Raw genomic sequence first — 115,343 nt, 5'->3', positions numbered from 1 at the left:
GGTCGAGCCGGTCCCGCCGGCCGGCCCGATCCCGTACGTCCCACCCCAGCCCTCGATCGTCAGGAGGCCGTCGGCGTCGGTGCGCGTCGTCGTCGGCGCGACCCACCACTCGTCCTTGACCAGCCCGCGGAGCGCGTCGAACGCCGGCTTGCGCGTCCCGTCCGCGCGGACGAGCCCGACGGGTGCGCCGAGCCACGCACCGGCGTCGGTCAGTCCCCAGTAGTTGACCGTCGCGACCGAGGGGTGCGAGAGCAGGGTCCGGTAGTGACGCACGACCTCGTCGGCCTGCCGCGCCTCGCCCTCGGGCGTCGAGGGCCAGGACGGCACCTGGTAGTCGTTGAGGTCGACGATCTCCGGCGGCATGAGCTCGCCCGAGAGGAGCGTGCTCTCGGTGAGGTGCAGCGGCAGGCCGTACCGCGCGAACCGCTCGAGGATCCGCAGCGTCTTCTCCTCGCCCCAGTAGCCCTGGTGCATGTGGCTCTGCAGGCCGATCGCGTCGACCTCGATGCCCGCCTCGAGGACACCCTCGATGAGGCACTCGTAGGCGGTCGACATGTCGAAGTCGTTGAGGACGAGGGTCGCGGACGGGTTGGCCGCACGCGCCTCCTCGAACGCCATCCGGATCGTCGCGATCCGGCCCCGCTCGCGGCACAGGCGCGTGATGCCGTTCTCCTCCTTGTCGAAGACCGGCATGATCACGACCTCGTTGATCGCGTCCCACGTGTCGACGAGCCCCGCGAACCCGCTGACGTCGCGCCGGATGCGGTCGCGCTGGACGCGCTCGACCTCGGCGGTGTCGAGGTCCAGCAGCCAGTGCGGCGCGAGCGTGTGCCACACGAGCGGGTGGCCCTTGACCGTGACGCCACGTGCCGCGAACCACTCGGCGGCGCGGCGGAGCCGCTCGGTGTCCGGCCGGCCGCGCTCCGGCTCGAACCCCGCCCAGTAGAACGGGAGCGTCGCGGTGTTGAAGACGTCGAGCCACGCGTCCGTGAGCTCGGCGGCCTGCTCGGCGGTCGCGCCGCCGAACGCCCCGTCGCCGCCGCCGGTCTCGTCGTTCGCCAGGCCGATGAAGTCGAAGCCGATGCAGCCGAACGCGAACGAGTGGCTGCGCTGCTCGACGACCACGTCGGTGTCGGCGAGGGGGCTGCCGGACGTGTCGAGCACGCGGACCGTCGTCTGGCCGCGACGGTGGGACATCGCCGGGTCGACGGGGTACGTGCGGGGGGCGGGGAAGGACACGGGCAGCTCCTCGTCGAGTGCGCCCCGGCGGCTGTGCCGGTGCTGGTCGCGGTCGTAGAAAACGTTATCAACGAGCCGGGGCTGCCGGGCGGTTCCGGCATCCGGGCCCGGTGTCGTCGCTGGATCAGCCGTGAATGTGGCTGTGCGGAGTCAGACGGTCGAATGACGATCGACGCGCTCCGCACAGCGCACCGGGGGGCGTTCGGCGATCGGCGGACGGGCGCCGGGGGCGGCTCAGCGGCCGCGGCATGGGGATCGGGTGGAGCCAAGGGGACTCGAACCCCTAACCCCCTGCTTGCAAAGCAGGTGCGCTACCAATTGCGCCATGGCCCCTGGTGGGCGGTCAGCCCGGCCGGCACGCGTGCCGGCTGTCAGTCGACGTCGTCGGTGACCTCGGTCCAGAGGTCCCGCTCGTCGCGGTCCTCCGCGTACGTGCGCCAGACGACGTAGCCCGCTCCGACGGCGAGCAGTCCGATGAGGAACTTCTTCATCCGTCCTCCGGTGGAGCAGTGGGGAGTGGGCCTAAGAGGACTTGAACCTCTGACCTCTTCCTTATCAGGGAAGCGCTCTAACCGTCTGAGCTATAGGCCCGTGCGCGCCGTGCTGCAGGCGCCGCACGAGAGTACCCCAGCCGTGGTGCTGGACCCAACTCGGCGGCGCCCGGCGGGCGGCCCGGCGGTCAGTCGTCGGTGAGCGTGAGGTGGATGCCACCCACGAGCGCCGCGACGATGTTGTACAGGAACGCACCGATGGTCGACAGCGCCGTGAGCAGCACGACGTCCACGATCGCGATGAGCGTCGCGAGCGACAGGATGCGGCTGAACGACACGTACTCGAGCAGGTTGAAGAAGTCCGGCGAGCCCGTGATCTCGGCGATCGTGTCGTTCACCGAGGTGAAGACCCCGAGACCGTCGAGCGTCATCCACACGACGGCCGCCGCGACGACGATCATGATGCCGATGGCGAACGACAGCAGGAACGCGAGCTTCATGACCGACCAGGGGTCGATCTTCGCGACCGCGAGGCGGACGCGGCGCGGGCCGGCGACCTCCTGCTCGTCGTCGTGCACGCGGGTGGACTCGCGGACGGGACGTGCTCCCGCAGCGGGCCGTGCGGGGGCGTCCTCGGAGCGGCCCGTCGTCGTGCCGACCGCGCCCTGGGCCGCCCGCTTGAGGCGGTCACCCATCGACGGGCCCTCCGCCGACGGCGAGCCGGCAGGACGTGCGGCCACGGCCGTCGGCTGCTCGGCCGTCGTCCCGGGCGCGTCGTCCTCCTTGGTCCGGACCGACGCGCGGGCCGGGGCGGTCCGTGGCGCGAACGAGGGCGGCTGGGTCCCGTCGGTGCTCATCGGTCTCCCTCGGTGGGCCGGTCGTCGGCCTGGGTCGTCTCCTCGACGGGTACCGGCTCGGTGAGCGGCACGTCGTCGGCGGCCGTCTCCACGGCCTCGCCGTCAACGGTAGCCGCATCCGCGCCGAGGTTGCGCTCGACGTTCCGCGCGACGGCCAGGATTCGGTCGCCCGCGTCCGGCTTGGCGAGGATGACCCCGGTCGCGTCGCGGCCGTGGACGGGCAGCTGGCTCACGAGCGAGCGGACCACCTTGCCGCGTTCCATGACGACGAGGACCTCGTCGTTCGGGCCCGCCATCAGCGCACCGACGAGCGACCCGCGGTCGTCGGGGAGCCGCGCCGCTCGCACGCCCTTGCCGCCGCGCCGCGTGCGCCGGTAGTCGAGGTTGCCCGCGGTGGTGACCCGGTGGATGTCCGAGCGCTTGGCGGTGCCACCGTCGGTCACGGTGATGAGGAACGAGTCCTCGCCGACGACCGACATCGACAGCAGCTCGTCGTCGCCGTCGAACCGCATGCCCGTCACGCCCGACGTCGGCCGGCCCATCGGGCGCAGCTCGTCGGCCGTCGCGCGGAACCGGACCGCCTGACCCTTGCGCGACACGAGGAGCAGCTCGGAGTCCTCGTCGACGAGCGCGGCCGAGACGACCTCGTCCGCACCGTCGCCGTTCTCGCGGAGGTTGATCGCGATGAGACCGCCCGAGCGGTTCGAGTCGTACTCCGCCAGGCGCGTCTTCTTCACGAGGCCGCGTCGCGTCGCGAGCACGAGGTACTCGGCCTGCGCGTAGTCGCGCAGGTCGATGACGTTCGCGATCTCCTCGCCCGGCTGGAACGCGAGGAGGTTCGCGACGTGCTGACCCTTGGAGTCGCGGCCGCCCTCGGGCAGCTCGTACGCCTTCGCGCGGTACACGCGGCCCTTGTTCGTGAAGAACAGCAGCCAGTGGTGCGTCGTCGTGACGCCGAAGTGCTCGACGACGTCGTCGGCCCGGAGCTGCGCGCCGCGCACGCCCTTGCCGCCGCGCTTCTGCACGCGGTACTGGTCGCTGCGCGTGCGCTTGGCGTAGCCGCCGCGCGTGATCGTGACGACGACCTCCTCCTCGGGGATGAGGTCCTCCATGGAGACCTCGCCGTCGAAGGGCAGGATCGTCGTGCGGCGCTCGTCGCCGTACTTGGCGACGATCTCCTCGAGCTCGTCGCCGACGATCCGGCGCTGGCGCTCGGGCTTGGCGAGGATGTCCTTGTAGTCCTCGATCTCGCGCATGAGCTGCTCGTAGTCGTCGATGATCTTCTGCCGCTCGAGGGCGGCGAGACGACGCAGCTGCAGGTTGAGGATCGCGGTCGCCTGGACCTCATCGACCTCGAGCAGACCCATGAGCCCGCGGCGCGCCTCGTCGACGTCGGGCGAGCGGCGGATGAGCGCGATGACCTCGTCGAGCGCGTCGAGCGCCTTGAGGTAGCCACGCAGGATGTGGGCCTTCTCCTCGGCCTCGCGCAGCAGGAACTGCGTGCGGCGGACGATGACGTCGAGCTGGTGGGTCACCCAGTGGCGCACGAACGCGTCGATGCTGAGGGTGCGCGGCACGTCGTCGACCAGGGCGAGCATGTTCGCGCCGAACGTCTCCTGCAGCTGCGTGTGCTTGTACAGGTTGTTGAGGACGACCTTCGCGACGGCGTCGCGCTTGAGGACGACGACGAGGCGCTGGCCCGTGCGGCCCGAGGTCTCGTCACGGATGTCGGCGATGCCCTGGACGCGGCCGTCCTTGACGAGCTCGGCGATCTTCGACGCGAGGTTGTCGGGGTTGACCTGGTACGGCAGCTCGGTGACGACGAGGCAGACGCGGTTCTGGATCTCCTCGACCGTGACGACGGCGCGCATCGTGATCGAGCCGCGCCCCGTCCGGTACGCGTCCTCGATGCCGCGGCGGCCGAGGATCGTCGCCCCGGTCGGGAAGTCGGGGCCCGGGATCCGCTCGATGAGGGCCTCGAGCAGCTCCTCCTTGCTGGCCTCCGGGTGCTCGAGGTGCCACCGCACACCCGCGGCGACCTCGCGCAGGTTGTGCGGCGGGATGTTCGTCGCCATGCCGACCGCGATGCCGGCGCTGCCGTTGACGAGCAGGTTCGGGAAGCGCGACGGGAGGACCGACGGCTCCTGCGTGCGGCCGTCGTAGTTGTCGCGGAAGTCGACGGTCTCGCGCTCGATGTCGCGCACCATCTCCATCGCGAGCGGCGCCATCTTGCACTCGGTGTACCGCGGGGCTGCCGCAGGGTCGTTGCCGGGCGAGCCGAAGTTGCCCTGCCCGGAGACCAGCGGGTACCGCAGCGACCAGTCCTGCACGAGGCGGACGAGCGCGTCGTAGATCGCCGTGTCGCCGTGCGGGTGGTACTTGCCCATGACGTCGCCGACGACGCGCGAGCACTTCGAGAACTGCCGGTCGGGCCGGTAGCCGCCGTCGTACATCGCGTACAGGACGCGGCGGTGGACGGGCTTGAGACCGTCGCGGACGTCGGGCAGCGCGCGCCCGACGATGACCGACATCGCGTAGTCGAGGTACGACCGCTGCATCTCGAGCTGCAGGTCGACCGGGGTGACGCGGTCGGTCAGCACCTCGGCGGGCGTCTCCTCGGGGGTCGCCTCGTCACCGGTGGGCGGCGTCTGGTCGGTCACGGTGCTCCTCGTTCAGGGCATGCGGGGGTGGTACGCGGGCTGGTGCTGCTCGACTAGATGTCGAGGAACCGGACGTCCTTGGCGTTGCGCTGGATGAAGCTGCGCCGGCTCTCGACGTCCTCGCCCATGAGGATCGCGAAGATCTCGTCGGCCGCGGCCGCGTCGTCGAGGTTCACCTGGCGCAGCGTGCGGTGCTCGGGGTCCATGGTCGTCTCCCACAGCTCCGAGTAGTCCATCTCGCCGAGACCCTTGTAGCGCTGGATCCCGTTCTCCTTGGGGATGCGCTTGCCCGCGGCGAGGCCCTCCTGGAGCATCGCGTCGCGCTCGCGGTCCGAGTACACGTAGTCGTGCGGGGAGTTCGACCACTTGAGCCGGTACAGGGGCGGCTGCGCGAGGTAGACGTGCCCCTCCTTGATGAGGTCCGGCATGTAGCGGAAGAGCAGCGTCAGCAGCAGGGTCGAGATGTGCTGGCCGTCGACGTCGGCGTCGGCCATGAGGACGATCTTGTGGTACCGGAGCCGGCTGATGTCGAAGTCCTCGCCGATGCCCGTGCCGAACGCCGTGATGAGCGCCTGGACCTCGGCGTTGCCGAGCGCACGGTCGAGGCGGGCGCGCTCGACGTTGAGGATCTTGCCGCGGATCGGGAGGATCGCCTGCGTCCGGGGGTTGCGGCCGCGCACCGCCGAGCCGCCCGCCGAGTCGCCCTCGACGATGAAGATCTCGCACTCCTCGGCCTTGTTCGACTGGCAGTCGCGCAGCTTGCCGGGCATGCCGCCCGACTCCAGCAGGCCCTTGCGCCGGGTCGCCTCACGCGCCTTGCGCGCGGCCATGCGGGCCGCCGAGGCCTGGATCGCCTTGCGGATGACGTCGCGCGCCTCGTTCGGGTGCGAGTCGAGCCAGTCGGTGAGCTGCTCGTTGACGACCTTCTGGACGAACGTCTTCGCCTCGGTGTTGCCGAGCTTCGTCTTGGTCTGGCCCTCGAACTGCGGCTCGCCGAGCTTGACGGAGATGACGGCGGTGAGCCCCTCGCGGACGTCGTCGCCCGTGAGGTTCTCCTCCTTCTCCTTGAGGATGTTCTTCTCGCGCGCGTAGCGGTTGATGAGACCCGTGAGCGCCGCGCGGAAGCCCTCCTCGTGCGTCCCGCCCTCGGTGGTCGAGATGGTGTTCGCGTACGTGTGGACGGACTCGGAGTAGGCCCCGGTCCACTGCATCGCGATCTCGACGGACACCTTGCGGGTCGTGTCCTCCGCCTCGAAGTCGATGACCTCGGGGTGGACGAGCTCGGCCTTCTTGGCGCTGTTGAGGTGCTTGACGTAGTCGACCAGCCCGCCGTCGTACCGGTACGTGACCGTCCGCTGGTGCAGCGGGGCGGCGCCGTCGGCCGCGACGTCGTGGTCCTGGCTCGCCGCGGCGGGCTCGGTGACCTCGTCCTCGGTCCCGGTGTGCTGGGGACGCTCGTCGGTGAGCGTGATCTGCAGGCCCTTGTTGAGGAACGCCATCTGCTGGAAGCGGGCCCGCAGCGTCTCGAAGTCGTAGTCGACGGTCTCGAAGATCGTCGGGTCGGCGTGGAAGACCTGAGTCGTGCCCGTCTCGTCCGTGGCGTCGAGCCGCTGGAGCTCGCCCACGGGCTTGCCACCGTCCGCGAACTCCTGGCGCCACGTGTACCCGTCGCGCTTGACCGTCGTGATGACGCGGTTCGAGAGCGCGTTGACCACCGAGATGCCGACGCCGTGCAGGCCGCCCGAGACCGCGTAGCCGCCGCCGCCGAACTTGCCGCCCGCGTGCAGGATCGTCATGACGACCTCGACCGTCGGCCGGCCCTCGGTCGGGTGGATCGCGACCGGGATGCCGCGGCCGTCGTCGGTCACGCGCACGCCGCCGTCGGCCTGGAGCACGACGTCGATCTGGCTGCAGTAGCCGGCGAGCGCCTCGTCGACGGAGTTGTCGACCACCTCGTAGACGAGGTGGTGCAGGCCGCGCGGCCCGGTCGAGCCGATGTACATGCCGGGACGCTTGCGGACCGCCTCGAGCCCCTCGAGGACGGTGATGTTGCCTGCGTCGTAGGTGCTGCCGTCGCCCCTGCTGCCGTTCTTCCCGTCCGGGGACGGGGTGCCGTTGGTCGCGCTCTGGTCAGCCACGGGGCAGGGTGCTCCTTCGAGGGTCGTGCGCGGCGGCGGCCGCCCGCGCACACGGGCGTCCCTGGCGACGGACGGCACGGGACGCGGCTCGTCCGGCTCGGCGCGGGGCCAGGCGGTGACGACCGGTCCCGGCACCTCCACGAGCACCAGGTGGGACCTGCTCAGTCTACCCTGCGGACGCCCTCTCGGGCGCCTCCCGGCCACCGTGGCGCCCCGGCGAGGCGTGGCCGTGACCCCGTGGTGGCGGGCCGGTCGTCAGCGGCTCCTGGACGGCCTGACGCCGCTCGCGTCAGCCGTACGTGTCGCGCGGGCCCCGGCCGGGCACGCGCCGCGGCCCCTTGCCCCACTGCCGGCCGCCCGGTCCGACGGCGCGCACCTCGCGCACGACGTCGGGCCCGAGCTCCTGCTCGAGGCGCGCGAGCAGCTGCGGTGCGAGGAACTGCACCTGCTTGGCCCAGCTCGTGGAGTCGGTCCGCACGACCAGGAGGCCCTCCTCGAACGTCTCGGGCGTGCAGTGCTCGGCGATGTCGGGGCCGACGAACTCGCGCCAGCGCCCGATCAGACCGCCGACCGACAGCTCCGCACGCCACCCGAGCTGCGCGACGAGCCGGTCGACGGCGTCACCGACCAGCGCCGGGTCCCGCCCGTCGCGCGCCGCCGACGACAGCTGCACCTCGGTCTGCCGACGACGACGCACCGGGGCGCCCGGCCGCAGGCCGCGTGCCTCGGCACCCGCCCGCGCGCGGTTCAGCGCCGCACGGGCCACCTCGGCCGCCGTCGTCCGGCCGAGGCGCTCGGCGACCGGACGCTCGACGCGGGGGACGCGCACCTCATCGGACACGCGTGACCTGACCCGCCATCACGTCCCACCGCGCACCGTCGAGCTCCTCGGGGACGTCCTCGGCCACGGCGGCCGTGACCAGCACCTGCTCGGCGCGCGACACGAGCCCCGCGAGCCGACGACGACGACGCGCGTCGAGCTCGGAGAAGACGTCGTCCAGGACCAGGACGGGTTCGGTTCCCTCGTCCCACGCGTGCAGGCCGGTGCCCGACCCGTCGTCGGCGCCGTGCGTGAGGAGCTCGTACGAGGCGAGCCGCAGCGCGAGCGCGAACGACCACGACTCGCCGTGGCTCGCGAAGCCCTTGGCGGGCAGCCCGCCGAGGCTCAGGACCAGGTCGTCCCGGTGCGGGCCCACGAGGTTGACACCCCGCTCGATCTCCTGACGGCGCAGCCGGCTCATCGCCTCGAGCAGCTGGGCCTCGAGGAGCTCGGTCGAGGCGCCGAGGTGCGGGACCTCGGGGTCGGAGCGGACGGGCGAGCCCGACGCGCGCGGACGGTCCTCGTCGTCGGCCGCGGTGCCCTCGAGGGACGAGCGGTAGCCGATCACCGCGGCGCCCTGCCCCTCGCTGACCTGCTCGTACGCCGCGGCGACGTGGGGCTTGAGCTGGTCGACGAGCCGCACGCGCGACGCGAGCACCTGCGCGCCGAGCTGGGCGAGCTTGCTGTCCCACACGTCGAGCGTGCGCAGGTCCGGCGCGTCGTCGCCGCCCGAGCGGCCGCGCCGTGCGCCACCAGCCGACTTCAGGAGCGCGCCGCGCTGACGCAGGATCCGGTCGTGGTCGGCGTGCACCGCGGCCATGCGGGGCTGGAGCTGCACGACCAGGTCGTCGAGGAACCGCCGTCGGCGGTCGGGGTCACCCTTGACGAGTGCGAGGTCCTCGGGCGCGAAGAGGACCGTGCGGAGGATGCCCAGGACGTCGCGCGCGCGGCGGACGGGTGCGCGGTTGACCTGGGCGCGGTTGGCGCGGCCCGGGTTGATCTCGAGCTCCACGAGGCTCGACCGGTCGCCGCGCTGGGCGCGCAGCCGGACGACCGCCCGCGGTGCGCCGGCTCGCACGAGCGCGGCGTCGGTCGCGACGCGGTGGCTCGACAGGGTCGCGACGTACCCGACGGCCTCGACGAGGTTCGTCTTGCCCTGCCCGTTGGGACCCACGAGGGCGCTGACCCCGGGCTCGACCGCGAGGTCGACCTGCTCGTAGGACCGGAAGTCGGTGAGGGAGAGGTGGCTGACGTGCACTCAGACCTGCGCCGTCACGGTTCGGCGGGCGGCGTGGGCTCCGACGGCGGGGTGGCCTGACGCACCGCGTGGCCGCCGAACTGCTGACGCAGCGCCGCGACGGCCTGCATCGCGGGCGACGGCTCCTGACGCGAGGAGAACCGCGCGAAGAGCGCGGCCGAGATCACGGGCAGCGGCACGGCCTGGTCGATCGCCTCGTCGACGGTCCACCGTCCCTCGCCGGAGTCCTCGACGTAGTCGTCCACGGCCCCGAGGCCCGGGTCCTTCTCGAGCGCGGCGACGAGCAGGTCGAGCAGCCACGACCGAACGACGGTGCCGCGCTTCCACGCACGCATCGTGCCGACGACGTCGGTCACGAGGTCCTGCGCGGTCAGGAGCTCGTAGCCCTCCGCATACGCCTGCATGACGCCGTACTCGATGCCGTTGTGCACCATCTTCGCGAAGTGACCGGCGCCGACCGGGCCCGCGTGGACGAAGCCCTCCTCGCGCGGGCCGTCCGGACGCAGCGCGTCGAAGACGGGCGCGAGGGTCTCGATGTCCTCCGGTGCGCCGCCGGCCATCATCCCGTAGCCGTTCGCCAGGCCCCAGACACCGCCCGAGACGCCGACGTCGACGTAGCGGATGCCCTCGCGCGCGAGGCGCTCGGCGTGCAGCGCGTCGTCCTTGTAGTACGAGTTGCCGCCCTCGACGACGACGTCGCCCTCACCCAGGAGGCCCGCGAGCTCCTCGACGACCCCGCGCGTGATGTCGCCCGAGGGCACCATGACCCAGACGACCTTCGGGCTCTGCGGGAGCGCCTCGACGAGCGCCGCGAGGCTCTCGACGTCCGAGACCTCGGGGTTGCGGTCGTACCCCGTGACCTCGACCCCACGCTCACGCAGGCGCGACCGCATGTTCGCGCCCATCTTCCCGAGCCCGACGAGTCCGATGTGCATGATCACCTCAGCTGGCGAAGCGGATCGGCACCAGCAGGTACCGGTACCCCTTGTCGTCGTCGCCCTCGAGCGACCCCTGGCCGGTGAACTCCACCGGCTTGTTGGGATGCGTGAAGGACAGTCGCACGAAGTCGGTGCCGAGCGCGCCGAGCCCGTCCAGCAGGAACTGCGGGTTGAACGCGACGGTGATGTCGTCACCGACCAGCGACGCCTCCAGCGCCTCCGATGCCTGTGCATCATCACCCTGGCCGGCGTCGAGCACCACCTGACCCTCGGAGAACGCGAGCCGGATCGGCGTGTTGCGCTCGGCGACGAGGGACACGCGACGCGCGGCGTCGATGAGCGGCTGGCGCGCGACGACGGCCTGGATCGGCGTCTCGTCGGGGAACAGGCGTCGCACCGCCGGGTACTCGCCGTCGACGAGGAGCGACGTCGTGTGGCGACCGCCGGCCTCGAAGCCGATGAGGTCCACGCCGGCCCCGGACGAGAGCGCGACCGCGACCTGGTCCGAGCCGCCCAGCGACTTGGCGGCGTCCGAGAGCGTGCGCGCACGCACCAGGGCCGTGGCGGAGATGTCGGGGCGGGCCGGTCGCCACGTCAGCTCGCGCAGCGCGAGGCGGTAGCGGTCCGTGGCGAGCAGCGTGATCTGCTCGCCCTCGATCTCCATCCGGACGCCGGTGAGCAGCGGCAGCGTGTCGTCGCGCGACGCGGCGACCGTCACCTGGGCGACGGCCGAGGTGAGCTCGTCCCCCGGCACCGTCCCGACGACGTCGGGCATCGCCGGCAGCGCGGGGTAGTCCTCGACGGGCATCGTCAGCAGCGAGAAGCGGCTCGCGCCGCACGTGACCGAGACCTTGGTGCCGTCCAGGACGACGTCGACGGGCTTGCCCGGGAGCGCACGCGAGATCTCCGCGAGCAGCCGCCCCGACACGAGCACCGTGCCGGGCTCGCTCACGTCGGCGGCGATCTCGGACCGCGCCGAGACCTCGTAGTCGAAGCTCGAGAGCTGCACGACGCCGGACGCGTCGGCCTCGAGGCGCACTCCGGCGAGGACGGGCACGGGCGGACGCGTCGGCAGCGACCGAGCGGTCCAGGTGACTGCCTCAGCCAGGACGTCCCGGTCCACCCTGAACCTCATCGCACATCCCTCCGGAAGTGGCCCGCGCCCGGACGCGTCCGACCGACCGTGGGCGGGGCGCAACGGAGCTGGGCTCGTCGTGATTCTCGTGATCCGTGTGAACAGTACGCGAGGACGGGCACCCGCCGTCGGCGCCCGTGGGTGCGGCTCGTACGGGTGTCGAGCCAGGTCGGGGAGCGCCCCGGGTCGAGGCGACCGGCGCTGTCGGGAAGAGGTGCGCCATCGCCCGGCCCGCCTGATGAAGGCGTTGTGGATCCGGGAGAGGGAGAACAGTCGTTGTCGTCATCGGCTGTGTGGACACTGTGGATATCGCGGGACTTCCCAGGTCAGGTGCCGACGAGGGATGTGGAGCGCTTGTCGACGGCGCTGTCGACGGCGAGCACCGCCGGTGGACGGCGCGGCGACGTCCACCGGGCGTCCACGGGTCGAAGGTGTTGAATCCACATGAACACGGGGTGTCGTCCACGTCGTTCCACAGGGATGTCCACAGGTGTGCACAGTCGTCCCACGGGTGTTCTTGTGCGTTCGTGGGTGATCACGTGCGCGGACGTGCGTGCATCCGTTCGGTGCGAGGCGTGCGGATGGGCCCGCTGGCGGGGCGGGCTGGTGGCCGGCGGCACGGTGACGGCACCTACGGGTGCCGTGGGAGCCGGTAGGCCGTCACCGGGAGCTCCGGGACGCGCCCGACGTGCGGGGCTCAGCCGCGGTGCTGCTGCTTGATCCGGTTCGTGAGCTCGGTGACCTGGTTGTAGATCGAGCGGCGCTCGGCCATGAGCTCGCGGATCTTGCGGTTCGCGTGCATGACGGTGGTGTGGTCGCGGCCGCCGAACTGCTGACCGATCTTCGGCAGGCTCATGTCCGTGAGCTCGCGGCACAGGTACATGGCGATCTGCCGCGCCGTGACGAGGACGCGCGACCGCGACGACCCGCACAGGTCGTCGATCGTGAGGCCGAAGTAGTTGGCGGTCTGGGCGATGATCGCCGCCGCGGTGATCTCCGCGGTGTCCTCGTCGGTGATGAGGTCCTTGAGGACGATCTCGGCGAGCGCGAGGTCGACGCTCTGCCGGTTGAGGTTCGCGAACGCCGTGACGCGGATGAGCGCACCCTCGAGCTCACGGATGTTGGTCGAGATCTTCGAGGCGATGTACTCGAGCACCTCGTCCGGCGCCTGGAGCCGCTCGTTCGCCGCCTTCTTGCGGAGGATCGCGATCCGGGTCTCGAGGTCGGGCGGCTGCACGTCGGTGATGAGGCCCCACTCGAACCGCGACCGCATGCGGTCCTCGAAGCCGTTCAGCTGCTTGGGTGGCAGGTCGGACGTGATGACGACCTGCTTGTTGGCGTTGTGCAGCGTGTTGAACGTGTGGAAGAACTCCTCCATCGTCTGTTCCTTGCCCTGCAGGAACTGGATGTCGTCGACGAGCAGGACGTCGACCTCGCGGTAGCGGCGCTGGAACGCGCCTGCCTTGCCCTCACCGATCGAGTTGATGAAGTCGTTCGTGAACTCCTCGGAGTTCACGTAGCGCACCCGCACGCCCGGGTACAGCGACTGCGCGTAGTGGCCGATGGCGTGCAGCAGGTGCGTCTTGCCCAGACCGGAGTCGCCGTAGATGAACAGCGGGTTGTACGCCTTGGCGGGCGCCTCGGCCACGGCCACGGCCGCGGCGTGCGCGAACCGGTTGGACGACCCGATGACGAACGTCTCGAACAGGTACTTCGGGTTGAGCCGGGCCGGCTCGGCGCTCGCCGGGGCGCCACGCTGCGCACGGCCCGTTCGGGCCCGGTCGTCGAACCGGCCGAGGTCGTCCTCGACCGCGCGGAGCACGCGCGCGTCGTCGTCGGTGTCGAGGTCGGGGGCCGGCTCGACCGTCCGGACCTCGGGCCCGGACGACGTGACCGGCGCGTGGTCGTCGAGCGCCGGGTCGACCATGACCGCGAAGCGGGCGTCCTTCCCGAGGGCGGCGGACAGCGCTCGGCTCAGCTCGCCGCGGGCGCGGGTCTCGAGGTACTCCTTGGTGAAGTCGTTGCCGACGCCCAGGAGGACCGTGCCGTCGAGCAGCCCCATGGGCCGCGCCAGCCGGATGAAGGCGAGCTGTTGCGGACTCGTCGCGGCGTCGGTGCTCAGGTGGTCGACGGCGCGCTCCCAGAGCTGGGTGATCGAGTCGTCCTGACCTGCCACGAGATGACTCCTCGATGCCGCTGTCCGTGCGATGCCTGCCGTGTGCTGCGGCCCGCAGTCTCGCACGGTCACCGATGATCCACACAGTTCTCCACAGTCTGTGTGCTCAGCGTCGCAACGGGGCGCGAGGCGAACGCGTGCATCGTCCACGGCGTGTCGTCGTCGCACCATCCGCCGTCCGGGTCATGATGATCGGTCGCCCCACGCACGGTCCAGGGCCGGGGTCGTTTGACCCTGCGCTCATCCCCGCGTACCGTGACACAGCCGTTCTTCGCGGCTCCCGCCTGCCTGCCCGCACGACGCCTGTCGGCGACGGTTCGGTGGAGGGGCCCGGGACCAGCCTGGATGTCCGCCCCCGCGGCGGTGACGTGAAACAACCTTGGAGTCTGACGTGTCGAAGCGCACCTTCCAGCCGAACAACCGGCGCCGGGCCAAGACCCACGGCTTCCGCCTGCGTATGCGGACCCGTGCCGGTCGCGCGATCCTCGCCGCTCGCCGGCGCAAGGGTCGCACCGAGCTCTCCGCCTGATACCCACCCGGTGCTGCCCGCCCCGCTGCGGATGAGACGGTCCGAGCAGTTCGCGCGGACCATCCGCACGGGCGGTCGGGCGGGCCGGGACACCCTGGTCGTCCACTGCGCCGTCGGTGCCGAGCACGACGGCACCCAGGTCGGGTTCGTCGTCGCCAAGACGGTCGGCGGCGCGGTGGTGCGCAACGTCGTCCGCCGGAGGTTGCGAGGAGTGGTGCTCGAGCAGCGCGCTGCGCTCCCCGAACACGCCGACGTCGTCGTGCGTGCGCTCCCGGCGTCGGCGGACGCGACGTACACCCGACTCGCCGACGACTTCCGCTCGGCGCTCGCGACGGCCCATCGCCGTGGTCGCGAGCGGGCGCACCCGGGCACGGCCGTGCTGCCGTGAGCACCCGATGAGTGCGTCCGCCCCGTCGCGTCCCCGGACGGCCGTGGCGCTGCGTCTCGTGCGCCGCCTGCCGCAGCTGATCCTCGTGGGCCTGCTCCGCGTCTACCAGGCGGTCGTCTCCCCCATGACCGGCCCGACCTGCCGGTACTACCCGAGCTGCTCGAGCTACGCCCTGATCGCCGTGCGGCGGCACGGCGCGCTTCGCGGCACGTGGCTCGCGGTCCGGCGTCTGCTGCGGTGCCACCCGTGGGCCGCCGGCGGCGTCGACGACGTGCCCCCGGTCACCCCCCGTCTTCCGGCCCGGGCGACCGGGCACGCACACCCGCACTGAGGAGCCCTTCACGATGGACACAATCCTGTGGCCGCTGATGTGGGTCGTGGCCTGGATCATGGTCGCGTTCCACAAGCTGCTGACGACGCTGGGGCTCGACAGCGCGTCGGGGCTGGCCTGGGCCGGGTCGATCGTCGGACTCGTGATCGTCATCCGGATCCTGCTGATCCCGCTGTTCGTGAAGCAGATCAAGGCGTCCCGGGGCATGCAGCTCGTCGCGCCCGAGATGCAGAAGCTCCAGGCGAAGTACAAGGGGAAGACCGACCCTGCGTCCCGCGAGGCGATGACCCGCGAGACGATGGAGCTCTACAAGAAGCACGGGACCAACCCGTTCGCGTCCTGCCTGCCGATCCTCGCGCAGTCGCCCATCTTCTTCGCGCTGTTCACGGTGCTGAACCGGCTCGACGAGCTGAGCCGCGGTGACTACAGCCGCGATGCGATCGGCCCGCTGACGCAGGACCTCGCCTCCGAGGCGTCGAACGCGACCATCTTCGGCGCGCCCATCTCGTCCTACTTCCTCTCGTCGGATGCGGACGCGGCGACGAGGATCGTCACGGTGGTCCTCATCATCCTGATGTCCGCGACGACCTTCTTCACCCAGAAGCAGCTGACGCAGAAGAACATGCCGGCTACGGCGCTGCAGGGCCCGATGGCGCAGCAGCAGAAGATCCTCCTGTACGTGCTGCCGCTCGTGTTCGCGGTGTCGGGCGTGAACTTCCCGATCGGTGTCCTCATCTACTGGACCACGACGAACATCTGGTCGATGGGTCAGCAGTTCTACGTCATCCGGAACAACCCGACGCCGGGGTCGGAGGCAGAGCGCCAGCTCAAGGAGCGCCGCGCGCGCAAGGCGGCCGCCCGTGGTGAGCTCCCCGTCGTCGAGGAGCCGACGATCGAGGAGAAGCCGCGCGGACAGCGTCAGCAGCCGAAGCGCAAGGACCGAGCACGCGGAACCGGACCCGTGGCACCCGGGTCGGCACCTCGTCCTGACGGGACCCAGCCGGCCTCGGCCGGCGAGGCGGCCGGTGCCGCTGGTGCGGGCAACGACGCGCCCAATGCCACGGCGGGTTCGACGCCTGCGGCGGGACCGAACCCGCGCAAGCGCAAGAACCGGAACCAGACCCAGCGGCCAGGATCCCCCGACGGCGGCAACGGCGCTGCCGACGCATCCTGACACCGCGACCCGCATCACGGACGGAGACCCCATGACGGAGAACTCGGCGCACGCTGCGCCCCAGGAGGAGACGCGACGCCTCGAGGAAGAGGGCGAGATCGCGGCCGACTACCTCGAGGAGCTGCTCGACATCGCCGACATCGGCGGTGACATCGACATCGACGTCGAGCACGGCCGGGCAGCGGTCGAGATCGTCGCCGACCAGTCGGACGAGCGCGCCCTGCGCCGGCTCGTCGGGGCCGAGGGCGAGGTGCTCGACGCGCTGCAGGAGCTCACGCGCCTGGCGGTTCAGGCGAAGACGGGTGAACGCAGCCGGCTGATGCTCGACATCGCCGGCTTCCGCGCCGGGCGTCGGGCCGAGCTGGCCGAGGTGGCGCGGGCTGCGATCGCCGAGGCGAAGGCGTCCGGGAACGAGGTCGCTCTCGAGCCCATGAACCCGTTCGAGCGCAAGGTCGTCCATGACGTCGTGGCCGAGGCGGGTCTGACGAGCGACAGCGAGGGCGTCGAGCCGAACCGGCACGTGGTGGTCCGCCCCGCGTGATGACGGGACGCTGACGGGGAGCCGCCCCATCGGGTCGGCTCCCCGTCCGGCGTCTGCCGCCGGTCGTGGCTGGGTGGGTGTCGTGGGAGGTCGTCAGCGGCGGCGAGCCCGTGCGGTGCCGCCGAGGAGGTTCCACGTGAAACGGAAACCGTCCCGGCTCGGCTCTGCGTTGCATGGCTGCGGAGATCACGGCTCGACTGTGTCGTCCGCTGAGGTGGGGTGAACGGAGGATCGCCGGCGCTCGGTCGGTCTAGCGGCGGTCTCGAGCTCCGCGAGTCTCACGTGAGACGTGCACCCCGCTGAGGTGGCACCGTGATGCCTCGAGAGCCTGACCGGTGGTGCCGGCGGTTCCACCGGACGTCTGGCTGCGCAGATGTCGTGTCGTGCTTGACGGGGAGCAGCAGACACCGCCCGGACAGCGTGACGGGTCGTGGGTGCGCTGAGGCGGACGCGCGTCCGGCCGGACGAGGACGTGAACGACGGCGGACGGGCGTCGGAGGAAGGGGTGGGAAGCGCACGCACGGACCGGTGGTGCGCCCACCTGAAGTCCTCACGGCTGGGCCTCGGTTGGGAGGGCCGGGCTGATCCTCGGCGACGGGTAGCGGCCACGGTTGAGGGATTGGCCACTGTCGGGCTCGATAGCTGACGTCCTGCCGGCTCCGGACAGATCGAGCTCGCGTCGGCCACTGCTCGCCCTCGAGCGTCCAGTCCCGTCTCGTCCTCGAGTGGCTCTGATGCGCTTCCATAGGGGTACGTCCGGTCGGACAGCACCACACCGAGTCGGTGCCCGGCGTCGTTGGCTCACGCCGCATGGACCGGCCGTCTCATCTTGGAGGCGCTGGCGCATCGTGTCCTAGCGGCGTCGCGCAGCTGTGTCGCCCGCCCTCGTGCGTGGAAGTCGGCTGGGCGCGGCTTGGGCCTCTTACGCACCCTCGACTCGGCTCCTGAACGCCGCCGGGCCTCAGAGCGATGTTTCACGTGGAACCCGCCGGTCGGCGCGAAGCGCCGCCGACGGCACATGGACGCGAGGGCGCAGGGTCCGGCTGCCGCCGCAGTGACGTTTCACGTGGAACCGAGGTCTGTACCAACCGCCGCCATCGAGATTTCGGGTTGAATTGCGCAAGGCATACCCCGCACCGGTTGGTGTGAATGGCCCGGCAGCGAGACATGGACCACAGGCAGGCGGTGCGAGTCTGTCGAGCGACCGTGTTTCACGTGGAACCACCGTCGACGTGAAGCGCCGGCAGTGACACACCGCCACGAGAGCAGTCCGCGCGATTCCTGACGCCGAAGTGATGTTTCACGTGGAACCGAGGTCGTCGCGAACCGCCGCGGCGACACAACCTCCCGGGTGCGAGGGGCGCGATCCGCTCCGCAGCGACGTTTCACGTGGAACGCCAAGCAGCGGCCGGACAACGGGTGTCTCGTGGACCCTCCGCTCGCTCGACGCGGTCGCTTCACGTCGCGCCTCACACGGGCCCCATGACGCAGGAGCCGCCTGGGCTGCTGGGCACCTCGCGCGCGGCAGGACGAGAACTCCACGCGCGCCCGCGGCACCGCCCCGGCGGTTTGACTGTTGGCTCACGAAGTCTGCGTCGCCCGCCCGACGCGAAGCCAGCCGCGGTGGGTCCAACCTCGGCACGCCCAACTGAGGCCCGAGGGCGTGTCAGCAGCGCAAAGGGCTGCAGCTGCCGGGGCGCGCGTGGTCGAGGCCCGTGGGCACGGCGCACACCGCGGCGCCGTGCCCCGCGTGGAACCGGCGCCGGACGCGGCACCAGTGCGGTTCCCGCTGTGCAGCTGTTCCACGTGGAACGACGACGAAGCGCCCCGGGGTTCGAGCTGGCGGTGGCCTGGTGACCAGGGTGGGGCTACCGCGGCATGGCCCGGTTACGGGGGATTCGATCCGGAGAAGGGTGCTGGACAGAGGAGTGATCGCGCCCTTCCGCCCCGGGGGTGCGTGGAGCGGGTGATCGCTCTGGCCGCAGTGCCACGGTGGCTCGTGGCGCGCCGCGGTCGCCAATCGCAGTCCCGGGCGGGCCCGCACAACTGGGTCGCGTGTCGGCGGTTCCGACCATGTTTCACGTGGAACCCCTGGAGCCCGGACCTCACAGGATCGGTGCCTCCGCAGTGGCACCGTGTCGAGGTTTCCGGTCCTGGTGACGTGCCCCGTACCGTTGGACCCGATGAGCGACCCGAGACAGCCACATTCCCAGCACAGGGACGACCCCACCCTTCACGCCAGCGACGTCGCGGCAGCCCGACCAGCGACGCCCAGGACGGGTGTCGACTCGGGAGGAGCGCTCAACGCCTCGTCACCGGCAGTCCGGGAGTTCTTCGGTGACCGGATGGGCGCGGTGGAGCACTACGCCGAGCTCCTTGCTGAAGAAGGCGTCCTCCGGGGCCTCATCGGCCCGCGGGAGGTGCCGCGCCTGTGGGAACGCCACATCCTGAACTGCGCTGCGGTCGCGCAGCTGATGCCCGATGCGGGCACGGTCGTCGACCTGGGTAGCGGCGCCGGCCTGCCTGGGATCGTCCTTGCGGCGATGCGTCCCGACCTGGACGTGGTCCTGCTCGAGCCGATGGAGCGGCGTACGGCCTGGCTCGAGGAGGTGCGTTCCTCCGTGGGACTCGACCACGTCCGCGTGCGACGCGGGCGTGCTGAGGACATGGTGGGGCAGCTCTCGGCGGACGCTGTGACGGCGCGGGCGGTCGCGTCGATGGATCGACTCGTTCCGTGGGCCATGCCCCTCCTGAAGCAGGGGGGTGTCCTCCTGGCGATGAAGGGCGACCGGGGTCCGGCCGAGCTCGAGGAGGCCCGGGCCGTCATCGACTCATGGGGTGGCGGCGCGGGCGAGGTCGTGACGGTCGGGACCGTGCCCGATGTGGAGGCGACCACGGTCGTGCGAGTGGTCCGGGAGCGTGCCGTCGTTCCGTCTCGACCGCAGCGACCTGCCCGGCGTCGGCGCCGCGACTGACGCCGCGTCGGTCCAGGCCCGGACACGCGTGGGCCCAGGACCGGACACGCGTCGGTCCGGGCCCGGACACGCGTCGAAAGCGACGGCTGTGCGGGGGCGCGGTCTGGATCCAGAACGCATCGAGGGCATGGGCTCGATGTGACCGTAGGCGACCCGGGTGAGGCGACCTCTCGCGTGGCAGCGAGACGGCGGTCGTCTGCGGTCGGCGCGCACTGATCTCCTCACGGTGGCCCGAATCGGTCACCGCGGGATGCCTGCGGCGCCGCAGCCGACGGGCATCCGCGAAGTTGTCGCCACAGCCCGCTGCGAGGACCGACGACACCACGTCTCGTGACCGGCCCCGCAGTGTGGACGACAGGATCCGCGCCGGCCGGATGGCAGGATGATCCCCGCACGCAACGCAGAGGAGACGCAGTGGAGCAGCAGCCGACCGACGTTTCACGTGGAACGTCGCTCTCGGACGAGCAGCGCCGGGCCGCCCTCATCGAGAGCCTGCCGTCGGTGGACGAGTCGACGCCCCTGGCCGCGCAGATCGCCGCCGATGCCCGGCGACGCATCGACCTATCCGGACGGCGGTTCGAACGGCCGCCGTCGACGCGCGTCATCACCATCGCCAACCAGAAGGGCGGTGTCGGGAAGACGACGACCACGGTGAACCTCGCGGCCGCCCTCGCGCAGGCCGGGCTGAACGTGCTCGTCATCGACAACGACCCGCAGGGGAACGCCTCGACCGCCCTGGGCATCGAGCACCGTGCGGGCACACCGTCGGTCTACGAGGTGCTCATCGAGGACGAGGACCTCGCCGCGGTGGTCCAGCAGTCGTCTCTCATCCCGCGATTGTGGGGCGCGCCGGCGACGATCGACCTGTCCGGCGCCGAGATCGAGCTCGTCTCGATGGTCGCGCGCGAGGCGAGGCTCCGGAACGCGATCGATGCCTACCTGCGCCACCGCGAGGAGGCGGGGGACCGGCTCGACTACGTGTTCGTCGACTGCCCGCCGAGCCTCGGGCTGCTGACGGTCAACGCGTTCGTCGCCGCGCGCGAGGTCCTCATCCCCATCCAGTGCGAGTACTACGCGCTCGAGGGACTCAGCCAGCTGCTCAAGAACGTGCAGCTCATCAAGAACCACCTGAACCCGGCGCTCCACGTCTCAACGATCCTGCTCACGATGTACGACGCGCGCACCAACCTCGCACAGCAGGTCGCCGAGGAGGTCCGCGAGCACTTCCCGGACCAGACCCTGCGCACCACGGTCCCGCGATCCGTCCGCATCTCCGAGGCCCCGAGCCACGCCCAGACGATCATGACCTACGACCCGGGCTCGACGGGTGCGCTGGCCTACCTGGCAGCAGCACGTGAGCTGGCCCAGCGCGCCGCCATGGCGCCGACGAGCACGACCGAGGAGAGCTGATGGCCGAGAAGCGACGCGGACTGGGCAGGGGTCTCGGTGCCTTGATCCCGAGCGGCCCCTCGGGATCGGCGGGCCGTCCCGTCGACGTCTTCTTCCCCGGCGCGGCGACACCCGTCGACCGTGACGCAGCGGACCCCTCGACGGGTGCGGATGACAGGCGCGGTCCGTCGGACGCGCCCGCCGACGCTTCCACACGCGACGAAGCCCCCTGGGGCGCGGGCGAGGCCGGCCGCGACGGTCGCGTCGACGACCAGCAGAACGCCGGGATCGAGCCGTCCGAGACGACACCCCGACCGACGGACGGATCCGTCGGCACGCCGGGCGAGCACAACGGCCGCGCTGACAGCCGGCACGTCGCGGGTACCTCGTCCTCGGTCGCGACGGACGCGTCCGAGGCTGCACCGGGCGACGCCGGCGACACAGCCGATGACGCGACGGTACGCCCGGCCTCGCGCCCCGGCAGTACCCCGGACGCCGCCGACGGCGGGTCGGGCGCCTCGACCGGCACGGACGTCGACCCCTCCGCTCAGGACGGCTTCGTGACGAGCACGTCCAGCGACAGTGACGCGGGCGGTGCCGGCCCGCTCGCCGCCGCCGACGCCGACGCCGACGGGCTCGTCCCCGTCCCCGGCGCGCACTTCGCCGAGATCCCGGTCGGGGACATCCGGCCGAACCCGCGCCAGCCGCGGACGGTCTTCGACGAGGACGCGCTCGCCGAGCTCGTCAGCTCGATCCGCGAGATCGGGGTGCTCCAGCCGATCGTCGTCCGTCCCACGGACGGCACCGACGGCCACCGCTACGAGCTCATCATGGGAGAGCGGCGCTGGCGGGCCACCCAGGAGGCGGGCCTCGAGACCGTGCCGGCCATCGTCCGGGAGACCGAGGACCACGACCTCCTGCGCGACGCCCTCCTGGAGAACCTGCACCGCAGCCAGCTCAACCCGCTCGAGGAGGCCGCGGCGTATCAGCAGCTCCTCGACGACTTCGGCTGCACGCACGACGAGCTCGCACGGCGTATCCACAGGTCTCGTCCACAGATCTCGAACACGCTGCGGCTCCTCCGTCTCCCGCCGCTCGTCCAGCGGCGGGTCGCGGCAGGTGTCCTCTCCGCAGGACACGCTCGCGCGCTGCTCGGGCTGCCCGACGCCGCGGCGATGGAGCGGCTCGCCCAGCGGATCGTCGCGGAGGGCCTCTCGGTGCGTGCGACCGAGGAGATCGTCACGCTCGGCGGGGACCCGGAACGGCCCGCGCCCGTGCGGAGGCCGCGTCCCGGTCACCGGAACGCGGCCCTCGACGACCTCGCGACGCGCCTGTCGGATCGATTCGACACCCGCGTCAAGATCGCCCTCGGTCGCACCAAGGGCCGGCTCACGGTCGAGTTCGCGTCCGTCGACGACCTGAACCGCATCCTCGCCACGCTGTCACCCGACGACCCGGGCCTCCTTCGCTGAGGAGCGCCCGCGCGGCACACGGCTGAGCCGGTGACTGCGCGGCGGCGGGTCGGCCCAACCGCAGGGGCACGCCGGTCGTCGCCGGCCCGCCGAGCGCCGCGCGCCCACTGGCGCCGGGCCCAACCACAGGGCGCGCGGCCGACCGCCGCCGGTCCGCCGACCGCCGCCCGACACGCGCCGACCGTAGCCGGCCTGCCAACCCCAGCGCGACGGCCCACCGACGCGCTGCGTCAGTCCTCGAGCGCAGCCTCGACGATCGAGCGGTAGAGCTTGCCGAGGTCGTACCCGTCGGCGACGGCGGCCTGCGGGAACAGCGACGTCTCCGTCATGCCCGGTGCCGTGTTGACGTCGATGAACTGCGGCACACCGTCGCGGTCGATGATGAGGTCGCTCCGCGAGAGGTGCCGCAGGCCCAGCGACGTGTGGACGGCCACGGCGGCCTGCGCGACCCGGTCGGCGACGTCCGTGGTGAGCCGCGCGGGCGTGAAGTACTCGGTCCGCCCGGGGAAGTACCGCGCGTCGTAGTCGTACGGCCCGTCCGTGACCACCTCGACGGCCGGGAGGGCGCGCGGTCCGTCCCCGGTGTCGACGACGCTCACGGCGACCTCGGTGCCCTCGACGGCGTGCTCGATGAGCGCGGTGTCGCCGTACGCGAAGCAGTTCACCATGGCGCGCGGGAGCTCCTCCGCGCTCCGCACGATGGTCACGCCGAGCGCCGACCCGCCACGTGACGGCTTGACCGCGAGCGGCAGCCCGAGGCCCTCGAGGACCGTCTCGAGCACCGCCGTCGCGCCGAGCTCGCGGAACAGGCTCTGCGGCAGCGTCACGAACCGCGGTGAGTGCACGCCGGCCGCGCCGACGACGGTCTTGGCGACCGGCTTGCTCCAGGCGACCCGGCTCGCGCGTGGTCCGGCACCGACGTAGCGCTGCCCGAGCATGTCGAGCACGTCGCGGACCGACCCGTCCTCACCCGTCGCACCGTGCAGGAGCGGCCAGACGAGTGTGGGACGCAGCTCGCGCAGGGTCGGGATGAGCCGCGCGTCGACGTCGTGCACCGACACGTCGACCCCGGCGCCGCGCAGCGCCTCCGCGACGCGACGGCCGGACCGCAGCGACACGTCGCGCTCGTGCGACAGCCCACCCGCGAGGACGACGACGTCCAACGTCCCGCCGCTCATGCGAGGTCCGGCTCGGGCGACTCGACGATCCGGTTCTCGCGCGCGACCGCGGTGCCGAAGATGTCGACGAGCTCACGCTCGGCGTCGACGACGCTCGCGAGGCGGCGCACGCCCTCACGGATCCGCTCGGGTGTGGGGTAGCAGAACGAGAGGCGCATGTGGTCGGCTCCCTGTCCGTCGGCGTAGAAGGCGGTGCCCGAGACGTACGCGACGAGGGCCGTGATGGCCCGCGGCAGCATCGCCTGCGCGTCGAGGCCGTCGGGCAGGCGGACCCACGTGTAGAAGCCGCCGTCGGGAACCGTCCACGTCGCGGACGGGATGTGCTCCGACAGCGCACCGATCATCGCGTCGCGACGCTCGCGGTACATCTCGCGGAACTGCTTGATCTGCCCGCGCCAGTCGTGGTTCTCGAGGTAGGTCGAGATCGACAGCTGGGACGCGTTGGACGGGCACAGGATCGCCGACTCGCTCGCGAGCACGAGCTTCTCGCGCACCGCGTGCGGCGCGACCGCCCACCCGATCCGGTAGCCGGGCGCGAACGTCTTGGAGAACGACCCGAGGTAGATGACCCCGTCGTCCTCCATCGACCGCATCGCGGGCAGCGGGTCGCCCGAGAAGCCGAGCAGCCCGTAGGGGTTGTCCTCGACGACCAGGACTCCGTGACGCCGGGCGATCTCGAGCACGCGCGGACGCCGCTCGAGCGAGAGCGTGACGCCCGCGGGGTTGTGGAAGTTCGGCACGGTGTAGAGCAGCTTGACCGGCCGGCCCTCGGCACGCAGCCGCGTCAGCGCCTCCTCGAGCGCCTCGGGCACGAGGCCGTGCTCGTCGAGCGGCACGTGGACGATGTCGGCCTGGTACGCGCGGAACACCCCGAGCGCCCCGACGTAGGACGGGGCCTCGGCGACGACGACGTCGCCCGGGTTGACGAAGAGCCGCGTCACCAGGTCGAGGGCCTGCTGCGAACCGGTCGTGACGACGACGTCGTCGGGGTGGGCGTCGATGCCCTCGAGGCGCATGACCTCGAGGATCTGCTCACGCAGCCGCTCGTCGCCCTGCCCGGACCCGTACTGCAGCGCCGTGAGCCCGCGCGTGGCCACGAGCCGCTGCGTGGACTCGGCGATCGCGTCGAGCGGGAGGCCCGCGAGGTTCGGCATGCCGCCGGCGAGCGAGACCACCTCGGGGCGGTTCGCGACGGCGAAGAGCGCCCGGATCTCGGAGGCACGCATGCCGTGCGTCCGGTCGGCGTAGGCGCCGATCCAGGGGTCGAGGCGGGTCCCGTGGACGGGCTGGACGGTCTGGGCGGCGCTGCCGGGGGCAGGAGTCACCCGCCCCGTCGGCTCGCCGTTCTCGGGAGTCATGCGCCGAGTCTGCCACGCGGGCTCGTACCGCCCGCGTGCGTGACCACGCGCGCCGCAGGCGAGCCGCGCTGGTACGACGACGGCCCCCGACCCGGGCGCGTGGCTCGGGCGGGGGCCGTCGTCGTCGGGGTCAGACCGTCGCGAGCACCGCGTCGATCTCGGCCGTCAGCGCGGGCTTCGGGCGGGCGCCCACGACCTGCTTGACGAGCTCGCCACCCTTGTAGATGTTGAGGGTCGGGATCGAGGTGATGCCGTACGCGGCCGTCGTCTGCGGGTTCGCGTCGGTGTCGATCTTGGCGATCTTCACCTTGCCGGCGTAGACCTCGGACAGCTCCTCGAGGATCGGGGCGACCTGGCGGCACGGGCCGCACCACGTGGCCCAGAAGTCGACGACGACGGGGATGTCGGACTGGAGGACCTCCGACTGGAAGGTCGCGTCGGTGACGGGGACGGTGCTCACAGGCTCTCCTGGGTGGTCGTGGCGGGGACGGGCACCGGCTGGGCGGCGTCCGCGAGGTCGGCGAGGAAGTTCTGGGCGTCGAGGGCGGCGGCGCAGCCGGAGCCCGCGGCCGTGATGGCCTGACGGTAGGTGTGGTCGACGAGGTCGCCGCACGCGAAGACGCCCTCGACGTCGGTCGCGGTGCCGCGGCGGCCCTCGCCGCCGACGAGGACGTAGCCGTTCGGGTCGACGGCGACCTGGTCCTTGACGAGCTCGCTGCGGGGGACGTGACCGATCGCCACGAACATGCCCGTGACGTCGAGCCGGCGGATCTCGCCCGTCTCGGTGTCGGTGAGCGTGATGCCCTCGAGCTTGGGGTCGCCGTGGATCTCGGTGACCACGGAGTTCCACGCGAAGCGGATCTTGGGGTCGTTGTGCGCGCGGTCGGCCATGATCTTCGACGCGCGCAGCTCGTCGCGGCGGTGCACGAGCGTCACCGACCGTGCGAAGCGCGTGAGGAAGGTCGCCTCCTCGACCGCCGAGTCGCCGCCGCCGATGACGGCGACGTCCTGGTCGCGGAAGAAGAAGCCGTCGCACGTCGCGCACCAGGACACCCCGTGCCCCGAGAGCTCCTTCTCGCGCGGGAGGCCGAGCTCGCGGTACGCCGAGCCGGTCGCGAGGACGACGGCGCGTGCGCGGTACGTCTCGCCGTTGCCCGTGCGGACGGTCTTCACGGGACCCTCGAGCTCGACTTCGGTCACGTCGTCGTACAGGATCGTCGCGCCGAAGCGCTCCGCCTGCTTGCGCATGTTCTCCATGAGGTCCGGGCCCATGATCCCGTCGACGAAGCCGGGGAAGTTCTCGACCTCGGTCGTGTTCATCAGCGCGCCGCCCGCGGTGACGGAGCCCGCGACGACGACGGGTGCGAGGCCGGCGCGCGCCGCGTAGACGGCGGCCGTGTACCCGGCCGGCCCGGAGCCGACGATGACCAGGTCGGTGACGGTCTCGGTCACTGGTGTCCCTCTGTCGATGGTGGTTGACGTCCCGCGCGTGCCCGCAGCGGGGTTCGTCTGGCCCAACAGATCCTAGGCCGGAAGTGTTCCGCGGCCCCGGGACGCTCAGCCGACGCGCACCTCCGTGAGCTCGATGCGGTTGCGGCCGTCGGGCGTCTGCGGCAGCGCGGTGAACCAGAGCACGACGTGCTGCCCCTCGGTCGGCTGCGAGAGCGTCAGGACGGTCTCCGGACCGAGCGGACCGGAGGCGAGCACCTCACCCTCCGTGGGCGTCGACGGGTCCGTCAGGCGCAGCTCGACGTTCCCGCCGGCACCGTTGACGTACAGCCGCACCTCGGTGACCGTCGCGGGCTCGGCGAGGGTCAGCGCGTAGCCGATCCCCGACTTCATCCCGTATGTCGGTGAGGCGTAGGTGCGCGAGAACCAGAAGGTGCTCGGGTCGCCGTCGATGGCCCGGTCGACCGCCTCGGGGTGCTCGTTGTCGTCGCCCTGCGGCGGCGGGTCGAGCTGGACGGCCGACGCGATGACGGGCGGCACCGCGGGCGCCTCCTCCGCCGGCTCCTCGGCCGGCTGCTCGCCCTCCTCGCCGTCGGAGCCGCCGGTCTCGCCCTCGCCCTCGGCACCGGACTCGGCCTGCTCGTCGACGGCGATGTCGCCGAAGCCGTCGGAGCCGCCGATCGGCGGAGCGGGACGCGTGAACGTGTTCCACGCGACGACCAGGCCGATCACGACGGCGAGGACCATCGCGCCGAGGACCCACGGCGTCGGGTCGAACGCGAGGCGCCCCGACAGGACCTCCTGCGACCTGCCCAGGAGGACCTCGACGTCGTCGCGTCGGGGGATGCGGTCGGCGGGGCGCGACGGTCCGCGACCCGCGGGTCCGGATGCCGGCCGACCGCCCGGTGCGCCGCCCCGTGCGGAGGCACCTGCAGGGCCTGCGCCGGGACGTGCGGCCTGACGCGCGGGTACCGAGGCCGCTGCGGCCGCGCCGGCTCCAGCCGGCGGCGCGACGGGCGGGAACGCCGCGCGGACGGGCCCGCGGACGGGCCCGCGGACGGGTCCGCGGGCGGGCTGGTCGGGGCGCGGGGCCTCCGGCACGTCGGCGGGGGGCACGTCGGTGGGGGCTCCTCCGGTGGGCGGCACGTCGATCGGCGCAGCGCCGGCGTCGCCCTCGGCACGGGGTCCGTCGGACGCGCGCGCCGGCTCGACCGGCACGGTCACGGACGCGGCGGACGCCGACGCCGCGACGACGGCGGGCACGGCGACACCAGGCACGGCGGCACCGGGCACGGCGGCACCAGGCACGGCGGCCCCGGGCACGGCGGCACCAGGCACGGCGGGCACGGCAGGCACGGCAGGCACGGCAGGCACGGCGGCGGGGCGGGCGGTCGCATCGTCGTCGGCGGGGCGTGACGGCACGACGTCGGGGCGCGGGATGCGCTGCGCGGGCGGGATGGCCGGCGGAGGGGTCCCGGGCGGCGCGGCGGGCGGGGTCTGCGCGGCGAACGAGTCGCGCACCGACTGGCGCGCGACGGGGACGGCGACCGTGGTGCCACCGTCACCGTCACCCGGCGCACCCGCGTCCGTGCCGCCCCCGGCGTCGGGCGTCTCGGTCGCGGCGTCGGGAGCGTCGGTCGCGGTGCCCGACGCCTCGGCGTCGTCGGGCACGTCGGCCGAGCCGTGCACCGCGGGGGCGTCGACCTCCCACCCGGTGGGCGTCGCGTCGATCGCGGCGACGTCGACGTCGGCCCAGGGCTCGAGCTCGTGGACCAGCTCGGCCGGGCTGTGGGGGCCGTCGTCGTGCGGGCCGAGCGTGACGGCGCAGAGCGTGTCGAGGTCGTTGGGGACGGCGGTCGACAGGTCGGCCGGTGCCACGGGGCTGCCCTGCACGACCGGTGCGGGACGGACGTCGTCGGGATCGACGCCGGCGGGCACGGGCCAGCGGCCCGTCAGCGCGAGGTAGAGCAGGCCGACCAGGCCCACGGTGTCGGCGCGGGTCGTCGCGCGCGCGTCCCCCGCGGGGTGGCCGAGCACCTCGCCGTCCATCGCGAGCCCCGTCACGAGCACGCCGCCGTCGGACGTGACCCGCACCGACGACGGGCGCAGCGCGAGGTGGTGGACGCCGCGCCGGCGCGCGACCTCGAGCGCGACGGCGGCCTCGCCGATCACCGCGCGGGCCTGGGCGGCGGGCAGGGGCCCGCGCTGCGTGAGCTCGGCGAGGCTCCGCCCGCGCAGGGGTTCGGTCGCGACGTACGCGACGTCGTCGTGGTCACCGACGTCGAGCACGCGCAGGAGGCGCGGGTCCGTCACGAGCGCCGCTCGCCGTGCCGCGTCCTGCCCCTCGCGCACACGCCCCTCGCGCAGCAGGCACACGCGGACGGGGCGGTCGAGGATCACGTCGGTCGCGTGCCAGCACTCGACGCCGGGCAGGTCGGAGCCCGCGGGCTGGTCGAGCCGGTAGCGACCGGCGAGCTGCGTCCCTCGTCCGATGGCGGGCACCAGAAGATCACCTCCGTGCTGTCCGGCCGGACCCGAGGGGGCCGTCCGGGGCGTGGTCACCACCGGGTCGGTCGTGCCGTGCGTGCGTGCGCTGGCGGTCGTGCCGGGACGACCGGTCCCGTCGTCGTGCTGCGGCCCGTCGTCGTGACCGGACCTGTCGTGCTGCGGCCCGTCGTCCTGACCGGAGCCGTCGTGCCCGAGGCCGTCGTCGTGACCGGCCCCCGGCCACGGTGGCGTGGCGGTCGTGCCCGTCGCCTCGGCGGGCGGCACGACGGCCGAGGCCGGTGCGCCCGCCCCGGAGCCGGGCGGGCCCATGCTACGGCGCAGGCCTGCGCGTCGGAGCAGCGGGGCCGCGAGGTCCTCGAGCTCGCGGACGCGCATGAGCCGCAGCAGCGCGACGTAGACGACGAGCATGACGAGCCCGACGACGGCGCACACCGCGAGGACCTCGAGCAGCGACGCGTCCCACACCTCGCCGAACACCCTGCTCACGGCCCACCCGACCAGGCCCGCGCCGACGGCGGCGACGCCGGCCCGTACGTGCAACCGGAGGGCGCCGTCGCCGATGCCGCCCAGCCGGGTCCGCACGCCGAGCAGCCCGCGCACGGCACCCAGCGCGTACGAGGCGCTGATCGCCGCCCCTGCGCTCGCCGTCCACCACTGCGGCGGCAGGAGCAGCCAGCCGAGGACCGAGCCGAGCGCGACGACGACGGCCATCGGCACCTGGAGCAGGAAGAGGGCCCGTGCGTCCTCGTAGGCGTAGTACACGCGCTGCACGAGCGACCACGCGCCGAGGGCCACGAGGCCGCACGACATCGTGACCACGACGGGTGCGAGCGCGGTCGACGCCTCGGGCCGGGCGTCGGCGAACAGCAGCGCCCGCGACACGGGCAGCGCGAGCACGACCAGCACCGCGGTCGCGAACGACGTGAAGACGCCGATCAGCCGCAGACCGGTCGAGAAGTCGCGGCGCACGCCGTCGGTGTCGTGCGCCGCCGCGCGTCCCGAGAGGCGCGTGTACATCGCCGTCACGAGCGACACCGTGACGAGCGAGTGCGGGAGCATGAACACGGTGAAGGCGATGCTGTAGTGGTTGTTCCCCGCGACGACGGCGCCCTGGGCGACCGCGTCGCTCGCGGCCGACGACACGTTGACGACCGCGAGGATCCCCACCTGCCCGACGACGAGCGCCGCGAAGGTCCACCCTGCGACGCGCGCCGCGGACGACAGGCCGACGCCCCGCCACCCGCGCCTCGGCGTCCAGCGGAACCCCGCGCGCCGCAGCGGCCAGACGAGCACGAGCGCCTGCGCGACGACGCCGAGGGTCGCCGTCCCCGCGAGGAGCGACACCGGGCCCGCGGTCCAGAACGCGAAGACCTCGTCGCCCTGCAGCTCGCCGACGCGTCCGTAGAGCAGCCCGAACAGCCCGATCCCCGCGATCGCGACGACGTTGTTGACGACCGGCGCCCACATGTAGGGGCCGAACCTGCCGCGCGCGTTGAGCACCTGCCCGAGCAGCGTGTACAGCCCGTAGAAGAACACCTGCGGGATCGACCAGATCGCGAAGGCGACCGTCAGCGCCTTGAACTCGGGCGTCTGCTGCGACACCACGAGCTGCACCACGAGCGGTGACGCGGCGGTCGCGACCACGGTGACGACCGCGATGACGACGGCGCTGACCGTGAGCAGGCGGTCGACGTACTCGTCGCCGTCGCTGGTCCGGTAGGCCTTGAGGATCTGCGGCACGAGCACCGCGTTGAGGACGCCACCCGCGACGAGCATGTAGATGACGTTGGGCAGCCAGTACGCGGCCTGGAAGGAGTCGGCCGAGATCCCCGCCGAGCCGATGACCGCCGCGAGCGCCACGACGCGCAGCAGCCCGAAGACGCGGGACGTCGCCGTGCCCGCGGCCATGACCGCGGTGCTCCGGCCCAGCCCGCCACGTCCGGTGCCGTCGCCTCCCGACGGGTCCCGCGCGTCGTCGGCCGCGCTGCTCATCCGGCACCCCGTGCGGAGGTGCGCGTCGCGTCCGGCGCTGACGGCGCTGACGGTGCTGGAGGCGGCGGGCTGCTGGGGTCGGTCGGGTCCGTCGCGACGTCGTCGTCGGGCGCCGGGCTGGTCGCGTCGTCGATCGCCTCGGGCGAGAGCGCGTCGGGCCCGGCCGTGAGCTGCGGCTCGGCGCGGCGGCCGGTGCGGCCGCGGCGGATCGTGCGGACGACGCCGACGACGACGCCGAGCGCGAGCAGCGCGCCGAGCACGGCCGTGCCGATGCCCTCCCACTCGGCGCGGACGCGCACCTGGACGGTCGACTCGTCGACCACCTCGCCACCCGTCGTGCTCAGCTGCACGACGACGTCGATGTCGGCGCTCTGGATCGCGTGCACCGGGACCCATGCGCTCGCCTCGTCGCCCGCCGGGACCGTGACGGTGACCGCCCCGTCGGGCCGGAGCCGGAAGTCGGCGGGTCGCAGCTCGATGACGACGGTCGCGTCCTGGGCCAGGTCGTTGCGCACGCGCACCCGCAGGCCCCCGCTCGTCGCGAGGATGTTCGTCGTGCTGCCGGGCACGACGCGGACCGTCCCGCGCAGCGCGTCGGTCGCGGCCACGGTCGCCTCGACCGCGTCGGCCCGGCCCTGGGGGTCCGACCGCCACGCGGCACCCGCGGGAGCGACGAGCTCGAGCTCGGTGTCGCCGAGCAGCGTCGCGGGGTCGTCGACCAGCGCGGCGAGCCGACGACGCGCCGCGAGCGCCTCGTCGACGGTCGCGAGCTCGGCGGGCGAGACCTCGTCGTCGTCGACGTCGCGCTCGGGCAGCGTCCCGCGGTCCACCCCGGTGTCCTCACCGCCGACGAGCGCGGACACGGGGTCGGTCCGCACCCACGGGGCTGCGGCGAGCGCCGCGAGCTGCGCGCGCGCGACCTCGACGTCGGGGTGCCAGTCGCGCGGGGCCGTCGCGAGCAGGTGACGCGCGTCGCTCGGCCGCTCGCGCGTGACGACCGCGAGCTCGGCGAGCACGCTCTGGGCCGCCGTCGCGGGCGTGAGCGGGGCCTGGTCCGTGACGTCGTCGGCGTCGATGAACGCACCCGTCGCCAGCGCGGTCGACAGGCGCTCGTCGGGCACGAGGACGGTGACCTCGCCGGCCGAGGTCTCCACGGTCGTGCGCCCGCTGGGCGTGTACGTGAGCACGGACGGCCACGCGAGCTCGCCCGGCCCGACGACCAGCGCGCGTGCCCCGGCGCGCGACGCGAACGCCGCGGTCGCGAGGTCCGGCAGCGGGTCGGTGGGCCACATGACCGACGTCTGCGCACCGTCCGGCAGCGCGGACCTCTCGAGGACGTCCTGCGCGAGCTCCTGCGCGACGGCGACCCGGCGGGTGTCGGCCGCGTGCGCGAGCGCCGAGACGTCCGCGTCGAGGTAGGGCAGGACGTGCAGGTCGCGGTCGGTCGTCGCGGCGAGCAGCCGCTCGACCCAGGCGGTGACGGAGTCGCTCACGAGCGGGTCGGACGCGGAGGACCCGGCCCCGCCCGGGGCGTCGTCGGACGGGTCCACGCCGCCGGAACCCTCGTCCGTGCCCTCGCCCGTGCCCTCGTCCGTGCCGTCGCTCGTTCCCTGGTCGGGGCCGTCGTCGGTGCCCTGGTCAGCGCCGTCGGCGCCGGTCGAGGGGTCCTGCGCGCCCTCGCCCTCCGCGCCCGTCGCGTCCGGCTCCGCCGCGGCGTCGGGCCCGTCGGCCCCCGCGGCCCCGGGGTCCGCCGCGTCGTCCTGCGTCCCGCCCGTCGTGCCGTCACCCGTGCCGTCGCCCGTGCCCTCACCCGTGCCGCCGGCCGACCCGTCGCCCTCGTCAGTGGCGCCGTCCTCGTCCGTCCCGGCGTCGTCCGCCGCGGCGTCGGCGGCCGCGCCGACGTCGACGAGCCAGGGGTCGAGCGCCCACGACACGTCGGGCTGACCCGCCGTCGCGTCGAGCACCGCCGCGAGGCGGCCGCCCGAGGTGAGCGCGTCGAGCTCGCGCGCCCAGGCGTCGTCGTGCGCGCTCACCGGGGGCCCGACGAGGGGCACGAGCACCGTGAGGCGCGTCGCCGTGACCTCCTCGACGGGGTACCAGAGCGCGAAGGTGCGGGCGATCCCCAGGCGGGTCCGGGCGGGTTCGGTGACGTCGACGACCTGCGCCGAGATGCCGCGCGGCCCCCAGGACGTCTCCCCGCGCCGCAGGCCGACCGACGTCGCGGGCAGCGTCACGGTCGCGGTCGCCGTCGCGCCCGCGGCGAGGGGGACGCCGAGGTCCACCTCGGCGACCGGGGTGCCGGCCGCACCGTCCGGACCGGCCCCGCGCCAGCGGTCCAGCGCCGAGCGGCTGATGAACCCGCGCCGGTCCAGTCCGAGCACGACGCGCGGCTCCGCGACCGGCGTCGACCCGGTGTTCCGCACGGTCACCTGGACGGAGAGGTCCTGCCCCGGCCGGAGCACCTGCGGCGCGACGCGCGTGACCTCGACGGTCACCGGGAGCGCGTCGTCGTGCGTCGTCGCCGCAGCGGGACGTGCGGACACCGGGACGAGGGACGTCAGCACGGCGAGGACGGCCGCGAGGACCGCCCCCGTGCGACGGGCGGGACCGGTCATGCGCCGTCGAGCAGGACCGCGTACGCGGCGGACGCGAGGCGCCGCTCGTTCGGATAGGCGAGGCGCTCGCCGACCTCGACGAGCGCGACCCACGCGACGTCCTCGGCCTCACCGTCGGGGTCGCCCTCGACCGTGAGCTCGCCGCCGGTCGCGTCGAGCAGGAAGTGGTGCACGACCTTGTGCACGCGTCGGTCGTCGCCCGTGAACCAGTAGTCGATGGTGCCGAGCTGCTGCCGGACGCGGCCGATGATCCCGGTCTCCTCCGCGATCTCGCGGACCGCGGCCTCCTCGGGCGTCTCGTCGCCCTCGAGGTGGCCCTTCGGCAGGCACCACTCGAGCCGGCCCGCGCGGTTGCGGCGCGCGATCACGGCCGTGTGCGGCCGGCCGCCGAGCGCCGCGACGACGAGCCCGCCCGCCGACGTCTCGTCGACCACGGGCAGCGGCACGGTGGGACGTCGGCTCAACGGGTCGACGTGCAGGGCGTGCCCCCCGGGGGGCGTGGGCACGGCGCCCCGCCGCTCGTAGGGCACGGCGCTGGACATGCGGCCACTGTAACGACCGTCACCCGGGCCGCCGCCCGCACGGACGGCCGGGCGCGACGGCGGGCATCTGGCACGCTGGTGTGTCGTGTCCACCCCTCCCCGCGTCCCCGAGCGACCCGACCGGTCCGTGCGGCCCGAGCGCACCGACCGGGTCGAGCGCCCCGACCCGGCCGCGCTGCGGCGCCGCGCGGCCGCCGTGCTGACGGGACTCGACCCCGCCGCCGTCGAGCTGGGCGCCGCGTTCGCCGAGGCGGGCCACGAGCTCGCCCTCGTCGGGGGCCCGGTGCGCGACGCGTTCCTCGGCCGCGCGAGCACCGACCTCGACTTCGCGACGTCGGCGACCCCCGACGAGACCGAGCGGATCCTCGCGGCGTGGGGCGACGCGCACTGGGACATCGGGCGTGCGTTCGGCACCATCGGGGCGCGCCGGCACGCGCGCCGAGGACGGCGTGGCCCGGACGGCACGACCGAGGGTGCGAGCGCCGACGTCGTCGTCGAGGTGACGACGTACCGGACCGAGGCCTACGACGCGACGTCGCGCAAGCCCGAGGTCGTCTTCGGCGACACGCTCGACGGGGACCTGTCGCGCCGCGACTTCACCGTCAACGCGATGGCGGTGCGCCTGCCGGACCTCACCTTCGTGGACCCGTTCGGCGGGCTCGAGGACCTGGCCGCGGGCGTGCTGCGGACCCCCGTCGAGGCGGTCCAGTCGTTCGACGACGACCCGCTGCGCATGATGCGCGCCGCACGCTTCGCCGCCCAGCTCGGCTTCACGGTCGCCGACGACGTCCGCGCCGCGATCGAGGGGATGGCGAGCCGGATCGAGATCGTCTCGGCGGAGCGCGTGCGCGACGAGCTCACCAAGCTGCTGCTCGCGAAGGACCCCCGGCCGGGCCTCGAGGTCATGGTCGAGACGGGCCTCGCGGACCACGTGCTGCCCGAGCTGCCCGCGCTGCGGCTCGAGATCGACGAGCACCACCGCCACAAGGACGTCTACCAGCACTCGCTCACGGTCCTCGCGCAGGCGATCGCGCTCGAGACCGGAACGCACGACGAGCCCACGGGGCCCGTGCCCGGACCGGACCTCGTGCTGCGGCTCGCGGCGCTGCTGCACGACATCGGCAAGCCGGCCACGCGCCGCTTCGAGCCCGGCGGCGGCGTGAGCTTCCACCACCACGAGGTGGTCGGCGCGAAGATGGCCGCCCGCCGTCTCAAGGCGCTGCACTTCGACAAGGACACGGTCAAGGCGGTAGCGCGGCTCACCGAGCTGCACCTGCGGTTCCACGGCTACGGCGACGGGCAGTGGACGGACTCGGCCGTGCGGCGCTACGTCACGGACGCGGGACCGCTCCTGGAGCGGCTGCACCGCCTGACGCGCTCCGACTGCACGACGCGGAACCGGCGCAAGGCGCAGCGTCTCTCGGGCGCGTACGACGACCTCGAGCAGCGCATCGCCGAGCTGCGCGAGGCCGAGGAGCTCGCCTCGATCCGGCCCGACCTCGACGGCGAGCAGATCATGCAGGTGCTCGGCCTGCGTCCCGGTCCCGAGGTCGGGCGTGCGTACCGGTGGCTGCTCGAGCTCCGCATGGAGCACGGCCCGCAGACGCCCGAGGCCGCGGCCGACGCGCTGCGCGCGTGGTGGGCCGAGCAGCAGGACGCGTGAGGACGGCGGGTCGCGCGTGAGGCTGTGGTCGGTGCACCCGCGCTACCTCGACCGGCAGGGCCTGACCGCGTGCTGGCGCGAGGGCCTGCTCGCCCAGAAGGTGCTCACGGGCACGACGCGCGGCTACCGCAACCACCCGCAGCTCGAGCGCTTCCGCGTCGACGGCGGTGCGCTCGTCGCCGTCCCTGCCGACGGTCCGGGGATCCCGCCGGGTGCCCCCGTGACGACGTACCTGCACGGCGTCGTCGACGAGGCGCGGGCGCGGGGCTACTCCTACGACCGCGCCAAGGTCCTCGCGCAGCCCGACCCCGACCTCCGCCTCGAGGTCACCCACGGCCAGCTCCTGCACGAGTGGGCGCACCTGCGGCTCAAGCTCGCGGCACGGTCGCCCGACGTGCTGCGGCGGTGGGCCGACGTCGACGTGCCCGATCCGCACCCGCTCTTCGTCGTCGTCCCCGGACCCGTCGCGCGGTGGGAGGTCCTCACCGACCGGTGAGGCGGTGAGGCGGCCGGCTCCGGCGTGCGTGGCCGCCCGGCTTGCGTCTGGTCCGGCGGACGTCCGGTGCGGCGGCGTCAGGTCCGGCGGACGACGAGGACGCACACGTCGTCCTCCTGGTCCTGGCCGACGAGCGCCCCGACGAGCGCGTCGCGGACCTCGCGCGCCGTCAGGTCCGGCGGGAGGCCCTCGAGGACGCGCACGAGCTCGGCGATGCCCTCGCGCAGCCCCCGGTCGCGACGCTCGACCAGCCCGTCGGTGTAGACGACGAGGGTCGCGCCGACGGGCAGCGTCGTGTCGACCTCGGGCGCCTCCGCGAGGTTCGCGACCCCGATCGGCGTCCCGAGGGCACCCTCGAGCAGGCGGACCGTCCCGTCCGGCTCACGGAGCAGCGCCGGCGGGTGCCCAGCCCGGCTGTAGCTGAGCCGGTCGCCCTCGAGCCGCAGGTAGACGCACGTCGACATGTCGGCCATGCCGAGCCCCTGGACCAGCTCGTCGAGGCGTGAGATCACGCGGTGCGCGGGCTCGCCGCTCCAGGCGTACGAGCGCAGCACGGACCGGAGCTGACCCATCGACGCGGCGGCCTGCAGGTCGTGCCCGACGACGTCGCCGACGGCGAGTCCGATGGCGCCGTCGGGCAGGGGCAGGACGTCGAACCAGTCGCCGCCCACCTGGGCGCGGTGCAGCGCCGGCAGGTACGACGCCGACAGGTCGAGGCCCGGGACGTCGGGCAGCTCCGGGAGGAGGCTGTGCTGGAGCGTGAGCGCCGCCGCGCGCTCGCGGATGTACAGGTTGACGTTGTCGAGCGCGAGGCCCGCACGGCCGCTGAGGTGGCTCGCGGTCTCGACGACGTCGTCGGGGAAGGGCTGGGTGTCGACGAGGCACAGGGCACCGATGACCCGGTCGCGCGCCCGCAGCGGCACGATGATCGCGTGGCCCAGGCCGAGCCGGACGAGGAGCTCGTGCTGCGACGGCGTCGTCCGGCCGCGGAGCTCCTCGGCGTCGGTCGCGACGGGCACGATGCCCGCACCCTCGGCGCGCAGCGCCCGCGTCATCGCGGAGGACCGGCGCAGCCACGACAGGTCCTCGCGCTCCAGCGCGCGTGCGTCGGCCTCCTTCTCGGGGTCGCGCACCGCGATGTGCACGCGCTCGTACAGCCCGCCGTCCGTCGTGACCGTGACGAACCCCCACGTGGCGAGGCGCGGAACGACGACGTCCGAGAGGGCGCGGACGGCGTCGTCGTAGTCGAGGTGGGCCGCGAGCTCCTCGCTGACCTGCGCGAGGAGCTGGAGCCGGTTGGAGACCGTGCGCGCCTCGTGCAGCGCGTCGTCGCGGTGGTGCTGCGCCACGACGCGGTCGGTGACGTCGGCCTGGATGCCGACGTGGTGCGTGATCCGGCCCTGGGCGTCCAGCACGGGGCTGATGACGACCTGGTTCCAGAAAGGCGTGCCGTCCTTGCGGTAGTTGAGCAGCACGTCGGCGAAGGTGCGGCCCTCGGCGAGCGCGCCGCGGATCTCCTCGACGAGCGCACGGTCCGTGTCCGGGCCCTGGAGGAACCGGCAGTTGCGGCCGAGGGCCTCCGCCGAGGAGTAGCCCGTGACGCGCTCGAACGCCGGGTTGACCCACACGATCGGGTCGTCGGGCAGGCGCGGGTCGGAGATCGTGAACGACAGCTCGCTCGCGAGCGCCGCGCGAGCGTGCAGGTCGTCGCCGGTCTCCTGCAGCGCGCGCACGGCGTCGTGCTGGCGCACGGGCAGCAGGATGACGAGCGCCTGGTGGGTCAGCGGTGCCGGGGCCTCGCCCAGCGGGATGCCGATGACCCACAGCGCCTCGCCCGGCGCCGACTCCCCCGAGCCGTGCGCCGCGTGGACCTGCATGCCTCGCGGCGGCTCGCCGTGCGCGACGTCGGACAGGCCGTGGCGTCCGTCCTCGAGCGGGACGCCGTCGGGCGTGCGCAGCTCCGCGGCCCGGGACCACTCGCCGAGCGAGACCGGGAGCGTGGCGTCGGGTGCGAGGTCGACCGCGAGCGGGTTCGCGTAGACGACCTGACCCGTACCGAGGTCGACGAGCAGCGTCGCGGTCGGCCGGTCGTGGACGAGCGCGGGGAGGGCAGCTCCGGCGCGCGGGTCGGAGGCGCGCGGCGAGCCGTCCGGCGCGGAGCGGTGGGATTCGTCCACAGGGCAACGGTATTCGACGGCGGACGGTCGCTCACGGCGTGAGGTCCGGCCGCGCGCGGGTCAGCGGGCCGTCGGTCGGGGGGACGCGTCGACGTCGTCGGCGGGGTCGGGCACGTCGTCGAGGTGCCTCGGCTCGGACGGCCCCGTCCGGTACAGGAGGCCGGCGACGACGTACGCGATGGCGAGACCCGCGAACGCCGCGGGTGACCAGCCCGTGTCGGGCAGCACCACGGCGGCGAGCGCGGCCGCGCCGACGAACGCCGCGTTGTAGAGCACGTCGTAGAGCGCGAAGGCGCGACCGCGGAAGTCGTCGTGGGTGTCGCGCTGGACGATCGTGTCGACCGCGATCTTCGCGCCCTGCGCGGCAAGACCCAGCAGGACGCCGCTCGCGAGCACGACGGGGAGCGCGGGCGACGTCGCGAGGAGCACCTGGCTCGCGGCGCCGATCCCCAGGCACACGACGACCCACGTCGAGGGACGCATGCGCTCGTGCGCGAGCGGCGTCAGGACGACCGCGAGGCCGAAGCCGACACCCGTCGCGCCGAGGACCGTGCCGAACATCGCGAGGCCCGCGTCGGCGTCGGCCGGATCCGCGAGGAGGTTGCGCGAGAGGAGGATCGCCGCGATGAAGGTCACGCCGAAGATGAAGCGGTGGGTCGCCATGACCGCCAGCGCCATCGCGGGCGTCCGCCGTCGCACGAGGTAGCGCGCGCCCTGGCCGAGCCCGCGTCCGACGGCGCGCACCTTCTCCCACAGCTCGCCCGCGGGGGCCCGGTGGGTGGGGCCGAGCTGGTCGGCGCCGAGGCGCAGCGCGAGCGCGGAGGCCGTCGCGAACAGCACCGCCGCGCCGGCGAGGACGACGGCGTCGCGCGCGGCGCCCGTGGGGGCGAGGCGCCCGACGAAGCCGAGGAGGCCGCCGACCCCTGCGGCCGCCGCGCCGAGCGTCGGGGTGATCGCGTTGGCCATGAGCAGCTGGTCGCGCGGCACCACGCGCGGCAGGCCCGCGGAGAGCGCCGAGAGGAGGAAGCGGTTGATCGACAGCGTGACCAGGGCGAGGACGTAGACGGCCGGTCCCACTCCGACCGTCACGAGGAGCGCGGCAAGGACGCCGGTCAGGAGCACGCGGACCGCGTTGCCGACGAGCAGCACCTGCCTGCGCCGCCAGCGGTCCAGCAGGACGCCGGCCCACGGGCCGACGACGGTGAACGGCAGCAGCAGGACCGCGAACGCCGCGGCGACGTCGGCCGCCGTCGCCATGCGCTCGGGCGCGAAGAAGAACAGCGTCGCGAGGCCCACCTGGAACATGCCGTCGCCGGTCTGCGACACCAGCCGCACCGCGAACAGCCGGCGGAACCCCCGGTGCACCGCGACGGTCCTGAGGTCACCGAGCACGCTCACCGGTCGAGGCTAGCGGTGGGTGCTGTGCGGGCCAGGGCATACGGCGCGAGGGGCGGCGCGGCGGCACCCGTGGCGTCGGCTGCCGGTCCGGTTCATCTCCCGCGTCCGGGACGCGGCCACGCGGGGCCGATACGTTCGTGACGTGATCCGGAGTGCGCGCCTCGACGACGCCGGGGCGGTCCGTGCCATGTCGTCGGCGCTGGCGCGCCGCGGCCCTGTGCCGCGGGACGCGTTCGACGCCCACATGGCCGCGGCCGTCGCGGACCCCCGCTCGGTGCTCCTCGTCGACGACCGCGGCGAGGACGGCCTCGTCGGCTACGCGCTCGGTGTCGTGGCGCCGATGTTCGTGTACGACGGGCTCGCGTTCCTCCAGGAGCTGTACGTCGTGCCCGAGCGACGCGGGTCAGGGATCGGCCGGGCACTCGTGGCAGCGTTCGAGGACGCCGCGCGGGCACGCGGCGGCGGTGTCGTCGCGCTGGCCACGTCCCGCGCGAACGCGTTCTACGAGCGGCTCGGCTTCGAGGGCGGCGTCGAGTACTACCGCCGTGCGATCGGCCCGACGCGCTGACCCTCGGTCGGAGCGTCGGTCCGTCCGGGTGGATCAGCCCGCGGGAGATGCGGGCAACTCCACCCGGGTGGGCCTGGAGTGCTGCTCGCGCTGCCGCTGCGCTCCGTCTACGGCGAAGGGGCCCGGGAAACAGCACCCGGACCCCTTCACCTACGACTCGCTGACGTCAGCGCTCGAGCCTGCGGCTCGCGCCGAGCTGCGCTCCGTTACGGCCGAGGGCCCCGCCGCTGACGCGACGGGACCCTCAACCTCCACTGCACTTCGCTCAGCGCTCGATGTCCCCGGCGATGAAGGCCTCGAGGCGCGCCCGCCCCGCGGTGTCCTCCATCTGGACCGGCGGCGACTTCATGAAGTACGTCGACGCGGACAGGATCGGGCCGCCGACGCCGCGGTCCTTGGCGATCTTCGCGGCGCGCAGGGCGTCGATGATGATGCCGGCCGAGTTCGGCGAGTCCCAGACCTCGAGCTTGTACTCGAGGTTCAGGGGCACCTCGCCGAACGCGCGGCCCTCGAGGCGGACGTACGCCCACTTGCGGTCGTCGAGCCACGCGACGTAGTCCGACGGGCCGATGTGGACGTTGCGGTCCTCCTTCTTGCCGGCGAGGGGGCCCTCGTCGAGGTTGGAGGTGACGGCCTGCGTCTTCGAGAGCTTCTTGGACTCCAGGCGCTCGCGCTCGAGCATGTTCTTGAAGTCCATGTTGCCGCCGACGTTGAGCTGGTACGTGCGGTCCAGCACGACGCCACGGTCCTCGAACAGACGGGCGAGCACGCGGTGCGTGATCGTCGCGCCGACCTGCGACTTGATGTCGTCCCCGACGATCGGCACGCCGGCCTCCTCGAACTTCGCGGCCCACTCCGGGTCGGACGCGATGAACACGGGCAGCGCGTTGACGAACGCCACGCCGGCGTCGATCGCGCACTGCGCGTAGAACTTCGCGGCGTCCTCCGAGCCGACGGGGAGGTAGCAGATCAGGACGTCGGCCTGCGTCTCGCGCAGACGTGCGACGACGTCCACGGGCTGCGCGTCCGACTCCTCGATGGTCTCGGAGTAGTACTTGCCGAGGCCGTCCAGGGTGTGCCCACGCTCGACCGTGACGCCCAGCGGCGGGACGTCGGCGATCTTGATCGTGTTGTTCTCGCTCGCGAGGATCGCCTCGGAGAGGTCGAACCCGACCTTCTTCGCGTCGACGTCGAACGCCGCCACGAACTCGATGTCGGAGACGTGGTACGGGCCGAACTGCACGTGCATGAGGCCCGGGACCTTGCTCTGCGGGTCGGCGTCCGCGTAGAAGTGGACGCCCTGCACCAGCGACGCGGCGCAGTTGCCGACGCCCACGATGGCGACGCGGATCGAACTCATCTCGCTCCTCGGTTCTCTTCTCGGTGCTGCGACGCGTCCGCGTCGTCAGCGGGGTCGGAGGCGGCCGGACGGTCGCCCTCGGGTGTGTCCGTGCGGCGTGCGCCGCTCGCGCGACCCGTGGCGCTGCTGCGCCCGAGCCCTCGCTCGTTGTCGATCAGCCCGTCGAGCCAGCGGACCTCGCGCTCGACCTGCTCGAGGCCGTGCCGCTGGAGCTCGAGCGTGTACTCGTCGAGCCGCTCGCGCGTCCGCGCCGCGGCGACGCGCACCTGCTCGAGCCGCTCGGTGAGGCGTGTGCGGCGTCCCTCGAGGATCCGCATCCGGGTCTCGGCGTCGGTGTGCGCGAAGAACGCGAACCGCACGTCGAAGCCCTCGTCCTCCCACGACGCAGGGCCGGCCTCGGCGAGCAGGTCCGCGAAGTGCTCCTTGCCCTCGGCCGTGAGCTCGTAGACGATCCGTGCGCGCTTGCCCGACAGGGCGTGCGGCGGCGGGGTCTGCGACGCGTCCGTGCCGACGATGAGCCCGCGGGCCTCGAGCCCCTTGAGGCACGGGTACAGCGAGCCGTACGACAGCGCACGGAACGAGCCGAGCAGCAGGTTGAGGCGCTTGCGGAGCTCGTAGCCGTGCATGGGCGTCTCGTGCAGCGACCCGAGGACCGCGAGCTCGAGGACGTCCGCGCGACTGCGCACCGCCACCTCCTCCGGACTGCCGGTGCTGCCACCGACGACGACGTCCCGTGCACCGCACGCTCGGTTCGAGCGTTCGATGTATCGGGCTGATACATCAGGAGAGTATGTCCGACTGGAGGTCCTCGCAAACACCCGTTCACGTGTCGTTCGCGTGGACGACGCCGCCGACCGGGTGGGGGCGACGCCTCCCGAGGTCCCTCGGACGGCCCTCGGGGCGCCCCGGGAGCGCCCGGTCGGGCACGGACCTCCATCCGTCCTCCACGTCGTGCGCGGGGCATCTCCACGGTCGCGCGGCCATACTGGCCCCGGCTCGAGGACCGTCCCCCACGGTCGACCGTCGTCGAAAGGCTCAGCGTGGCAGCGGGATCTCCCCCTCCTCACCGCACCTCCGGCTCGGCGCACCAGCCGCCCCCGCGGCGCAGCGTGCGGCCGGCCGGGACGTCGTCGCCACGACCGTGGTCGGCGACGGGCGCGGCGCGCCCCGCTGCGCCTGCCGCGGCGCCCACGGTCCGTCCGGCTGGTGGCGGCCGCGGCACGGGTGGGCCGGGACGGGGCGGCTCGGGCGGCGGCGGACGCGGCGGCTCGGGCGGCGGCGGTGGCTCGCGGGGCTCGGGCGGTGGCGCGGGCGGGACCGGACCCGGTCGCCGCCGGCTCATCGACTACCCCCGCGCGGGACGCACGGGCGTCCGGCGGTGGCTGCCGTCGTGGAAGCTGCTCAGCGGGCTGTTCCTCACGCTCGTCGCGCTCGTCGTCGGCGCCGGCGTCGTCGCCTACGCGATGGTCGAGATCCCCGAGCCGGACGACTTCGCCCAGGCGCAGACGACGACCGTGTACTACGCCGACGGCACGACCGTGATGGGTTCCTTCGGGATCCAGGACCGCGTGATCGTGACCGGTGACGAGATCCCGGAGCACGTCCGGGCCGCCGTCGTCGCGGCCGAGGACCGGACCTTCTACGAGAACGCCGGCATCTCCCCCACGGGCCTGGCGCGCGCGCTGTGGACGAACCTGCGCGGCGGCGACCGGCAGGGCGGGTCGACGATCACCCAGCAGTACGCCGAGCGCTACTACTTCGGCGAGACGGTCACGAGCTACACGGGCAAGGCCAAGGAGGCGCTGCTCGCGATCAAGCTCGACCAGGCGCAGGACAAGGACGAGATCCTCGAGAACTACCTCAACACGATCTACCTGGGGCGCGGCGCCTACGGCGTCGAGACCGCGGCGCAGAAGTACTTCGGCGTGAGCGCGGCCGAGCTGACGGTCTCGCAGGCGGCGCTGATCGCGGGGATCATCCCGTCGCCCAGCAACTGGGACCCGGCGGAGAACCCGGAGAAGGCGCAGGAGCGCTGGGAGTACGTGCTCGACGGCATGGTGACCACCGGGGCCCTCACGCAGGACGAGCGTGACGCGCAGGTCTTCCCCGAGACGGTCCCGCCGCGCGAGGACGACCGGCTCGCCGGCCCGGGCGGCTACCTCATGGCGATGGTCAAGAAGGAGATCCTCGAGAAGTCGCCGATCACCGAGGAGGAGCTCGAGACCCGCGGCTACCGCATCATCACGACCGTCGACCGCGGGATGCAGATCTCGATCGAGACGGTCGCGGCCGGCCTCCCCGCGGACCGGGCGCCCAACCTGCGGATCGGTGCCGTGACGCTCGACCCGGCCGACGGCGGCATCAAGGCGCTGTACGGCGGTCCCGACTACGTGACCGTCGGCCAGAACGCCGTCACGCAGTCGATCGCCCAGGCGGGCTCGACCTTCAAGCCGCTCACCCTCGTGGGCTACCTCGAGGAGGGCGGGTCGCTGCGCTCGCGGTACGACGGCGACTCGGGGCTCAAGATCGGCGACTACGCGGACACCGAGCGCGGCCTGCCGAACTTCGGCGGGCAGGACTTCGGCGAGATCGACGTCGTGCGCGCCACCGCGCAGTCGGTCAACACCGTGTACGCGCAGATGAACGAGGAGATCACGCCCGAGAAGACGATCGACGTCGCTCGCCGCGCAGGGGTCCCCGAGTCGGTCGCGATCGACCCCGTGACGTCGAACGTGCTGGGCACCGCCTCGCCCAACCCGATCCACATGGCGACCGTGTTCAACACCCTCGCGGCGCAGGGCACCCGCCACGAGCCGTTCATCGTCCGCACCGTCGAGTACCTCGACGGCGGCACGGCCTACCAGGGCGGTGAGGAGGGCGCACCCGTCTTCGAGCCCGACGTCATGGCCGACACCACGTACGCGCTGACGCAGGTCGTCGAGCGCGGCTCGGGCGAGCGGGCCGACATCGGCCGGCCCCTCGCGGGCAAGACCGGCACCTCGAACGACAACAAGTCCGCCTGGTTCATCGGCTACACGCCGCAGCTGACGACGGCGGTCGTCCTCTTCCAGCCGAGCGCGGACGGCACCGTGGCGGAGGAGATCACGCCGTTCGGCGACTTCGCGCAGAGCCAGATCACGGGTGGCTCGTACCCGGCGATCCTCTTCCAGCAGCACATGAGCACGATCCACGAGGGCCTCGAGGTCGTGGACTTCCCCGAGCGGGCCGACGTCGGCGAGCCCAACAAGCCGCCGCTCATCGCGGTCCCGTCGGTCGTCGGGCTCAGCGAGGCCGAGGCGTCGTCGACGCTCCAGGCCGCGGGCTTCCGCGTCGACGTCGCGCGCGGCACGAGCCCCGACGTCCCCGAGGGGACCGTCATCTCCCAGAGCCCGAGCGGCGAGGCCGAGCGCGGGTCCACCGTGACGATCACGGTCTCGGAGGGCACCGGCGAGGTCGACGTGCCGGACGTCGTCGGCCTGACGCAGCAGGCGGCGCGGTCCGCGCTCGAGGGCGCCGGCTTCGGTGTCGGCGTGAGCGAGCAGGCGTCCGACGAGCCGGCAGGGACGGTCCTGTCGCAGGACCCGTCCGGGCAGGCCGCCGAGGGCAGCACGGTCACGATCGTCGTCTCGTCCGGCCCCGAGGAGGAGGAGCCCGAGCCCGAGCCCGAGCCGACGCCCACCGAGCCCCCGCCCGGCGAGGACGAGGGCGACGGGGGCGGTGACGCCGGCGGCGGCAACGGCGGCGGCAACGGGGGCAACCTCATCCCCGCGCCGCCGGGCCTCCAGCCCTGACGAGGGCGGCGGTCGGGCGCGCACCCGGCAGCCGCTAGGATGGGCCGTTGCTGCCCGTGGCCGAGCGGTGCCGATCACCGCACGACCGGCCCGAGGTGGCTGACGCACAACCCTCCTGCCACGGATGGACCGTGGCCGCTGAGACCACAGGAGGTGGGTTCTCGCATGCGTCGTTACGAGCTGATGGTCATCCTCGACCCCGACATCGAGGAGCGGACCGTCGCGCCGTCCCTCGACAAGTACCTCTCGGTGGTGACCACCTCCGGTGGCACCGTCGACAACGTCGACATCTGGGGCCGGCGCCGCCTGGCCTACGAGATCAACAAGAAGGCCGAGGGCATCTACGCGGTGGTCGACTTCACCGCCACGCCTGACACCGCCAAGGAGCTGGACCGCCAGCTCGGCCTCAACGAGGCCGTCCTGCGCACGAAGGTCATGCGTCCGGACGCTCACTGAGCGACCGGGCCGTCCCACCCACAGCGAACCGAGGAGCAGGCATGGCTGGTGACACCGTCATCACGGTGGTCGGGAACCTCACGGGGGACCCCGAGCTCCGCTTCACCCCGTCCGGTGCGGCCGTCGCGAACTTCACGATCGCGTCGACGCCGCGCCAGTTCGACCGCCAGAGCAACGAGTGGAAGGACGGCGACACGCTGTTCATGCGCTGCTCGATCTGGCGCGAGGCCGCGGAGAACGTCGCGGAGTCGCTGACCAAGGGCATGCGCGTCATCGCTCAGGGTCGCCTCGTCCAGCGGTCGTACGAGACCCGCGAGGGCGAGAAGCGCACGGTCGTGGAGCTGCAGGTCGACGAGGTCGGCCCCTCGCTCCGCTACGCGTCGGCCAAGGTCACCCGGGCCCAGCGCTCGGGCGGCGGCGGTGGCGGCGGCTTCGGCGGTGGGAACGGCTACTCCGGCGGCGGTGCCCAGGGAGGTGGCGGCGGGTTCGACAACGACCCGTGGGCCACGCCCAGCCCCCAGGCCGGCGGCGGGTCGTCGTACTCCGACGAGCCCCCTTTCTGATCCAGACGTCAGCCGTCCGGTGAGCACGTCTCCCGGTCGGCGCCCGAAGAACCCGAGGAGCACACGATGGCGAAGCCCGTCGTCCGCAAGCCCAAGAAGAAGCAGAACCCGCTCAAGGCCGCCAAGATCGAGTCGGTCGACTACAAGGACACCGCGCTGCTGCGGAAGTTCATCTCCGACCGCGGCAAGATCCGCGCGCGTCGCGTGACCGGTGTCTCCGTCCAGGAGCAGCGCGCCATCGCCCGGGCCGTCAAGAACGCCCGTGAGATGGCGCTCCTGCCGTACTCGAGCTCGGCTCGCTGAGGAAGGTCGGACTCATGACGAAGCTCATCCTCACCCACGAGGTCACCGGCCTCGGCGCCCCCGGCGACGTCGTCGACGTCAAGGACGGGTACGCGCGCAACTTCCTCGTGCCCCGTGGCCTGGCGACCGCCTGGACCAAGGGTGCCGAGAAGCAGATCGCCCAGATCCGCAAGGCGCGCAAGGCCCGCGAGATCGCGACGCTCGACGAGGCGAAGGCCGTGCGCGACGCGCTGCAGTCGAAGCCGGTCGTCGTGACGGCGAAGGCGGGCCAGTCCGGCCGCCTGTTCGGTGCCGTGACGACGTCGGACATCGCCGAGGCGGTCACCGCGTCCGGTGGTCCGGCGATCGACAAGCGCAAGGTCGAGATCGGCCAGCCGATCAAGTCGCTCGGCGAGTACCAGGTGCAGGTCCGCCTGCACGAGGACGTCTCGGCGCAGATCGACGTGCAGGTGGTCCCGGAGGCCTGAGCCTCCGCCACCGGCGCTTCACGACCGGCCCGGATCCCTGCGGGGGTCCGGGCCGTCGTCGTCCGTGGTGTCGGCGCGGCCGAGGCCGTCCACCCCGGCACCGGCGTCGACCCCGGCGCTCGCGCCGAGCCCGGGGAGCCGGATCCGGTCCTCCGGCGTGAGCACCGACAGCGTGCGACGCAGCGTCGTCACGACGGTCGCGACGAGGAGGCCCGCGGCGTCGCGGCCGTGCGCGTCCTCGTGCTCGGCGAGGGCCGCGGCCAGCGCGGAGACGGCGCCGTCGACGTCGGCTCGCACGCCCGGCTCGGTGTCCTCGAGCCCCACCGTCTCGACGGCCTCGGCGAGCCGCCGCAGCGCCTCGGCCATGGGTGACCTCAGCGCGGTCGGCACGGACTGGACGCTCGCACCCCAGGGTCGGTCGGCGGCGAGCGCGTCGAGGTCGTCGACCAGCAGGACGGCGCGCTCGAGCGCGGCGAACGTCCGACGCCGGACGTCGACCGCCGCGACGTCCCGGTGCGCCCGGCGGTTCCCGCGCGACGAGCCGACCAGCTCCCCGACCGCCGTGCGGGCGGCGTCGACCCGTCCGCCCAGCGGGCGGGGGCGCGGGGCGGGTGGCGGGTCGTCGTCGCGCTCGAGCCGGTCCGCCGACGCGCGCAGGTGCTCGGCGGTCGCACGGCGCAGCGTCCGGAGGGCGTCGTCGGCCCGGCGCAGCGGGAAGCTCGGGAACAGCGCGTTCGCGACGACGCTGAACGCCGCGCCCAGCAGGAAGAGGCCGGCGTAGGAGGCGGAGAACTCCACCTCGGCGCCCTGACCCAGGAGCATCACGAAGACCGCCGCGACCGGTACGTACACCCGCTGCTCGCCGACCCACCGGATCCCCGCGAGGAGGATCCCGACCGCGACGACGAGGGCCAGGCCGAGCGTGCCGCTGCCGAGCACGCGGTCCGTGGCGAGGCCGAGCACCGCGCCGAGCCCGATCGCGGCGGTGGCCCGGACCGACTCGGCCGCGGACTGCGCGACCGCGGGGTACATCGTCGCGACGGCGCCGAAGGGTGCGTAGAACGAGTACTCGGCGACGGGTCCGGGCAGCTGCTCCGCGACGACCCAGGCGAGGGTCGCCGCGACGGCACCCTTGGCCGCCATCGCGACCCGGGGGTGCCCGAGGACCGCGTGGACGCGGCCGCGTGCGGCGGCATCGGGGGGCATGCCCCCAGTCCACGCGACCCGCGCCGTCGCTGCATCCCGGCGCGCCCCGGTCGGGCCGACCGGTCAGGGCGCGCCGGTGACCATCCACGCCGTGCCGCGTGCCCGCAGGCCCGTCGTCACGGCGCGGGCGAGCATGAAGACGCCCGCGAACGCGACCCAGGACCACGCGAGACCCGCCGCGCCGCCGTCGGCCCAGGCGCGCACGGCGAGCGCCGCCGGCGCGTACACCGCGAGCGTCACGAAGCCCACCGCCGCGAGGTAGCGCCCGTCGCCCGCGCCGATCAGCACGCCGTCGAGCACGAACACCCAGCCCGCGACGGGCAGCCCGACCGCGACGACGACGAGCGAGAGCGCGACGGCGCGGCGCACGTCGTCGTCGGCGGAGAAGAGCGGGCCGACCCACCACGCGGTCGCGGCGACGGCGACCCCCGCGGCGGCGCCGGCCGCCGTCCCCCACGCGAGGGTGCGGCGCAGGACCGCACGCGTGCGCCCGACGTCGCCCGCGCCCAGCCCCTGCCCGACGAGCGCCTGCGCCGCGATCGCGAGCGCGTCGAGGCCGAACGCCAGGAGTCCCCACACCGCCATCACGACCTGGTGGCCCGCGAGGGCGACCGTCCCGAGCCCCGCCGCGACCCACGCGGCGAGGAGGAGCGCGGCGCGCAGCGACAGCGTGCGCAGCAGCAGGGGCAGGCCCGAGCGGACGCCGCCGAGCACCCCGCTGCGGGTCGGCACGAGCCGCACGTCCGCCGCGCGCGCCCCGCGCACGACGACGGCGGCGAGCGCCGCGCCCATGAGCACCTGCGCGACCGCCGTCGCGAGCCCCGACCCGGCGACGCCCATGCCCAGCCCCAGGACGAGCGTCACGGACAGGACCGCGTTGAGCACCGCGCCCGACGCCGCGACGACGAGCGGCGTGCGCGTGTCGAGCATGCCGCGCAGCACCCCCGTCGCGGCGAGGACGACGAGCATCCCGGGCAGCCCGGGCGCCGACCAGCGCAGGTACGCGACGGCGTGCGGGACGACGTCGGCCGGCGCGCCCAGCGCGGTCGCGAGCCACGGGGCGGCGAGGCCGAGGACGACGGCGAGCACCGCCCCGAGGCCCGCGGCGAGCCACAGGCCGTCGACGCCGAGCCGCATCGCGCGGTCGCGCTCGCCCGCACCGACGCTGCGCGCGACCGACGCCGTGGTCGTGTACGCGAGGAAGACGCAGAGCCCGACGACGGTCGTCAGGACGGTCCCGGCGAGCGCGAGACCCGCGAGCGGCGCGGTGCCGAGGCGTCCCACGACGGCCGAGTCGACGAGCACGAACAGCGGCTCCGCGACGAGCGCGCCGAGCGCGGGCAGCGCGAGCGCGACGATGCTCCGGTCGAGGGCGTCGGGCCGGGAGCGCGTGCGGGCCGCCGGCCCGTCGCGGCGGGAGTCGGGTCGGCGGGCGGGCACGCGCCCACTGTGCCGGGCGCGCGCCCGGTGGTCGAGCGAACCCGGTGGTGGGGGCCCCCGGCCGGCTCGTGGACGGGCGGTCCGGGCGGGTCAGGCTGGCGGCGGGGCTCCCCAGGACGCGAAGTGGCGGGCGACGACGTCGGCGCCGGGCTTGCCGTGGACGCAGTAGTCGCGGTTGTCGGGGGCCTCGTGCGCGGGGTACAGGTCGGCGGGCCAGTCCCAGAGCACGACGCCGCCGACCCAGGGGCGCTCGGCGCACGCGGTGAGCATCTCGTCGAGGTACCCGGCCTGCGCGGAGCCGCTCGGTGCGCCGTCGTGCGTCCAGTCGTTCGGGCGCTCCGGTGATCCCTCGCGGCTCGGGCAGCCCGCCTCGACGAACAGGAACGGCTTGCCGTGGCGCTCGACGACGCGCTCGACCCGGTCGAGCTGGGCCGCCCACGTCCCGCTCGGGTAGTAGCCCGACGCACTGATCACGTCGACCGCGTCCCACCAGGTCAGACGGTCCTCCTGGTACTTGTCGCAGTTGTAGGTGACCGGTCCGGAGTACACCTGCCGGACGGCCGCGACGAGGTCGCGCCAGTGCTGCTCCTGGGCGTCGGCGCGGACCATCTCGCAGCCCACGCAGAAGAGGTCGGCGTCGAGCTCCTCGGCGAGCGCGGCGTGGTGCAGGACGTACTCACCGTAGGACGCGAACCACTCACGCCACGTCGGCTCGCCCGGGACGTCGGGTTCGAGGAAGCCGATGTGCGCGCGCCACGTGCCGTCGACGCAGTTCACGGTCGGCTTGAGGCACACCCGCAGCCCCAGCGCCCGGGCGCGCCCGACGGCGTCACGGATCTCGTCGTCGGAGACGGTCGTGCCACGCCACCGCACCTCGGTCGACTGCGCGGTGTCCTGCACCGCGGCGTAGGCGAGGGTGACCCAGGTGACGCCCAGGCCCGCCATCGCGCGCATCGAGCGGTCGGCCGCCGGGGTGCTCCAGGTCCCCGGTTCGCCGACCCAGCCCCAGGTCATGCCGCGCACGGGTGTCGCGGTCAGGGTGCGATCGGTTCGCTGCGTCATCGACGGGCCTCCGTCCTCGGTGGGGCGCCGCGGTGCGCCCCGGAGCAACTTACGCGCTTAAGTCATCGATGGGGAGCCCGTGCCCGCCGCGGCCTGCGGGGGCGGCGCCGACCGGCCGCGCGGACCGGACCGCCCGCGGCGACCGTGCGCACCGACGTATCCTTCGGGCCGGGAGCGCGCGAGGGACGGGACGGTGACGGGGTGGTCGCACAGGTGACGCGCGCATGAGCCCGCGCCGGACGACCGGACCCCGCCGGCCCACGATCGCGGACATCGCGCAGCGCGCGGGCGTCTCGGCGGGTGCGGTCTCGTACGCGCTCAACGGTCGCCCGGGCGTGTCCGACGCCACGCGCGCGCGGGTGCTCCAGGTCGCGGCCGAGGCGGGCTGGACGCCGAGCACGGCGGCGCGCGCCCTCACGGGGGTCGGCTCGTCGACGGTCGGCATGGTCATCACGCGACCCGCCTCGGTGCTCGGCATGGAGCCGTTCTTCATGTCGTTCGTCTCGGGCGTCGAGGAGGTCCTGTCCGAGCGCGGCTTCGCGCTGCTGCTCCAGGTGTCCCCGCACCCCGACCGCGAGCTCGAGACCTACCGGCGGTGGTGGTCGGAGCGACGGGTCGACGGCGTGTTCGTCGTCGACCTCCGCGTCGACGACCCGCGCGTCGGCGTCCTGACCGAGCTCGGGCTGCCGGCCGTCGTCGTCGGCGACCCCGAGCACGCCGGTCCGCTGCCGTCCGTGTGGAGCGACGACGCGCACGCCGTCGAGGAGGCCATCACGCACCTCGCGAGCCTCGGCCACCGGCGGATCGCCCGCGTCGCGGGACTCGAGGACCTCGTGCACACGCAGGTCCGGTCCGAGGCGTTCCGTCGTGCGGGCGAGCGCCTCGGCGTCGAGATCGTCCAGGTGAGCACCGACTACACGGTCGACGGCGGCACGGCCGCGACGCGCGACGTCCTCACGCGTGCCGAGCCGCCCACCGCCGTCGTGCTCGACAACGACCTCATGGCCGTCGGTGCGATGCACGTCGCGGCGGAGCTGGGGCTGCGCGTGCCCGAGGACCTGTCCGTCCTCGCCTGGGACGACTCGCCGCTGTGCCGGCTGACGAACCCGCCGCTGAGCGCGATGAGCAGGGACGTCGCCGCGTACGGGTCGGCGGCGGCGCGGGTGCTCCTCGACGCGGTCGCCGGCGCCGAGCCGACCGCGGTGCGCAGCTCGGTCCCCACGCTCGTGGGCCGGGGCAGCGTCGGGCCGGCCCCGGCCCGCTGAGCCGACCGGCCCCGCCGCAACCGCCCGCCGAGCCGACGCGCTCCGCCGTCGCGCCGGCCGGCTCGCGAGCCCTCGCTGCCGGACGCCGGCACGGGGACGACCTCTTGACGCCACGGGACTTAAGCGCTTAAGTAGCGCCCACGTCGCACTCGCGACCCGCCGCAGCGTCGCTGCGGGCGTCGAGACGGAGAGAAGAGACATGAGAAAGCGCACTGTGGCGCTCGCCGCCGCCGCCACGACCCTGCTGGCGGCCTGCGGCGGGGACGACGGGGGACAGCAGGCCGGTGCCGACGGCGAGATCGCCGGTGACATCACGGTCCTGACGAACCGGACCGACATCGTCGACACGGTCTTCGCCGACTACAAGGCCGCGTTCGAGGAGGAGCACCCGGACGTCACCGTGACGTTCGAGGCGATCACCGACTACGAGGGCGAGGTGACGACGCGGATGAGCACCGCCGACTACGGCGACGTGCTCCTCATCCCGAACACCATCGCGCCCGCCGACCTCCCCGACTTCTTCGAGCCGCTCGGTCCCGTGGACGAGCTCGCGGAGACCTACCGGTTCGTGCGTGGCGAGCAGGCGTACGACGGCCAGTCGTACGGCATCGCCATCACGGGCAACGTCCAGGGCATCGTCTACAACAAGACCGTCTGGGAGGAGGCCGGGGTCACCGAGATCCCGACCAGCCCCGACGAGTTCCTCGACGCCCTCGGCGCCATCGCGGACGCGACCGACGCCGTCCCGCTCTACACGAACTACGCCGACGGCTGGCCGCTCACGCAGTGGGAGGGCCACCGCGGGACCATCTCCGCCGACCCGGAGGCCGCGAACCTGCTCGCCGAGACCGACTCCCCGTGGGCCGAGGGCGAGGAGCACTTCGTCATCGACTCCCTGCTGTTCGACGCCGTCGCCGCCGGCCTCACCGAGCCCGACCCGATCACGACGAACTGGGAGGAGTCGAAGGGCATGCTCGGCCGCGGCGAGGTCGCCTCGATGGTGCTCGGCTCGTGGGCCATCACGCAGATGCGCGACGCGGCCGACGACCCCGACGACATCGGCTACATGCCCTTCCCTCACCAGGTCGACGGAACCTTCCACTCGACGGCGGGTGGCGACTACAAGAACGGCATCAACGTCAACTCCGACAACAAGGCCGCCGCGCGCGCGTGGCTGGACTGGTTCGCGGACGAGTCCGGCTACGCGACGGACCAGGGCGGTCTGTCCCCGCGCCTCGACGGCCCGACGCCGGACACCCTCGCCGACTTCGAGGAGCTCGGTGTCGAGTACGTGGAGCTCGCACCCGCCGAGCCCGGTGCCGAGAGCCTGGTGAACGACATCGACGCCGAGGCGGAGATCGGGCTGTGGAACCCCGACTACCGCCAGCGGATCGTCGACGCCGCCCGCGGCGCCTCCGGCGAGACCAAGGAGCAGGTCTTCGACGACCTCAACGCGCGGTGGGCCGAGGCCCGCGCCGCCGTGGTCGGCACCTGACCGGTACCGGACCGGGACGGCCCCCGCCGCGTGACGAGCGCGCGGCGGGGGCACCCCACCCAGCACCCACCCGCCACTCCAGCGTCGGAGGACACGATGGGCATCACGACAGGTCCGCCCGCCGGACCCGCGAGCGGCGTCCGGCAGGCGCTGCGGCGCGGCCGTGCCGGCAGTCGCGTCGGCACCCGGGCCGCGCGCACCGCACCACGGGTCGGGCCGGACGGGCGCCGTCGTCGTCGCGTCGAGCTCACGCCCTACCTGTTCCTGCTCGTACCCGTGGGCCTGCTCGTCACGTTCACGTACGTGCCCGTGATGAACATGGTCGGCTACTCGTTCACCGACTGGAACGGGATCAGCAAGGACCGCGACGTCGTGGGCCTCGCGAACTACGCGCGCATCTTCGGCGGCCCCGAGTACTTCGAGGTCTTCTTCGTGAGCCTCTACTACTTCGCGGCGTCGTTCGTGCAGATGGGCCTCGCGCTGTACTTCGCGACGGTCCTGAGCTTCAGCACCCGCTTCAGGAACCTGTTCAAGGGGATCCTGTTCTTCCCCTACCTCATCAACGGCGTCGCGATCGGGTTCACGTTCCTGTACTTCTTCCGGCCGGGGGGGACGCTCGACACGACGCTCGCGGCCCTCGGCCTGGAGGCGCTGACGACGCAGTGGCTCGGGAACCCCGACGTCATCAACGTGTCGCTCGCCGGGACCTCGGTGTGGCGCTACACGGGACTCAACTTCGTGCTGTTCCTGGGCGCGATCCAGTCCATCAACCCGCACCTGTACGAGGCGGCCGAGCTGGACGGCGCGAACCGCTGGGACCAGTTCCGCTGGATCATCCTGCCGTCGATCAAGCCCGTCGTGACCCTCTCCTTCATCCTCGCGGTGTCGGGAAGCCTCGCCGTCTTCGAGATCCCCTACGTCATGACCGGTGGGGCCAACGGCTCCGAGACGTTCGTCATCCAGACCATCGGCCTCGCGTTCGAGATGCGTCCGCGCCGGGTCGGCCTCGCGTCGGCGATGGCCGTGGTGCTGCTGCTGTTCGTCCTGCTCATCACATGGATCCAGCGCAAGGTCGTGCCGGACGAGAAGGTGAACCTCACATGACCCGGACCCTGCTCGGCACGGCCAAGTACGTGAGCCTCGTCGTCGCGAGCGTCGTGACGCTGCTCCCGCTCGTCGTGCTCGTCATGGCGTCGCTCAAGACGCGCGAGGAGTTCCAGACCACGGGGCCCTTCACGCTCCCCACGACGTTCACGCTCGAGAACTACGCGACGGCGTTCACCGGCGGCCGGATGGCGCTCGGCTTCGTCAACACGATGCTCGTCCTGGGCGTCTCGGTCGCGGGTGCCGTCGTCGTCGGGGCGATGACCGCGTACGCGATCGACCGTTTCGAGTTCCGCGGCCGTCGCCTCGTCCTGGGGCTCTTCCTCGTCGCGGTCCTCGTGCCCGGGGTGACGACGCAGGTCGCGACGTTCCAGATCGTCAACGGGCTCGGCGTCTACAACACGCTCTGGGCGCCGATCCTGCTGTTCCTCGGCACCGACATCGTGTCGATCTACATCTTCCTGCAGTTCGTCCGGTCGGTCCCGAAGGAGCTCGACGAGGCCGCGATGCTCGAGGGCGCGAACCGCCTCACGGTGTTCTGGCGGATCGTCTTCCCGCTCCTCAAGCCCGCGATCGCCACCGTCGTCATCATCAAGGGGTTCGCGGTCTACAACGACTTCTACATCCCGTTCCTCTACATGCCGTCGCGCGACCTCCCGGTCCTGTCGACGTCCCTGTTCCGGTTCACCGGACCGTTCGGCGCGCAGTGGGAGGTGATCGCCGCGGGCGTGATCATCGTCATCCTCCCGACGCTCGTGATCTTCCTCGCGCTCCAGCGCTACATCTACAACGGCTTCACCTCGGGCGCGACCAAGTGAGCGCGCGCCCGGGCGACCACGGCACCACCAGGAACGAGGCACGATGACCACGACCGCCGCCCGCACGACGACGGCCGCCGGACCCGTCCGCACCCCCCTGACGGACTGGACGCTCCACGTGCGCGGGTCCCTCGACGACCTGCCCCCCGACGTGCCGACAGCCGCGCGTGACGCGCTCCGTGACGGCCTGCCGGTCCACGTGCCGACGACGGCGCTCGCGGCGCTCGTCGCGGCGGGGCTCGCGGGCGACGTGACGGTCGACGCCCACGAGGAGCACGTCGCCTGGGTCGCGGCGACGCCGTGGGAGCTGCGCACGCGCATCCCGCGGCCGGCCGATGGTGAGCGGGCCCGCCTCGTGCTCGAGGGCGTGCAGACGGTGGGACGCGTCGTCGTCGACGGCGAGGTCCGGCTCGAGGTGGCCGACATGTTCCGGCGGCACGTCGTCGAGCTCGGGGTGAGCCACGGTCCCGACGGCGACCCGACGCACGGGCCGGGCGGATCCGCACCCGCCTGGGACGTGCGGGTCGAGGTCGACCCCGTCCTGCCGGTCGCGCAGGCTGCCGAGGCGGCGGACCCGCTGCCGCGCGCCGACATCTACGAGCTCCCGTACAACCAGGTGCGCACCATGGCGTGCTCGTTCGGGTGGGACTGGGGGCCCGTGACCATGACCGGCGGGCTGTGGCGCCCGGTCCTGCTCGAGACGTGGTCCGGCGCTCGGTTCGAGGAGGTCCGGCTCTCGGCGGGGTGGGACGCGGACAGGGCTGCTGGGACGCTGGACTTCCGCGCGACGACGAGCGGGACCGCCGGCGCGGCGCACGTCGTCGTGCGGGTCGCGGGTCGCGAGGTCGCGGCGGGGGCGATCACACCGCGCGCCGGGGCCGCCGCCCCCGGGGGCGGTGCCGACCGGGACGCGGGTGACGGCGCCGTCGTCGGCGGCGCCGTCGTGCACGACGTCGCGCGCTGGGACCCGGTGGGTCTCGGCTCGCCCGCCCTGCACGACGTCGTCCTCGAGCTCGTCGACTCCGCCGGCGCCGTCCTCGACCGCGCGGTCCGCCGCGTCGGGTTCCGTGACCTGCGGCTGCGGTGCGAGCCGGACGCGGTGGGCGAGTCGTTCGAGCTGCACGTGAACGGGCGGCGTGCGTGGGTGCGCGGGTTCAACTGGATCCCGCCGCACGTCACGCCCGAGGTCGTCACGTCCGACCACCTGCGGCACCTCGTGGGCGAGGCGGTCGGGGCGGGCGCCAACCTGCTGCGCGTCTGGGGCGGCGGGGTCGTCGAGTCCGACGCGTTCTACGACGTGTGCGACGAGCTCGGGGTCATGGTGTGGCAGGACTTCCCGTTCGCGTGCGCGGCCTACCCCGAGGACGAGGCGACGCGTGAGCAGGTCGCTGCGGAGGTGCACGACGCCGTCGTGCGGGTCGGGCACCGGGCGTCGCTCGTGCTGTGGTGCGGCTGCAACGAGAACCTGTGGGGCCACGAGGACTGGGGCTGGAAGGACGTGCTCGCCGGCCGGCCGTGGGGTGCGGGCTACTACCACCGGCTCCTGCCCGAGCTGCTCGCCGAGCTCGACCCCGCGCGGCCGTACGTGCCCGGGTCGCCCTTCTCCCCCGGCGGCGAGGACGGCGACCCGCACCCGAACGACCCGACGCGCGGCATCACGCACCACTGGGACACGTGGAACGAGCTCGACCACACGGCCTTCGAGCAGCGGACGTCGCGCTTCGCGGCCGAGTTCGGCTGGCAGGCGCCCGCGAGCTGGCCGGTGCTCGTGCGCGCCCTCGGCGGCGAGCCCGACGGTCCCGACGACGAGCGGCTCGGACGTCTGCAGAAGGCGTACCGCGGCATGGAGAGCCTCGACCGCGGCGTCGCGGACCACCATCGTGAGCGGCCGACGGACGGTCGCGGCTGGTTCCACGCGACGCAGCTCGTGCAGGCGGGCGCGGTGCGCTCGTCGATCGGCCGGTTCCGCAGCCTGCACGACACGTGCTCGGGTGCGGTCTGGTGGCAGCTCGACGACGACTGGCCCGCGCTCTCGTGGTCCGTGCTCGACGTCGCGGGGCGGCGCAAGCTGGCCTGGTACGCGATGCGCGACGTGCTCGCACCGCGTGCCGTGCTGCCCACCGCACCCGACGCACCCGCCGGGCTCACGCTCGTCAACGACCTGGCGGAGCCGTGGCCGGCGCGCGGTCGGGTCACGGTGGTCACGGCGCGCGGTGACGTGCTGCACGAGGAGGGCGTCGACGTCGTCGTGCCGGCGGACGGGCACGTCGCCGTCGAGCCGAGCCGTGCGGCGCCCGGGGCGATCGCGCACGCCGACGCGGTCGTGGTCACGGTCGACGGCCGGCGGGCCGTCCGGTGGCTGCGGGGCGACCTGGTGCTCGGCACGCCCGACGTGCGCGCCGAGGTCGTCGTCGAGCGGACGGCGGACCCCGCGACCGTGGTGCTCGAGGTGCGCGCCGTCGACCTGGTCCGCGACCTCGTCGTCCTCGCCGAGACCGACGCGCGCCTTGCCGACGTCGTCGTCGACCGGCAGCTCGTCACGCTGCTGCCCGGCGAGCGCGCACGCCTCGAGGTGCGCGCCGCGCGGGCCGGTGAGGTGACCGACGCGCAGTGGTCGGCGCTCCTCGCCTGCACGGGCCGGCTGCGCGCGACCCCCCGGTGACGGCAGGCTGGCACCGGGGCCGTCCGCGGCCGGCCCGACGGAGCAGGCCCGAGGCACGGGTGACGTGGTCGCCCGAGGAGGAGGAGACATGGACGCACCCGGCAGCCCCGCCCACCTCGCGGCGCAGCGCGCGGACCTGCTGCGGTTCGCGGCGCGCGCGCGCCATCCGCTCGGCTTCGGCTGGCTCGGCGACGACGGCGACCTCGACACGGGACGACCCGTCGAGCTGTGGATCACGTGCCGCATGACGCACGTGGCGTCGCTCGGCGCGCTCGCGGGCGAGGCACCCGCACCGGGCGGCCCGGACGACGCCGCGCTGCGGGACCTCGCGGCGCACGGGGTCGCGTCGTTGCGCGGGCCGGAGGGTACGGGCGGTGCGTCGGGCGCGGGTGGTGCGCTGCACGACGACGAGCACGGCGGGTGGTTCGCGGCGGTCCGGGAGGACGGGCCCGTGGACGACCGCAAGCAGGCCTACGGGCACGCGTTCGTCGTCCTCGCGGCGTCGTCGGCGGTCGCGGCGGACGTGCCGGGCGCGGACGCGCTCCTCGCCGATGCGCTCCGGGTGCACGAGGAGCGGTTCTGGGACGACGACGCCGGGCTCGCGGTCGAGGAGTGGGACCGCGCGTGGACCACGCTCGACGACTACCGCGGCGTCAACGCCAACATGCACACGGTCGAGGCGTACCTCGCGGCCGGTGACGTGACCGGGGACGGGCGGTGGCACGAGCGCGCCGGGAGGATCGCGGCGCACGTCGTCGGGTGGGCGCGGGACAACGACTGGCGGATCCCCGAGCACTTCGACGCGCGGTGGCGGCCGGTGCTCGAGCACAACCGCGACCGCCCGGCCGACCCGTTCCGCCCGTACGGCGCGACCGTCGGCCACGGCCTCGAGTGGGCGCGGCTGCTCGTCGCGGTCGACGGCACGCTCGGCGCCGCGGCGCCTCCCGGTCTCGTCGACGCGGCCGTGGCGCTCGCGGACTGCGCGGTCGCGGACGGGTGGGCCGTCGACGGCGCCGACGGCTTCGTGTACACGACCGCGTGGGACGGGCGGCCCGTCGTCCGCACGCGCATGCACTGGGTCGCCGCTGAGGCCGTCAGCACCGCGACGGTGCTCGCGCGTGCGACGGGCGACGAGCGGTGGACGCGCGACGCCGAGCGGTGGTGGGCCTACGTCGACCGGTACCTCGTGGACCACGAGCGTGGGTCGTGGTACCACGAGCTCGACCCCGCCAACGCGGTGTCGGCCGAGGTCTGGCCGGGCAAGCCCGACGTCTACCACGCGTACCAGGCGGCGCTGCTGCCGGAACTGCCGACCGTGCCCTCGTTCGCGGCGGCGCTGCGCGCGCGGAGGTGAGCGGGTAGGACCGCGGCCCGCGCCTCGGGTCGAGGCGCGGGCCGGACGGGACCGCCGGGGGATGTGCTGTGGTAGCGCTCACACGACGGCCGAGACGGGCCTGTCCACCTGGTGAACGGACCGCAGGCGAGTTTTTCTCCACACCTGGTGCATCATGTCGTCGCAGGTCAGCGGCCCGCGACCCGATTCGTAGGACGTCGTCCACAGGGATGTCCACGGCCTGTGCACAGCGCCACGCCGGACTGTCCACACGCGCGTCGGCGGTTGTCCCCAAGGCGTCCACAGGACCTCCGACCCGGGGCCCCGGCGTGGCTTGGAGACGCGCCCGGAGGGGGCATACGGTCGCGGGCGGGCCTCAACCGGTCCAGCAGGACGAGGGTTCGAGGCCGGACGCAGCGGGCATGTCTGCGGCGTGCGATAGAACGTCAGTTCGAGGAGCGCGCGTGCGGATGGAGGTCGTCATCGTGGTGGCACAGGTGGGCGTCGGATGAGCCTCGACGAGCTCGAGCGGGACCTCGGCCCGGCCCGGCCGGCGGCCGGCTTCGACCGGACCCCGCCGCAGGACATCGTCGCCGAGCAGAGCGTGCTCGGCGGCATGATGCTCTCGAAGGACGCCATCGCGGACGTCGTCGAGGAGGTCAAAGGCACCGACTTCTACCGGCCGGCCCACGAGATGGTCTACGACGCGATCCTCGACCTCTACGGTCGCGGCGAGCCGGCGGACGCCGTGACGGTCGCGGCCGAGCTGACCAAGCGCGGCGAGATCGCCCGCATCGGCGGTGCCCCCTACCTGCACACGCTCATCTCGATGGTGCCGACGGCGGCCAACGCCGGGTACTACGCGCGGATCGTGCGCGAGCGCGCGGTGCTGCGGCGGCTCGTCGAGGCCGGGACGCGGATCGTGCAGCTCGGGTACGCGACCGACGGCGGCGACGTCGAGGAGCTCGTCAACAACGCCCAGGCCGAGATCTACGCCGTCTCCGAGCAGCGCACGAGCGAGGACTACCTCCCGCTCTCGGAGATCATCAACGGCGCGATGGAGGAGATCGAGGCCGCGAGCAACCGCGGCGAGGGCATGGTCGGCGTGCCCACCGGCTTCCAGGACCTCGACAAGCTGACCAACGGCCTGCACCCGGGCCAGATGGTGGTCATCGCGGCACGTCCGGCCATCGGCAAGGCCCTCGCGCTCGACACCCCCCTGCCGACGCCCACGGGCTGGACCACGATGGGCGAGGTCCGGGTCGGCGACCAGCTCCTGGACGCCGACGGGATGCCCACCACCGTCGTCGCGGCGACCGAGGTCCTCGTCGACCGCCCGTGCTACGAGGTGCAGTTCGACGACGGGACGGTTCTCGTCGCCGACGGCGAGCACCAGTGGCTGACCGACACACGTGCGTCGCGGCGGGCCCGCCAGGAGGCCGAGCGGCGCAGAGAGACCCTGCCGCGCGTGCTCCCCGCCGTGCGGACCACCGAGGAGATCGCCGACACGCTCGTCTGCCCGACGGCGGACCGGCGCCTGAACCACAGCATCGCGACGGCGGGAGCGCTTCGCCTGCCCGAGGCGGACCTGCTCGTCGACCCCTATGCGCTGGGCGTCTGGCTCGGTGACGGACACTCGGCGTCGGCGCGTTTCACCTCGGACGACCCCGAGATCGCGATGCGGATCGAGGGGAACGGTCTCCGCTCGGTCCGGCACGGGGGCCGCGACGGACGCCTCTACACGATCCAGCTCCCCGAGGAGGGTGCGACGCCGACCCGCGCGTGCGAGGTCTGCGGTGCGGAGTACGTGAACCCGCGTCAGCAGGTCCGGACGTGCGGCCGGAGCTGCGGCGGGCGCGTGAAGGCGATCGGGCGACGTTCGAAGGTCCCGACGTGCCTGGACTGCGGTCGCCAGACGAGCGGCCTTCGACGCTGCCAGGCATGTCACCACGCCTTCGGCACGGTCGCCGGAAGGCTCAGGACGCTCGGCGTCCTCGGGAGCAAGCACATCCCGGTGCCCTACCTGCGCGCGAGCGAGCGGCAGCGGCGAGAGCTGCTCGCGGGCCTTCTGGACACTGACGGCACCGTCAACCCGACCGGCAGCGTGCAGTTCTGCGTCACGGACCTCCGGCTCGCGGAGGACGTCAGGGAGCTCATCCACTCCCTCGGTTACCGGACGGGCTGGTCGACGCGTGCGGTGAAGGGCCGTGACGCCCTCCACAGCACCGCGTACACGATCACCTTCACCACGGACGACGAGGTCTTCGGCCTCGAGCGGAAGAAGCTCGCCCACAAGGAGCGTCGTCGACCCTCGACCCCGCGGCTGAGGTCGAGGTTCATCACCGCGGTGCGCCGGATCGACAGCGTTCCCGTCCGGTGCGTCGAGGTGGACAACCGGACGCACCTGTACCTGGCGGGCCGCGCGATGGTGCCCACCCACAACTCGACGCTCGGCATCGACATCGTCCGGTCGGCGGCGATCAAGCACGGCCTCGCGTCGGTCGTCTTCTCGCTCGAGATGAGCCGCAACGAGATCACGATGCGTCTGCTGTCGGCCGAGGCGCGCGTGCCCCTGCAGAACATGCGCAAGGGGACGATGCGCGACGAGGACTGGCAGAAGCTCGCGCAGACCATGGGCAAGGTCTCGCAGGCGCCGCTCTTCATCGACGACTCGCCGAACATGTCGCTCATGGAGATCCGCGCCAAGTGCCGGCGGCTCAAGCAGCGTCACGACCTCAAGCTCGTCGTCATCGACTACCTGCAGCTGATGTCCTCGGGCAAGCGCGTCGAGTCCCGCCAGCAGGAGGTCTCGGAGTTCTCGCGTGCGCTCAAGCTGCTCGCCAAGGAGCTCGAGGTCCCCGTCATCGCGATCTCGCAGCTCAACCGTGGCGCCGAGCAGCGCACCGACAAGCGACCGCAGATGAGCGACCTGCGTGAGTCGGGCGCCATCGAGCAGGACGCCGACGTCATCATCCTGCTCCACCGCGAGGATGCCTACGAGAAGGAGTCCCCGCGCGCGGGCGAGGCCGACATCATCGTCGCCAAGCACCGAAACGGGCCGACCGACAACATCGTCGTCGCGTTCCAGGGCCACTACGCCCGGTTCGTCGACATGGCGCCGGAGGGGATGTAGGAGCACCCGCTCTCGAAGCGAGCTTCGCCTTCGCGGGGTCGCTGCGGTCGGCGTGAGTCCCCGCCTGCGAGCATGACCCCGTGCCGCACCTCATCGCGCCCGACGGGACCCCGCTGACCTACCGGCTCGTCGGGGACGGCGAGCCGCTCGTCTGCCTCGCGGGCGGACCGATGCGGGACGCCTCCTACCTGGGCGACCTCGGCGGGCTGTCGCGGCACCGCACGCTCGTGCTCCTCGACCTGCGCGGGACGGGTGGCTCCGGCCGGCCCGACGACGCGGCGTCGTACCGCTGCGACCGGCAGGTCGGTGACGTCGAGGCCCTGCGCGTCGCACTCGGGCGGGAGCGGGTGGACGTGCTCGCCCACTCCGCGGGCGCGAGCCTCGCGCTCCGGTACCTCGACGCCCACCCCGACCGCGTCGGGACCCTGACCCTCGTCACGCCGAGCACGCGCGCCGTCGGCCTCGTGCCGACCGTCGAGCAGCGCCTCGCGTGCGCACGTCTCGGGTCAGGTCGGCCCGGCTTCGCCGAGGCCTACGCGGCCCTCACCGCCGTCCTGACGGGTGCCGCGACCGACGACGACGAGCGCACGGCGGGCCCGCTGTTCTACGGCGGCTGGGACGCCGCCGCCCGTGAGCACCACGACGCGCAGCACCAGCAGCTGCACCCCGACCTGGCGGCCGCGTTCGTCGCCGACGGCGCCTTCGACCCGCCGGCGGCGCGCGCCGCGCTCGCGCACCACGCGCACCCCGTCGTCGTCGTCGCGGGCGAGGTCGACCCGCTCAGCCCGCCCGTCGTCGCCGAGCAGGTGGCCGCGCTCGCCGCCCACGGCTCGGTGCACGTCCAGCGGGGTGCCGGCCACTACCCCTGGGTCGACGACTCGGAGGCCTTCGTCGCGACCGTCGTCGGGGCGTGGGCGCGGTGACCGCCGCGGCTCCCACGGCCGTCGTCGTCGGTGGCGCCGAACCTCGGGCAGGGCGGCTGCTAGGCGCTCGAGGACGCCCCGTCCTCACGCTCGCGTGCGCCGATGCGGGCCGGTACCTGCCCGAGCGCCTGGGCTGGTACGAGCGAGAGCGGCTGCCGCGCGTCACCGCCGTGATGCGCGCGTCCTCCTGGGCGGGCACGGCCGGCCCATACGTCACCCACCCCGTCGCGGCGTGGGTGCGTGACGCGCTCGTGGCGCACGTCCCGGCGTCGGTCGCGACGCGGCAGCTCGTGCGGGTCGGTGGCCGGCGGCTGCCCCGTCCGAGCTGAGCGGGCAGGGCGATAGCAACTACTATCGCCCCGTGACCACACGCGAGGCGCTGCGGCGTCAGGCCCGGGAGGCCGACGCCCTGGTCGAGCGCGGTCGGCGGCAGCTCCTCGACGCCGTGGTGAGTGCGCGGGCCGCCGGGTTCAGCCAGCGCGAGATCGCAGCGGTCGTCGGGCGGTCGCAGCCCGAGGTCGCCCGCCTGCTCCGGATGCACCGGCAGGCGCTCCGACCGTGGATGACGGCCCGCGACGCGGCCCTCGCCATCCGTCACGAGCTCCACCGCGGGGACGAGGACTTCGCGCTCCGGATGCTCGTCCAGGCGGTCGACGACTTCCGCGGTCTCGAGGCGCCTGCCGACGTCGCCGACTTCCTGCGTCGGCCGCCGGGCACGGGCGACCGCAAGTGGGACACGTTGCTCGGCGCGGTCGTCGCGAGGGAGTGCCGCCGTCGCGACGTCGCCGCGCCGCGGTGGACGCGGCGGCCGCCCCTCGAGTCGTGGTGGTTCCCCGTGACCGGGGGTGGGGTGCTGGCCGCCAGGACCATGGCACGGACGCCCGTCGACCTCGCACGCCTCGGCATCTGGCTCGACGCCGCCGCGTTCCGGACGGCCTGACCGATGGCGCCGTCGGCCCGTGACCAGCTCACGCGGGAGGAGATCCTCGGTCTGCTCACCGAGCTCGGGGCACGCCTGTCGGCTCGAGGCGTCGCGGCGACGGTGTACGTGGTCGGCGGGGCGGCGATGGCGCTCGAGTTCGACACCCGCCGGAGCACGCGCGACATCGACGCCGTCCTGCGTCCCGAGGCCACGGTCGCCGAGGAGGCGCGACGCATGGCGGGCGACCTGGGCCTCTCGCCGGGATGGCTGAGCAGCGCGGCGACGGCGTTCGTCCCGGGTGGGGACGACGACCCCGTGCCCGTCGACGTCCCGGGTCTCGCCGTCGCGGCCGCGTCGCCGCGTCACCTGCTCGCGATGAAGCTCGCCGCGGGCCGCCCCCAGGACCTCGCCGACCTCCGGGTCCTCTTCAGACACCTCGGCATCCGCGGCGCACGGGAGGCGGCCGACATGGCCTTCGACGTCTACGGCGAGCACTCGTCGGTGCTCGGCGAGTCCCGCGAGGACATCGAGCTCCTCGCCCAGGCCGTCCTCGACATGTCGCACGCGTAGGGCCCACCCCTCACGTCGCGCAGTCGGCTGCCGATCGGCATCGCGACCCTGGGAGGACCCTGCATGGACGGCATCGCCGCGATCACGAGCCGCATGGCCGAGATCCGCTCGACGCTCGCGACCCTCCAGCCCGCCCGTGCGTCGTCGTCGGCCGCGACGCTCGCGCTGCGGCCGTCGTCATCCGGCACGGCCACGGCGTCGGGCACGGCCTCGGGTCCGGACTTCGCGTCTGCCCTGGCTGCCGAGATCGGGACGACGACGGCGGCACCCGCGGCCACCTCGACCGGCCCCCTGCCCGCCGTCCCCGGCCTCACCCCCGAGCAGGTCGGCAACGCGCGCGCCGTCGTCGCCGCGGGACGGGCCATGGGCCTGTCGTTGCGCGACGCCGCGATCGGCGTCATGACCGCCATGGGTGAGTCGTCGCTGCGCGTCCTCGACCACGGCGACACGGCGGGCCCCGACAGCCGCGGCCTGTTCCAGCAGCGCGACAACGGCGCGTGGGGCACGCTCGCCGACCGCATGGACCCGACCCGCAGCGCGACCAGCTTCTTCACCGCGCTCGCCCGCGTCGGCGACCGGGGCTCGATGGCGCCGACCCTCGTCGCGCACACCGTCCAGCGCAACGCCGACCCGAACCACTACACGCGCTACTGGGAGCAGGCCGTCGACGTCGTGTCCCGCCTCACGGGCGCGACCGCCGCGCAGGTCACGGCGCGCTGACGCCCGCCGGCGCACGCCGGCGCGCGTCCGGGCGGGCGCCCCGGGCCACCGTCTCGACCCGCCGGGCTTGCGGCGGCGACCGTCCCGCGCGAGGGTCGATGGTCGTGAACCCCCCGCGTGTGCGCCCCGCGACACCCGACGACGTCGACGAGCTCGTCCGGCTGCGCCACGAGATGTTCCGCGACATGGCGGCGTCGGGCGCCTACCGACGCGGTGACGACATCGAGGACACGTCCTGGTACGCGTCGGCGCGCGACTACGTCCTGACCGGCCTCGAGACCGGCGTCCTCATCGCGTACGTCGCGGACGCCCACGTCGCGGCGGACGACGTCGAGCCCGCACCGGCCGGGGCGCCGCGGCTCACGGGGTGCGCCGTCGTGTCGTTCGAGACCCGCATGCCCGGCCCCGGGACCCCGCTCGGCCTCGTCGGCTGGGTCTCGACGGTCTACGTGGCACCGCAGAGCCGCGGGCAGGGCCTGGCGCGCGAGCTCGTGCAGGCGTGCCTCGACTGGTCGGAGGAGCACGGCGTCGAGACCGTGCACCTGCACGCGACCGCCGACGCCGAAGGCCTGTACCGGTCGCTCGGCTTCGGCGAGATCCGCTCGACCGCGCTGCGCCGGCACGCGCCGCCGCGCCCCTGACGGCCGGCCGCTCGACGCACGGCGGTGCGTGCGGCGGCGGACGGAACCCGTCGGACGTGCACCCGCAAACACGTGGACGCCCGCTCCGCACGGCGGCAGGGTGCGAGGCATGACGACGACGACGCTCCCGGGCGGGCTCGGGCTGCGCACCGCACGTCCCGCGGACCTCGACCAGATCGGTGCGCTCCTCGTCGCGCGGGGCGAGGCCGGTGACGACGTCGACCACCGGCTCGTCGTCGAGGACCCGGACGCCGGGTGGGAGACGTGCGCCGTGGTCGTCGACGGCGACCGCGTGGTGTCCACCGCGACGCTCCTCGACGAGGAGGTCCGCGTGGGCGACGTCGTGCTCGCAGCGGGGCAGGTCGAGCTCGTCGCGACCGCCGTGGGGTACGAGGGGCGCGGCCTCGTGCGCGCCCTGATGGCGTGGGCGCACGACCTGTCCACCGACCGCGGCCACCTGCTCCAGGTCATGATCGGGATCCCGTACTTCTACCGGCTCTTCGGGTACGAGTACGCGATCGACATCCCGCGCGCGCGGGCGCTCACGTCGACCCCCGACCCGGTCCCCGGCGTGCTCCGTCGCGCGACGCGCGCGGACCTGCCCGCGCTCGCGGCGCTCCAGGACCACGCGCAGGGCGGGTTCGACGTCGCGATGCCGCACTCGCCGCCGCGCCGACGGTGGCACCTCGAGCACGACACGAGCACCACGTGGGTCCTCGAGCGTGACGGCGCGCCCGTCGCGACGGCCCGCACGGGCGAGCCCGACGACGACGTGCTGCTCGCCGAGGCGGCCTCGACCGACGCCGCCGCCGCCGACCTGCTCCTCGCCGGCCTCGTGGCCGAGCACGCGGGCAGCACGCTCCACGTCGTCCACCGGGCCGGGACCGTCACCGGAGACCGGTGGGAGGGCCGGCTCGCGGCGCCGTCGGACCTGGCCGAGCAGTACTACGTGCGGGTCGAGCGCCCCGAGCGCGTCCTCGACGCCCTCCGGCCCGTCCTCGACGCCCGGCTCGCACGCGTCGGCACGGACCTGGACGCCGTCGTCGTCTCGACGTTCGGACGCCACTACCGGATGCCGGTCGCCGACGGCCGGCTCGGGCCGGTCGAGGTCGGCGGGGCCATGCAGGCGCCCGGCGTCGTCGGCGGTGCGGGCGTCGCGCCCGACCAGCTCGGGGCGCTGCTCCTCGGACCGCTCGGCATGGCGGGCCTGGCCCGGCGTCGCCCCGACGTCTACGCCGGGTCGCAGGCCACCCTCTTCGAGACCCTCTTCCCGCCGATGACGGCTGACCTGCTCACGTACTACCTGCCGTGGTGAGGGCAGAGCCCGCTGCTCGGCGGGTCGGCGCCACCTTCCGGGGGCGGAAAAGGGTGCGCGTCCTCGCAGGAGCACCTGGGACGATGGCGGCATGACAGCGACCGTGCAGGCCAAGGGCGTCGGGGCCGGGCACGGTGACCGCGAGCTCTTCTCGGGCGTCGACCTCGTCGTCGCGCCCGGTGACGTCATCGGCCTCGTGGGCCCCAACGGGGCGGGGAAGTCGACGCTCCTGCGGATGCTCGCGGGGGAGCGCGCACCCGACGCGGGTGCGGTGAGCGTCTCGCCCCCGCACGCGCAGCTCGGCTACCTCGCGCAGGAGGTCGAGCGCCTTGACGGCGAGTCGGTCCGCGCGCACCTCGAGCGCCGCACGGGTGTGACCGGCGCGCAGGCCGCGATGGACGCCGCGGCGGACCTCCTCGCGGCGGGCACCGACGGCGCCGACGACGCGTACGCCGAGGCGCTCGAGCGGTGGCTCGCGCTCGGCGGGGCGGACCTCGACACGCGCATGGACACGGTCGCGGCGGACATCGGGCTCGGGGTCGACCTCGACCTGCCGATGACGGCGCTGTCGGGCGGGCAGGCCGCCCGCGTCGGGCTCGCGGCGCTGCTCCTGTCGCGCTACGACGTCTACCTGCTCGACGAGCCCACCAACGACCTCGACGCCGACGGCCTCGACCTCCTCGAGGACTTCGTGCACCGCACCGAGGCGCCGCTCGTCGTCGTCAGCCACGACCGCGAGTTCCTCAGCCGGACGGTCAACACGGTCGTGGAGATCGACCGGAGCCTGCAGCGGGTCCTCGTCTACGGCGGCTCCTACGACGCCTACCTCGAGGAGCGGTCGATCGCGCGGCGTCGTGCGCGCGAGGCCTACGAGGACTACGCGTCCCGCCGCGACGCTCTCCAGGCGCGCGCACGCATGCAGCGCGCGTGGATGGAGAAGGGCGTCCGCAACGCCCGACGCAAGGCCACCGACAACGACAAGAACGTCAAGCACTTCCGCGGCGAGACGTCCGAGAAGCAGGCCGCCAAGGCGCGGCAGACCGAGCGGCTCATCAACCGCCTCGACGTCGTCGACGAGCCGCGCAAGGAGTGGCAGCTCCAGATGAGCATCGCGGCGGCACCGCGCTCGGGCAGCGTCGTCGCCGTCGCGCGCGGGGCCACCGCGCGGCGCGGCGACTTCGTGCTCGGACCCGTGGACCTGCAGGTCGACTGGCGCGACCGCGTCGCCGTCACGGGACCCAACGGGGCGGGGAAGTCGACGCTCCTCGCGCTGCTGCTCGGCCGCCTGGCACCGTCGGACGGCGCGGTCGACCTCGGCCCGGGCGTGCTGGTCGGCGAGGTCGACCAGGCGCGCGAGGCGTTCGAGGGCGATGCGCCGCTGGTCGACGCCTTCGCGCGCGAGGTGCCGGACTGGCCCACCGCCGACGTCCGCACGCTCCTGGCGAAGTTCGGGCTCGGGACGCACCACGTCGGCCGTCCCGCCGGCTCGCTGTCACCGGGCGAGCGGACGCGCGCGGCGCTCGCGCTGCTCCAGGCCCGCGGCATCAACCTGCTGGTCCTCGACGAGCCGACCAACCACCTCGACCTGCCCGCGATCGAGCAGCTCGAGCAGGCTCTCGACAGCTTCGACGGGACGATCCTGCTCGTCACGCACGACCGGCGGATGCTCGAGACGGTGCGGCTGACGCGCCGCCTCCACGTCGAGGACGGCCAGGTCACCGAGGTCCGGCCCGAGTAGGTCCGGCCGCCCGGGCGACGTCGGGCGCGGTGCCCGCGCAGCGCGGACCCCGGACAGCACGCCGCCGCGCCCCCACCAGGGTGGCGCGGCGGCAGCGGCTGCTACTGGCCGATCCTGCGGTCGGCCTGGTCCTCCGCCTTGTCGATCGTGTCGGCGTGCTGGTCGCCCAGCCTGCCCTCGGCGGTGTCCCCGGCCTTCTCGATACCGGCGTCGCTCGCCTTCTCCTTCATGTCGTCCAAACCCATGCGTCCTCCTCGGCTGCTCGGATCCGGACAGGAGATCCTGCCCACGGCCAGTGTGCGCACGTCCGCGCCAAGGTCGCTAGCGCAGTGGTTCGTCCTGTCACGGGCCGCCCCTCGTCGTCGCCGGCACGCGCCTCGAGGCCCCGCGCCACCGGTCATGGGATGTGACCGGTGGCGCGCGCCGGCGATCACTCGTGTCACAGGGGCGCAACACAACGCCCCTTAAGGTTCGTGTGGGCGCGGTCACACCTGGCGCGTCCGGACACTCACAAGGGGAACCACATGACACCCATGAAGGACCTCTCCGGCGGCGCAACGGCGCGCCGTCGGGCATGCACCGGGATCGCGGCGCTGAGCCTCGTCGTCGCGGCGACGGTCCCGGCCGCAGCGGCCGACGGCGACCGCGTGCTCGGCACCGCCGCCGACTACGGCGTCCCGAGCCCCGCCGAGTCGGGTGAGCTCACGAGCGAGTTCGCGACGTCGCCCACGGGCGCCTGGTTCGTCGAGCTCGCCCCCGAGCCCACCGCGCAGGGCGGCAGCCGCGCCGCGGTGCTCCGCGCCGAGCGGGACTTCGCTGCCGAGGCCGCGGGCGAGGGCGTCGAGGTCGAGGTGCGCCGCACCTTCTCGACGCTGTGGAGCGGCGTCTCGGCCGAGATCGCGGACGAGGACGTCGAGGCGGTCCGCTCGCTGCCGTCGGTCCAGGCCGTCTACCCGGTGCTGGCGATCGACGCGCCCGCGCCGTCGTCGGCCTCGCCGGACCTCGCGACGGCGCTCGCGATGTCGGGTGCCGACGTCGCGCAGAGCGAGCTCGGCCTCACGGGCGAGGGCGTCAAGGTCGGCATCATCGACACGGGCGTCGACATCGACCACCCCGACCTGGGCGGCGGCGGCACCGACGACGGGACGGCGTTCCCGTCGGCCCGCGTGGTCGCGGGCTACGACTTCGTCGGCGACACCTACAACGCGGACCCGACGTCGGACGCCTACCAGCCGGTTCCCCAGCCCGACGAGAACCCCGACGACTGCCAGGGTCACGGCACGCACGTCGCGGGCATCGTCGGCGCCGACGGCGACATCGCCGCGGGCGGGGTCCGCGGCGTCGCCCCGGGCGTCACCCTCGGTGCCTACCGCGTCTTCGGCTGCGACGGCTCGACCGAGAGCGACATCATGATCGCCGCGATGGAGCGCGCGCTCGCGGACGGCATGGACGTCGTCAACCAGAGCATCGGCGCCGCGTTCCAGACGTGGCCCGGCTACCCGACCGCCGTCGCGAGCGACAACCTCGTCGACGCGGGTGTCGTCATGGTCGCCTCGATCGGCAACAGCGGCGCGTCCGGGACGTGGTCCGCGGGCGCCCCGGGCGTCGGCGAGGACGTCATCGGCGTCGCGTCGTACGACAACACGCACGTCACGGCGCAGGTCGTCCAGGTCGACGGCCAGGACTACCCGTTCCTGCCCGCGACGGGCGCGCCCGAGCCGCCGACGACGGGGTCGCTCGACCTCGTCGCGCTCGGCGCACCCGGCACCGACGCCGCACGCGCGTGCGAGCCGATCGACCCCGCCGTCGCGGACGGCAAGGCCGTCCTCGTCGAGCGCGGTGCCGCGGTCACGCCCGGCGTCACGTGCGACGCGACGTTCTACGCCAAGGCGCTGCGCGCCCAGCAGGCGGGCGCCGCGGCGGTCGTGCTCTACAACAACGTGCCAGGCCTGTTCAGCCCGACGGTCGCGGGCGCCGAGCCCATCACCATCCCGGTGATCGCGGTCTCCGCGACCCACGGCGCCGAGCTCACCGCCGCGACGGCGGACGGCGCGACGCTCACGTGGACCGACGAGGTCGGCCGCGCGGTCAACCCGACCGGTGGCCTCATCTCGAGCTTCAGCTCCTACGGCATGGCCGCGGACCTGTCGCTCAAGCCCGACCTCGGCGCGCCGGGCGGCAACATCTTCGCGACGTACCCGCTCGAGAAGGGCGGCTACGCGACCCTCTCCGGGACGTCGATGGCCGCACCGCACGTCGCCGGCGCCGTGGCTCTGCTGCTCGAGGCGCGCCCCGACACCGAGGCGCACGAGGTCCGCAGCATCCTGCAGAACCACGCGGACCCGTCCGACTGGTCGCTCGCCGCGGGCAACGGCTACGTCGAGCCGGTCCACCGCCAGGGCGCGGGAATGCTCGACATCGACGCCGCGATCCTCGCGACGACCGCGGTCACGCCGGGCAAGCTCTCGCTCGGCGAGAGCGAGCACGGCCCGGTCGAGGCGACGCTCACGGTGACGAACGACGGCGACGCCGACGTCACGTACGCGACGTCCGTGGTCGACACCATCGCGACGTCGGGCAACCCCGACGTGCCGACGTTCCTCCTGGGCGGGACGACGGTCGAGATGCCGGAGACCGTCACGGTCCCGGCCGGCGGCTCGGCGGACCTCACGGTGTCGATCGCGCCCGACGCCGAGCTCGAGGCCGAGCTCGCGCAGTACGGCGGCTTCGTGGTCCTGACGCCCGAGGAGGGCGAGGCCCTCTCGGTGCCGTTCGCGGGCTTCGCGGGCGACTACCAGGACCTCGAGCTGTTCGGGACGTTCAACGGCCTCGAGCTGCCGGCGCTGGCCGAGCTCACGGCCTGCGACCGGCTCATCGGGACGGACTGCGTCTCGGGCGGGGCGTGGGACCTGGTCGACCCGGGCCACGTCTTCACGATGCGCGACGGCGACGTCCCGTCCGTGGTGTTCCACATGGAGCACCCGGCGGAGTCGATCACGATGCGCGTCCTGCTCGTCCTCCCGGGACGTCTCGGCGCGATCCCGCTCGGCCGGTCGGTCGCGTACGAGGAGGAGTTCGTGGGTCGCGACTCGGGCGGCATCAGCGTCCGCACGTGGGACGGGACCATCGCGGTCGGCAAGGGCAAGCACAAGGTGCCCCTGCCGGGTGGTCGCTACATGCTCCAGGTGACCGCGGTGAACGCGCTCGGCGACGCGAGCGACCCGGAGCACCGCGAGACGTGGACCAGCCCCGCGTTCACGATCGACCGGAAGACGCCGCGGTCGTGAGCCGCTCGGCGGGTGCGGCGGCCGGCTGAGCCGGACGGTGCGCGCGAAGGCCCGGACCCCGCGAGGGGTCCGGGCCTTCGTCGTGCGTGCCGCTGCTCGCGGGCGAGGCGCGCGCCGTCGGGGCGGGCGGCCGCGGAGGCCGGCGGCGGTCAGTGCGGTGCGACCGGTGCGCCCTGCGTGCTCGGGGCGCGGAGCATCGCCGCGACCGGCACCGCGAGGAGCGTGATGACCGCACCCACGAGGAACGCCGCGTGCACGCCGCCCGCGGCGGCCTCGACGCGCGACCCGCCGTCGTCGGTGACGCTCGCGACCTGCGCCGCCATCACGGTGATGAACAGCGCCGTCCCGGCGGCCCCCGCCACCTGCTGCACGGTGCCGACCACCGCGCTGCCGTGCGAGTACAGGTGCGGCGGGAGCGAGCCGAGGGCCGACGTGAACAGCGGCGTGAAGATGAGCGCGAGGCCGAGGCTCAGGACGACGTGCCCCGCGAGCACGACCCACGACGCGCTCGACGCCGACAGCGTCGCGAACCCCCACGCGGACGCGCTCACGAGCACCGTCCCCGGGACGACGAGGACGCGCGGGCCCAGCCGGTCGTACGCACGCCCGACCCACGGCGCCGCGAGGCCCATGAGCAGCCCGCCGGGCAGCAGGAGCAGCCCGGTCTGCACGGGGGACAGCCCGAGGACCGTCTGGGTGTAGATGGGCAGCAGGATGATCGTGCCGAACAGCGCCATCATGCTGACGGTCATGAGCGCGACCGCGAGCGTGAAGGTGCGCGAGCCGAACGTGCGCAGGTCGAGCAGCGCCGAGTCCGTCGTCTGCAGGCGCAGCTGGCGCGCCACGAAGAACGACAGCGCCGCGAGCCCGACGACGAGCGGCCCCCACGCCTGCAGCGCCCCCGCGCCCTCCGCCGACTCGCCGAGCCGGCTCAGCCCGTAGACGAGCCCGCCGAAACCGACCGCCGACACCACGACGGACGCGACGTCGACGCGCGCCGCGCGCGGCTCGGTGAGGTTCGGCAGCCGCAGCGCCCCGACCACGAGCGCGGTGAGGGCGATCGGGAGCATGAGGACGAAGAGCGTGCGCCACGGCCACACGCTGAGCACGAGGCCCGAGATGGTCGGGCCGAGCGCCGGCGCGACCGAGATCACGACGGAGATGTTGCCCATGACGCGCCCGCGGCCGCGCTCGGGCGTGACCGTCATGACGGTCGTCATGAGCAGCGGCAGCATGATCGCCGTCCCGCCGGCCTGGACGACGCGGCCCGTGAGCAGCAGCGGGAAGGTCGGCGCGACCGCGCACACGAGCGTGCCGACCGAGAACAGCCCCATCGCGGTGAGGAACGTCGCGCGCGTCGAGATGCGCTGCATGACGAAGCCGGTCACGGGGATGACCACGGCCATCGTGAGCATGAACGCCGTGGTGACCCACTGCCCGGTCGTGGCGTCGATCCGCAGGTCCGCCATGAGGTGCGGCAGCGCGACGCCCATCGTCGTCTCGTTGAGGATGACGACGAAGGTGGACAGCAGGAGCAGCCCGACGGCGAGCCGGTCGCGCGGCGTCATCGTGGTGCGCTCGGCGGACGCCGGGGCGGCGTCGGCCGTCGTGGCGAGAGCGGGTGGTGCGTCGGTCACGGGTCCTCCAGGGACGGGCTCAGGGGAGCGTCCGCGTCGACGCCCCACGAGTGTCGCGCAGGCGTCCGACACGGACGAAACGGTTTTCTCCGGCGCCTGCTTCCCGACCGCCGACGGGTGGTCGTCGGGTCCCGGTGCGCCACCTGGTGTGTGGACCGGGCCGGGCGCCCGGACTCATCGGGCGCCGCGACCCAGCCGGAGAGCCGCCGGAGGACGGGACGGCGGCGACCGGCCGGTAGCCTCAGGGACTCATGAGCACCCCTGCCTCGACGACGGCGTCGCGACGACCGCTCCTCGTCCGCGCGATCCTCTCCCTCGCCGTCCTCGCGGGGGCCGTCGCGGCCGTCGTGACGCAGAGCCCGACGCTCGGCCTCGACCTGCGCGGCGGCACCCAGATCGTGCTGGAGACGCAGTCGACGTCGACCATCGAGGCGGACGCCGAGTCGACCGACCGCGCGCTGGAGGTGCTCCGGCGGCGCATCGACGCGCTCGGCGTCGCCGAGCCCACCGTGGTGCGCTCGGGTGAGCGGCGCATCGTCGTCGAGCTCCCGGGCCTGCAGGACCCGGCCGAGGCCGTGGCCGTCATCGGTCGCACGGCGCAGCTGAGCTTCCACGCGGTGACCGCCGTCGGCCCGCCCGAGGCGCCGACCGACGAGGGCGAGGGCGAGGGAGAGGCCGGCGGCGAGGAGGCCGGTGAGGAGCCGCAGCCGACCGACGAGGAGATCACCGTCACCGACGAGTCGGGCGCGACGCTGACCCTCGCCCCCGCCGCGCTCACGGGCGAGGCCGTCTCGGGTGCCGACGCCGTGCTCGACACCCAGAGCGGGCTCGGCTGGCACGTGACGCTCGACTTCCGCTCGGAGGGCCAGTCCGCGTGGCGCGAGCTCACCGCCGAGGCCGCGTGCCAGCCGTTCGGCGAGCCGGGGCGTCGCGTCGCCGTCGTGCTGGACGGCGAGGCCGTCACCTCGCCCGAGATGGGCAGCGACATCGCGTGCGGCGCCGGCATCACGGGCAGCACGACGCGCATCACCGGGAACTTCACGCAGGAGGAGGCGCTCGAGCTCGCGGCCGTCATCGAGGGCGGCGCGCTCCCGCTCCCGGTCGAGGTCATCGAGCAGCGGACCGTCGGCCCGAGCCTCGGCGCCGCCGCGATCGACGCGAGCGTCCGCTCGATCCTCCTCGGCGTCGCGATCACGGCGGTGTTCATCGTCGTCGCGTACCGCCTCATGGGGCTCCTCGCGATCGTCGCGCTCGCCTGCTACGCGCTCATCACCTACGCCGCACTGCTCGGGCTCGGCGCGACCATCACGCTCCCGGGCCTCGCGGGCTTCGTGCTCTCGGTCGGCATGGCCGTCGACGCGAACGTGCTCGTCTACGAACGCGCCCGGGAGGAGCGCGCCGTACGGGGCCGCAGCCTGCGCACCTCCGTCATCGAGGGCTTCCGCAAGGCCCTGCCGGCGATCGCCGACTCCAACGTCACGACCCTCATCTCCGCGGGCCTGCTGTTCTTCCTCGCGAGCGGACCCGTGCGCGGCTTCGGCGTCACGCTGACCATCGGTGTCCTCGCGTCGTTCTTCTCGGCCCTCGTCATCACGCGCGTCCTCGCCGAGGCCGTCGCGAGCATGCGCGCCGTCGAGGACCGGCCCCGCATCACGGGGATCGCGCACCTCGGCAGGCTCCGGGACCGCCTCTCGGCGATGGACCCCGGGTTCATGGACCGGCCGCTCAAGTGGCTCGCCGTCTCATTCGCGGTGCTCGTCGTCACGGGTGCGGGCGTCGTGGCGCGCGGGCTCGAGCTGGGCGTCGAGTTCACGGGCGGCCGCAGCATCCAGTACGAGACGGCGGAGCGGGTCGACGCCGACACCGCACGCGAGGCCGTCGTCGCCGCGGGCTTCCCGTCGGCCGTGGTCCAGGAGGCCGGCGAGGGTGACGTGTCCGTCCGCGTCGTGCCGATCGACGACGCGGAGCAGGAGCGCATCCGGTCCGCCATCGCCGAGGTCGCGGGCGACGCGACGGTCGTCAGCGACGAGCTCATCGGGCCGAGCCTCGGCGACGAGCTGCGCCGCAACGCGCTCATCGCGCTCGGCGTCGCGCTCGCGGCCCAGCTCGCCTACCTCGCGATCCGGTTCCACTGGACGTTCTCGAGCGGCGCCGTGGCGGCCCTCGCGACCAACGTCGTCGTCGTGCTCGGGGTGTTCGCGTGGCTCGGGAAGCCGCTCGACGGCGTGTTCCTCGCGGCGCTGCTGACGATCATCGGCTACTCGGTCAACGACTCGGTCGTCGTCTTCGACCGCGTGCGCGAGACGTGGCGCGCACGGCGTGAGGAGCCGTTCGGGCGGCTCGCGGCGACGGCGATCCTGCAGACGATCCCGCGCACCGTGAACACGGGTGCGAGCACGCTGTTCGTGCTCGTCGCGCTCCTGATCTTCGGTGGCGACTCGCTCGGCGACTTCGCGCTCGCGCTCGTCCTCGGCATCGTCGTCGGGACGCTGTCGACCGTGACCGTCGCGGTGCCGCTCACCGCGTGGCTGCAGCAGCGCTTCCCGTCGCGCCCCAAGCCCGACGAGGTCGAGCCGTTCGCGGGTCGTAACGCCGAGCGCCGCGACGACGGCGCCGTCGTCTGACGCGGGGCCCGGGCGATCGGGTGGATCGGCCCGCGCGCTCCGCGGGCGGATCCACCCACGGGTCGGCCCGGCGACGACGAGCCCTGTCGGCGACCGGCCCAGGGTGCGGTGGGAGCATGCGCGGGTGAGCGCGAGCCCGAGTTCGAGCACGGGGCACGGCACGGGGGCCGGCACGGGACCCGGCACGGGGGCCGGTGCGCCCCCGCACCTCGTCGCGGACTGCTCGCGGTGCGCGGGGCTGTGCTGCGTCGCGCTCCCGTTCGCTCGGTCCGCGGACTTCGCGGTCGACAAGCCGGCGGGCGTCCCGTGCACGAACCTCCGGGACGACTTCCGGTGCGGCGTCCACGACCGGCTGCGCGAGACCGGCTGGGTCGGGTGCACGGTGTTCGACTGCGCCGGTGCCGGCCAGCACGTCGTCCAGGACCTGTACGGCGGGCGCGACTGGCGCAGCCACCCCGAGCTCGCGGACGAGATGTTCGCCGTGTTCGCCGTCGTGCGTCAGCTGCACGAGATGCTCTGGCACCTCGACGAGGCCGCGCGCCGGGCGCCGTCCTCGCTGGTGGCCGAGGTGTCGGACGCCACGGCGCGGACCGTCGCCCTCACGTCCGCGCCGCCCGACGCGTTGCGTGCGCTCGACGTCGCGGCCCACCGCTCGACCGTCGGACCCGTGCTGCGACGGGTCAGTGCCGTCGTGCGGTCGGTGGCGGCGGTCCGGTCGCGCGCGCCGCGCGGGAGCCGGAGGGCGGCCCGGGACTACTCCTCCGCCGACCTGATCGGCGCGCCGCTGCGGGGCGCCGACCTGCGGGGTGTCGACCTGTGCGGCGCGTACCTCCTGGGTGCCGACCTGCGCGACGCGCGGCTCGACGAGGCCGACCTCCTCGGGGCCGACCTCCGGGGTGCCGACGTGCGCGGCGCCGACCTCGCGGGCGCCCTCTACGTGACGACGATGCAGGTGGCCGCCGCGCGCGGCGACGCACGCACGACGTTGCCGTCACGGGTCCCGCGGCCCGGGTCCTGGGGGGCCGCCGGGCCCGTCCCGCTCCCCGCGCCGCGACGCCGCTGACCGCCACCGGCCCGGCCGTCCGCACCGCGCGGGCCGTCCCCACCGCGCCTGGCGTCCTGCCCATGCGCAAGGGTCAGAAGGTCACCTGGAACACGTCGCAGGGCACGACGCACGGTCACACGGTCGAGCGCCGCACCGAGCGGTTCCAGTTCGAGGGGCAGACGTTCGACGCGTCGTCGGACGAGCCCTACTGGATCGTCGAGTCGGAGAAGACCGGCGCCCGGGCCGCCCACAAGGAGTCGAGCCTCGACGAGGCGTGAGCGTCACGCGCTGCGCGGGTGGACGCGGACCGCGAGGAGCGCCGCGCCGACCGTGAGCACCCACTGCGCGACGACCAGGGGTGCGGTCCAGGTCCCGGCGAGGAGCGCCACCGCGGTCGGCAGGGTCGCGAGGAGCGCCACGTCGGGGCCGTGCGTGGTGCCCGCCGTCGTCGGGACGCCACCCATCGGCGTCACGACCATGAGCTCGCTGAAGCGCGGCGGCGGCCGGTAGGCGCCACGGACGGTCGCCGCGGCGAGCGCGAGCGCCCACGCCGGGGCGACGGCGAGCCAGGGCAGCGGGTCGGTCCCGGTGGTCGCGGCGCCGCCCACCAGGACGACGACGCCCCAGGCGAGCCCGGCCACGACGGGCAGGACCCCGTGCGCGAGGCGGACGCGCACCTGCCCGACCGGCAGCGCACGGTCCAGGGCCGGCACGAGGGCCGCGTGCCGGGCACCCGCACCCGCCGTCCCCGCGGCGACGAGGCCGGTGACGAGCAGGCCGGCATGCGTGAGCAGCGCCGCGAGACCGCCCGCGACCACGGCGAGCCCGAGCACGGTCGCCGCGGCCGCCTGGACCATCAGCCGCGACGACCGGACGACGAGCAGGGCGTCCGCGAGCACGAGCGCGCGGACGGGCCCACCCGGACGCAGCCGTCGCGACGGACGGCGGGTGCGGGCCGGCGCGGACGCGAGAGCGCGACCCAGCTCGCGCGCGTCGAGCGACAGGACGGCGACGACCGCGCGGTCCCCGGCGGCCCCGCGGGCGCGGAGGACGTCGCCGGGCAGGGCGCCGGCCCCTCGCTCCGAGACCGCCGTGAGGCCCACCGCCGCGGCCGCCAGGAGAGCCGTGCCCCACCAGGCGGGCTCGGGGACGGGCGGCACGTCGACGACGAGGCACGCGGCGAGCCCGAGGGCGCCGGCGAGCAGCATCGCGTCGCCGACGACGGCGAGCCGCGCCACGCGAGGGGCCCGCACCTCCACCGCGGTGGCGACGGCGACGGCCGCCGCACCGGCCACCGCCCCCACGGCCGCCCATCGGAGCAGACGGGACCCGTCGAGCTCCGCCCCGAGCAGCACCGGCAGGAGCGGGCCGGTCGCCACGCCGACCGCAGCACCGACCGCCGGCCCGCGCAGCACCTCCGGACGCAGGAGGGCGCGGCGGTCGACCGGCAGCGGGAGCCACCACGCCCGGCCGGCGCCGCCGACGCCGACCGGCCCGAGTCGCGCCGCGAGAGACAGCAGGGCACCGACGAGCGCGAGGAGCAGGAGCATCGGGCCGGGACCGTCGGCGAGCGGCGTCGTGCCGTCCGTGCCGCCTGGGCCACCCCTGCCGCCTGAGAAGCCGAGGCCCAGCACCGACGCCGTCCCCAGCGCGAGGGCCGCGACCGACGCCGCGGAGACGACCGCGTACCAGACGTCGAGCACGACGGCGCCGACGCCACGGCCCGACCGGGCGCCCTGCACGCGGCGCGTCCACCGCCGCACGCTCGCGGCGCTCGGTGCGGCGACCGTCGTCGCCGCGGCAGCGGGTGCGCGGCGCGTCATCGGCCCATGAACGCGACCGCCTGGGCGGGCGTGAGGGTCGGGCAGTCCTCGTCGCCGAGGCCGAGGGCGGGTGCGTCGAGCGCCTCGAGGAGCACCGGGTCGTGCGTCGCGAGCAGGACGGCGCGACCCGTGTCGGCCTCGGCCCGCAGCAGGTCCGCGAGGCGACGCCGCAGCGACGCGTCGAGCCGCTGCTCGGGCTCGTCGAGCACGAGGAGGCGGCGGGGGCGCACGAACGCCGCGGCGAGGAGCAGCCGCCGGCGCTGGCCCGAGGAGAGCGCGGTGGGCACGGCGTCGCCGTGCCGGTCGAGCCCGAAGGTGTCCAGCGCGTCGTCGACCACCGCGCCCGGCTCGTGCACGCCGTGTCCCGACGCCGTGAGCAGGAGGTGCTCGCGCGTCGTGAGCGCGGGGAACCACGCGTCGTCGTCGAGCACCGCCGCGACGGCCGCCCGGTGCTCGGCGCGGCGCTCGTCGACCGGTCGGCCGTCGAGCTCGACCGAGCCGGCGAGCGGCTCGAGCAGGCCGAGGACGGACCGCAGCACCGTGGACTTGCCCGAGCCGTTCGGGCCGACGAGCGCGAGCACGTCGCCGGGGCCGACGGCGAAGGACACCGGTGCGCAGACCGCCCCCTCGCCGTACCCGACCGTGAGCGCGGACGCGGTCAGCAGGGGTGCGGTCACCCGGTCGAGCCTAGGTCGCGGCCGTCCGCCCGGGGAGGCCCGCGCGCCGTCGGGCGTGGCTCGCGCTCGCGGGACCGTCACCCCCCGGACACCCACGGGTGGCACGCTGCACCCATGACGATCGAGAGCTGGCTCACCGACATGGACGGCGTGCTCGTGCACGAGGGGCACGCGCTGCCCGGTGCCTCGGAGTTCATCGGCGCCCTGCGCCGTAAGGAGCGGCCCTTCCTCGTGCTCACGAACAACTCGATCTTCACGCCGCGGGACCTGCGGGCGAGGCTCCAGGGCTCCGGTATCGACCTGCCCGAGGAGTCGATCTGGACGTCGGCGCTCGCGACCGCGCAGTTCCTGCACCAGCAGGTGCCGGGCGGCAGCGCGTACGTCATCGGCGAGGCGGGGCTCACGACCGCGCTGTACGAGGTCGGCTACACGCTCACGGACTCCGACCCCGACTACGTCGTCCTCGGCGAGACCCGCACGTACTCGTTCGAGGCGATCACGCGCGCGATCCGGCTCATCGACGGCGGGGCGCGCTTCATCGCGACCAACCCCGACCCGACCGGTCCGAGCGCCGAGGGCCCGCTGCCGGCGACGGGTGCCGTCGCGGCGCTCATCACGCGGGCGACCGGCCGGACGCCGTACTTCGTCGGCAAGCCCAACCCGATGATGTTCCGGTCCGCGCTCAACCGGATCGACGCGCACTCGGAGTCCACCGCGATGATCGGCGACCGGATGGACACCGACGTCGTCGCGGGCATCGAGGCCGGCCTGACGACGTACCTCGTGCTGACGGGCTCGACGCGGGCCGAGGACGTCGACCGCTACCCGTTCCGGCCCGCGCAGGTCGTCCCGTCGATCGCGGACCTGGTCGACCTCGTCTGACGGCGGCGCCGGGACGTTCGGACCACCCGCACGCCGGGTCGCGCACCTAGCGTGGCCGGGCACCCCGCTCATGCCGCGGGGAGCGGTGCCGAGACCGACGTCTCGACATCCGGGACAGCCGCGGCCGACGGTGCGCGGACCGGCCAGCCGGAGGTGGACCGTGGGCGACCCGCGTGGGTTCCTGAGGACGCGCGAGCGCGAGCTCCCCGCGAGCCGGCCGGTCGACGTCCGCATCCAGGACTGGGCCGAGGTGCACGCGCACCGCGCTGGGCACCCCGAGGACGTCGCCGTCGTCAGCCGGCAGGCGAGCCGGTGCATGGACTGCGGCGTCCCGTTCTGCCACTTCCAGTGCCCGCTCGGGAACCTCGTGCCCGAGTGGAACCACCTCGTCTTCCGCGGCCAGTGGGAGCAGGCGTTCGACCGCCTCCAGAGCACCAACAACTTCCCCGACTTCACCGGTCGGCTGTGCCCCGCACCGTGCGAGGCGAGCTGCGTGCTCGGCATCAACCAGCCCGCCGTGACGATCAAGAACGTCGAGGCGACGATCATCGACGAGGCGTGGGACCGCGGCCTCGTCGTCCCGCAGCCGCCGCAGCGGCACAGCGGGCGCACGGTCGCCGTCGTCGGCTCGGGGCCCGCGGGGCTCGCGGCCGCGCAGCAGCTCACGCGCGCCGGCCACACCGTCGTCGTGCTCGAGCGCGACGACCGCCCGGGCGGCCTCCTCCGCTACGGGATCCCCGAGTTCAAGATGGAGAAGCGTCACGTCGACCGCCGTCTCGCGCAGATGGAGGCCGAGGGCACGCGCTTCCGGACGGGCGTCGAGGTCGGGCGCGACCTCACGGGTGAGCAGCTCCTCGCGTCGTACGACGCCGTGGTCCTCGCGGTCGGGTCGACCGTGCCGCGCGACCTCCCCGTGCCCGGCCGCGACGCCGTCGGCGTGCTCCAGGCGATGGAGTACCTGCCGCCCGCCAACCGCGTGGCCGTCGGCGAGGACGTCCCGGACCAGGTGACGGCGACCGGGCTCGACGTCGTCGTCATCGGTGGCGGCGACACGGGCGCCGACTGCGTCGGGACGGCCGTGCGGCAGGGTGCGCGGTCCGTGACGCAGCTCGAGATCCTCCCGCAGCCGCCCGACGCGCGGCCCGCGCACCAGCCGTGGCCGACGTACCCGACGCTGTTCAAGGTCACGAGCGCGCACGAGGAGGGCGGCGAGCGCGTCTACGCGGTGAGCACCCAGGCGCTCGAGGCCGACGACGACGGGCGCGTGCGCGCCGTGCGGCTCGTCGACGTCGAGCTGGTCGACGGACGCCCGGCCCCGGTGGCCGGCACCGAGCGGGAGCTCCCCGCGCAGCTCGTGCTGCTCGCGATGGGGTTCACGGGCGTCGAGCCGAGCCCGCTGCTGGACCAGCTGGGCGTCGCGCTCACCGGGCGCGGCACCGTGGTCCGGGCCGACGACTTCGCGACCGAGGTGCCGGGCGTCTTCGTCGCCGGCGACGCAGGACGCGGGCAGTCGCTGATCGTGTGGGCGATCGCGGAGGGCCGCGCGGCGGCGGCGTCGGTCGACGCGTACCTCACGGGCCGGACCGAGCTCCCCGCCCCGGTGACCGCGAGCACGGTCGCGCTGCGGGTCTGAGGCTGGGGGTCCGAGGCTGGCGGTCGGGGGTTGCGGTCGCGCATCCGGTGCGATCGGAACACGCGTCGGGGCGCGTGCGTTGCCGCCTCGTGTGAGCACACCTGACACCCCGTCCCCCGCCCCCGACGCCCGCGGCGAGCAGCCGACCGACCGGCCGACGGACCTGCCGCTCGCGGTGCTCGACTTCGTGGGCATCGAGCACGGCGAGTCGGCGCACGCGGCGATCGAGGGTGCGGTCGAGGTCGCGGAGGCGGTCGAGGCCGCCGGCTACCGGCGCTACTGGATGTCCGAGCACCACAACATGGACAGCCTGGCGTGCAGCGCGCCCGAGATCCTCGTCGCGGCGCTCGGCGCGCGCACCGAGCGCATCCGCATCGGCGCGGCCGGGATCATGCTGCCGAACCACGCGCCGTTCAAGGTCGCCGAGACGTTCCGCACGCTCCTCGCGCTGTACCCCGGCCGGATCGACCTCGGCCTCGGCCGGGCACCGGGGACGGACCCGCTCACCGCGCACGTCCTGCGCCGCGGCACGACCGTCGACGTCGGTGCGGACTTCCCGGGTCAGGTCGCCGAGCTCCTGGCGTTTCTCGGCGACGGGTTCCCCGAGGGGCACCCGTACCGGCCCCTCGTCGCCGCACCCGTCGTCCCCGAACGCCCCGAGGTGTTCCTGCTCGGGTCGAGCCCGTACGGACCCCGGTTCGCCGCGGTGAACGGCCTGCGGGCGGTGTTCGCACACCACATGAGCCCCGAGATCGCGACGCGCGTGCTGCGCGAGTACCGCCGCGACTTCGAGCCCGCGCACGACGGCGACCGGCCCTGGTCCGCGATCTCCGTCCTGACGTTCGCGAGCGACGACGCCGAGGCCGTGCTCGAGTTCGAGGCCGGCTGGGCGCTCACGATGCAGAACCTCGCGCGCGGCATCCGCGAGCCGCTGCGGCCCGAGCAGGTGCGCGAGTACGCGGCGTCGGACGCGTTCCGTCGGTCGCGCGCCGCGGTCGCGCTCGCGGAGGACCGCATGGTCACGGGCACCGCCGACGACGTCGTCGCACGCCTCCGGGCGATCCAGGCCGACGCGGAGGCGGACGAGGTCGTGCTGGTCACGCCGTCGATCGACCGCGCACGCCGCATCGCGAGCTTCGAGCAGGTCGCCGCCGCCTGGCGCGCCCGACCCTAGGCCCGCACCCCGCACCCCGCCCCGCTCCCGGCTCCCCAGTCCCCGATCCCCGCGTCGAGATACGACTTCGTGTCGGCGTTTCGCGCGACGCGCCGACACGAACCCTGATCTCGACGGAGCGGGGGTGCGGACCGGGCGGCTCGCGGGGTCAGTCCACGTCGTCGGCGGGGGAGCGGAGGGTGACCTCCGTCCCGCCGCCCAGCAGCGTGCGGGTCATCGCGTTACGCGTGTCGAGCAGCTCGTCGAGGGCGTGCGCGACGTCGGAGCGGGACACGCGCGGCAGCCGGTCGCCCGCGACGAGCGCCGCGCGGCGCAGCAGCTCCTTCAGGAACGACGCCGTGACGCCGTCGGTCCGGGCGACGGCGTCGTCGGCCGCGCCGTCCTCGACGTCGAGCCCGCCCCGGTACAGCGCGAAGAGGGCGCGCCGCGCGTCGGCGTCGGGCAGGCGCAGCTCGACCGCCTGGTCGACCCGGCCGGGCCGTGCGGCGAGCGCGGGCTCGAGCAGGTCCGCCCGGTTGGTGGTGAGCACGAAGACGACGTCGGCGTCCTCCGCGAGCCCGTCCATCTCGTTGAGCAGCTGGAAGAGCAGCGGGTGCTGGCCGGGGTGCATGCCGCGGTCCTCGGCGATGAGGTCGACGTCCTCGACCACGACCATCGACGGCTGGAGCGCGCGGGCGACGGAGCACGCCTCGCCGATGAGCCCGAGCGCGTCGCCCGTGAGCTGGATGACCGTCGTGCCCGTGAGCCGCGCGGTGAGGTAGCGGACCGTGTGGGTCTTGCCCACGCCGGGCGGGCCGTACAGCAGCAGGCCGCGCTTGAGGTGCTGCCCGGCCGCGAGCAGCCGCTCCTTGTGCGCCGCGACGCCGACGACCTGCCGCTCGACCGCCTCGAGCGTCTCGGGCGGCAGGACGAGGTGGTCGGCGTCGAGGTCGGGACGCCGCTGGAACGCGAGCAGCGTCTGCCCGTACCCGAAGACGTCGTGCCCGAAGCTGAGGACCTTCCCGCGGAAGACGTTCGCGGCCGACGTCGCCGCACGCACCCCCGCGGCGGCCTCCGCCGCGCGCCCGTCGCGCGTGCTGACGACCTGGAGGCTCACGCGCGTCTGACCGCTCTCCGGGTCGGCCGCGCGCACGAGCAGCGCGGTGCGGTCGGTGCCCTCGTCGACCAGGTAGATCGCGCACTGCACGCACGCGCGCACCTCGCCGTCGGGGCCGGCGGGCAGGTTGACGCGCGCGACGTTGCCGGGCCGCGGGCCCCACGGCTCGCGCTGGTCGGTGAGGATCTCGCCCAGCCCGAACCGCTGGTGCCGGAAGCCGACGACGCCGACGACGTGCACCGCACCGCCGGTCGACGCGAGCCAGTCGTCGAGCCCGGCCTGCACGTTGACGTGCTCGTACGGCGCCCACGTCTCCTCGACCACGGGGAGCTCGCCCGAGCCGTCGCCGAGGTGCTCGCGGACGATCGACGTCAGCGTCGGCGCCTCGCCCGCGCGCGCGGCGCCGACGACGCCCCGTACCCCGCGCCGCAGGAGGCGGCCGACGTCGGCGAGCTCGGGTCGCAGGGCGCCGTCGCCCGCCCCGCCCGGCGCCGGACCGCCCATGGAGCCGCCGTAGACGGCGCCGCTGCTGGTGGCGACGACGTAGCCGTTGTCGTGCACGGGATCCCCCTCCGTCGGTGGCGCCACCGTACGGGTTCGGTGGTGCGGCGGGGAGGGGATTCCCCCTCGCGGCTGAGGGTGGGCGCCGGGCGGGGCGGTCGACTCACGACCCGGCCCCGGAGCGACGCGGCCCCTGAGCGACGCGGCCCGTCGTCGGCCTCCGCTCAGGCCGTGGCCGCGGAGTACCGCCGCAGGGCCTCCTCGCGCTCGGCGGCGTGGTCGACGACGCGCTCGGGGTAACCCTCGGCGTACCCGTCGAGCACCGACCACGGCTCGTGCGCCGCGGCGCCCGCGACGTGCGCGAGCTCGGGGACGTAGCGGCGGACGTAGTCGCCGTCGGGGTCGAACCGCTTGCCCTGGGTCACCGGGTTGAACACGCGGAAGAACGGCGACGCGTCCGTGCCCGTCCCCGCGACCCACTGCCACCCGTGGCTGTTCGACGCCAGGTCGCCGTCGCGCAGGTGCGCCATGAAGTGCCGCGCGCCGTGCGGCCACCACACGTGCAGGTCCTTGACGAGGAAGCTCGCGACGACCATCCGGACCCGGTTGTGCACCCAGCCCTCGCGCAGCAGCTGCCGCATCCCCGCGTCGACGAACGGGTACCCCGTGCGCCCCTCGCACCACGCCGCGAACCGCTCGGCGGTCGAGCCCTGCGTCGGGTCCTCGTACGCGAGCCCGCTCAGCCCGGGGCGCAGGTCCGCCCAGGCCGACGACGGCGAGTGCCACAGCACGTCGGCGTAGAACTCGCGCCACGCGAGCTCGGTGACGAACCGCGTCGCGTCCGCGGTGCGCGCCGCAGGGTGCGCCGCGACGTCCGCGAGGAGCGTGCGGGGGTGCACGGTCCCGTACTTGAGGTGCACCGACAGGCCCGACGTCGCGTCGAGGTCCGGCCGGTCCCGGCCCGTGCCGTAGGACGCGAGGCCGTCGTCGAGGAACGCGCTCCACCGCTCGAGCGCGTGCTCCTCGTCGACGACGCCCGTCAGGGACGCGCCCGACGACGCCCACCGCGCCTCGGCGTCGGCGCCCGGCAGCGGCTCGGAGTCGGGGCCGCGGACCCACCGGACCCCGGCCGGCTCGTCGGCGGGCCGCCGCCAGCCGTGGTCGCGCCACGCGCGGCTGAACGGCGTGAACACCTTGTACGGGTCGCCGCTGCCGTTGCGGACGCGGCCGGGCGTGACGGCGTACGGGCTGCCCGTCCGCACGAGCGGGACGGGCGAGCCCGCGCCGTCGTCGTCGGCCAGGGCGGCGAGCGCGGCCTCGACCCGCTCGTCGCGGCGCCGTCCGTAGGGGGTCGTCTCGGCGCTGACGTGCACGCTCGTCGCCCCGACCTCGCGGACGACGGCGGGCACGACCTCCTCTGGCCGGCCGGTCCGGACGACGAGCGCGCCGTCGTACGAGTCGTGGACCCCGCGCAGCGCCTCGTGCAGCGCCGACAGTCGCGCCGTCCCCGCCGACGCGACCAGCGCCGGGTCGGCGACGAACAGCGGCAGCACCGGCCCGCCCGCCTCGTGCGCGGCGAGGAGCGCGGGATGGTCGCGACGCCGCAGGTCACGCCGCAGCCAGAGCACGCTCGTCATGCGGTGAGGCTAGGCGCGCGGGCCCGTCGTCGCGCGAGGGCCGACGACGACTGGCCGGCCCGCGACGGGGAAGGTCCGTGCCGCCATCCGGCACGGACCTTCCCCGCAGGTGCCGGGACGCCCGGACGCCGGACGCCCGGACGCCCGGACGCCCGGCGTCAGGCCAGCCGGAGCCGGTCGCCGTCGCGGACAACGGGCAGCGGGTCGGTGATCTCGCCGACGAACTGCCCGTCCTCGGTGTCGCGGAAGCCGAGGAGCGACCACCCGCCGGCGGGGTCCTGCACGAGGCGCGCCGCGTACAGGCTCGGGTGGTCGAACGTGTGCGCCCGGTCGAAGTCCCACGGGCCGAGCAGCGACTCGCCCGGCACCGCCCACATGCCGCCGCCGTCCCACGTCGCGGCCCGCTCGGGCGCGAGCCGGTCGAGCCAGCAGCAGAACAGCAGGAACGGCGCACCGTCGACCTCGACCACCTGCGTCACCTCGAGCTGGCCGAAGCCGGCGGGCTGCGACAGCGGCGGCTGGACGGTCCACGTCTCGAGGTCCGGGCTGGTCGCGTGCCCGACGACGCTGCGGCCCGCGGGGTCTCCCTCGCGTGCCCGGGCGGTGACGAGCATGTGCCACCCGTCGCCGTCGGGGTCCGCGAGCACCCATGGGTCGCGCCACGCCTCGTCGAACCACGGCCCGTCCGGACCCTCGTACTTCTCGTACCACCGCGGGTCGGCCTCGGTCAGCGGCCCGGGGAGCCGGTGCCACGTCACGAGGTCGTCCGAGCGGGCCGCGCCGATGCGCTGCACGAGGCCGTGCTCGGCCCGGCTGACGCCCGTGTAGAACAGGCGCCACGACCCGTCGGGCGCCTGGACCACGGAACCGGTCCACGTCGCCTGGTCGTCCCACGCGGGGGCGTCCGCGGTGACGAGCGCGTCGGGCAGGAGCTCCCAGGTGCGCAGGTCCGTGGACCGGGCGTGCCCGACCGACGCGCGCTGGTGGCGCCGGTCGGGGTCGAGCAGGGCGCGCGAGGCCCGCAGGAAGAACAGGTGGTGGTGCTCGCCGTCGTACGCCGGCCAGCTGTCCCACACCCAGTGGTCGGGGAGTCTCAGGGTCACGTCGTCATCCCTTCACGCCGCTGGAGGCGATGCTGCTGACGAACGCCCGCTGGAACGCGAGGAACATCACGAGCACGGGCACGGTGATCAGCGACGTGTACGCCATCACCTCGCCCCAGGCGGGGTTGATCTGGAAGAAGTACTGCATGCCGACCATGACCGGCCTCAGGTCCTCCTGCTGGACGACCATGAGGGGCCACAGGTACTGGTTCCACGCAGGCAGGAACGTGAGGATCGCGACGGTCGCGAACGCGGGCCCCGACAGCGGCACGATGATGCGCCGGTAGATCGTGAACCAGCCGGCGCCGTCGATGCGGGCGGCCTCGTCGATGCTCTTCGGGATGGTCGAGAAGTACTGCGTGAAGAGGAAGATCGAGAAGGCGTTCGCGATGAACGGCACGATCTGCACGTGGTAGCTGTTCAGCCACCCGAAGTCGTACATCGGGACGCCGTTCTCGAACACCAGCGTCGGCAGCTTCGAGACCCAGTAGACCATCGGGATCGCGATGGTCTCGAAGGGCACGATCAGGGTCGCGATGATGACCGTGAGCAGCACCTTCCGGCCGCGCCACTCCAGGCGCGACAGCGCGAACCCCGCCATCGAGTTCACGACCAGTCCCAGCCCGACGATCAACGTCGTCACCAGGACCGAGTTGAGGATGAACCGCGCCACGGGCACGCGCTCGAACACCCCGGTGTAGTTGTCGAGGCTGATGTCGCCGGTCGGCAGGAACGCCTGCGGCGAGTCGACGTCGGACAGGATCTGCGCGTCGGGCTTGAGGCTCGACACGAACATGAAGACGAGCGGGAACAGGAAGAACAGCGCCAGCAGGACCATCGGCACGTAGCCGACGACGAGCCGGCGGCGCCTGCGCTGCCCGGCCTCGCGCTCGGACCGGTCGCGCTCGGTGGCGCGCCGCGTGAGGGTGTCGGCGGCGGCCGTGTCCGGTCCGCCGGAGGAGGTGGGTGCGCTCATGGTCAGTCCTTGTCCCGGGTGAGCCAGCGCTGGATGAGCGCCACGACGAGCACGATGACGAAGAAGATGAGAGAGATCGCGGCGCCGTAGCCGGTCTCCTGACGGCGGTACCCCTGCTGGACCGCGTGGTAGACGAGGGTCGTGGTCGAGTCGAGCGGACCGCCCTGCGTCATGACGTCGATCTGCACGAAGAGACCGAGCGCCTGGATCGTGATGGTCACCAGGATGAAGACCATGGTCGAGCGCAGGCCCGGCCACGTGACGCTCGTGAACTGCTGCCACGCGCTCGCGCCGTCCATGCGGGCGGCCTCGTAGAGCTCCTCGGGGATGGTCTGCAGACCGGAGAGCCAGATGATCATGTGGAATCCGACGGCCTGCCAGATCGACAGGACGATGATCGAGCCGAGCGCGGTGTCGGTGTTCCCGAGCCAGTTGGTGCCCTGGACGGCCCCGAACGTCAGCGTGTCGAGGATCGAGTTCACGAGCCCGTCGCGCTGGTACATGAAGTCCCACAGCACGGAGATGACGACGATCGACGTCACGACCGGGACGAAGAAGATGACGCGGAACCACGTCACGCCGCGGAGCTTCTGGTTGACCAGGATCGCCATGAACAGCGCGAGCGCGGACTGCAGCGGGACGACGACGGCCGCGAACACGAACGTGTTGACGAGGGACCGCACGAACGTCGGGTCCGCGGTGAACGCGCGGACGAAGTTGTCGAGCCCGACGAACCGCGGCGGGTTCGGCGAGATGAGCCGGGCGTTCGTGAAGCTCAGGCCGAACGCGAGGAGCACCGGGACGATGAGGAACAGGACGAGCAGGATCGTCGCGGGGGTCACCATCCAGTAGGCGGAGCGATGACCCTCACGGGCCGACCTGGCGCGACGACGGGTCCGCAGGCTCGGGGCGTCGTCGTCGGGCAGGGAGTGCGGGGTGATCTGCTGGGCGGGGACGGTCATGGTGACATCCGTTCCGGCGGTCGGCGGGGCGGCACGCGTCCGGCCGGCGGGACGCGCCCGAGGCGCGCTCCGGACCGGCCGGTCGGGGCCGTGCCGCCCCGACCGCCGTTCAGGACGGTCGGCTCAGAAGCCGTAGCCGTCGTTGGACTCGATGTTGGTGTCGATCTCCGTGACCGCCTGGTCGAGCGTCGACTGCACGTCCGCGCCGTTCATGATGTCCTTCGCGGCACGCTCGAAGACGCTGGAGATGACCGGGTAGGCCGGTGTGGGCGGACGCTCGAGCGCGAACTCCTGCGACAGCTCGACGAACGGCTGGAGCGGGTCGCCCTCGCCGAACATCTCGGACAGCTCCTCCGCCTCGGCGGTCGCCGGGATGACGACCTGCCGGTCCGCGAACTGGGCGATGTACTCGGGCTGGAAGCTGAACTCCAGGTACTCGCGTGCGCCGTCCGCGGCCGAGCAGTCGGCCGAGATGCCCCACTGCCACGACGCGCCGCCGATCTTGGGGCCCTCGCCGAAGTCGGGCGGCGGCAGGATCAGCAGGTCGTCACCGACCGCGTCGAGCGAGCCCATCGCGTTCCACACGCCCGTGTAGCTGAGCGCGACCTCGTCGTTGTTGAACTCCTCGTTGCCGATGGTCCCCGCGTCGCTCGCGAGGCCCCGCTCGAAGAGGCTCTGGAACCACTCGAAGAACTCGACGGCCTCGGGGCCGTTGAGCGCGCCGTCGGCGGTGAGGAAGCTGTCGCGGTCGATCAGGTCGCCACCCGCGCTCTGCAGCATCGGCGAGTAGGCGTACGGCCACCACTCACCGGTGTCCTCGGCGCCGATGTCGAGCGGCGTCGCGTACCCGGCGCCCTGGAGCGTCACGAGCGCGGCGTCGAACTCGTCGCGCGTCCACGGCTCGTCGACCGTCGGGACGCGGATGCCGTTCTCCTCGAGCACCGACTGCCGGGCGAACACCGACAGCGCGGCGTCCCAGTACCCGGCCGAGTAGATCTCGTCCTGGTACCGCCCGACGGCGGTCGGCAGCAGCGCGTCGGTGATCGCGGTGTCGAGGCCGAGCGGCTGGATGTACCCGGCCCACGCCCAGTTGGGGACGATCGGGCCGTCCATGTCGAGCAGGCAGGGCAGGTCGCCCGCTGCGGCGCCCGCGACGACGGCGTCGTTGTACGCGCCCTGCGGGAACGACTCCATGACGACCTCGTACTCGTCCTGGGACTCGTTGAAGTCGCTGATGATCTGCTCGTAGACCTCGAGCTCGGCCGGGTTGCCGGCCGAGTGCGTCCACATGGTCAGCTCGGTGGTGCCCCCGTCGCCACCGCCCCCGTCACCTGACCCGTCCGACTGGCCCGCCTGGCCGCACGCCGCGAGCGCGGTGGCCGAGGCGGCGGCGATGACTAGCATCCCCGTGAAGGACTTGCGACTCATCGTGATTCCTCTCGTGGGGCCGCGACGGGCAAGGTCGCGGTCCCCGCTCGGTGGTCGCCGGTCGGCGACCGTCGGGTTGTGTCACGCCCGCCGTCGGCCCGGCTGCTGCCGGGTCGGCGGTGGGCCCACCGAGTCCCTGCGGATGAGGGGGCACGGCATCAGCACCGGGCCCTCCTCGGCCGAGGGACGGTCACGCGCGCCGAGCAGGACCTCCACCGCCCACCGGCCCATCTCCGCGTGCGGGAGGGCGACGGTGGTCAGGGGCGGGTCGAGCTCGGCCGCGATGAGCTGCTGGTCGTCGTAGCCGACGACCGACAGGTCCGTGGGGATCTCCATGCCGTGGTGGCGGGCTGCCGCGTAGGCGCCCATGGCGATCCGGTCGTTGAAGCAGAACAGCGCCGTGGGGCGCCGGTCGGCGGGCAGCTCGAGGACGCGCGACGCCGCCTCGCGGCCCCCGGCGGCGTCGGACTCCCCGCGCACGTGGAGCGCGGGGTCGGGCGTGATGCCGGCGCGCTCCAGGACCTCGAGGTAGCCGGCGAGGCGCAGCCCGGACGCGAGCGGGGCTGGGTCCTCGTCGATGTCGACGTACGCGATGCGGGTGTGGCCGGCGTCGACCAGCTCCTGCACCGCGGCGACCGCACCCCCGCGGTCGTCGGGGACGACGGCGGGGAAGTCCCCCTCGACGGGCCGTGCGTCGAGCAGGACCGAGCCGGTCGGGAGCGTGGGCGGGACGTCGACCGCGCGGTGCCACATGCACGCGTAGACGAAGCCGTCGACCTGCTGCGCCTGGAGCGTCGCGATGGCCTCGCGCTCGAGCTCCGGGTCGCCGCCGGTGTTGACGAGGAACAGCAGGTGACCGTTGGCCCGCGCGGCGTCCTGCGCGGCCTCGATCATGCGGACCGCGTACGGCGTCGTCGCGATCCGGTCCGAGACGAAGCCGATGGTGCGGGTCTGGCGGGTGCGCAGGCCTCGGGCGAGCGTGTTGGGCGCGTACCCGATCTCGGCGGCGACGCGTCGCACGCGCTCCTGGGTCACGGCGGGGATGCGGTGGCTCGACCGGTCGTTGAGGACGAGGGACACGGTCGCGGCGGACACGCCGGCCTCGCGGGCCACGTCCTTGATGCCGATGCGCCTCGTCACCGGGTACCTCCTCGTCGAGGTGGTGCGTCCTGGTCGCGTGGGTCGCGCGTCGTCGTGCTGGTGGTCGCGGAGCCGTGGGGCGGGTCCGCGTGACGCCGACCCGCGTCGGACCAATTGGGTCGATCCGATGGTGGTAAATCGGTTTACCGCGTGAGTCGAGTGTGATCCCGCACACACGCGGCTGTCAACCCTTCGTGATCGATCCGTTGCAGAGGGGGTGGGTGGGGGTCGTACAGGGGGTGGGCTGTTGCACCGGGGTGGGCGGCGCCTGGCGCAGGGGGTGGGCGGTCGCGCGGGCCGAGGTGCGTTGCGGCGCGGGGCGTGGGCATGGGCCGGGAGGCGTGGGGCGGAGGCGGTCCCGGTGGGCTGCGCGGCCGGCGAGCCGTTGTGCGGAGTGTTCCGGTCGCTTTCCGGTCGATGGGCTCCGCACAAGGCCTCGATGACGGCCGGGCCGCGGCAGGGGTGGCCCTCTGCGGTGGCCGGTCGCTTGTGCGGAGCGTTCGGGTCGCTTTCCGGTCGATTCTCTTCACATCAGCGGCGGGGACCGTCGCGCGCCGACGTCGGCGCCGGACCAGGCGACCGACCTCGCGCGCGTCCTACGTGAAGCCGGGCCGTGACACGGTGGCCGCATGGTCGACGACGACGACGACGCGGCCGACGACGTCCGGGCGGCGCTCGCGTCTGATCCGGTCGCGCTCGCGGTGCGGCGCCGGGTCGCCGACGTCGTCCTGGGCTGGGACGGCGTCGAGGAGCGGGTGACCCGGACGCAGGTCGCCTACCGCCGTCGGCGAGGCTTCGCCTGGGTGTGGGCACCGCGGCGCCACCTCGGCCGGACGACGGGCGCGCACGTCGTCGTGTCGTTCGCGCTCGGGCGGGTCGAGCTGTCGGACCGGGTCAAGGAGGTCGCGCACCCGTCGACGCACCACTGGATCCACCACGTCGAGCTGCAGGACGCGTCCGACGTCGACGCCCAGCTCACGTCCTGGCTGCGCGAGGCCTGGGACCGCGCGGGCTGACCTCCCCGACGGCCGCAGCGGGTGGATCTGCCCGCGGGTGCCGCGGTGGGATCACCCCGCGCGGCGCGGTCGGGTGGGGTCGCGCGCTCGGCTGGGTGGATCGGCCCGCGGATGTCGCGGCGGGACCGGCCCGCCTAGAGCTCGCCGGTGCGCTGGAGGTAGCGCATCGCGAGCCAGCCGAAGGGCAGCCGGCCCCAGAACGTGAGCCCGCGGAACAGCACGACGACCGACGCCGCGATCGCCGGCGGCAGACCGCCCGCACTCGTGAGCGCGAGGCCGAGCGCCGTCTCGACGGTCCCGAGGCCACCGGGCGACGGGATGATCGACCCGGCCGCGTTCGCACCGAGGTAGATGAGCGCGAGGTCGATGAGCGACAGCTCGCGGCCGAACGCCTGGAGCGACGCGTAGAACGCGCCCAGGTACCCGAGCGTCATGAGCAGGTTGCCCGCGACGGCGACGACGAAGCGGCGCGGCTCGGCGAGCAGCCGCACGAACCGCGGCCACGTCTGACGCCACACGGGGCGGACCTTCTCGACCGCCCACTGCCGCACCTGCGGCACCACGAGCGCGAGCGCGATGAGCACCGCGACGCCGCCCAGCGCGAGCAGCACAGTCGTCGGCGGGAGCTGCTGGAGCGCGCTGCCCTGGCCGCTCACGAGCGACAGGACCACGAGCAGCAGCAGCGTCGTCACGAACTGCGACAGCTGCACGAGACCCACCGACGCGACCGCGAGCGGGTAGCCGACCCCGCGGCGCGCGAGCATCCGCAGGTTGAGCGCCGCGGGACCGATGCCGGCGGGCGCCATGAGCGAGACGAACGCCGCGGCGGTCTGCACGAGGGTCGTGCGCCACAGGGGCAGCTTCACGGGCGCGAACGCGACGAGCGCGAGCGCGCTGCCGAGGAACGTGACGAGGCCGAGCACGAACGCGACCGCGGCCCACCACGGCTCCGCGGCGGAGAAGGCGTCCGTGACCTGACCGAGGTTGAAGCTCGTCACCACGACGACGACCGCGACGATCGCGAGGGAGATCATGAGGACGGTCCGCGCGCCGAACCGCACGAGCCGCTCGGGCTCGACGTCGGCCTCGGGCAGCCTCGCGAGCAGCGCCTCACGCAGCTCGGGCAGGACGCCGCGCCGGCTCCGCGCCTCCTCGCGCGTCGCGGGCGGCAGCGCGATGGTCTGCAGGAGCGGGCCGATCGTCGCGAGCTCTTCGTCGTGCAGCACGCGCGCCGCGGACTCGACGGCGCGCCCGGCGCCGACCCGCAGCGCGAGCGTCGCGAGCAGCTGCGCGACGTCCATGCGCTGCGCGAGGTCCGACGACGCGACGTCGCCCTGGTCCCACCCGGTGAGCAGCGCGACGGGACCGTCGTGCGGGTGCTCGCCCTCGCGGCGGCACGCCGCACCCGTGGGGTCGACGAGCACGACGTCGGCCGTGAGGGCGCGGTGCGCGAGGCCCGCGGAGTGCGCGATGCGCAGCTGCTCCCAGGCGGCGTCGAGCACGTCGTCGGTCATCGCCTCGGGCGGGAACGCGCTCAGCGGGACGGCGTTCTCGGCGTGCTCCTGGACGAGGAGCATCGAGTCGTCGGCCTCGGCGATCGTGCGCAGGCGCGGCGTGCAGACGCCCGCACCCCACGCGGCGTGCGACAGCAGGGCCGACCGCTCGGCCGCCTGCCGGAGCGACACGACGCCCCGCCCCTCGAGGCCCCGCAGCCGCAGCGACCGCCAGAACCGCGTGAGCACGCCGACGACGTGCCGGTCACCGTCGAGGACGACGACGTCGAGCCGCTCGCCGTCGTCCGTCGTCATCGCGTAGACGCGGTTCGCGGTCGAGCGCGTCAGGGCCCGGACCGCGAGGTCGTCGTCGGCGGACTCCTCGAGCGGCAGGTCGGAGGCGAGGTCGCGCACGCGGACGAGCGTCGCGGGCCGGAACCCGGCGCGCCGGATGCCCGCGACCAGCGCCGCGCCGTACGCGCGCTCGCTCTGGACGCCCGCGGCGTACCGCACGCCGAGCCCGACGGCGCGCCCGAGGAGCGCCGTCACGAGCGCTCCCGGGAGCGTGACCAGCCCCGTCACGACCGTGACGCCGAGACCGACCCACAGCAGGTTCCACGACAGCGCGAGCGTGCGGCGCCGGTTGCGCGCGCCCGACGCCGTGAGCAGCGCGGCCGTCCCGGACAGCAGCGCCGGGATGGTCACGACGCGCTCGCCGCGGCTCCACACCGAGAACGCAGCCTGCAGCTCGAGCGGGGCGAGCGAGGTCAGCAGCCACGCGGCCGCGAGCGCGACGAGCGTCCCCACGACGGCGGCCGCGAGCGCCTCGAAGGCCTGGCGTGCGAGGCGGCGCAGCACGAGCTCGGTGAGCACCGCGATCGGCGCGACGAGCGTGATGAGGCCCTCGAGCACCGCGACCGGGAGGAAGAGGATGCGGCGCAGGACGGACGCGAACCCCCGGACGTCCTCGGTGAGGCCGCTCGTGGTGCCCTGCGCGTAGAGCGCGAGCACGAGGACGGCGCCGATCCCGAGCAGGCACAGGACGATCCCGACGAGGTCCGCGGGGTGGTGGACGCGCGCGGTGGGCGTGTCGACGATCCGGACGTCGTCGCCGGCGCGCGTGCGCGCAGGGAGGCGCCCACGCAGCGCGGATCCGGCCATGCTGCGGAGTCTAGGGCGGGGGTGCCCGCTGCCCGGGGAGGCGGCTGGGCCGCGACCCTCACCGCCGGTGCTTGACCCGGTACATCGCCGCGTCGGCGTCGGCGAAGAGCTCGGTGGGCGGCGTCGTCGGGTCGGTCGTCGTCGCGGCGCCGATGCTCACCCCGACGGTCACGTCGACGCCCGCCACGTGGATGGGCTCGCGGACGGTGCGCCGGAGGCGCCCGACGACGGTCTCGACCTCCTTGTCGTCGCGCACCTCGGTGAGGACGACGCAGAACTCGTCGCCGCCCATGCGGGCGACGTGGTCGTGCGGGCGCAGCGCGGCGCGGAGCCGTCCCGCGACGGCGACGAGCAGCTCGTCGCCGGCCGCGTGGCCGTGGGTGTCGTTGACCTCCTTGAAGAGGTCGAGGTCCATGAACAGCACCGCGACACCGGCGCCGGGTGCCGCCTCGGCGAGCTCGTCGGTGAGCACGCGCATGAGCTCGGCGCGATTCGGCAGGCCCGTGAGCGGGTCGTGCGCCGCGGCGTGCGCGAGCTGCTGCTGGTGGTGGAGGCGGTCGCTGATGTCGCGCATGTCGACGACGAGCCCGCCGACGAGCGGGTCGTCGAGCATGTTGAGCACCGTCCACTCGTGCCAGCGCCGCGCGCGCCGCACCTCCATGAGCACGTCGAAGGCCTCGCGCGCGCCGCCGCCCGCACGGACGACCTCCTGGAGCCGCGCGAGCACGGCGTCGCCGTGCTCGGCGTCGACGAGGCTCGTCACGGGACGGCCGACGAGCGCCTCGGGCCGCGTGCCGAACGCCGCCGTCGCAGGCGGGCTCACGTACGTCATCACGCCGCTCGCGTCGACCACGACGACGACGTCGGAGGAGCTGTTGAGCAGCGCGTTGAGCCGCGCCTCGGCGGACAGCTGGGCGCGGGCGAGCTCCTCGCGCTGGGCGACGCTGCGCCCGACGTAGGCGATCGCGACGCCCGTCGGCAGCGCGATCCACAGCGCGGCGACGTGGCTGCGGTCGGGCACCACGATCGACGGGAGCCACCCCAGCTGGACGCCGACCTGGCCCGCGACGGTCAGCGCCGCCCCGGCGGCGACGGCGGGGCGCCACATCCGGCTGCCGGCCGCCTCGACGTGGGCGACGCTCGCGAGCGCGACCATGCCGGGCAGCACGAGGCTCCAGCCCGCGAACCACGCGAAGGCCGCGCACAGGGCGAGCACGACGGTGAGCCGCAGGCCGATGCGGACGCCCCTCGCCGCGGGACGGCCCCGGTCGAGGGAGGCCACGGGGTACCGGCCGACGTCGTACCCGATGACCGAGGCGACGATCACCAGCGCGGTGAGGACGACGGGGTTCCCGAGGACGAGGCCGCGGTCGGCCAGGTACCGCATGAGGACCGCGGTACCCGCCGAGACGAGCACGAGCACGAGCAGCGCAGGTCCGAGAGGCAGGTCCGGCCGGACCTGCCCGGGACGAAGCCTCGCCATCGAGCCTCCTCGACGCCCGCCGTCCCGGGGCGGTGCGCGACGTCGGGGGGCGACGTCGTGCGCGGCCCGCGGGGGACGGGCACGGGGCGAGCGGGAGCGCGCGCCTGGGCCCATGCTCCCGTCTGGGACGGCGGCGCACCACCCGTGCCTGTGCTCCGACCGGGTGGTGCGCGCTCCGGTCAGCGGACGCCGAGCGCCGCGAGCCACTCGGGAGGCAGCAGCGTGTACCCGACGAACGCGACGACGTCGATCGCGGTGTGCGCGACGACGAGCGGCATGACGCGCCGTCGCCGCAGGTAGTACCAGGAGAACAGGAGGCCCATCGCGACGTTGCCGAGCGCCATCCCCGGGCCCTGGTACAGGTGGTAGGCGCCGCGCAGCAGCGAGCTCGCGACGAGGATCGCGGGGACGGACCAGCGCAGCGTCCGCAGGCGCTCCATGAGGTAGCCGACCGCGACGACCTCCTCGAGCAGCGCGTTCTGCAGCGCGGACAGCACGAGCACGGGCACGGCCCACCAGTACGGCTCGAGGCCGGCGGCCCGGATGTCGACGGTGATCCCCAGGACCCGCGTGAGCGCGTAGAACCCCAGTCCCGGCAGGCCGACGGCCGCCGCGAGACCGAGCCCGACGACGACGTCGCGCACGGGCCGCGCGGCGTCCAGGCCGATCCGGCGCACCGCGGACCGTCCGTCGGACGAGAGCAGGTACAGCGCGAGGGCGACGGGGACGAGCGCGAAGCCGATCGCGAGCAGCTGGTAGGTGAGGTCGAGGTAGGGGCGCTCGGCGCGTGTCGGGTTGAGCGTCGTCGACTGCTGCGCGAGCGGGACCTCCGCGGTGAGCCGCGCATAGAGGCGCACCGCCGCGTAGAGCGCCGACTGCCCGAGCGACAGCCCGAGGACGATCCAGACCTCGGCGCCGAGGCGGCGGCGCTGCGCACGCGCGTCGGGCGGGGGCGCGGCGGCGTCCGGGGGGCCGGGTCGGTCGGCGGTCGGCGCGTCGTTCGCGGGCGTCATGGCTCCTCGTCGGTCGGCGGGGTGCCCCAACGCTAGGCGAGGCGTCTGGACGCGCGCTGGACAGGGGTTGACCGCCGGCGGGGAGCACGACATAGTTGCCAACAAGTTTGCACCGCAAAGTAGTTGGGAACAGATGATGGTCACCCCGGAGCCGCAGGCTCACCCCGCCGCGGCACCCGCCCCGGTCCCGGCGCCCGTGACGGCACCCGTCCCCGCCGCCGCCCCGGCCGACGACGACGCGCCGGACCCCGCCGCCGTCGCGGCGCTCATCGCGGCGCAGCGCGAGCGGGTCCGCGAGGCGACCGACGTCGACGGACGCCTCCTCTTCGGCGTGTGGGGCGTCGCGTGGCTCGTCGGCTTCGGCGCGCAGTGGACCGCGTTCCTGCCCGACCCGCTCCTCCCGTTCGACACCGCGTTCGTCGTCTTCGGCGCACTGCTCGTCACGGCGATGGTCGTGACCGCGGTGCACCTGGCCCGGCAGAGCACGGGCATCCGCGGGACGTCCGCGCAGCAGGGTGCGATGTACGGCTGGACCTGGTCGCTCGCGTTCTTCGGGATCTTCGCGCTCGGCTTCGCCCTCGCCCGGGCGGAGGTCGGGCCGGCGACGACGAACCTCGTCATGACGGTCGCCTCGACGCTCCTCGTCGGCGCGCTCTACATGGCGGGCGGTGCGATCTGGGGCGACCGGACGCAGTTCGCGCTCGGGGCGTGGATCACCGGCGTGACCGCCGTCGGCGCCGTCGTCGGCCACCCGCACCTGCTGCTCGTCATGGCCGTCGCGGGGGGCGGCGGCATGCTCGCTGCCGCGCTCGCCTACCAGGTGCAGCGCTCGCGCCGGCCGGTCGCGTGATGGCGGCCGACCCGAGCGAGCCGCTCGACCCCGTGATCCACAGCCAGGCGCGGCTGCGGATCATGACGACCCTCACCGCGCTCTGCGAGGGCGACCGGATCACGTTCCCCAAGCTCCAGCAGCTGCTCGACGCGACCGCGGGCAACCTCTCGACGCACCTGAGACGCCTCGAGGACGCCGGCTACGTCACGGTCACCAAGGGTCACCAGGGCCGCGTCCCGTCGACCCACATCGAGGTCACCCGGGCCGGCCGCCGCGCCTTCGAGGACTACGTCGCCCAGCTCCAGGCCCTGCTCACCCCACCAGCCGGCACGCCGTCGGGCGTAGCGGACGCCGCGGCCGCACGCGAGGCCGCCACCGAGGAGACGAGATGACCAGCACCGCACCACCCGTCGAGGTCGACCGCGTCACCCGACGCTTCGACGCGACCGTCGCGCTCGACGACGTGTCGCTCACCGTCCAGGAGGGTGAGCTCGTCGGGCTGCTCGGCCCGAACGGCGCGGGCAAGACGACGCTCCTGAGCCTCGTGAGCGGCGTCCGCCGCGCGGACTCCGGGACCGTCCGGCTCTTCGGCGGCGACCCGCGCGACGCGTCGTCGCGGATCCACCTGGGCACCACGCCGCAGGAGACCGGGCTCCCGCCGACCCTGCGGGTCCGCGAGGTCGCCGAGTTCGTCGCGGGCCACTACCCGGACCCCCTGCCCACGGGTGAGCTGCTCGAGACGTTCGGCCTCACCGAGCTCGCGCAGCGCCAGACCGGCGGGCTCTCGGGCGGCCAGAAGCGTCGCCTCGCGGTGGCGCTCGCGATGGCCGGCCGTCCCCGCCTGGTGCTGCTCGACGAGCCGACGACGGGTCTGGACGTCGACGCGCGGCACGTCCTGTGGGACGCACTGCGGTCGTTCCACGCCCGCGGCGTGACCGTCGTCGTCACGAGCCACTACCTCGAGGAGATCGAGGCGCTCGCGGAGCGCGTCGTCGTCGTCGACCGCGGGCACGTGCTCGCCGACGGCGCGCTGCGCGACGTCGTCGGCCGCGTCCACCTGCGGCGCGTGACGCTCGCCGTGCCGGCCGACTCCGAGGAGCGCCTCGACCGGCTCGACGGCGTCGTCGGGCGCGACACCGACCCCGTGAGCGGGCGGCACGTGCTGCTGACCCCCGACGCCGACGCGCTCGTGCGCGAGGTCGTCACCGCGGGTGTCCCGTTCCACGACCTCGAGGTGCGCAGCGCGTCCCTCGAGGAGGCGTTCCTCTCCCTGACCCGACGCGAGGTGCCCGCATGACCACCATCGACCGCGGCCCCGGCCCGACCACCGGCCGCACCACCGGCACGACCGCAGGCACGACCACCGGCACGGCCCCGACGGGACGCGGCGGTCCCGCACGGGGCCGCGCCACGGTCCCGACGCTGCGCCTGGCACTGCTGCACTTCCGCTACGGGTTCCTCGAGACGATCCGCGTGCCGATCGCCGTCGTCGGGACCACCGTCTTCCCCGCGCTGGCGCTGCTGTTCTTCGTCGTGCCGCAGGAGGCCGTGGCGGGGAACCCCGTCGCGGCGACCGCGTCGAGCGCGCAGCTCGCGGTGTTCGCCGTGATGTCGACGTGCATCTTCACGTACGGGATCGGCGTCGCGGAGGACCGAGCCCTGCCCTTCGACCCCTACGTCCGCACGCTGCCTGCGGGTCCCGCACCGCGCATGGCCGGGCGGGTCATGACGGGCACGGTGTTCGCGTTCCTCGGCGTCCTGCCGATCCTGCTCGTCGCGGCGTTCCTCACCGAGGCGTCGATCCCGGTCCTGCGGCTCGTGGTCGCGCTCGTGACGCTCATGGTCGCGGGTGTGCCGTTCCTGCTGCTGGGCCTGTCGATCGGGTACGCGCTGTCCGCGAAGGCGGCGACGGCGATCGCGCAGGTCGTCGTGTTCCCGCTCGCGTTCGCGGGCGGGCTCTTCATGCCTCCCGAGGCATTCCCCGGGTGGCTCGACACCCTGTCGACGTGGCTCCCCAGCCGCGCCGCGCGCGACGTGGTGCTGCCCGTCGCGACCGGCGGCGACGTCGGCGTCCAGGCGGTCGCGGTCCTGGTCGCCTGGACGGTCGTCTTCGCGGTGCTCGTCACGGTCGTCTACCGACGCGACGAGGGACGCCGCTTCCGCTGACGTCTCACGAGCGCGGCGCGTCGGGCGGCGCGCCGCGCTCGGCCGTCCCACCGCGTGCGCGTCGGCCCCGCGGGCGTCCCGGCGTCAGGTCGGCCGGGTGGCTGCCGCCGAGGTGCCGCGCGCTGTTGACGAGCCCGACCAGGCTGAACGCCTGCGGCGTGTTGCCGAGGTGGTGCCCCGTCGCCGGGTCGTACTCCTCGGCGAGCATGCCGACGTCGTTGCGGAGCGAGAGCAGGCGCTCGAACAGGTCGCGCGCCTCGGCACGCCGTCCGATGCCGTGCAGCGCGTCCACGAGCCAGAACGAGCACGCGAGGAACGCGCCCTCGCCGCCGGGGAGCCCGTCGACGCCCTCGGCGTGCGGGTCGTACCGGAGCACGAACCCGTCGACCGTGAGCTCGCGCCGGACCGCGTCGACCGTGCCCGCGACGCGCGGGTCGTCCCACGCGAGGAAGCCGACCTGGGGGATGAGCAGCGTCGCGGCGTCGAGGCCCGCGGAGCCGTACGACTGCGTGAACGTACGGCGCTCGTCGTCCCACCCGTGCGTGCACACGTCGGCGTGGATCTCGTCGCGCACGGCACGCCACCGGTCGACCGGCCCCTCGAGCCCGAACCGCTCGACGGCCTGGACGGCCCGGTCCAGCCCCACCCACGCCAGCACCTTCGAGTGCACGAAGTGCCGGCGTGGACCACGGACCTCCCACAGGCTGTTGTCGGGCTCGCGCCACGCGCCCTCGAGGTGGTCCAGGAGCGCGCGCTGCACGTCCCACGACGCCTCGTCGGGGGCCAGGCCCGCGCTGCGGCCCAGGTGCAGCGCGTCGAGCACCTCGCCCCAGACGTCGAGCTGGAGCTGGTCGGCCGCGGCGTTGCCGATCCGCACGGGCGACGAGCCCGCGAAGCCCGACAGCCACGGCAGGTCGTACTCGGGGAGGCGTCGTGCGCCGTCGATCCCGTACATGATCTGCAGTCGCGCGGGGTCGCCCGCGACCGCGCGGAGCAGCCACTCGCGCCACGCGAGCGCCTCGCCCTCGAACCCGGCGCCCAGCAGCGCCTGGAGCGTGAACGTGGCGTCGCGCAGCCACGTGTAGCGGTAGTCCCAGTTCCGCACGCCGCCGATCTCCTCGGGCAGCGACGTCGTCGCCGCGGCCACGATCCCGCCGCTCGGTGCGTACGTGAGGCCCTTGAGCAGCACGAGCGAGCGGCGGACCGCACGCGACCAGCGCTCGGCCGTGCCGGCCGGGGCGTCCGAGAGGACCTCGGGGTCGCACCGGAACGAGAGGTCCTCGAGCCAGTCGGCCCAGAACGCCTCCGTCTCGGCGAGCGACCGGTACGGGTCCAGCGGCGCGGGCGGCTCGTGCCACGACGGTGCGTGCACGAGCGAGAACGGCACGCGGTCCCCGGCCGAGACCGTGAAGTCCGCGTGGGTCGACAGGTCGGGGCGGCCCTCGAGCCGCACGGGGGTGTCGAGGTGGAGCGCGTCCGGCCCGCCCACGGCGCGGATCCCCGTCGCGGTGTGCCGCACCCACGGCACGACGTGCCCGTAGTCGAGCCGGATGCGCAGGTCCATGTGCATGCGGACGGTGCCCGAGACCCCCTCGACGATCCGCACGACGTCGGGCAGCCCGCCGCGCGGCGGCATGAGGTCGACCACGCGGACCGTGCCGTCGGGCGTCTCCCACGTCGTCTCGAGGACCAGGCTGTCCCCGCGGTAGTCGCGGCGCGTCGCCGTCGTCGCACCCGCCGGGGCGAGACGCCAGCGGCCCGCCGACTCGTCGTGCAGCAGCGCGGCGAAGCACGCGGCGGAGTCGAACCGCGGCAGGCAGAGCCAGTCGATCGACCCGTCGCGGCCGACGAGGGCCGCCGTCTCCAGGTCCCCGATGAGCGCGTAGTCCTCGATGGCGGGCACGTGACCTCCGATGCCGGGGGGCGGGCGGGTCCGGCCAGCCTGCCAAGGCGTCGCGTGCGCGGCCACCCGGGGCGCGGCGTGCCCGCGCGCCTGCAGCAGGAACGGGGAAGGCCGGTGCCGGACAGCGGCACCGACCTTCCCCGTCCTCGTGTGGCCGACGACGACGCGTCGGCGGCGGTCAGGCCGCCGAGCGCAGGCGCAGCGAGTTCCCGACGACGATGACCGAGCTCGCGGCCATCGCCGCGCCCGCGATCATCGGGTTGAGCATCCCGAGCGCCGCGAGCGGGATCGCCGCGACGTTGTAGCCGAACGCCCAGAACAGGTTCTGCTTGATGATGCGCAGCGTGCGGCGCGAGAGCCGGATCGACTGGCCGGCGGACCGCAGGTCGCCGCGCACGAGCGTGATGTCGGCCGCCTGCATCGCGACGTCCGTGCCCGTGCCCATCGCCAGGCCGAGGTCGGCCTGCGCGAGCGCCGCGGCGTCGTTCACGCCGTCGCCGACCATCGCGACGACGCGGCCCTCGCGCTGGAGGCGCTGCACGACGTCGACCTTGTCGGCCGGGAGGACCTCGGCGATCACCTCGTCGATGCCGACCTGACCCGCGACGGCGCGTGCGGCGCCCGCGTTGTCGCCCGTGAGCAGCACGGGGCGCAGACCGAGCGTGCGGAGCTCGGCGATCGCCGCGGCCGACGTCTCCTTGACCGGGTCGCGCAGCACGAGCACGCCGCGCGCCGACCCGCTCCAGGCGGCCATGACCGCCGTGGCGCCGTCGGCCTCGGCGGCCGTGAAGGCGTCGTCGAGCGCCGTGGTCGCGACGCCCTGCTCGCGCAGCCAGGTCGGGCGGCCGACCAGCACGCGCCGGCCGAGGCCCACGCCGCTGTGCGCGGTGCGCACGACGCCGGTGACGCCGCGGCCCGGCTCGTTGGCGAACTCGGTCACCTGGTCCTCGCCGATCGCGACGCCGTCGGCGCCGACGGCGGCCGGCTCGGGCGCACCGCCCGACGTGACGGTCTCGCGGGCGCCGGCGGCGATCGCGCGCGCGATCGGGTGCTCGCTGCGGGCCTCGACGGCGCCCGCGAAGCGCAGCACCTCCTCGCGGTCCTCACCCGGGGCGGCGAGCACGTCGACGAGCTGCATGCGGCCCTGCGTCACGGTCCCGGTCTTGTCGAGCACGACCGTGTCGACCCGACGCGTCGACTCGAGGATCTCCGGACCCTTGATGAGGATGCCGAGCTGCGCACCGCGACCCGTCCCGACCAGCAGCGCGGTCGGCGTCGCGAGCCCCAGCGCGCACGGGCACGCGATGATCAGCACCGCGACCGCGGCGGTGAAGGCGGCCTGCGTCCCGCCGCCGAGCAGCAGCCACGTGACCAGCGTGAGTACCGCGAGCACGATCACGACGGGGACGAACACCGCCGAGATGCGGTCCGCGAGCCGCTGCACGGGCGCCTTGCCGGTCTGCGCCTGCGTCACGAGCCGGCCGATCTGGGCCAGCATCGTCTCCTCGCCCACGCGTGTCGCGCGCACCACGAGGTAGCCGGAGGTGTTGATCGTCGCGCCGGTGACCTGCGCGCCGGGCCCGACGTCGACCGGGACGGGCTCGCCCGTCAGGAGCGACGTGTCGACCGCGCTCGTGCCCTCGACGACGACGCCGTCCGTGGCGACCTTCTCGCCCGGGCGGACCGCGAACAGGTCGCCGACGGCGAGCCGGTCGACCGGGACGAGCCGCTCGGTGCGGCGCCCGGCGTCGTCGGTCTCCAGGAGGGTCGCCTCGGTGGCGCCCATCGACAGCAGCGAGCGCAGCGCGTCACCGGCCTGGCGGCGCGAGCGGTGCTCGGCGTAGCGGCCCGCGAGGAGGAACGTCGCGACGACGGCCGCGACCTCGAAGTAGAGCTCGGGCATGTGCATCTCGCCCGCGGCGAGCCGCGGCACGAGCGTCGGCTCCATGCGCATGCCGATCTCGCCCGCACCGCCGAGCGTCACGGCCCACAGCGACCAGCCGGTCGCGGCGATGATGCCGAGCGAGACGAGCGTGTCCATGGTCGACGAGCCGTAGCGTGCGGCGCGTGCGGCGGCCCGGTGGAACGGCCAGGACGCCCATGTGACGACAGGCAGGGCGAGCGCGGTGACGACCCACTGCCAGTAGTCGAGCTGGAGCGCGGGGATCATCGACAGTGCGACGACGGGGACGGTGAGGACCGCCGCGACGACGAGCCGCCGCTTGAGGTAGGCACCGCGGTCGGTCTCGGGTGCGGAGGTGTCCTCGTGGGGTGCGTCGCCCTCGGGCATCGTGTGCCCGCTGAGCGCGTGCTCGGCGACGTCGTGCGTCGCGTGGGCGGCCGCGTCGGCGTCGGGGCGGCGCGTCGTCGGCGTCGTGCGGCTGTCCTTGAGGACCGTCGCGGTGTAGCCGGCCGACTCGACCGCGCGCACGACGTCGGCGACCGGGACGTCGTCGGTCAGCTCGACGCGCGCCGTCTCGGTCGCGAGGTTGACGACGGCCTGGGCGCCGGGCAGCTTGCCGATCTTCTTCTCGACGCGCGCGACGCACGACGCGCAGGTCATGCCCCCCACGGCGAGGTCGAGCACGGCGACCGGGGCGGCCGTCTGCTCGAGCGGTGTCGGGGTGTCGTGCTGCGTGGGGGAGCTCATCGCCTCAGTCCTCGTGGTGCGTGGGTGGCGCCCGGGCCCGCCGCCTCCGTCCCGCCCCCGTCTCCCACCCCTCCCGTCGAGATCAGCCTTCGTGTCGGCGAGTCGTGCGACACGCCGACGGGAGGTCGGATCTCGACGGGGGTGGTGGGCGGAGGGGCGGGGCGGCCGGCGGGCCGGGGTGGGTGGTGCTGCTCAGAGCAGCGAGCGCGGGGGTGCGACCGAGTAGCCGGCCTCCTTGACCGCGGCCTCGAGCGCGTCGGCGCTCACGGGCTCGGTCGAGGTGACCTTGACGGTCGAGGTGCCGCCCGAGACGAGCTCGACCTGGACGTCGGTGACGCCGGGGATCTCGCTGATCTCCTCCTGGACGGAGCGGACGCAGTGGCCGCAGGTCATGCCCTGGACGTTGACGTCGACGGTCTGGGTGCTCATGGTGTGCCTTCCGTTCGGGTGGGTGGTGCGGGTGGTGCGGGTGCTGCGGGTCGTGCTGGTCGGGGTGCTGCTCGGGTGCCCGTGCGGTGGGTCGGGCCGGTGCGGTTGGCCGGTCGGGCCGGGCGTCAGCTCCGGACGAGCCGGGCGATCGCGTCGGCCGCCTCGCGGACCTTCTCCTCGCCCGCCTCGTCCGACGCGCGGGCCGCGTCGACGACGCAGTGCGAGAGGTGGTCCTCGACGAGACCGAGGCTCACGGCCTGCAGCGCCTTCGTCACCGCGGAGACCTGGGTGAGGATGTCGATGCAGTACGTGTCCTCGTCCACCATGCGCGCGATCCCGCGGACCTGCCCCTCGATGCGGCGCAGCCGCTTGAGGTAGTCCTCCTTGGTGCCGCTGTACCCGGCCATCTGGTGCGCTCCCGGTGGTGTCGTGGTCGTCCCCGCGACGACGAGAACACCATACCCCCGTAGGGTATTTCTGGCGAGCCCGCGGACATGGGACGGAGGTCCCGGGTCGGTGGTCGGCAGGGAGGGCGCCGCCGACGCGGCCCCGCGATCGCCCGCGCACGGGTGCGCGACGGGCCGCCGGCGCCGGGTGCGCCGTCGCGAGCTCCGGGACCACGGCTCCCGCCTTCGTCGACTGCGCTCCCGCCTTCGTCGACTGCGGAGCGCCCGCGCCCCAGGACGCCGGTTGGCATGATGGGCGCGAGGAGGTGGCGAGGATGCTCTCCGACCACGACGAGACGGCGGTCCGCGCGGCGCTCGACGAGCGCAGGTCCGAGGCGGCGCGACGGCTCGCGTCCCTGACCGGGAGGTTCGACGAGGTCGTCCAGGCCGCGGCCGGGAGCAACGTCGACGACGAGCACGACCCCGAGGGCGCGACCATCGCCTTCGAGCGCTCGCAGATCGGCGCGCTGGTGCACCAGGCGACGACCGAGCTCGAGGAGGTCGCCGCGGCCCGCGAACGCCTCGACGCGGGTGCCTACGGCCTGTGCGAGCGGTGCGGCACGTCGATCCCCGCCGAGCGACTGCGAGCGCGCCCGACCGCCCGGACCTGCGTCGGCTGCGCCACCTGACGACGACGAGCCGGCTGCCGCCAGGCACCGTCCGGGTGGCCCCTACCCCGCCATGGCCCGTCCGGGTGGGTCCACCCGCGGGACGCGCGGGCCGATCCACCCGCTCGCGGCCACCCACCCGCCGTCGGCCGGTCGCCGCGACCCGCGCGCCCACGTCGTCGTGCGCGGATACCGTGGCCGGGGGACGGGCGAGCGGAGGGTGCATGCCGGGCTGGGTCGAGCACGCGATGTGGTGGCACGTCTACCCGCTGGGGTTCGTGGGCGCGGAGCGCGAGGCGCTGCCCGACGGCGCGCCGCCCGTCCACCGCCTCGAGCACGTGACGCGCTGGCTCGACCACGTCGTCGACCTCGGCCTGTCGGGTGTCGCGCTCGGTCCGGTCTTCGCGTCGCACACGCACGGCTACGACACCGTCGACCACCACCGTGTCGACTCGCGGCTGGGTACCGAGGAGGACCTCGTCGCCCTCGTCGACGCCGCGCACACCCGGGGCCTGCGCGTGACCCTCGACGGGGTCTTCAACCACGTCGGGCGCGGGTTCGGGCCGTTCCAGGAGGTCCTGCGCCACGGCCCGGGCGCCCCGACCGAGCACTGGTTCCGGCTGCGGTGGCCCGACGGCGCGGGACCCGGCGCCGAGCCCGACTACGACGACTTCGAGGGCCACCACGCGCTCGTCGCGCTGAACCACGCCGCCGACGACGTCGCGCGCCACGTCGCCGACGTCATGACGTACTGGCTCGACCGCGGGGTCGACGGGTGGCGCCTCGACGCCGCCTACGCCGCGCCGCCGTCGTTCTGGACGCGCGTGCTGCCGCAGGTCTTCGCCGCGCACCCGGACGCGTACGTCTTCGGGGAGGTGCTGCACGGCGACTACGCCGCGTTCGTCGCCGAGTCCGGTGTGGACGCCGTCACGCAGTACGAGCTGTGGAAGTCGGTGTGGTCGTCGCTCAACGACGGCAACTTCTTCGAGCTGACGTGGACCCTGTCGCGGCACGACGCGTGGCTCGACACGTTCGTCCCGCTGACGTTCGTCGGCAACCACGACGTGACCCGCATCGCGAGCCGCCTGGCGGACCGCCGCCACGTCGCGCACGCCGTCGCGCTGCTCATGACGCTCGGCGGCACGCCCACGGTCTACGCGGGTGACGAGCTCGGCATGACGGGCGTCAAGGAGGACCGCGAGGGCGGCGACGACGCCGTCCGCCCACGCTTCCCGGACGCCCCGCCCGCTCCCGACCACCTCGACGCGGACGCGCGCGCCGCGTACGACCTGCACCGCGGGCTCGTCGCGCTGCGCCGGCGCCACCCGTGGTTGCACCGGTCCCGCAGCGAGGTCCTCACCTGCACCAACACGACCCTCGTGCTCCGCCAGCACGCCGACGACGACGCCCTGCTGCTCGCGCTCAGCGTCGAGGACGGCCCCGTCACCCTGTCGGTCCCCGGTGCGGGGGACGTGCTCGCGGGCGACGGCGACCTGCATGACCCGGGCCCGGGAGCGCACGTCGACCTCCCGCCGCACGGCTGGGCCGTCCTGACCGCCTGACCGGGCGCGCCCCGCCGCGACGGCGTGCGCGTCGGGGCGTTGTGCGGATCCGGACGGTCGTGTGCCGGTCGACGGACTCCGCACAGTGGTCCGGAGTGGTGGGGGCCGGTGGTGGGTCGCCGTGACGGGTGCTGGGTCGCCGGCGGGGTCCCGCGCCGGCCCGGCGACCGCCCGCGTCAGGCCGGCGGGGTCGCTGCCGCGGCCGCCTGGGCCGCGCGGGGGAGCGCGTCGACGATCCGGCCGAGCGCGTCGTCGTCGTGCGCGGCCGAGAGGAACCACGCCTCGTAGATGCTCGGTGGCGCGTACACGCCCGACCGCAGCAGCGACTGGAAGAACGGCGGGTAGCGCCACGTGTCCTGCGCCTGGGCCCGCTCGTAGTCCGTCACCGGGCCGCTCGCGGGATCGACGAACGCGGGGCTGAACAGCGTGCCCGCCCACTGGATCGAGTGCGCGACGCCCGCCGCGTCGAGCGCCTCCGTGAGCGCCGTGGCGACGGTCCGCGCCGCCGCACCGACCCGCGCGTACACGACGTCGTCGGCCGCGCGGAGGGTCGCCAGGCCCGCGGCCGTCGCGACCGGGTTCCCCGACAGCGTGCCCGCCTGGTAGACGGGGCCGAGCGGCGCGAGGTGCTCCATGACGTGCCGCGACCCGCCGACGGCGGCCACGGGCAGCCCGCCGCCGAGCACCTTGCCGAACGTGAACAGGTCGGGTGTCCAGCCGTCGTCCCCCCCGACGGCACCCTCGACGCCCCACCAGCCGGACGGTCCTGCGCGGAAGCCGGTCAGCACCTCGTCGACGATCATCAGCGCGCCCGCGGCGGCCGTGATGCGACGCAGCGCCGCGTTGAAGCCGGGCAGCGGCGTGATGACGCCCATGTTCGCGGGAGCCGCCTCGGTGATGACGCACGCGATGCGGTCGCCGTGCGCGGCGAACGCGGCCTCGAGGGCGGCGACGTCGTTGTACGGCAGGACGAGCGTCTCGGCCGCGGTCGCCTCGGTCACGCCCGACGAGCCGGGCAGCGCGAGCGTCGCGACGCCCGACCCGGCCTGCGCGAGGAGCGCGTCGAGGTGCCCGTGGTAGCAGCCCGCGAACTTCACGACGAGCGGGCGCCCCGTGACGCCGCGCGCGAGCCGGATCGCCGTCATGGTCGCCTCGGTCCCCGTCGAGACGAAGCGGAGGCGCTCGACGCCGGGCACGCGACGGCGCACCTCGAGCGCGAGCTCGGTCTCGCGCTCGGTCGGCGCGCCGAAGCCGAGGCCCTGCGACGCCGCCTGCTGCACCGCCCACACGACCGACGGGTGCGCGTGACCGAGGATCGCCGGTCCCCACGACCCGATGAGGTCGACGTACTCGAGCCCGTCCACGTCCGTCAGGTACGGCCCGCGCGCGGACGCGATGAAGCGCGGGGTCCCGCCGACCGAGCGGAACGCGCGCACCGGCGAGCTCACGCCCCCGGGCAGGATCTCCTGCGCCGCGGCGAACGCCTCGGCCGAGCGGGGTGCCTTCACGAGTCCTCCCTCGTCCAGCGCGCGATCTCGAGCGCCCAGTAGGTCAGCACGGCGTCGGCGCCGGCCCGCCGGATCGCGAGCACCGACTCCTCGACGGCGCGCCGCCGGTCGATCCAGCCGTTGGCCGCGGCCGCCTCGACCATCGCGTACTCGCCCGACACCTGGTACGCCCAGACGGGCACCTCGCTGGTCGCGGCGACGTCGGCCAGCACGTCGAGGTAGGACCCCGCGGGCTTGACCATGACGACGTCCGCACCCTCGGCGACGTCGAGCAGCGCCTCGCGCCGTCCCTCGCGCCGGTTGGCGGGGTCGAGCTGGTACGCGCGGCGGTCGCCGGTCAGCGTCGACTCGACGGCGTCGCGGAACGGCCCGTAGAACGCCGACGCGTACTTCGCGGCGTAGGCGAGCAGCGCGACCTGCTCGTGGCCGGCGGCGTCGAGCGCGTCCCGCACCGCCGCGACCTGGCCGTCCATCATCCCGCTGAGCCCAAGCAGGTGGGCGCCCGCCTCGGCCTGCGCGAGCGCCATCGCGCGGTAGTGCTCGAGCGTCGCGTCGTTGTCGACCTCGCCCGCGTGGCCGGCCCGGGTGTCGAGGACGCCGCAGTGGCCGTGGTCGGTGAACTCGTCGAGGCACAGGTCGCCCATGACCACGACGGCGTCGCCCGCCTCGGCGACGGCGTCCGCGATCGCGACGTTGAGGATCCCCTCGGCGGTGCACGCGGCCGAGCCGGTCGCGTCCCGCTCGGCCGGGACGCCGAAGAGCATGACGCCGCCGAGCCCCACCTCGGCGGCCTCGACGACGACGCGCCGCAGCGAGTCGCGCGAGTGCTGGACCTGGCCCGGCATCGACGCGATCGGCAGCGGCTCGGTCGCGCCCTCGCGGACGAACAGCGGGAGCACGAGCTGCGCGGGCGCGACGTGCGTCTCGGCGACCAGCCGCCGCAGCGCGGGCGTGCGGCGGAGCCTCCGCGGGCGCACCGCGGGGTAGCCCGCGGCTCCGCGCGTGCGGACGGCGCGCTCCGGCGCGGTGGACCGCCCCGCGGCGGGACCGGCGGTGGGGGTCGTGGTCATGCGGGCCTCCGGGGGTGGTCGGCGGCGTGGCGGACGAGGGCGCCGACCATGTCCTCGGCCGACGCCGCGGCGGGCACGACGTGCACCTCGAGGCCGTGCGCGCGTGCCGCGGCCTCGGTGCGCGGCCCGATGCAGCAGACGACGGTGCTCGCGGGCGGCACGCCGACGAGCTCGACGAGGTTCGTGACGGTGCTCGCGGAGCTGAGCAGGACGGTGTCGACGTCGCCGTCGCGCACGGCCGCGCGCAGCTCGGCACCGGGCTGCGGGCCCGCGACCGTGCGGTACGCGACGACGTCGTCGACGCGCCAGCCCGCGGCGCGCAGGCCGTCGACGACGGTCGGCTCGGCGAGGTCGGAGTGCGGCACGAGGACGCGGCTCGCGGGCCCGGCCGGCGCCGGGAACTCGGCCACCAGGCCCCGGGCGGACCGCTCGCCGGCGGGGACGAGGTCGGGCGTCACGCGGTGGCGCTCGAGCACGCGTGCGGTGCCCGGTCCGACGGCGGCGACGTGCGCCCCGCCGAGCACGTCCACGAGCCCGGCGGGTGCGCGGACGCGGCCCGCGAGGGCCGTGACGGTGGTGCCCGACGTGACGACGAGCCAGTCGTACGCGCCGCCCGCGAGACGCCGCATCGCGTCGTCGAGCGGGCGCACGTCGTCGGGCGGGGAGAACTCGATGAGCGGGACGACGACGGCCTCCGCCCCGTGCTCGGCGAGCAGCGCGGCGACGCGCCGGCCCCAGTCCCCGCCGTGCGGGACGAGCACGCGGCGGCCGGCCAGGGCTCCGTCCGTGCCCTGCGGGCCGGTCGTGCCGGTCCGACCGCTCACGCCGCTCACGACGTCCGCCCGGGGCCGAGGGGGGCGAGGTCGGCGACGCCCTCGGCGAGCATCTGCTCGGCGACGCGGCGGCCGAGCGTGCGGGCCGTCGCGACGAGGCGGTCGGTGAGCTCGGCGGCGCGCACGTCGTCGTCCGGCACGACGAGGTCGACGAAGCGGCCGACGACGTCGAGGTCCGCCCGGCCCGTCCCGGGCCGGTCACGCAGGGCCTCCTCGGGCAGCCGGACCGAGGCCGACGTCCGCAGGTGGGCGGTCCCGTCGACGCGCGCGACGACGACGTCGAGCGTCAGGTGCCCGTCGTCGTCGACGTGGCCCGCGGCGCCCACGGGGGCCGCGCAGCCGGCCTCGAGGGCCGTGAGCAGCTCGCGCTCGGCGGTGACGGCGAGGCGCGTCGGGAGGTGGTCGAGCGCACGGAGCGCGGCCGCGAGCCCGGGGTCGGTCGTGAGCGACCCGGTGCGGCACTCGACCGCGAGCGCGCCCTGGCCGGGCGCGGGGGCCATGGTCGACGGTGCGAGGAGCTCGGACACCGCGTCGAGTCGCCCGAGCCGGGTCAGGCCCGCCGCCGCGAGCACGACGGCGTCGAGGTCGCCGGGACCCTCGCCGAGCCCGGGGACGCGGCCGAGCCGGGTGTCGACGTTGCCGCGGATGTCGACCACGTCGAGGTCGGGGCGCACGCCCCGCAGCTGGGCGGCGCGTCGCGGCGAGCCCGTCCCGACGCGCGCGCCCTCGGGCAGGCCCTGGAGCGTCAGGCCGTCGCGCGCGCACAGCGCGTCGCGGTGGTCGACCCGCTCGGGGACCGCGGCCACGACGAGGCCCTCGGCCGGGGCCGTCGGCAGGTCCTTGAGCGAGTGCACAGCGACGTCGCACCGCCCGTCGAGCACGGCCTCGCGCAGCGCCGCGACGAAGACCCCGGCGCCGCCGAGCGCCGCGAGCGGGCCGCGCAGGCGGTCACCCTCGGTCCGGACGCGGACCAGGTCCACGGCACGCCCGCCCAGGGCACCCGTCGCGACGAGCGCCTCGGCGACGTGCCCGGTCTGCGTCAGCGCGAGCGCGCTGCCGCGCGTCCCGATGCGGACCGCGGCCGAGGAGGAGGCGCCGGCGCCGGCGAGCGCCCCGTCGGCAGACCCGTCGCCGAGCCCGTCGGTGAGCCCGTCGGCAGGTCCGTCGGCACGGTGCCGGCCCGTCACGGCGCGAGGCCCGCCACGGCGGGTCGAGGTCCGCGGGGGTTCGCGCAGCAGCCGGGTCGGCACACGTCGTACCAGGGGCCGAGCGGCGTCAGCGCCGGTCGCGGCGCGGGCTCGCCGCCCTCGGGGCGGCTCGCGGACGCGAGGCGCTCCTCGACGAGGTCGATCAGGCCGCGCACGAACTCGGGGTGCACGCCCGGCGTCGGGACGCGCTCGGCGATGACGCCGGCGTCGCGCGCGGTCTCCATCGCCTCCTCGTCCAGGTCCCACATGACCTCCATGTGGTCGGACACGAAGCCGAGGGGGACGATCACGACGGCCCTGGTCCCGGAGCCCGCGAGCTCGGTGATGGCGTCGTTGATGTCGGGCTCGAGCCACGGCGTCGACGGCGCACCCGAGCGCGACTGGTAGACGAGGCTCCACGGGACGCTCGACAGCTGCGCGTCGGCCGGTCCCGAGCCGACGTCGGCCGCCGCGCCGACGCTCGCCATGACGACGTCGGCCACGGCGCGGTGCTGCGCGGCGTACGTGCCCTCGGCGCCCATCTCGGCCTGCGGCGGACCGGAGGTCACGGCCGTCGACGTGGGGATCGAGTGCGTCGCGAACAGCACGTGCGCGT

At 74.2% G+C, this 115,343-nt stretch carries 92 protein-coding genes and 2 tRNA genes (2 of these 94 cut by a window edge); 45 read left to right on the top strand and 49 right to left on the bottom strand.

The window, feature by feature from the left end; genetic code table 11:
- From IEV86_RS06320 to dnaA, 12 genes are all read right to left on the bottom strand, one after another.
- On the bottom strand, window positions 1-1,197 hold the 5' portion of the coding sequence (locus IEV86_RS06320) for an endo-1,4-beta-xylanase (protein ID WP_052425852.1). It extends 90 nt beyond the left edge of the window; only the first 1,197 of its 1,287 coding nucleotides appear in the window; the start codon lies at window positions 1,195-1,197; its stop codon lies off the left edge, out of view.
- A gap of 302 nt (window positions 1,198-1,499) precedes the next feature.
- A tRNA-Ala gene (locus tag IEV86_RS06315) sits at window positions 1,500-1,572 on the bottom strand.
- Between the two features lie 38 nt (window positions 1,573-1,610).
- On the bottom strand, window positions 1,611-1,730 hold the full coding sequence (locus tag IEV86_RS17855) for a DLW-39 family protein (RefSeq protein WP_229734522.1): 120 nt from the start codon (window positions 1,728-1,730) through the stop codon (window positions 1,611-1,613).
- A 26-nt stretch (window positions 1,731-1,756) separates the two neighbouring features.
- Window positions 1,757-1,830: transfer RNA gene (locus IEV86_RS06310), tRNA-Ile, on the bottom strand.
- 88 nt (window positions 1,831-1,918) lie between these two features.
- Window positions 1,919-2,587, bottom strand: a complete 669-nt coding sequence (locus IEV86_RS06305; protein WP_202595130.1) for a DUF3566 domain-containing protein — start codon at window positions 2,585-2,587, stop codon at window positions 1,919-1,921.
- Complete coding sequence (gyrA, locus tag IEV86_RS06300) at window positions 2,584-5,247, bottom strand: DNA gyrase subunit A (protein WP_043602752.1); 2,664 nt, start codon at window positions 5,245-5,247, stop codon at window positions 2,584-2,586. The genes IEV86_RS06305 and gyrA overlap by 4 nt, the downstream gene beginning before the upstream one ends.
- Window positions 5,248-5,300: 53 nt before the next feature.
- Window positions 5,301-7,295, bottom strand: coding sequence for a DNA topoisomerase (ATP-hydrolyzing) subunit B (gene gyrB / locus IEV86_RS06295; protein WP_229734594.1), 1,995 nt, complete (start codon window positions 7,293-7,295; stop codon window positions 5,301-5,303).
- A 379-nt stretch (window positions 7,296-7,674) separates the two neighbouring features.
- Window positions 7,675-8,226, bottom strand: coding sequence for a DciA family protein (locus tag IEV86_RS06290; RefSeq protein ID WP_229734519.1), 552 nt, complete (start codon window positions 8,224-8,226; stop codon window positions 7,675-7,677).
- On the bottom strand, window positions 8,216-9,463 hold the full coding sequence (recF, locus tag IEV86_RS06285) for a DNA replication/repair protein RecF (protein WP_043602751.1): 1,248 nt from the start codon (window positions 9,461-9,463) through the stop codon (window positions 8,216-8,218). Before recF ends, IEV86_RS06290 begins: the two co-directional genes overlap by 11 nt.
- A gap of 14 nt (window positions 9,464-9,477) precedes the next feature.
- Window positions 9,478-10,398 (bottom strand): phosphogluconate dehydrogenase (NAD(+)-dependent, decarboxylating), encoded by a 921-nt coding sequence (gnd, locus tag IEV86_RS06280; RefSeq protein ID WP_043602848.1) that lies wholly within the window; start codon window positions 10,396-10,398, stop codon window positions 9,478-9,480.
- Window positions 10,399-10,405: 7 nt separating this feature from the next.
- The gene (dnaN, locus tag IEV86_RS06275) at window positions 10,406-11,536 is read right to left on the bottom strand and encodes a DNA polymerase III subunit beta (RefSeq protein WP_043602749.1); all 1,131 of its coding nucleotides are present in this window, start codon (window positions 11,534-11,536) and stop codon (window positions 10,406-10,408) included.
- A gap of 697 nt (window positions 11,537-12,233) precedes the next feature.
- The gene (gene dnaA / locus IEV86_RS06270; RefSeq protein ID WP_043602747.1) at window positions 12,234-13,712 is read right to left on the bottom strand and encodes a chromosomal replication initiator protein DnaA; all 1,479 of its coding nucleotides are present in this window, start codon (window positions 13,710-13,712) and stop codon (window positions 12,234-12,236) included.
- Between the two features lie 391 nt (window positions 13,713-14,103).
- Here dnaA and rpmH point away from each other — a divergent pair, with 391 nt between their 5' ends.
- The 8 genes from rpmH (at window position 14,104) to IEV86_RS06230 (ending at window position 22,511) form a co-directional block, all read left to right on the top strand.
- Complete coding sequence (rpmH, locus tag IEV86_RS06265) at window positions 14,104-14,241, top strand: 50S ribosomal protein L34 (protein WP_034225701.1); 138 nt, start codon at window positions 14,104-14,106, stop codon at window positions 14,239-14,241.
- A 10-nt stretch (window positions 14,242-14,251) separates the two neighbouring features.
- Window positions 14,252-14,629, top strand: coding sequence for a ribonuclease P protein component (rnpA, locus tag IEV86_RS06260; protein WP_043602745.1), 378 nt, complete (start codon window positions 14,252-14,254; stop codon window positions 14,627-14,629).
- Between the two features lie 43 nt (window positions 14,630-14,672).
- The gene (gene yidD / locus IEV86_RS06255; RefSeq protein ID WP_308463445.1) at window positions 14,673-14,960 is read left to right on the top strand and encodes a membrane protein insertion efficiency factor YidD; all 288 of its coding nucleotides are present in this window, start codon (window positions 14,673-14,675) and stop codon (window positions 14,958-14,960) included.
- Window positions 14,961-14,973: 13 nt separating this feature from the next.
- Entirely contained in the window at window positions 14,974-16,134 is a 1,161-nt protein-coding gene (yidC, locus tag IEV86_RS06250; RefSeq protein WP_052425843.1) for a membrane protein insertase YidC, read from the top strand.
- Between the two features lie 31 nt (window positions 16,135-16,165).
- Window positions 16,166-16,675, top strand: coding sequence for a Jag family protein (locus tag IEV86_RS06245; RefSeq protein WP_043602742.1), 510 nt, complete (start codon window positions 16,166-16,168; stop codon window positions 16,673-16,675).
- 2,345 nt (window positions 16,676-19,020) lie between these two features.
- Complete coding sequence (rsmG, locus tag IEV86_RS06240; protein ID WP_043602740.1) at window positions 19,021-19,650, top strand: 16S rRNA (guanine(527)-N(7))-methyltransferase RsmG; 630 nt, start codon at window positions 19,021-19,023, stop codon at window positions 19,648-19,650.
- 414 nt (window positions 19,651-20,064) lie between these two features.
- Window positions 20,065-21,060 carry a ParA family protein gene (locus tag IEV86_RS06235; RefSeq protein ID WP_272913597.1) on the top strand — a complete coding sequence of 332 codons (996 nt, stop codon included), beginning with the start codon at window positions 20,065-20,067 and terminating at the stop codon, window positions 21,058-21,060.
- Entirely contained in the window at window positions 21,060-22,511 is a 1,452-nt protein-coding gene (locus IEV86_RS06230) for a ParB/RepB/Spo0J family partition protein (protein ID WP_043602738.1), read from the top strand. Before IEV86_RS06235 ends, IEV86_RS06230 begins: the two co-directional genes overlap by 1 nt.
- A 230-nt stretch (window positions 22,512-22,741) precedes the next feature.
- Here IEV86_RS06230 and IEV86_RS06225 read toward each other — a convergent pair whose 3' ends face one another.
- From IEV86_RS06225 to IEV86_RS06195, 7 genes are all read right to left on the bottom strand, one after another.
- Window positions 22,742-23,689, bottom strand: a complete 948-nt coding sequence (locus IEV86_RS06225; RefSeq protein WP_043602737.1) for a D-alanine--D-alanine ligase family protein — start codon at window positions 23,687-23,689, stop codon at window positions 22,742-22,744.
- A complete protein-coding gene (locus tag IEV86_RS06220; RefSeq protein ID WP_081978470.1) occupies window positions 23,686-25,047 on the bottom strand; it encodes an aminotransferase-like domain-containing protein in 1,362 nt (453 codons plus the stop codon). The genes IEV86_RS06225 and IEV86_RS06220 overlap by 4 nt, the downstream gene beginning before the upstream one ends.
- A 130-nt stretch (window positions 25,048-25,177) precedes the next feature.
- Window positions 25,178-25,507 carry a thioredoxin gene (gene trxA / locus IEV86_RS06215; RefSeq protein WP_043602735.1) on the bottom strand — a complete coding sequence of 110 codons (330 nt, stop codon included), beginning with the start codon at window positions 25,505-25,507 and terminating at the stop codon, window positions 25,178-25,180.
- Window positions 25,504-26,499 (bottom strand): thioredoxin-disulfide reductase, encoded by a 996-nt coding sequence (trxB, locus tag IEV86_RS06210; RefSeq protein WP_043602733.1) that lies wholly within the window; start codon window positions 26,497-26,499, stop codon window positions 25,504-25,506. The genes trxA and trxB overlap by 4 nt, the downstream gene beginning before the upstream one ends.
- A 105-nt stretch (window positions 26,500-26,604) precedes the next feature.
- A complete protein-coding gene (locus IEV86_RS06205; RefSeq protein ID WP_188484593.1) occupies window positions 26,605-30,996 on the bottom strand; it encodes a murein biosynthesis integral membrane protein MurJ in 4,392 nt (1,463 codons plus the stop codon).
- A complete protein-coding gene (locus IEV86_RS06200; protein ID WP_043608764.1) occupies window positions 30,993-33,611 on the bottom strand; it encodes a DUF6049 family protein in 2,619 nt (872 codons plus the stop codon). Before IEV86_RS06200 ends, IEV86_RS06205 begins: the two co-directional genes overlap by 4 nt.
- Window positions 33,608-34,153, bottom strand: a complete 546-nt coding sequence (locus IEV86_RS06195) for an NUDIX hydrolase (protein ID WP_043608761.1) — start codon at window positions 34,151-34,153, stop codon at window positions 33,608-33,610. The genes IEV86_RS06200 and IEV86_RS06195 overlap by 4 nt, the downstream gene beginning before the upstream one ends.
- A gap of 127 nt (window positions 34,154-34,280) precedes the next feature.
- Here IEV86_RS06195 and IEV86_RS06190 point away from each other — a divergent pair, with 127 nt between their 5' ends.
- Both IEV86_RS06190 and IEV86_RS06185 read left to right on the top strand, forming a co-directional pair.
- On the top strand, window positions 34,281-35,816 hold the full coding sequence (locus IEV86_RS06190; RefSeq protein ID WP_052426459.1) for a CCA tRNA nucleotidyltransferase: 1,536 nt from the start codon (window positions 34,281-34,283) through the stop codon (window positions 35,814-35,816).
- Window positions 35,817-35,832: 16 nt separating this feature from the next.
- Window positions 35,833-36,312, top strand: a complete 480-nt coding sequence (locus tag IEV86_RS06185; protein ID WP_043608759.1) for a pyrimidine dimer DNA glycosylase/endonuclease V — start codon at window positions 35,833-35,835, stop codon at window positions 36,310-36,312.
- Between the two features lie 77 nt (window positions 36,313-36,389).
- Here the strand turns inward: IEV86_RS06185 and IEV86_RS06180 are convergent, their stop codons facing one another.
- Both IEV86_RS06180 and IEV86_RS06175 read right to left on the bottom strand, forming a co-directional pair.
- Window positions 36,390-38,489 carry a SpoIIE family protein phosphatase gene (locus IEV86_RS06180; RefSeq protein WP_229734516.1) on the bottom strand — a complete coding sequence of 700 codons (2,100 nt, stop codon included), beginning with the start codon at window positions 38,487-38,489 and terminating at the stop codon, window positions 36,390-36,392.
- Between the two features lie 60 nt (window positions 38,490-38,549).
- Window positions 38,550-39,887: an MFS transporter gene (locus IEV86_RS06175; protein WP_052426458.1), complete on the bottom strand. Its 1,338-nt coding sequence runs from the start codon at window positions 39,885-39,887 to the stop codon at window positions 38,550-38,552.
- 142 nt (window positions 39,888-40,029) lie between these two features.
- Between IEV86_RS06175 and IEV86_RS06170 the strand changes: the two genes are divergently transcribed.
- Window positions 40,030-40,455: a GNAT family N-acetyltransferase gene (locus tag IEV86_RS06170; protein ID WP_052426457.1), complete on the top strand. Its 426-nt coding sequence runs from the start codon at window positions 40,030-40,032 to the stop codon at window positions 40,453-40,455.
- Between the two features lie 265 nt (window positions 40,456-40,720).
- Here the strand turns inward: IEV86_RS06170 and IEV86_RS06165 are convergent, their stop codons facing one another.
- Window positions 40,721-41,815 (bottom strand): inositol-3-phosphate synthase, encoded by a 1,095-nt coding sequence (locus IEV86_RS06165; RefSeq protein ID WP_043610468.1) that lies wholly within the window; start codon window positions 41,813-41,815, stop codon window positions 40,721-40,723.
- Window positions 41,812-42,501, bottom strand: coding sequence for a PadR family transcriptional regulator (locus IEV86_RS06160; protein WP_043610469.1), 690 nt, complete (start codon window positions 42,499-42,501; stop codon window positions 41,812-41,814). Before IEV86_RS06160 ends, IEV86_RS06165 begins: the two co-directional genes overlap by 4 nt.
- A gap of 354 nt (window positions 42,502-42,855) precedes the next feature.
- Between IEV86_RS06160 and IEV86_RS06155 the strand changes: the two genes are divergently transcribed.
- The 5 genes from IEV86_RS06155 (at window position 42,856) to rplI (ending at window position 47,395) form a co-directional block, all read left to right on the top strand.
- Entirely contained in the window at window positions 42,856-45,606 is a 2,751-nt protein-coding gene (locus tag IEV86_RS06155) for a transglycosylase domain-containing protein (RefSeq protein ID WP_188484592.1), read from the top strand.
- Between the two features lie 165 nt (window positions 45,607-45,771).
- On the top strand, window positions 45,772-46,062 hold the full coding sequence (gene rpsF / locus IEV86_RS06150) for a 30S ribosomal protein S6 (protein WP_043605078.1): 291 nt from the start codon (window positions 45,772-45,774) through the stop codon (window positions 46,060-46,062).
- A 41-nt stretch (window positions 46,063-46,103) separates the two neighbouring features.
- The gene (locus tag IEV86_RS06145) at window positions 46,104-46,625 is read left to right on the top strand and encodes a single-stranded DNA-binding protein (RefSeq protein ID WP_043605081.1); all 522 of its coding nucleotides are present in this window, start codon (window positions 46,104-46,106) and stop codon (window positions 46,623-46,625) included.
- Window positions 46,626-46,691: 66 nt separating this feature from the next.
- Window positions 46,692-46,928 carry a 30S ribosomal protein S18 gene (rpsR, locus tag IEV86_RS06140; RefSeq protein WP_043605084.1) on the top strand — a complete coding sequence of 79 codons (237 nt, stop codon included), beginning with the start codon at window positions 46,692-46,694 and terminating at the stop codon, window positions 46,926-46,928.
- A gap of 14 nt (window positions 46,929-46,942) precedes the next feature.
- Window positions 46,943-47,395, top strand: coding sequence for a 50S ribosomal protein L9 (gene rplI, locus IEV86_RS06135; RefSeq protein WP_043605087.1), 453 nt, complete (start codon window positions 46,943-46,945; stop codon window positions 47,393-47,395).
- Between the two features lie 18 nt (window positions 47,396-47,413).
- Here the strand turns inward: rplI and IEV86_RS06130 are convergent, their stop codons facing one another.
- The 3 genes from IEV86_RS06130 to IEV86_RS06120 all read right to left on the bottom strand — a co-directional run bounded on the left by IEV86_RS06130 (window position 47,414) and on the right by IEV86_RS06120 (window position 51,103).
- Entirely contained in the window at window positions 47,414-48,601 is a 1,188-nt protein-coding gene (locus IEV86_RS06130) for an FUSC family protein (protein WP_043605089.1), read from the bottom strand.
- A gap of 63 nt (window positions 48,602-48,664) precedes the next feature.
- Window positions 48,665-50,041 carry an MATE family efflux transporter gene (locus IEV86_RS06125; RefSeq protein WP_081978643.1) on the bottom strand — a complete coding sequence of 459 codons (1,377 nt, stop codon included), beginning with the start codon at window positions 50,039-50,041 and terminating at the stop codon, window positions 48,665-48,667.
- A gap of 90 nt (window positions 50,042-50,131) precedes the next feature.
- Window positions 50,132-51,103, bottom strand: a complete 972-nt coding sequence (locus IEV86_RS06120) for a glycoside hydrolase family 113 (protein WP_152605607.1) — start codon at window positions 51,101-51,103, stop codon at window positions 50,132-50,134.
- 224 nt (window positions 51,104-51,327) lie between these two features.
- Here IEV86_RS06120 and IEV86_RS06115 point away from each other — a divergent pair, with 224 nt between their 5' ends.
- The 15 genes from IEV86_RS06115 to IEV86_RS06045 all read left to right on the top strand — a co-directional run bounded on the left by IEV86_RS06115 (window position 51,328) and on the right by IEV86_RS06045 (window position 69,742).
- Window positions 51,328-52,368 carry a LacI family DNA-binding transcriptional regulator gene (locus IEV86_RS06115; protein WP_043605091.1) on the top strand — a complete coding sequence of 347 codons (1,041 nt, stop codon included), beginning with the start codon at window positions 51,328-51,330 and terminating at the stop codon, window positions 52,366-52,368.
- Window positions 52,369-52,567: 199 nt separating this feature from the next.
- Window positions 52,568-53,863 carry an ABC transporter substrate-binding protein gene (locus tag IEV86_RS06110; protein ID WP_043605093.1) on the top strand — a complete coding sequence of 432 codons (1,296 nt, stop codon included), beginning with the start codon at window positions 52,568-52,570 and terminating at the stop codon, window positions 53,861-53,863.
- Between the two features lie 96 nt (window positions 53,864-53,959).
- The gene (locus IEV86_RS06105; protein WP_052426088.1) at window positions 53,960-54,967 is read left to right on the top strand and encodes a carbohydrate ABC transporter permease; all 1,008 of its coding nucleotides are present in this window, start codon (window positions 53,960-53,962) and stop codon (window positions 54,965-54,967) included.
- A complete protein-coding gene (locus tag IEV86_RS06100) occupies window positions 54,964-55,785 on the top strand; it encodes a carbohydrate ABC transporter permease (RefSeq protein WP_043605095.1) in 822 nt (273 codons plus the stop codon). The genes IEV86_RS06105 and IEV86_RS06100 overlap by 4 nt, the downstream gene beginning before the upstream one ends.
- 43 nt (window positions 55,786-55,828) lie before the next feature.
- Window positions 55,829-58,447: a glycosyl hydrolase 2 galactose-binding domain-containing protein gene (locus IEV86_RS06095; protein WP_052426089.1), complete on the top strand. Its 2,619-nt coding sequence runs from the start codon at window positions 55,829-55,831 to the stop codon at window positions 58,445-58,447.
- A gap of 88 nt (window positions 58,448-58,535) precedes the next feature.
- Window positions 58,536-59,801 (top strand): AGE family epimerase/isomerase, encoded by a 1,266-nt coding sequence (locus IEV86_RS06090; protein WP_043605097.1) that lies wholly within the window; start codon window positions 58,536-58,538, stop codon window positions 59,799-59,801.
- A gap of 487 nt (window positions 59,802-60,288) precedes the next feature.
- Window positions 60,289-62,913, top strand: a complete 2,625-nt coding sequence (dnaB, locus tag IEV86_RS06085; RefSeq protein WP_043605099.1) for a replicative DNA helicase — start codon at window positions 60,289-60,291, stop codon at window positions 62,911-62,913.
- A gap of 80 nt (window positions 62,914-62,993) precedes the next feature.
- Window positions 62,994-63,836, top strand: a complete 843-nt coding sequence (locus IEV86_RS06080; protein ID WP_043605101.1) for an alpha/beta fold hydrolase — start codon at window positions 62,994-62,996, stop codon at window positions 63,834-63,836.
- Window positions 63,824-64,165, top strand: a complete 342-nt coding sequence (locus IEV86_RS06075) for a hypothetical protein (protein WP_043605103.1) — start codon at window positions 63,824-63,826, stop codon at window positions 64,163-64,165. Before IEV86_RS06080 ends, IEV86_RS06075 begins: the two co-directional genes overlap by 13 nt.
- Before the next feature lie 32 nt (window positions 64,166-64,197).
- Window positions 64,198-64,776: a hypothetical protein gene (locus IEV86_RS06070; RefSeq protein WP_052426090.1), complete on the top strand. Its 579-nt coding sequence runs from the start codon at window positions 64,198-64,200 to the stop codon at window positions 64,774-64,776.
- Window positions 64,777-64,779: 3 nt separating this feature from the next.
- Window positions 64,780-65,328, top strand: a complete 549-nt coding sequence (locus IEV86_RS06065) for a DUF6036 family nucleotidyltransferase (protein ID WP_052426091.1) — start codon at window positions 64,780-64,782, stop codon at window positions 65,326-65,328.
- A 63-nt stretch (window positions 65,329-65,391) separates the two neighbouring features.
- Window positions 65,392-66,048 (top strand): hypothetical protein, encoded by a 657-nt coding sequence (locus IEV86_RS06060; RefSeq protein ID WP_052426092.1) that lies wholly within the window; start codon window positions 65,392-65,394, stop codon window positions 66,046-66,048.
- Between the two features lie 104 nt (window positions 66,049-66,152).
- A complete protein-coding gene (locus IEV86_RS06055; RefSeq protein WP_052426094.1) occupies window positions 66,153-66,689 on the top strand; it encodes a GNAT family N-acetyltransferase in 537 nt (178 codons plus the stop codon).
- A 109-nt stretch (window positions 66,690-66,798) separates the two neighbouring features.
- Window positions 66,799-68,004: a GNAT family N-acetyltransferase gene (locus IEV86_RS06050; RefSeq protein ID WP_043605107.1), complete on the top strand. Its 1,206-nt coding sequence runs from the start codon at window positions 66,799-66,801 to the stop codon at window positions 68,002-68,004.
- 91 nt (window positions 68,005-68,095) lie between these two features.
- Entirely contained in the window at window positions 68,096-69,742 is a 1,647-nt protein-coding gene (locus IEV86_RS06045; protein WP_043605110.1) for an ABC-F family ATP-binding cassette domain-containing protein, read from the top strand.
- 101 nt (window positions 69,743-69,843) lie between these two features.
- On the opposite strand, the gene IEV86_RS06040 is transcribed toward IEV86_RS06045, so the two are convergent.
- Entirely contained in the window at window positions 69,844-69,987 is a 144-nt protein-coding gene (locus IEV86_RS06040) for an Rv0909 family putative TA system antitoxin (protein ID WP_152605609.1), read from the bottom strand.
- Window positions 69,988-70,266: 279 nt separating this feature from the next.
- Between IEV86_RS06040 and IEV86_RS18175 the strand changes: the two genes are divergently transcribed.
- Window positions 70,267-73,029 (top strand): S8 family serine peptidase, encoded by a 2,763-nt coding sequence (locus IEV86_RS18175; RefSeq protein WP_272913602.1) that lies wholly within the window; start codon window positions 70,267-70,269, stop codon window positions 73,027-73,029.
- A 149-nt stretch (window positions 73,030-73,178) separates the two neighbouring features.
- Here IEV86_RS18175 and IEV86_RS06030 read toward each other — a convergent pair whose 3' ends face one another.
- A complete protein-coding gene (locus IEV86_RS06030) occupies window positions 73,179-74,597 on the bottom strand; it encodes an MDR family MFS transporter (RefSeq protein WP_081978645.1) in 1,419 nt (472 codons plus the stop codon).
- 320 nt (window positions 74,598-74,917) lie between these two features.
- Between IEV86_RS06030 and secD the strand changes: the two genes are divergently transcribed.
- From secD to IEV86_RS06015, 3 genes are all read left to right on the top strand, one after another.
- Window positions 74,918-77,290 carry a protein translocase subunit SecD gene (secD, locus tag IEV86_RS06025; RefSeq protein WP_043605115.1) on the top strand — a complete coding sequence of 791 codons (2,373 nt, stop codon included), beginning with the start codon at window positions 74,918-74,920 and terminating at the stop codon, window positions 77,288-77,290.
- A 124-nt stretch (window positions 77,291-77,414) separates the two neighbouring features.
- Complete coding sequence (locus IEV86_RS06020; protein WP_052426095.1) at window positions 77,415-78,353, top strand: pentapeptide repeat-containing protein; 939 nt, start codon at window positions 77,415-77,417, stop codon at window positions 78,351-78,353.
- A 62-nt stretch (window positions 78,354-78,415) separates the two neighbouring features.
- Window positions 78,416-78,613 (top strand): hypervirulence associated TUDOR domain-containing protein, encoded by a 198-nt coding sequence (locus IEV86_RS06015; RefSeq protein ID WP_043605117.1) that lies wholly within the window; start codon window positions 78,416-78,418, stop codon window positions 78,611-78,613.
- A gap of 3 nt (window positions 78,614-78,616) precedes the next feature.
- Here IEV86_RS06015 and IEV86_RS06010 read toward each other — a convergent pair whose 3' ends face one another.
- Both IEV86_RS06010 and IEV86_RS06005 read right to left on the bottom strand, forming a co-directional pair.
- Window positions 78,617-80,158: a DUF6297 family protein gene (locus IEV86_RS06010; protein ID WP_188484591.1), complete on the bottom strand. Its 1,542-nt coding sequence runs from the start codon at window positions 80,156-80,158 to the stop codon at window positions 78,617-78,619.
- Window positions 80,155-80,835 (bottom strand): ABC transporter ATP-binding protein, encoded by a 681-nt coding sequence (locus IEV86_RS06005; protein WP_043604924.1) that lies wholly within the window; start codon window positions 80,833-80,835, stop codon window positions 80,155-80,157. Before IEV86_RS06005 ends, IEV86_RS06010 begins: the two co-directional genes overlap by 4 nt.
- Window positions 80,836-80,949: 114 nt before the next feature.
- On the opposite strand from IEV86_RS06005, the gene IEV86_RS06000 reads away from it, so the two are divergent.
- The 3 genes from IEV86_RS06000 (at window position 80,950) to IEV86_RS05990 (ending at window position 84,524) form a co-directional block, all read left to right on the top strand.
- Window positions 80,950-81,717 carry an HAD-IIA family hydrolase gene (locus tag IEV86_RS06000; RefSeq protein WP_043604922.1) on the top strand — a complete coding sequence of 256 codons (768 nt, stop codon included), beginning with the start codon at window positions 80,950-80,952 and terminating at the stop codon, window positions 81,715-81,717.
- A gap of 160 nt (window positions 81,718-81,877) precedes the next feature.
- A complete protein-coding gene (locus IEV86_RS05995; RefSeq protein WP_043604920.1) occupies window positions 81,878-83,350 on the top strand; it encodes a glutamate synthase subunit beta in 1,473 nt (490 codons plus the stop codon).
- Between the two features lie 91 nt (window positions 83,351-83,441).
- Window positions 83,442-84,524, top strand: coding sequence for an LLM class flavin-dependent oxidoreductase (locus IEV86_RS05990; RefSeq protein ID WP_202595151.1), 1,083 nt, complete (start codon window positions 83,442-83,444; stop codon window positions 84,522-84,524).
- Between the two features lie 148 nt (window positions 84,525-84,672).
- Here the strand turns inward: IEV86_RS05990 and IEV86_RS05985 are convergent, their stop codons facing one another.
- The 7 genes from IEV86_RS05985 to IEV86_RS05955 form a co-directional block, all read right to left on the bottom strand.
- Window positions 84,673-86,181 carry an AAA family ATPase gene (locus IEV86_RS05985; RefSeq protein WP_052426075.1) on the bottom strand — a complete coding sequence of 503 codons (1,509 nt, stop codon included), beginning with the start codon at window positions 86,179-86,181 and terminating at the stop codon, window positions 84,673-84,675.
- 164 nt (window positions 86,182-86,345) lie between these two features.
- The gene (locus IEV86_RS05980; protein WP_043604918.1) at window positions 86,346-87,758 is read right to left on the bottom strand and encodes a cryptochrome/photolyase family protein; all 1,413 of its coding nucleotides are present in this window, start codon (window positions 87,756-87,758) and stop codon (window positions 86,346-86,348) included.
- A 158-nt stretch (window positions 87,759-87,916) separates the two neighbouring features.
- Complete coding sequence (locus IEV86_RS05975; protein ID WP_043604916.1) at window positions 87,917-88,861, bottom strand: glycoside hydrolase family protein; 945 nt, start codon at window positions 88,859-88,861, stop codon at window positions 87,917-87,919.
- Window positions 88,862-88,865: 4 nt separating this feature from the next.
- The gene (locus IEV86_RS05970) at window positions 88,866-89,699 is read right to left on the bottom strand and encodes a carbohydrate ABC transporter permease (RefSeq protein WP_052426076.1); all 834 of its coding nucleotides are present in this window, start codon (window positions 89,697-89,699) and stop codon (window positions 88,866-88,868) included.
- 140 nt (window positions 89,700-89,839) lie between these two features.
- Window positions 89,840-90,682, bottom strand: a complete 843-nt coding sequence (locus IEV86_RS05965) for a carbohydrate ABC transporter permease (RefSeq protein ID WP_081978633.1) — start codon at window positions 90,680-90,682, stop codon at window positions 89,840-89,842.
- Window positions 90,683-90,922: 240 nt separating this feature from the next.
- Entirely contained in the window at window positions 90,923-92,227 is a 1,305-nt protein-coding gene (locus IEV86_RS05960) for an extracellular solute-binding protein (RefSeq protein ID WP_043604914.1), read from the bottom strand.
- A gap of 81 nt (window positions 92,228-92,308) precedes the next feature.
- On the bottom strand, window positions 92,309-93,367 hold the full coding sequence (locus IEV86_RS05955; RefSeq protein ID WP_229734515.1) for a LacI family DNA-binding transcriptional regulator: 1,059 nt from the start codon (window positions 93,365-93,367) through the stop codon (window positions 92,309-92,311).
- A gap of 629 nt (window positions 93,368-93,996) precedes the next feature.
- Between IEV86_RS05955 and IEV86_RS05950 the strand changes: the two genes are divergently transcribed.
- Window positions 93,997-94,383, top strand: a complete 387-nt coding sequence (locus IEV86_RS05950) for a DUF5655 domain-containing protein (protein ID WP_052426073.1) — start codon at window positions 93,997-93,999, stop codon at window positions 94,381-94,383.
- 134 nt (window positions 94,384-94,517) lie between these two features.
- On the opposite strand, the gene IEV86_RS05945 is transcribed toward IEV86_RS05950, so the two are convergent.
- The 3 genes from IEV86_RS05945 to IEV86_RS05935 all read right to left on the bottom strand — a co-directional run bounded on the left by IEV86_RS05945 (window position 94,518) and on the right by IEV86_RS05935 (window position 99,533).
- Window positions 94,518-97,037, bottom strand: a complete 2,520-nt coding sequence (locus IEV86_RS05945) for a lysylphosphatidylglycerol synthase transmembrane domain-containing protein (protein WP_052426072.1) — start codon at window positions 97,035-97,037, stop codon at window positions 94,518-94,520.
- A gap of 58 nt (window positions 97,038-97,095) precedes the next feature.
- Entirely contained in the window at window positions 97,096-98,520 is a 1,425-nt protein-coding gene (locus IEV86_RS05940) for a GGDEF domain-containing protein (RefSeq protein ID WP_043604911.1), read from the bottom strand.
- Window positions 98,521-98,699: 179 nt separating this feature from the next.
- Entirely contained in the window at window positions 98,700-99,533 is an 834-nt protein-coding gene (locus tag IEV86_RS05935) for a CPBP family intramembrane glutamic endopeptidase (RefSeq protein WP_043604909.1), read from the bottom strand.
- A 67-nt stretch (window positions 99,534-99,600) separates the two neighbouring features.
- Here IEV86_RS05935 and IEV86_RS05930 point away from each other — a divergent pair, with 67 nt between their 5' ends.
- The 4 genes from IEV86_RS05930 to IEV86_RS05915 are packed head-to-tail and all read left to right on the top strand — an operon-like array spanning window position 99,601 to window position 102,531.
- Entirely contained in the window at window positions 99,601-100,383 is a 783-nt protein-coding gene (locus IEV86_RS05930; protein WP_188484590.1) for a hypothetical protein, read from the top strand.
- Window positions 100,383-100,757 (top strand): winged helix-turn-helix domain-containing protein, encoded by a 375-nt coding sequence (locus IEV86_RS05925; RefSeq protein WP_052426071.1) that lies wholly within the window; start codon window positions 100,383-100,385, stop codon window positions 100,755-100,757. The genes IEV86_RS05930 and IEV86_RS05925 overlap by 1 nt, the downstream gene beginning before the upstream one ends.
- Window positions 100,754-101,662, top strand: coding sequence for an ABC transporter ATP-binding protein (locus IEV86_RS05920; protein WP_043604903.1), 909 nt, complete (start codon window positions 100,754-100,756; stop codon window positions 101,660-101,662). Before IEV86_RS05925 ends, IEV86_RS05920 begins: the two co-directional genes overlap by 4 nt.
- Complete coding sequence (locus IEV86_RS05915) at window positions 101,659-102,531, top strand: ABC transporter permease (RefSeq protein ID WP_081978629.1); 873 nt, start codon at window positions 101,659-101,661, stop codon at window positions 102,529-102,531. The genes IEV86_RS05920 and IEV86_RS05915 overlap by 4 nt, the downstream gene beginning before the upstream one ends.
- 4 nt (window positions 102,532-102,535) lie before the next feature.
- Here IEV86_RS05915 and IEV86_RS05910 read toward each other — a convergent pair whose 3' ends face one another.
- The 4 genes from IEV86_RS05910 to IEV86_RS05895 all read right to left on the bottom strand — a co-directional run bounded on the left by IEV86_RS05910 (window position 102,536) and on the right by IEV86_RS05895 (window position 107,920).
- On the bottom strand, window positions 102,536-104,434 hold the full coding sequence (locus IEV86_RS05910; RefSeq protein WP_052426070.1) for a glycoside hydrolase family 15 protein: 1,899 nt from the start codon (window positions 104,432-104,434) through the stop codon (window positions 102,536-102,538).
- Between the two features lie 178 nt (window positions 104,435-104,612).
- Entirely contained in the window at window positions 104,613-107,084 is a 2,472-nt protein-coding gene (locus tag IEV86_RS05905; protein ID WP_043604900.1) for a heavy metal translocating P-type ATPase, read from the bottom strand.
- A gap of 192 nt (window positions 107,085-107,276) precedes the next feature.
- Entirely contained in the window at window positions 107,277-107,513 is a 237-nt protein-coding gene (locus tag IEV86_RS05900; RefSeq protein ID WP_043604897.1) for a heavy-metal-associated domain-containing protein, read from the bottom strand.
- Between the two features lie 125 nt (window positions 107,514-107,638).
- Window positions 107,639-107,920, bottom strand: a complete 282-nt coding sequence (locus IEV86_RS05895; RefSeq protein WP_043604895.1) for a metal-sensitive transcriptional regulator — start codon at window positions 107,918-107,920, stop codon at window positions 107,639-107,641.
- A 314-nt stretch (window positions 107,921-108,234) separates the two neighbouring features.
- On the opposite strand from IEV86_RS05895, the gene IEV86_RS05890 reads away from it, so the two are divergent.
- Window positions 108,235-108,588, top strand: a complete 354-nt coding sequence (locus tag IEV86_RS05890; RefSeq protein ID WP_043604887.1) for a TraR/DksA family transcriptional regulator — start codon at window positions 108,235-108,237, stop codon at window positions 108,586-108,588.
- Between the two features lie 203 nt (window positions 108,589-108,791).
- Window positions 108,792-110,129: an alpha-amylase family glycosyl hydrolase gene (locus IEV86_RS05885; protein WP_043604884.1), complete on the top strand. Its 1,338-nt coding sequence runs from the start codon at window positions 108,792-108,794 to the stop codon at window positions 110,127-110,129.
- A 176-nt stretch (window positions 110,130-110,305) separates the two neighbouring features.
- Here IEV86_RS05885 and hemL read toward each other — a convergent pair whose 3' ends face one another.
- From hemL to IEV86_RS05860, 5 genes are all read right to left on the bottom strand, one after another.
- Entirely contained in the window at window positions 110,306-111,637 is a 1,332-nt protein-coding gene (gene hemL, locus IEV86_RS05880; RefSeq protein WP_152605604.1) for a glutamate-1-semialdehyde 2,1-aminomutase, read from the bottom strand.
- Window positions 111,634-112,707 carry a porphobilinogen synthase gene (gene hemB / locus IEV86_RS05875; protein WP_081978628.1) on the bottom strand — a complete coding sequence of 358 codons (1,074 nt, stop codon included), beginning with the start codon at window positions 112,705-112,707 and terminating at the stop codon, window positions 111,634-111,636. The genes hemL and hemB overlap by 4 nt, the downstream gene beginning before the upstream one ends.
- Entirely contained in the window at window positions 112,704-113,531 is an 828-nt protein-coding gene (locus IEV86_RS05870) for a uroporphyrinogen-III synthase (RefSeq protein ID WP_161784033.1), read from the bottom strand. The genes hemB and IEV86_RS05870 overlap by 4 nt, the downstream gene beginning before the upstream one ends.
- Window positions 113,532-113,536: 5 nt before the next feature.
- The gene (gene hemC, locus IEV86_RS05865) at window positions 113,537-114,610 is read right to left on the bottom strand and encodes a hydroxymethylbilane synthase (RefSeq protein ID WP_043604931.1); all 1,074 of its coding nucleotides are present in this window, start codon (window positions 114,608-114,610) and stop codon (window positions 113,537-113,539) included.
- 113 nt (window positions 114,611-114,723) lie between these two features.
- Window positions 114,724-115,343, bottom strand: partial view of a ferrochelatase gene (locus IEV86_RS05860; protein WP_081978627.1) — the 3' portion only. Its footprint extends 598 nt past the window's final position; only the last 620 of its 1,218 coding nucleotides appear in the window; the start codon falls outside the window, past its right edge; the stop codon is at window positions 114,724-114,726.

The sequence above is a fragment of the Cellulomonas carbonis genome, from assembly GCF_014636275.1.
Taxonomy (GTDB): Bacteria; Actinomycetota; Actinomycetes; order Actinomycetales; family Cellulomonadaceae; genus Actinotalea; species Actinotalea carbonis.
This window is presented reverse-complemented; position numbering and strand designations above follow the sequence as displayed.

Bases quoted from the DNA above. Each gene is read 5' to 3' on its own strand.
- IEV86_RS17855 (WP_229734522.1), bottom strand. From the start codon at position 1,730: ATGAAGAAGTTCCTCATCGGACTGCTCGCCGTCGGAGCGGGCTACGTC.
- IEV86_RS06305 (WP_202595130.1), bottom strand. From the start codon at position 2,587: ATGAGCACCGACGGGACCCAGCCGCCCTCGTTCGCGCCACGGACCGCC.
- gnd (WP_043602848.1), bottom strand. From the start codon at position 10,398: ATGCACATCGGACTCGTCGGGCTCGGGAAGATGGGCGCGAACATGCGG.
- dnaN (WP_043602749.1), bottom strand. From the start codon at position 11,536: ATGAGGTTCAGGGTGGACCGGGACGTCCTGGCTGAGGCAGTCACCTGG.
- yidC (WP_052425843.1), top strand. From the start codon at position 14,974: ATGGACACAATCCTGTGGCCGCTGATGTGGGTCGTGGCCTGGATCATG.
- IEV86_RS06245 (WP_043602742.1), top strand. From the start codon at position 16,166: ATGACGGAGAACTCGGCGCACGCTGCGCCCCAGGAGGAGACGCGACGC.
- rsmG (WP_043602740.1), top strand. From the start codon at position 19,021: ATGGGCGCGGTGGAGCACTACGCCGAGCTCCTTGCTGAAGAAGGCGTC.
- IEV86_RS06230 (WP_043602738.1), top strand. From the start codon at position 21,060: ATGGCCGAGAAGCGACGCGGACTGGGCAGGGGTCTCGGTGCCTTGATC.
- IEV86_RS06225 (WP_043602737.1), bottom strand. From the start codon at position 23,689: ATGAGCGGCGGGACGTTGGACGTCGTCGTCCTCGCGGGTGGGCTGTCG.
- IEV86_RS06220 (WP_081978470.1), bottom strand. From the start codon at position 25,047: ATGACTCCCGAGAACGGCGAGCCGACGGGGCGGGTGACTCCTGCCCCC.
- IEV86_RS06205 (WP_188484593.1), bottom strand. From the start codon at position 30,996: ATGAGCAGCGCGGCCGACGACGCGCGGGACCCGTCGGGAGGCGACGGC.
- IEV86_RS06200 (WP_043608764.1), bottom strand. From the start codon at position 33,611: ATGACCGGTCCCGCCCGTCGCACGGGGGCGGTCCTCGCGGCCGTCCTC.
- IEV86_RS06195 (WP_043608761.1), bottom strand. From the start codon at position 34,153: ATGTCCAGCGCCGTGCCCTACGAGCGGCGGGGCGCCGTGCCCACGCCC.
- IEV86_RS06165 (WP_043610468.1), bottom strand. From the start codon at position 41,815: ATGAGTTCGATCCGCGTCGCCATCGTGGGCGTCGGCAACTGCGCCGCG.
- rpsF (WP_043605078.1), top strand. From the start codon at position 45,772: ATGCGTCGTTACGAGCTGATGGTCATCCTCGACCCCGACATCGAGGAG.
- IEV86_RS06145 (WP_043605081.1), top strand. From the start codon at position 46,104: ATGGCTGGTGACACCGTCATCACGGTGGTCGGGAACCTCACGGGGGAC.
- rpsR (WP_043605084.1), top strand. From the start codon at position 46,692: ATGGCGAAGCCCGTCGTCCGCAAGCCCAAGAAGAAGCAGAACCCGCTC.
- rplI (WP_043605087.1), top strand. From the start codon at position 46,943: ATGACGAAGCTCATCCTCACCCACGAGGTCACCGGCCTCGGCGCCCCC.
- IEV86_RS06130 (WP_043605089.1), bottom strand. From the start codon at position 48,601: ATGCCCCCCGATGCCGCCGCACGCGGCCGCGTCCACGCGGTCCTCGGG.
- IEV86_RS06120 (WP_152605607.1), bottom strand. From the start codon at position 51,103: ATGACGCAGCGAACCGATCGCACCCTGACCGCGACACCCGTGCGCGGC.
- IEV86_RS06115 (WP_043605091.1), top strand. From the start codon at position 51,328: ATGAGCCCGCGCCGGACGACCGGACCCCGCCGGCCCACGATCGCGGAC.
- IEV86_RS06110 (WP_043605093.1), top strand. From the start codon at position 52,568: ATGAGAAAGCGCACTGTGGCGCTCGCCGCCGCCGCCACGACCCTGCTG.
- IEV86_RS06105 (WP_052426088.1), top strand. From the start codon at position 53,960: ATGGGCATCACGACAGGTCCGCCCGCCGGACCCGCGAGCGGCGTCCGG.
- IEV86_RS06100 (WP_043605095.1), top strand. From the start codon at position 54,964: ATGACCCGGACCCTGCTCGGCACGGCCAAGTACGTGAGCCTCGTCGTC.
- IEV86_RS06095 (WP_052426089.1), top strand. From the start codon at position 55,829: ATGACCACGACCGCCGCCCGCACGACGACGGCCGCCGGACCCGTCCGC.
- IEV86_RS06090 (WP_043605097.1), top strand. From the start codon at position 58,536: ATGGACGCACCCGGCAGCCCCGCCCACCTCGCGGCGCAGCGCGCGGAC.
- dnaB (WP_043605099.1), top strand. From the start codon at position 60,289: ATGAGCCTCGACGAGCTCGAGCGGGACCTCGGCCCGGCCCGGCCGGCG.
- IEV86_RS06065 (WP_052426091.1), top strand. From the start codon at position 64,780: ATGGCGCCGTCGGCCCGTGACCAGCTCACGCGGGAGGAGATCCTCGGT.
- IEV86_RS06060 (WP_052426092.1), top strand. From the start codon at position 65,392: ATGGACGGCATCGCCGCGATCACGAGCCGCATGGCCGAGATCCGCTCG.
- IEV86_RS06050 (WP_043605107.1), top strand. From the start codon at position 66,799: ATGACGACGACGACGCTCCCGGGCGGGCTCGGGCTGCGCACCGCACGT.
- IEV86_RS06045 (WP_043605110.1), top strand. From the start codon at position 68,096: ATGACAGCGACCGTGCAGGCCAAGGGCGTCGGGGCCGGGCACGGTGAC.
- IEV86_RS06040 (WP_152605609.1), bottom strand. From the start codon at position 69,987: ATGGGTTTGGACGACATGAAGGAGAAGGCGAGCGACGCCGGTATCGAG.
- IEV86_RS18175 (WP_272913602.1), top strand. From the start codon at position 70,267: ATGACACCCATGAAGGACCTCTCCGGCGGCGCAACGGCGCGCCGTCGG.
- IEV86_RS06030 (WP_081978645.1), bottom strand. From the start codon at position 74,597: ATGACGCCGCGCGACCGGCTCGCCGTCGGGCTGCTCCTGCTGTCCACC.
- secD (WP_043605115.1), top strand. From the start codon at position 74,918: ATGAGCACCCCTGCCTCGACGACGGCGTCGCGACGACCGCTCCTCGTC.
- IEV86_RS06015 (WP_043605117.1), top strand. From the start codon at position 78,416: ATGCGCAAGGGTCAGAAGGTCACCTGGAACACGTCGCAGGGCACGACG.
- IEV86_RS06010 (WP_188484591.1), bottom strand. From the start codon at position 80,158: ATGACGCGCCGCGCACCCGCTGCCGCGGCGACGACGGTCGCCGCACCG.
- IEV86_RS06000 (WP_043604922.1), top strand. From the start codon at position 80,950: ATGACGATCGAGAGCTGGCTCACCGACATGGACGGCGTGCTCGTGCAC.
- IEV86_RS05980 (WP_043604918.1), bottom strand. From the start codon at position 87,758: ATGACGAGCGTGCTCTGGCTGCGGCGTGACCTGCGGCGTCGCGACCAT.
- IEV86_RS05970 (WP_052426076.1), bottom strand. From the start codon at position 89,699: ATGGTCCTGCTGGCGCTGTTCTTCCTGTTCCCGCTCGTCTTCATGTTC.
- IEV86_RS05965 (WP_081978633.1), bottom strand. From the start codon at position 90,682: ATGGTGACCCCCGCGACGATCCTGCTCGTCCTGTTCCTCATCGTCCCG.
- IEV86_RS05960 (WP_043604914.1), bottom strand. From the start codon at position 92,227: ATGAGTCGCAAGTCCTTCACGGGGATGCTAGTCATCGCCGCCGCCTCG.
- IEV86_RS05950 (WP_052426073.1), top strand. From the start codon at position 93,997: ATGGTCGACGACGACGACGACGCGGCCGACGACGTCCGGGCGGCGCTC.
- IEV86_RS05945 (WP_052426072.1), bottom strand. From the start codon at position 97,037: ATGGCCGGATCCGCGCTGCGTGGGCGCCTCCCTGCGCGCACGCGCGCC.
- IEV86_RS05940 (WP_043604911.1), bottom strand. From the start codon at position 98,520: ATGGCGAGGCTTCGTCCCGGGCAGGTCCGGCCGGACCTGCCTCTCGGA.
- IEV86_RS05935 (WP_043604909.1), bottom strand. From the start codon at position 99,533: ATGACGCCCGCGAACGACGCGCCGACCGCCGACCGACCCGGCCCCCCG.
- IEV86_RS05925 (WP_052426071.1), top strand. From the start codon at position 100,383: ATGGCGGCCGACCCGAGCGAGCCGCTCGACCCCGTGATCCACAGCCAG.
- IEV86_RS05920 (WP_043604903.1), top strand. From the start codon at position 100,754: ATGACCAGCACCGCACCACCCGTCGAGGTCGACCGCGTCACCCGACGC.
- IEV86_RS05915 (WP_081978629.1), top strand. From the start codon at position 101,659: ATGACCACCATCGACCGCGGCCCCGGCCCGACCACCGGCCGCACCACC.
- IEV86_RS05905 (WP_043604900.1), bottom strand. From the start codon at position 107,084: ATGAGCTCCCCCACGCAGCACGACACCCCGACACCGCTCGAGCAGACG.
- IEV86_RS05900 (WP_043604897.1), bottom strand. From the start codon at position 107,513: ATGAGCACCCAGACCGTCGACGTCAACGTCCAGGGCATGACCTGCGGC.
- IEV86_RS05895 (WP_043604895.1), bottom strand. From the start codon at position 107,920: ATGGCCGGGTACAGCGGCACCAAGGAGGACTACCTCAAGCGGCTGCGC.
- IEV86_RS05890 (WP_043604887.1), top strand. From the start codon at position 108,235: ATGCTCTCCGACCACGACGAGACGGCGGTCCGCGCGGCGCTCGACGAG.
- IEV86_RS05885 (WP_043604884.1), top strand. From the start codon at position 108,792: ATGCCGGGCTGGGTCGAGCACGCGATGTGGTGGCACGTCTACCCGCTG.
- hemB (WP_081978628.1), bottom strand. From the start codon at position 112,707: ATGACCACGACCCCCACCGCCGGTCCCGCCGCGGGGCGGTCCACCGCG.